Here is a 115,343-nt window from a genome sequence, read left to right as displayed (position 1 = left end):
TACGCTTGAGGCAGCACACGGCGTCGATCCGGCCATCACCGGGGAGCCTCCGGAAGAACGGGCCTCCCGGGGCCTCAGTAGAACCGGACGGGTGGGCCCGTCACAGCCCGCAAACGAGTGGCCGCCACCTCGCTGGCGGCAATCGGGGTGGTACCGCGGTGCGCCGACCCGGGCGCGTCGTCCCCGTCAGGACTGACGACGGGACCGCGAGGAGCAGCACCGATGGCCTACCCACTCGAATCCTTCACCGACGGCGAGGGCGTGCCGGCGCAGCCGTCGTTCCCCAAGCTGGAGAACGCCGTCCTGGACTACTGGGGCAAGGACGCCACCTTCCAGGCCAGTGTGGACAATCGGCCGGCCGGCGAGAGCGGCGCCAACGAGTTCGTCTTCTACGACGGCCCGCCCTTCGCCAACGGCCTGCCGCACTACGGCCACCTGCTCACCGGCTACGCCAAGGACGTCGTCCCGCGCTACCAGACGATGCGCGGCAAGCACGTGGAGCGCCGGTTCGGCTGGGACTGCCACGGCCTGCCGGCCGAGGTGCGCGCCGAGAAGGAGCTGGGCATCTCGTCCAAGGCCGAGATCGAGGCCCTGGGCGTGGACAAGTTCAACGACGCCTGCCGCACCTCGGTGTTGCGCTACACCGACGAGTGGCGCGACTACGTCACCCGCCAGGCCCGCTGGGTGGACTTCGACAACGACTACAAGACGCTCGACCTGGACTACATGGAAAGCGTCATGTGGGCGTTCAAGACCCTGTGGGACAAGGGTCTGGTCTACGAGGGCTTCCGCGTCCTCTGGTACTGCTGGCGCTGCGAGACGCCGCTGTCCAACTCCGAGACGAAGATGGACGACACCTACCGCGACCGGCAGGACCCGGCCGTCACGGTGGGTATGCGCCTCGAATCCGGCGAGCTGGCCCTGATCTGGACGACCACGCCGTGGACGCTGCCGTCCAACCTGGCCATCGCGGTGCACCCGGACGTCGACTACGTGACCGTCGAGGCCAACGGCGAGAAGTACGTGCTGGCCGAGGCCCGGCTGCGCGCCTACGCCCGCGAGCTCGGCGAGGAGCCGACGGTGCTGGCCCGCTTCAAGGGCACGGAGCTGCTGGGCCGCCGCTACACGCCGGTCTTCGACTTCTTCGCCGGCCGCGCCAACGCCCACCAGATCCTGTCCGCCGACTACGTCACCACCGAGGACGGCACCGGCCTGGTGCACATCGCGCCCGCCTTCGGCGAGGAGGACAAGGTCGTCACCGACGCCGCCGGCATCGAGCCGGTCGTGCCGGTGGACGCGCGCGGCCGGTTCACCGCCGAGGTGCCGCCGTACGCCGAGCTCCAGGTGTTCGAGGCCAACAAGCCGATCATCAAGGATCTGCGCGAGCGGGGCGTGCTGCTGCGGCACGAGACGTACGACCACTCGTACCCGCACTGCTGGCGCTGCGACACGCCCCTGATCCAGCGGGCGGTGTCGTCCTGGTTCGTCGCGGTCAGCCAGTTCCGGGACCGCATGGTCGAGCTCAACCAGGAGATCAACTGGGTGCCCGACCACGTGCGGGACGGCCAGATGGGCAAGTGGCTGGCCAACGCCCGCGACTGGAACATCTCCCGCAACCGGTTCTGGGGCTCGCCGATCCCGGTGTGGATGTCGGACGACCCGGCCTACCCGCGCACCGACGTCTACGGCTCGCTGGACGAGCTGGAGCGGGACTTCGGCGTGCGGCCGACCGACCTGCACCGGCCCACCATCGACGAGCTGACCCGGCCCAACCCGGACGACCCGACCGGCAAGTCGACCATGCGCCGCGTGCCGGAGGTGCTGGACTGCTGGTTCGAGTCCGGCTCGATGCCGTTCGCCCAGGTCCACTACCCCTTCGAGAACACCGACTGGTTCGAGCACCACTACCCCGGCGACTTCATCGTCGAGTACAGCGCGCAGACGCGGGGCTGGTTCTACAACATGCACGTGCTGGCCACGGCGCTGTTCGACCGGCCGGCGTTCCGCAACTGCATCGCGCACGGCATCGTGCTCGGCGACGACGGCCAGAAGATGTCCAAGTCGCTCAACAACTACCCGGACGTCAACGAGGTGTTCGAGCGGGACGGCTCGGACGCCATGCGCTGGTTCCTGATGTCCAGCCCGATCCTGCGCGGCGGCAACCTGGTCGTCACCGAGCGCGGCATCCGCGACTCGGTGCGCCAGGCGGTGCTGCCGCTGTGGAACTCCTGGTACTTCCTCGCGCTGTACGCCAACGCGGCCGGCGCGCAGGGGACCTGGCGGGTCGACAGCGAGCACGTGCTCGACCGGTACGTGCTGGCCAAGACCCACGACCTGGTGGTCGCCACGTCGTCCGCCCTGGACAACTACGACCTGGCCGGGGCGTGCTTCGCCGTCCGGGACTTCCTGGAGGTGCTGACCAACTGGTACGTGCGGCGCTCGCGCGACCGGTTCTGGGCCGGCGAGCAGGACGCCATCGACACCCTGCACACCGTGCTGGAGCTGGTCAGCCGGGTGGCGGCGCCGCTGCTGCCGCTGACCACGGAGTCGGTGTGGCGCGGCCTGACCGGCGGCCGGTCCGTGCACCTGGCCGACTTCCCGTCGGTCGACGAGGTGCCGGCCGACGCCGCGCTGGTGTCGGCGATGGACGAGGTGCGGCAGGTCTGCTCGGCGGCGCTGTCCCTGCGCAAGGCCAACAAGCTGCGGGTGCGGCTGCCGCTGGCCAAGCTCGTGGTGGCCACGCCGGACGCGGAGGCGCTGCGGCCGTTCGTCGGGCTCATCGGCGACGAGGTCAACGTCAAGGCGGTCGAGCTGACCACGGATGTGGCGGCGCACGGCGAGTTCCAGCTCACCGTGAACGCGCGGGCCTGTGGTCCGCGGCTCGGCGCGGCCGTGCAGAAGGTGATCAAGGCCGTGAAGGCGGGCGAGTGGACGACCGCCGAGGACGGCTCGGTGTCGGCCGCCGGCATCGACCTGCTGCCCGGCGAGTACGAGCAGCGGCTGGTGGCCAGCGACCCGGCCGCGACGGCGGCGCTGCCCGGCGGTGCGGGCCTGGTCGTGCTGGACACGTCCGTCACCGACGAGCTGGCGGCCGAGGGCGTGGCCCGGGACGTGGTGCGGGTGGTGCAGCAGGCCCGTCGCGACGCCGGCCTGGACGTGTCGGACCGGATCACGCTGACCGTCGCCGCGGCCGACGACGTGGTGGCCGCGGTGCGGACCCACGAGGCGTTCCTGGCGTCGGAGACGCTGGCGGACGCGGTGGCGTACGGGCCGGTCGAGGGTGGCCCAGAGGGAAATAGCACTGTCGGCGCGGTCGGCGACGGCGGCGAGGTGGCCGTGCGGGTCGCCAAGGCCTGAGAAAACGTGGCGACCCCGGTCACCCCCATGGCACCGGGGTCGCCACGGCCCTGTGGTCTTCGGTGGAACTGTGGTCATTTCCATACGCTGCCGTACGGATCAGTTCCATACGGTAGCGTACGGAACCGTGGTCGGGAAGCGCCGGACGAAGGACGACTGGGTCGCGGCCGCCCTCGAGATGATCGCGGAGCGGGGCGTCGGGGCCCTGGCCGTGGAGCCGCTCGCGCAGCGCCTCGGGGCGACCAAGGGCAGCGCGTACTGGCACTTTCCCAGCCGTGAGGCGCTGTTACAGGCGGCGCTGGACCGCTGGACCGGCGACATCGCCACCGGCCTGGCCGCGTTCGCGGCGGTCGAGCGGCCGCCGGACGAGCAGCTGTGGCTGATCTTCAGCCGGGTGGTGGTGGACCGCCCGCAGAACGACCTCGAGTTCGCCATGATCGCCGCGACCGACGACCCGCAGGTGGCGGCGGCGATGCGGCGGCTGAGCGAGGAGCGGCTGGCGTTCCTGGCGTCGCGGCTCGTGGCGCTGGGCTTCGACGCGGACGCCGCCCGCGAGCGGGCGCTTCAGATGCACACTTTCCTGCTCGGGCACGTGCAGGTCCTCCGCCGTGGCGCGCAGATCGACGATCCCGTCGAGTACGCGCGGGGCGTCTACCGGCTGCTGACGGCACCATAGGATCCGGACCCGTGAGGTTCGCTGTCCGCGTAAAGCCCGGCGCCCGGCGCGATGCCGTCGGCGGCGTGTGGGGCGACGGGGCGCTGGTGGTGGCCGTCGCCGCGCCGGCCGTGGAGGGCAAGGCCAACGAGGCCGTGCGCAAGGCGCTGGCCGGGGCATTCGGCATCCGCCGGCAGGACGTGGTGATCGTGTCCGGTGAGCGTTCCCGGGACAAACTCGTCGAGCTGCCGGACGCGTTCGACCGGTTGCGCGAACTTCTAGGATAACACCGGTTTCGCACTGTCTACTGTGGACATCCAAAGTGGGCGATTAGTACTTTTCCGTGATCGTCACGCACAATGTTCATGCGGACAGGTGACATCCGGGAGGTGGGATGCTCGATCTATCGACTGCGCTTGGTATCGGTGCGGCGGTGCTCCTGCTCTCCGTGTTCGCCGTCCGCGTGTCGGTCCGCCTCGGCCTCCCGTCGCTGCTGCTGTACCTCGGCATCGGCCTGCTCATCGGCGAGGCCGGGCTGGGCATCCGGTTCGACAACGCTGCGCTGACCCAGTCGCTGGGCATCGCCGCGCTGGTGCTGATCCTGGCCGAGGGCGGCCTCACCACGCGGTGGTCGGCCGTGAAAAGCTCGCTGGGGCAAGGAATCGCACTGTCCACAGTGGCAGTTGTCGTCAGTATCGCCGTCACCGGCGCGGCGTTACACCTGCTGCTCGGCCTGGACTGGCGGACCGCCCTGCTGTGGGGCGCCGTGCTGTCGTCCACCGACGCCGCGGCCGTGTTCAGCGTGCTGCGCGGCGTGGGCGTGAGCAAGCGGCTGGTCGGCGCCCTGGAGTTGGAGTCCGGCCTCAACGACGCGCCGGTGTTCATCGCCGTCGTCCTGCTGGCCTCGCCCGATCCGGTGAGCTGGACGACGCCGATGCTTGCCGGGTACGAGCTCCTGGACGGCGCGGTGGTCGGCCTGCTCGTCGGCTGGCTCGGGGCGATGGGCCTGCGCCGGGCCGCGCTGCCGGCGACCGGCCTGTACCCGGTCGCGACCGTCGCGATGTGCGTGCTGGCCTACGCGGTCGGCGACCTGATGCACGCCTCCGGGCTGTTGGCGACCTACGTGACCGGCCTGGTGCTGGGGAATTCCCGGCTGCCGCACCGGTCCGACACGCTGTCGTTCGCCGAGGGCCTCGGCTGGCTGGCCCAGATCGGGCTGTTCGTCTTACTCGGCCTCTACGCGTCGCCGGCGCGGCTGCTGAGCGCCCTGATTCCCGCGCTGGTCGCCGGGGCGGTGCTGTTGCTGCTGGCCCGGCCGCTGTCGGTGCTGCTGTCCATGACGCCGTTCCGGATGAAGTGGCGGGAGCAGGTTTTCCTTTCGTGGTCCGGACTTCGCGGCGCCGTGCCCATCGTGCTGGCGCTGATTCCACTGACGCGGGGGGTTCCCGGCGCGGAACGTCTCGTCGACGCCGTGTTCGTGCTGGTGGTCGTGCTGACCTTGGTGCAGGGCGGGACCCTGCCGCTGGTCGCGCGGTGGCTGGGGCTGGTGAAACCCGGCGACGCGCAGGAGATCGAGGTCGACTCCGCGCCGCTGGACACCCTCGGGGCGGAGCTGCTCCAGGTGCGGGTGCAGCCCGGTTCGAAGCTCCACGGCGTGTACCTGTCGGAACTCCGGCTGCCGCTCGGGGCGACGATCAGCCTGATCGTGCGCGACGAGGCCGGTTTCACGCCGTCCGCGACGACCCGGTTGCAGGAGGAGGACCAGCTGCTGGTCGTGGCGACAGAGAAGGTGCGGGACGCCGCCGAGCGCCGGCTCCGTGCCGTGGACCGCGCCGGCCGCTACGCCCGCTGGAAGGGCGAGTCCGGCAAGGAGTAGCGGCCAGCCTCGACTGCGCGACAATCGGGCATGGCCGTGGACGTCCTCACCGAGATCGTCATCGATGCGCCGCTGGCGCGGGTGGCCGACTACGCCGCCGACCCGACCAAAGCGCCCGAGTGGTACGTCAACATCAAGTCCGTGCGGTGGGAGACGCCGCCGCCGGTCGCGGTGGGATCGCGGGTCGCCTTCGTCGCACGATTTCTGGGACGGGAACTGGCCTACACGTACGAGATCGTGGAACACGAACCCGGTTCGCGTCTGGTCATGCAGACCGCGCAAGGGCCGTTCCCCATGCGCACCACCTACACCTGGGAGTCGGCCGGCCCGGGCCGGACCCGGATGGCCCTGCGCAACACCGGATCCCCCAGCGGCTTCGCCGCCGTCACCGCCGGCGCGATGGCGCTGGCCATGCGCCGCGCCAACCGCAAGGACCTGGCGAAGCTGAAGTCCCTGCTGGAGAGTCGACCCGACAACTGACCACCGCACGTAGTTGATCTACCTGAAACCTACATTCGGTGTGTCCGACAGCGCGACTCGCGGGGGTTGCCGTCAGCCGAGGGTGCCGGCGAAGAGGGCTCGGTGCACGGCGAGGTAGGCGGGGCACGGGAAGGCCGGGCGGGGCTGCCACCAGTGGTCGGGGCGGCAGGTGGCGCAGCGGCCGGCGGCGTCGGGGGAGTGCTCACCGAGCAGGGTCGCCACGGCGTCCACGACCCGCGGCAGCTGGGCCCGGGTGACGCCGCTGACCAGCCGGTCGTCGGGATCCCGGGCGAGGTCGGCCAGCATCGACAGATGCCGGTTGAGCTCGTCGTCGAGCTCGCGGAACATGACTACCTCCCAGCGGACGGCCACACGTGCTGCGCCGCCGAGTCTGCGCCGGCGCCGGCCCGTTGAGACCGGCCCGTCACCCCTCCGGGAACGAAATCACTCGTTAGTGAGCCCTCTCACGATGTGGAAGGACCCTCGACTCGGGCGACCACCGTCGGTTACGGTGGTCGCCGTTAGGTCATGAGTGCCAGCGTCAAGCCCCGGCTAGCTGGCCGGCAACCCTCCTCCGCGGTGGGGTGCCCCGGGTGAGGACCAGGCCCGTCGCAGCACGCGACCGGGCAAGCGCGGACCCTCTGCACAGGTGGGTCCCTGACCCGAGGAGCACCCCTGTGACCATCGCGATCCCGCCGGCCCGCGACACCGCTGGCAACGACACCCTGGGCGACATCCCCACCGTGCCGGCCGTGGTCGGCGCCCGCCTGTCGGTGCCGCTGGTGACCGGCGACCGCGTCACGTACGCCAACCTCGACCACGCCGCCAGCGCGCCCTGTCTGGAACAGGTCCGCGACGCCGTCGACGAGCTGCTGCCCTGGTACGCGAGTGTCCACCGTGGAGCGGGTTTCGCCTCCCAGGTGTCCACAAAGGTCTACGAGCAGGCCCGGGACACGTTGCGCCGCTTCGTGGGGGCGCGCTCCTCGGACACAGTTGTGTTCACCCGCAACACCACGGACTCCCTCAACCTGCTGGCGAAGTCGTTGCCGCGCCGCACTTCCGTAGTCCTGTTCGACACCGAGCACCACGCGGCGCTGCTGCCGTGGCGTGGCCCCAACGTCCGCCGTGTGCAGACGCCGGCATCCGCGGCCGCGGCCGTGCCGGCGCTGGAGGCGGCGCTGAAGCTGTGCCCGGAGGGCCCGCGCCTGGTGGTCGTCACCGGCGCATCGAACGTCACCGGCGAGCTGTGGCCGGTCGCCGAACTCGCCGCCGTCGCCCGCCGCTTCGGCGCGCGCATCGCTCTGGACGCCGCGCAGCTCGCGCCGCACCGCCCGGTCGACATCAAGGCCCTGGACGTCGACTACGTCGCCCTGTCCGGCCACAAGCTCTACGCCCCGTACGGCACGGGCGCCCTGATCGGCCGCGCCGACTGGTTGCAGGCGGCCGAGCCTTACCTGATCGGCGGCGGCGCCACCAAGAACGTCGTCGACTGGGGCGACCACCTGGGCGTCGCGTGGTCGGCGGTGCCGGAGCGGCACGAGGCGGGCTCGCCGAACGTCGTCGGCGTGCACGCGCTGGCCGCGGCCTGCGACACGATCACCCGCCACGGCTGGGACCGCATCGTCGCCCACGAGCAGGCGCTGCTGACCCGGCTGCGCGAGGGCCTGCGCACCATCCCGGGCCTGCACGAGCTCGCCATCTTCCAGGGCGACCAGGACCGGGTGGGCGTGGTCAGCTTCACCATTCACGGCCACGAGGCCGGCCTGATCGCCGCGGCTTTGTCAGCCGAGTACGGCATCGGCGTCCGCGACGGCGCATTCTGCGCACACGTGGCGACCCGGCGGCTGCTCGACCGCGTCGACGCCACCGAGCAGCGCGCCCTGCGGGCCAGCCTGGGCCTGGGCAGCACGGTCGAGCACGTGGACCGCCTGGTCGGGGCCCTGCGCGAACTCGTCACCAACGGGCCGAAGTGGACATACGTCCAGGAAGACGGCCGGTGGGTGCCCGCCGACGACAACCGGCCGCTGCCGCCCTTCGTCGCCGCCTGAGGGACAATGGGCGGTGTGAGCACCGAGCCCAACACCGAATCGGTCGCGGCGCAGCGGCAGCTGCCTCGCCGGATCGGCCTGCTGGTGACGGCCGGCGTCGTCGCGCTGGCGCTGGACATCGTCACCAAGTACCTGGTCGTGGCCAACCTGGAGGGCAAGCCGCCGCTCCAGCTGGCCGGCGGCCTGGTCTACCTGGACGTGATCCGCAATCCGTACGCCGCGTTCTCGCTCGGCGTCACCGGCATGACGTGGGTGTTCAGCGTGATCTGCGTCGGCGTGCTGGCCGCGATCATCTGGGTGGCGCCGCGGCTGCGCTCCCGCGGCTGGGCCGTCGGCCTGGGCTTCGTGTTCGGCGGCGCGCTCGGCAACCTGCTGGACCGGATCTTCCGCGCCCCCGGCGCGCTCCAGGGCCACGTGGTCGACTTCATCTCGGTGTTCGGGCCGAACGCCGAGTACTTCCCGGTGTTCAACTTCGCCGACTCGGCGATCTGCGTCGGCGGCGCGCTCATCGTGCTGATGGCGATCCTCGGCCGCGACTACGACGGCCGCTCCACGCGGGAGGCCAAGTCCGGTGAGTGACCTGCGTGAGCTGCCCGTGCCCGACGGCCTCGACGGCATGCGCGTCGACGCCGGCCTGTCCAAGCTGCTCGGCCTGTCCCGGACGGCCGTCGCCACGCTGGCCGACTCCGGCGACGTGGTGGTCGACGGCCGCGCCGTCGGCAAATCCGACCGGCTCGTCGCCGGTTCCTGGCTGGAGGTGACGCTGCCGCCGCCGGCGCAGCCCGTCACCGTGCAGGCCATCCCGGTCGAGGGCCTCGTCGTGCTGTACGAGGACGACGACGTGGTGGTGGTCGACAAGCCGGTCGGGGTCGCCGTGCACCCCAGCCCCGGCTGGACCGGGCCGACCGTGGTCGGCGGCCTGGCCGCCGCCGGCATCCGGATCTCCACCTCCGGCGCGGCCGAGCGGCAGGGCGTCGTGCACCGCCTGGACGCCGGCACCACCGGCGTGATGGTCGTGGCCAAGAGCGAGCACGCGTACACCGTGCTGAAGCGGGCGTTCAAGGAGCGCACCGTGGACAAGGTCTACCACGCGCTCGTGCAGGGGCATCCCGATCCGACGCGGGGCACCATCGACGCGCCGATCGACCGGCACCCCAAGCACGACTACAAGTGGGCGGTGGTGGCCAGCGGCCGCCCCAGCGTCACCCACTACGAGATGATCGAGGCGTTCCGGGCGGCGTCGCTGCTGGACGTGCACCTGGAGACGGGGCGCACGCACCAGATCCGCGTGCACTTCTCGGCGCTGCGGCACCCGTGCGTCGGCGACCTGACGTACGGGGCGGATCCGGTGCTGGCCAAGCGGCTGGGGCTCACCCGGCAGTGGCTCCAGGCGAAGACGCTGTCGTTCCACCACCCCGCCGACGGCGAGTGGGTGACGTTCGAGAGCCAGTACCCGGACGACCTGGCCACTGCCCTGGAGCAGCTCCGCACCGAGGGCTGACCCCCTCTTTTTCGCCACATGCGCTTCCTATTTGGCACCTGGTGACACATAGGAAGCGCATGTGGCGAAAATTGGAATGGCGGGGGGTTAGTTCTCGATCTCCCAGGTGAGGGAGTGGGCGGGGTCGTCGGGGCGGGGGCTCCAGCGCACGGAGGTGATCTCCGTGGCGTCCGGCAGCACGTAGACGGTGTGGCCGCCGGCGGTTTCGCCGGGCTGCACGCCGATGCGGTGCGGCGGCCGGGACGACAGCGACACCGGCGCCTTGGACACCGTCTGCCCGTCGGCGGCGACCAGCAGCAGGTACAGGTCGGGCAGCGAGGAGAACGGCACGCTGCCGCGGTTGGTGAGCTCGGTGTGCACGACGACCGCCCGCTCACCTTCCTGGAGCCGGTAGCCGGCGGCGGTGAACAGGAAGTCGGCCGGGTCGACGACCTCGACGAGCTGGATGGACAGCTGCTCGCCCTCCAGGCCGACCGTCTGCTGCGTGCTGCCGACGGTGAACTTCTGCGGCGGCACGGGCTCGGCCTTGACCGTCTGCTGGTCGCCCCGCGCCCACGCGGACGTCTGCGGCGGTCCCCAGGTGCCACCGGCCGGAGGCTGTGCCGCGGGCTGCTGTTGCGGCGGAGCGGCCGGCGGCTGCTGCGCGGGGAACGGCACGCTCTGCGGCGACTGCGCGTACTGGGGCTGCGGCGGCGCGTACTGCGGCTGGGGGTGCTGCTGCTGGTACTGCGGCGGCATCTGCTGCTGGGGAGCGCCGTACTGCGGCGGATATCCCTGCCACTGCTGCTGTTGCTGCTGCCGGCTCGCGGCGGCGATCGCCGCCCTGATCCCGTTCGGGTCGCACTCGACGCCGACCAGCAGCGGCATGCCGGACGCGGACAGCGCCACCAGCCGCGCGGCGGCCTCCCGCGGGTCCATGCCCAGACGCGCGGCCACGTCGTGCACCGCGGCCCGCCCCATCTCGGCGAGCAGCGTGAGCAGACGGAAGTCGACAGGATCCGGCACGGCCACGCCTGGCACGCTACCCGGTCGCCTTCCGCACCGTCCGTCCCGGTGCGCCGCGACGGGGAAGATCACCTGCCCAGGTGGGGTTACAGCGTTGGAACCTGGCCGTAAAAGACGCTTCCTACGGTCGGAAGCCATGACGGTCACCGACGTGAAGACGGGCCCCAAGCGCCGCTACGCGTGGCTGGCGGCCAACGAGGACAGCGAGGACTTCTCCCTGCGCTACGCGGCGAACTCGTTCCGCCGCTGGTCGCCGTTCGCGGTGGCCAGCACCGCGCTGGGCGGCATCGCCTACCTGGCCGACTTCGCCATCGGCGCGAGCATCGTGATGCTGCACGGCTTCCAGTCGGCGGCGCTGGCCATCGGCATCGCCGCGGTGGTCATCTTCCTGACCGGAATTCCGATCGCCACCGCCTGCGCCCGCTACGGCGTCGACATGGACCTGCTCACGCGGGGCGCCGGCTTCGGCTACTTCGGGTCCACGCTGACGTCGCTGATCTACGCCAGCTTCACGGTGATCTTCTTCTCGCTGGAGGGGTCGATCATGGCCCAGGCGTTCCAGCTGGCCTTCGGCTTACCGCTGGCGCTGGGCTACCTGCTGACCACGCTGATCGTGCTGCCGTTCGTGCTGTTCGGGATGCGCGCGCTGGCCCGGATGCAGGTGTGGACGCAGCCGATCTGGCTGCTCGGTCTGGTGCTGCCGTTCGTGGTCGTGCTGGTGGTGCACCCGGAGCGGTTCGGCCAGTTCACGTCGTTCGGCGGCGGCCTGTCGCTGACCGGGGTCGGGCTCGGCGCGGGCGTCGCGCTGTCGCTGATCGGGCAGATCGGCGAGCAGGCCGACTACCTGCGGTTCATGCCGGCGAAGACCGAGGCCAACCGGCGGGCCTGGTGGGCGGCCGTGATCGCCGCCGGGCCCGGCTGGGTGGTGCTGGGGGCGCTCAAGCAGTTGGGTGGAGCGTTCCTGGCGTTCTGTGCGTTGGGGGCGATCGGACAGTCCGCCGTCCTGGAGCCGATCGCCCCCTACGTGGAGGCCGTGCGGCCCGCGCTCGGCGCCGTCACGCTGCCGCTCGCGGCGCTGTTCGTGGTGGTCTCCCAGATCAAGATCAACACCACCAACGCCTACTCCGGGTCGCTGTCGTTCGCCAACTTCTTCTCCCGCGTCCTGCACCGGCACCCCGGCCGCGCCTGGTACGTGCTCGTCAACTGCGGCATCGCGTTGGCGCTCATGGAGTTCGGCGCGTTCGCGTTCCTGAACAACATCCTCGGCTTCTACTCCAACGTCGCCATCGCGTGGATCGGGGCCGTCGTCGCCGACCTGGTGATCTGCAAGCCGCTCGGCTGGAGCCCGCCGTACGTCGAGTTCAAGCGGGCCTACCTGTACGCGGTGAACCCCGTCGGATTCGGCTCCATGGTGCTGGCATCGGTCGTGTCGGTGGTGGCGTACTTCGGCGCGTTCGGCGAGGTCGCCGCCGCCTGGAGCCCGTTCATCGCGCTGCTCGTCGCCATGATCGCCGTGCCGGTGACCGCACGGCTGACCGGCGGCAAGTACTACCTCGCGCGGCCGAACCTGGTGTCAGGCCCCGATTCCGAGGCCACCGACCTCACCGCCGCGCTCGAGTGCCAGGTGTGCGACGACCCGTACGAGCTGCCCGACATCGTCGACTGCGTGCACCACGGCGGGGCCGTCTGTTCGCTGTGCTGCACGCTGGAAACCCAGTGCGGGCAGGCATGTCAGCGCACCGGGCCGGTGCTGGTGCAGCTCAAGTCACCGTAGGGCGGCCAGGTTCCGTACGGTGCGGGCCGTGTCCGGGTGGTCGGGGCCGAGGAGGCGGCGCTTGATCGCGAGCGCCTTCTCGTACAGGTCCCTCGCCCGGGCGGTCCGGCCCTGCGCCGCCAGGACGACGCCGAGGTCGTTGTACGTCACCGCGAAGTCGTAGTGGTCGGGCGGGTAGACCCGTTCGAAGACGTCCAGCGCCTGTTCGTACAACGTCGTCGCCTCGTCGAACCGTCGCTGGCCGGCGAGCAGCGACGCCAGCGCCGCCCGATCGGCCGCCACCGTCGGGTGATCCGGGCCGAGCGCCCGTTCACGGAGGGCCACCGAGCGACGCGCGTGCGGCTCGCCCTCCGCGTATCGACCGCGCGCGTGGTCGAGGCCGCCCAGGTTGTGCCAGACGCTCGCCGCCGCCGGCTCGTCCGGGCCGATCAGGTCGAGGGCCTGTCGGTAGGCGGTCTCGGCGTCGTCGTGGCGGCGAGCGTCCTTGTAGACGACGCCCAGCCCGCACAGCAGCGCCGCCTTCTCGTCGGTCGCCAGGCCCAGGGCCTCGCGATAGCGCTCCTCCGCGCGGTCGTAGTGGCCACGGACCCGCTCCACCACCGCCAGCGCCGCCAGCGCGTGGATCCGCGACCGGCCCGTCGCCAGGCGGACCGCCTCCCGGGCGTGGCGCTCCGCGTCGTCGTATCGGGAGAGGCGCTCGTGGATCTCGCTCAGCGCCACATGGATGATCGCCGCTCGGGGCGAGTCGCCGTCGACCGTGGCGAGCGCCGCCGACGCGGGCCGGAGGGCCTCCGCCGGCCGCCCCTCGTCGAAGAGGCGGCGGGCGGCGCGGAGCAGGTCGGCCGTGGTCAAAGGGACTCGCACTCACTGTGGTTGTTGGGCTCGGTCAGCGGCCAGATCAGGTCCTCGAGCTCGTTGTGGTTGGTCGATGGGTCCTGCATCGGCCAGAGCAGGTCCTCGATCGACACCTCGTTGTGGTTGTGGGGCTCGGTCATCGCCCAGAGGTCTTCTAGGTCGAGCTCGTTGTGGTTGCTCTTCTCTTCCAAGATCCAGATCAGGTCGTCCATGGGCGCAGCCTCGCCGGGGACGCTTCCCGGTCGGAAGGGAGTCCGCACCCAGATCGCCCGGGAAATCCGCCCGTTCGCCGACAGTCGCGAATGCCCCGCCCTGACCTGCGGCTTTCTGCTACCCGGAAGTAGCGGAAAGTAGTCCGCGTGGCTGGTGCCGGCTCCGCCGGGGAGAGGAGGCAAGATAGGGGCGCTAGTCGTTCAGCCCAGGGGAGGCCGCCTACAATGTCCGACTCGTTCGTGCACCTGCACGTGCACACCGAGTACTCGATGCTCGACGGGGCCGCCAAGCTCAAGGACATGTTCGCCGAGTGCAACCGGCTGGGCATGCCGGCGGCCGCGATCACCGACCACGGCAACATGTACGGGGCCTACGACTTCTTCAAGCAGGCCACCGCCGCCGGGGTGAAGCCGATCATCGGCATCGAGGCGTACATGGCGCCGGGCTCCCGTCACGACAAGCGGCGCATCACCTGGGGCGAGCCGCACCAGAAGAACGACGACGTGTCGGCCAGCGGCGCCTACACCCACCAGACGATCTGGGCGGCCAGCAACGAGGGCCTGCACAACCTGATGCGGGCCTCCAGCTACGCGAGCATCGACGGCCAGCTGGGCAAGTGGCCGCGGATGGACCGGGAGCTCCTGGCGGAGAACTCCAAGGGCCTGATCGCCACCACCGGCTGCCCGTCGGGCGAGGTGCAGACCCGGCTGCGGCTCGGCCAGGAGAAGGAGGCCCTGCAGGCGGCCTCGGACTGGAAGGACATCTACGGGGACGGCAACTTCTTCGTGGAGCTGATGGACCACGGCATCGAGATCGAGAGCCGGGTCCGCGACGGCCTGGTCAACGTGGCCAAGCAGCTCAACCTGCCGTTCGTGGTGACGAACGACTCGCACTACACCTACGAGTCGGACCGGGACGCGCACGGCGTGCTGCTGTGCGTGCAGACCGGCAAGACGCTCCAGGACCCGACCCGCTTCAAGTTCGACGGCACGGGCTACTACCTGAAGTCGCCGGACGAGATGCGCGCGATCGACTCCTCGGACCCCTGGCAGGAGGGGTGCCGCAACACGCTGTTGGTGGCCGAGAAGGTCGACACCACCGACATGTTCAAGTTCCACAACCTGATGCCGCGGTTCCCGATCCCCGAGGGCATGACCGAGGACGAGTACTTCAAGGAGCAGGTGTGGGCCGGCATGCACCGCCGGTTCCCCGACGGCATCGACGAGGAACACCGCAAGCAGGTGGAGTTCGAGATCGGCGTCATCCTGCAGATGGGCTTCCCGGCCTACTTCCTCGTGGTCGCCGACTTCATCAACTGGGCCAAGAACAACGGCATCCGGGTCGGCCCGGGCCGTGGCTCCGCCGCGGGGGCGCTGATCGCGTACGCGATGGGCATCACCGACCTGGACCCGTTGGCCCACGGCCTGATCTTCGAGCGGTTCCTCAACCCCGACCGCGTCAGCCCCCCCGACATCGACATCGACTTCGACGAGCGCCGGCGCGGCGACGTCATCCGCTACGTCACCGAGAAGTGGGGCGAGGACAAGGTCGCCCAGGTGATCACCTTCGGCACCATCAAGGCGAAGGCGGCGATCAAGGACTCCGCCCGCGTGCTCTACGGCCAGCCCGGCTACGCGGTCGCCGACCGGATCTCCAAGGCCTACCCGCCGGCCGTGATGGCCAAGGACATCCCGCTCAACGGCCTGTTCGACCCGCAGCACAAGCGCTACGCCGAGGCCACCGAGATCCGCGCCCTCTACGAGCAGGACCCGCAGGTCAAGGAGATCATCGACACCGGCCGCGGCCTGGAGGGCCTGATCCGCAACGCCGGCGTGCACGCCTGCGCGGTGATCATGTCCGCGGAGACGCTGACCGACCACATCCCGGTGTGGAAGCGGCCGCAGGACGGCTCGATCATCACGCAGTTCGACTACCCGACCTGCGAGACGCTCGGCCTGCTGAAGATGGACTTCCTGGGGCTGCGCAACCTCACGGTCATCGACGACACGATGAAGAACATCAAGCTCAACGGCAAGACCCCGCCGGACCTGGACAGCCTGGCGCTGGACGACAAGAAGACCTACGAGCTGCTGGGCCGGGGCGACACGCTGGGCGTGTTCCAGCTGGACGGCGGGCCCATGCGCGACCTGCTGCGGCTGATGCGCCCGGACAACTTCGAGGACATCTCCGCGGTCGGCGCGCTCTACCGGCCGGGCCCGATGGGCGCCAAGTCGCACACGAACTACGCGCTGCGCAAGAACAAGCAGCAGGAGATCACCCCGATCCACCCGGCGCTGGAGGAGCCGCTCAAGGACATCCTCGGCACCACCTACGGCCTGATCGTGTACCAGGAGCAGGTCATGGCCATCGCGCAGAAGCTGGCCGGCTACACGCTGGGACAGGCCGACCTGCTGCGCCGCGCGATGGGCAAGAAGAAGAAGGAGATCCTGGACAAGGAGTACGCCGGCTTCGAGAAGGGCATGCTGGACAACGGCTATCCGCAGGACGCCGTCAAGACCCTCTGGGAGATCCTGGTCCCCTTCGCCGACTACGCCTTCAACAAGGCGCACTCGGCCGCGTACGGCCTGGTCTCGTACTGGACCGCCTACCTGAAGGCGAACTACCCGGCCGAGTACATGGCCGGCCTGCTCACCTCGGTCGGCGACGACAAGGACAAGGCCGCGATCTACCTGGCCGAGTGCCGCAAGATGGGCATCACCGTGCTGCCGCCGGACGTCAACGACTCGATGCGCGAGTTCGCGCCGGTCGGCGACAGCATCCGGTTCGGCCTGGGCGCGATCCGCAACGTCGGCGCGAACGTGGTCGACTCGATCGTGGCGGCCCGCACCCAGAAGGGCGCGTTCGTCGACTTCTCCGACTACCTGCGCAAGGTCGACGCCAACGCCTGCAACAAGAAGGTCATCGAGTCGCTGATCAAGGCCGGCGCCTTCGACTCGCTGGGCCACCCGCGCAAGGGCCTGCACATGGTGCACATCGAGGCCGTCGACGCGATCATGGACACCAAGAAGGCCGAGGCGGTCGGCCAGTTCGACCTGTTCGGCGGCGGGGACGACGGCGAGGACAACGCCGGCGGCGTGTTCGACGTGAAGGTGCCCGACGAGCAGTGGGACTCCAAGCACCAGCTGACGCTGGAGCGGGAGATGCTCGGCCTGTACGTGTCCGGCCACCCGCTCAACGGCGTGGAGCGGGTGCTGGAGGCCCAGTCCGACACGGCGATCGCCACCATCCTCGAAGGCAACCTCCCCGACGGCGCGCAGGTGACGGTCGGCGGCATCCTGGCCTCGGTGACCCGGCGCATCAACAAGTCCGGCGAGTCGTGGGCGTCCGCGCAGCTGGAGGACCTGGCCGGCGGCATCGAGGTGCTGTTCTTCCCGAAGACCTACTCGGTGGTCGGGATGAGCGTCGCCGAGGACGCGATCGTGCTGGTCAAGGCCCGCATCGCCAAGCGCGACGACCGGATCTCGCTGATCGCCAACGACCTGGCGCTGCCGGACCTGGAGATGGCGGCCAGCGGCATGCCGGTGAAGCTGACCATGCACGCGGCCAAGTGCACCCGGCCGCTGGTGGGCCAGCTCAAGGAGGTCCTCAAGTCGCACCCGGGCTCCACCGAGGTGCACCTGAACCTGATGAACGGCCGGCGCGGCACCATGCTGCGACTGGACGACGGGCTGCGGGTGGACCCGTCACCGTCACTGATGGGCGACCTCAAGGCCCTGTTGGGACCGGGTTGCTTGGGCTGAGACGCCTGTGACCCCGGGCACATTCACCGATAATGGATGCGCCCGGGGGACCATGTGGGCACACTGGCGTAAACAGGGTTAACCAATCGTTGGTTGCCCCTATTACGTGGCGGAGGGGAGAGCCCGATGACTGGCACCGAGACGGCGCCCGACGAGTTGTTCACCTACGAGTTCTTCCAGGACCCGCAGTCCTTCCAGGCCGCGTTACGGGCCGAGGCGCCCGCCCGGCCGGTGGTCACACCCAACGGCTTCCGGGTGTGGCTGGTGACCCGGTACGAGGAGGCCAAGGCGGTGCTGGCGGACCCGACCGTGCAGAAGAACAGCGCGGGCATGAACGCGGTCTCGGCCAAGAACCGGACCGTCGAGGGCGAGGGCCGGCCCTTCGCCGACGAGCTCAACCAGCACATGCTGGCCATGGACCCGCCGGACCACACCCGGCTGCGCCGCCTGGTCACCAAGGCGTTCACCGCCCGCCGCATCGAGCAGATGCGCCCGCGGATCGAGGAGATCACCGCCGAGCTGCTGGCCAAGCTGACCGCCGGCGACCAGGTCGACCTGCTGGACGTGTTCGCCTTCCCGCTGCCGATCACCGTGATCAGCGAGCTGCTCGGCGTGGACGACGAGGACCGCGAGGCGTTCCGCCGCAACTCCAACACCATCATCTCCAGCGCCGGCCCGGAAGAGGTGGGCGCGGCCGGCAGGTGGATGGTCGGCTACTTCATGAAGCTGGTCGCCGACAAGCGCGCCAACCCCGGCGACGACCTGCTCTCGGCGCTGATCGAGACCAGCGAGGACAGCGACCGGTTCAGCGAGCAGGAACTGGTCTCGATGGCGTTCCTGCTGCTGATCGCCGGCCACGAGACCACGGTCAACCTGATCGGCAACGGCGTGCTGGCATTGCTGACCAATCCCGAGCAGTTGGCGCGCCTGAAGGCCGACCCGTCGCTGATGCCCGGCGCGGTCGAGGAGTTCCTGCGCTTCCGCAGCCCGGTCAACATGTCGACGTTCCGGTTCACCACCGAGCCGGTGGTGGTCGGCGACGTCACCATCCCGGCGGAGTCACTGGTGCTGGTCGGCCTGGGCTCGGCCAACCGCGACGAGGACCGCTTCGAGCACGCCGACCAGCTCGACATCACCCGACCGGTGGGCGGGCACCTGGCGTTCGGGCACGGCATCCACTACTGCCTCGGCGCGCCGCTGGCCCGGCTGGAGGGCGAGATCGCCTTCCGCGGCCTGCTCGCCGCGTTCCCGGACCTCAAGCTCGCCGTCGAGCCGTCGGAGCTCCAGTGGCGGATCAGCGTGCTGGTGCACGGACTTGAGAAGCTGCCCGTGATCCTGTAGCCATCGGGGCATGCCAGCACGAGTTGTCCTTGCAGGAAGCACTCGACCGGCTGCCCGGGGCGTCGTGCCGGCCGGCACGCTCGATCCGGCGACCGTGCTCACCGCGACGGTGGTGCTGCGGCGGCGGGCCGAGCTGCCGGCCGGTCTCGTGTCCGGGCCGGCGGTGGTCGGCCGGCAGGAGTTCGCCGACCGGTACGGGGCCGATCCCGCCGACGCGCAACGGGTCCGCACCGTCCTCGGTGGACTCGGCGTGGACGTGGTGGCTGAGGACCTCGCGTCGCGACGGCTGTCCGTACGGGGCGATCTGGCGGCGATGAACCGGGCGTTCGGCGTGTCGCTGGAGCTGGTGTCGGCCGGGGACGTCCGGCATCGGCACCGGGTGGGCGCGCTGGAGGTGCCGGCCGAACTGGACGGTGTCGTGCAGGCCGTGTTGGGGCTGGACGACCGTCCCCAGGCACGGAGGCAGGCGGTCGACGCCGCTGTCGGCGTCTCGTACACGCCGCCGCAGCTGGGCAAGATCTACGGCTTCCCGGCGGCCGTGCCCGGGGCCGCGTCGACGATCGCAGTCATCGAGCTGGCCGGCGGCTACACCGATGCCGAGCTGGCGACGTACTTCCAGCAGGTCGGGGTCGGCCCGGTGTCGGTGCGGGCGGTGAGCGTGGACGGCGGCGCGAACTCGCCGAACACCCCCGGCGACAACGAGGTCATGCTCGACATCGAGGTGATCGGCGGGCTCGCCCCCGAGGTGACGCAGGCCGTCTACTTCGCACCCAACACCGATCAGGGTTTCGTCGACGCCATCAGCACCGCCGTGCACGCCGCGCCGACGCCGGCGGCCGTCAGCATCAGCTGGGGCGGGGCCGAGGACCTGTGGACCGAGCAGACCCGAACCGCGTTGAACGACGCCTTCGCCGACGCCGCCGCGCTCGGCGTGACGGTTGTCGTCTCGAGCGGCGACTGGGGCGCCAGCGACCAGCAGACCGACGGCAAGAACCACACGGACTTCCCGGCGTCCAGCCCGTATGTGCTGGCCTGTGGGGGAACCAGTTTGATCGCCGACGTCTCCAGTGGCGTGATCAGCAGCGAGACGGTGTGGAACAACGGCGCCGGCACGAACGCCACCGGCGGCGGGGTCAGCGTGTTCTTCGCCCGTCCCGACTACCAATCCGCTTGCGGCGCACCGGAATCCGGTCGCGGCGTGCCGGACGTCGCGGGCGTCGCCGATCCCAAGACCGGGTATTCGGTGCTGGTGCACGGAAAGTCGTACCCGGCCGGCGGCACCAGCGCCGTCGCCCCGCTCTGGTCGGCGCTGGTGGCCCGGCTCGTGCAGCAGCTGGGCCGACCGTTGGGGCTGCTGCAACCGTTGCTGTACAAGGATGCTGAGCCCGGGAAGCTGGCCGCCGGCTTCCGTGACGTCACCGCCGGCGACAACCAGGGGTATCCGGCCTCGCCCGGCTGGGATCCGTGCACCGGTCTCGGCTCGCCGGACGGCAACGCCCTGCTTTCCGTGCTACGGCAGCGACTTACGGGTTGAAGTGCACCTCCGGGTTCTGCGGGGTCGGCCCGTTGAGGACGGCCTGCGGGATGTGCCGGAGGGTCTGGTCGAAGAACGCCGTCACGTAGCCGCGGGTGACGGCGACGGCTCGATCCGCCGGCAGTCCCGACTGCTGCAGGCCGAGCTGGGCCAGCAGGGTCGGCGAGTCGGTGAACGAGAGGTGCGAGGCGCCGCTGACGGTGAGCCAGCGCTTCCAGCCTCCGAGTTGCGGCCACACCTCGTCCCAGAGCGTCGGACACCGGCAATCCCTGTGCCTGCAACGAAGCCGTGGTCTCGGCGACGGTCGCGTACGGCGCGGTCGGGCCCGTGCCGGGGAAGGCCGGGTAGGACAGGCTGACCATCAGCTCCCGGGGATTGGCCTGCGACCAGGGATCCTGACGGCTGTGGTCGACGAGGTGCCGTGCTTAACGGCTTCTCAGTTAGGGTCCACGGCGTGACACCCGACGAGCTGCTCGCGCTGGACCGCGCCCACGTCTGGCATCCGTACGGGCCGATGCCGGGACGGATCGACCCGCTGGTCGTCACCGACGCCGAGGGCGTGCGGCTGCGGCTGGCCGACGGGCGGGAACTGGTCGACGGCATGGCCTCCTGGTGGTCGGCCATCCACGGCTACCGGCACCCGGTGCTGGACGCGGCCGTGCGGGACCAGCTCGGCCGGATGAGCCACGTGATGTTCGGCGGTCTCACCCACGAGCCGGCGGTGCGGCTGGCGGCGAGGCTGGTGGAGATCACCCCGGAGCCGTTGCGGCACGTGTTCCTGGCCGACTCGGGGTCGGTGTCGGTCGAGGTGGCGATCAAGATGTGCCTCCAGCACTGGCGGTCGCTGGGCCGGCCCGACAAGCGCCGGCTGCTGACCTGGCGGCGCGGGTACCACGGCGACACGTTCCACCCGATGAGCGTCTGCGACCCCGACGGCGGCATGCACTCGCTGTGGACGGGCGTGCTGCCGCAGCAGGTGTTCGCCGATCCGCCGCCGGCCGAGTTCGAGCACGACTACGTGCAGCACCTCGTCGATCTGGTCGAGCGGCACGCCGACGAGCTGGCGGCGGTGGTGGTCGAGCCGGTCGTGCAGAACGCCGGCGGCATGCGGTTCCACGACCCGCGCTACCTGCACGTGCTGCGGGAGGTGACGCTCGCCAACGACGTGCTGCTGGTGTTCGACGAGATCGCCACCGGGTTCGGGCGCACCGGCGAGCTTTTCGCCGCCGACCACGCCGGCATCAGCCCCGACGTGATGTGCGTCGGCAAGGCCCTGACCGGCGGTTACATGACGATGTCGGCGGCGCTGTGCACCTCGCGGGTCGCCGACGGCATCTCCCGCGGCGAGGTGCCGGTGCTGGCCCACGGGCCTACTTTCATGGGCAACCCGCTGTCCTCGGCGGTGGCCAACGCGTCCATCGACCTGCTGCTCGGGCAGGACTGGCGGGGCGAGATCAAACGCATCGAGACCGGCCTGCGGGCCCTGGAGGCGGCGCGGGCCGTGCCCGGCGTCAAGGACGTCCGGGTGCTCGGCGCGATCGGGGCCGTGCAGCTCGACCACCCCGTCGACATGGCCGCCGCCCAGCGCGCGGCCGTCGAGCACGGGGTGTGGCTGCGGCCGTTCAACGACCTGATCTACACGATGCCGCCGTACGTGATTTCCGACGACGACTTGTCTCAGGTCTGCAACGCCATCATTGCGGCCGCGGCGGTCCCCTGAGCCTGCGACGAGGCGAACCACTAACCTGATGGGTCGTGAACATCCTCGTGATCACCGGCACCGGGACCGGTGTCGGCAAGACCATGGTCACCGCGGCCTGTGCGGCCCTGGCGGTGGACGGCGGCCAGCGGGTCGCGGTGGTCAAGCCGGCGCAGACCGGGGTCGGCCCGCAGGAGCCCGGCGACCTGGACGAGGTGGCCCGGTTCGCCGGCAAGATCACGACCAGGGAGCTGCGCCGCTACCCGGAGCCGCTGGCCCCGGACACCGCCGCCACCCGCGCCGGCATGCCGCAGGTGCACCCCGGCGAGATCGCGTCCGCGGTGGCCGAGCTGGCCGCCGACCACGACCTGGTGCTGGTCGAGGGCGCGGGCGGGCTGCTGGTGCGGTTCGACGACGAGGGCGCGACCCTGGCCGACGTCGCCTGGGCGCTCAACGCGCTCGTGCTGATCGTCGCCGAGGCCGGCCTCGGCACCCTCAACCTCACCGCGCTGACCGCCGAGGTGCTGCTCAAGCGGGGCATCGAGTGCGCGGGCGTGGTCATCGGCAGCTGGCCGGCCGAGCCCGACCTGGCGTCGCGCTGCAACCTCGTCGACCTACCAGAGGCGGCCGGCGGTCCGCTGCTCGGCGCGCTGCCCGAGGGCTCGGGACTGTTGGACCCCTCAGACTTTCTTGAGGTCGCTCGGGCCGCCATGTCACCGTGGCTCGGCGGCACGTTCGACCCGGACGTGTTCGCGGAGCAGTTCACCGCGTGAGCGAGCCTGCGAGCGAACCATTCGACGCAGCTTGACTCACGCTGCCGACGAAGGAGGCGGCGTGAGTCTCGTAACACGATCCGACGAGGTCGCGTGGGGCAGACTGCATCCCAGCGTCACCCGGAGTGAGGAGAGCAGTCTGTGACCGAGCTTGCGAGGGAACCATCCAACACTGCGACCTTGGTCGCGGACCTTCGTGTTCCGAGCGTTAGCGAGGAAGGTCCGTGACCGCCGTGGACACCGACATCATCGCCGTCGCCCGTGACCAGGTGCTGGAGCGCGGCGAGGGACTGTCGCAGGAGCAGCTGGTGCAGGTGCTCCGTCTCGGCGACGACCGGCTGGAGGAGCTGCTGGAGCTGGCCCACCAGGTGCGGATGCGCTGGTGCGGCCCGGAGGTCGAGGTCGAGGGCATCGTCAGCGTCAAGACCGGCGGCTGCCCCGAGGACTGCCACTTCTGCTCCCAGTCCGGCCGCTTCCCGTCGCCGGTCCGCTCGGCCTGGCTGGACATCCCCGGCCTGGTGCGCAGCGCCCGGGAGACGCGCGCGACCGGCGCCACCGAGTTCTGCATCGTGGCGGCCGTGCGCGGGCCGGACGCCCGGCTGATGTCGCAGGTCCGCGAGGGCATCAAGGCCATCCGCGAGGACGGCAACGACATCCAGATCGCCTGCTCGCTGGGCATGCTCACGCAGGAGCAGGTCGACGAGCTGGTGGCGATGGGCGTGCACCGCTACAACCACAATCTCGAGACGGCTCGCTCGCACTTCCCGAACGTGGTCACCACGCACACGTGGGAGGAGCGCTGGGAGACCCTGCGCATGATCCGCGAGGCCGGCATGGAGGTGTGCTGCGGCGGCATCATCGGCATGGGCGAGAGCGTCGAGCAGCGCGCCGAGTTCGCCGCGCAGCTGGCCGAGCTCGGCCCGGACGAGTGCACGATGAACTTCCTCATCCCGCAGCCCGGCACCCCGTACGAGCAGTACGAGATCGTCGAGGGCCGCGACGCGCTGCGCACGGTGGCCGCGTTCCGGCTGGCCATGCCCCGCCCGCTGCTGCGCTTCTCCGGCGGCCGCGAGCTGACGTTCGGCGACCTCGGCACCAAGCAGGGCATGCTCGGCGGCATCAACGCCATCATCGTCGGCAACTACCTCACCAACCTGGGCCGCCCGGCCGCCCAGGACCTGGAGATGCTCGACGAGCTCAGCATGCCGGTCAAGGCGCTGAACCAGAGCCTGTGAACGCCGAATTCTGCGCCCGGTGCGGGCAGCCCGCCGCCACGGGCGACCACACGCTCTGCCGGACCCGGCTGGCCTCGATCGACCCGCCGCGGTTCTGCGCGGAGTGCGGGCGGCGCATGGTCGTGCAGGTGACACCCGCCGGATGGGTGGCGAATTGCAGCCGACACGGCGAGCGAACGTCGACGTCACCGTCGGTCGGCTAGGGTCGCTCGAATGTCGGAGCAAGCGGGCGAGCGGGCCGAGCCGATGCGCATCCCGCCGGTCACCGAGCGGGACCCGGAGCCGGGTTCGTCGGCGGTCTCGTCGGACGTGCGGACGGCCCCGGTGCCGTCGGTGTCGGACATCATGGCGATGCTGCCGCAGGCCAGACCGGCCCGCGTGGTGGTCAAGCGCGACCTGCTGCCGGCCGTGAGCGTGCTGTCCACGGTGGCGCTGTCCGGGCTGCTCCTCGGCTGGCTGTGGTCCATCCTGGCGCCGCCGCAGCGCGTGATCCTGGTCGACGGCCAGCAGCTGCCGCTGCTCGACGAGAGCTACCACCGGTTCGACGACCTGATCCTGTTCGTGCTGCTGGGTCTCGGCATGGGCCTGGTCGTCGGCGGCATCGTGTGGCTGCTGCGGGAGCGCCGCGGCCCGGTGATCATGATCGCCGCCGTGCTGGGCTCCGCGCTGGGCGCGTGGCTGGCGATGAAGGTCGGCGTCTCCTGGGCCGGCGCTCACTACGCGCTCCCCGGCACGCCCGCCAACCGCGCGGTGTTCGACCAGGCCCCGATCCTGGAGTCGAGCTGGGTCATCCTGGCGCAGCCGCTGGCCACCGCGCTGGCGTACGGCACGTTGACGGCGTGGAACGGCATGGACGACCTCGGCCGCCGCCTCGGCTAGTTCGTGCTGGGGCGGATGCTGAACTCCGACAGCGCGGCGGGGATGGCGCGTAGTTCGCGCAGGATGCCCGTTTCGCGGTTCAGCACCCGTCGCACCATTCGCAGGCGCCGCAACGGGTTGCGCTCCTCCAGCAGCCCCTGACGGTCCTCGATGGTCAGCAGGCAGTCGGCCGCGAGCAGGTGCGCCAGCGTCCCGGTGTCCGCGCCGACCTCAGGCTCGTTCCAGTCCTCACGATGCCAGGCGGCGTTGCAGTAGCGGCGATGCGCGGCCCGCGCGGACTCCGACAGCTGCGGCGCCGCCGACACGCTGGCGGCGGCGACCTCGGCGTCGGGCAGCCATTCCACGCTGCCGAGCAGGTACGGCGCGCTGCCGGAGTCTATGTCCAGCAGGCGAAACCGGCGCTCGCCGCGCGTCACGATGTCGAACCGGCCGTCGGGCAGCCGGTTGACCTGGCGCAGCGTCGCCGAGCAGCCGACGTCGTGCAGCTGCGAAAGCTCGTCCACGTCGGTGAACCAGCCCTGTCTGATCGCGACCACGCCGAAGCTGCGCCCCGTCACCGCGCCGGTCACCAGGTCGACGGTGAGCTGGCGGTAGCGCGGTTCGAAGATGTGCAACGGCAACGACGCCCCGGGCAACAGCACCGTGCCCAGCGGAAAGATGGGGAGCGTCTCGGCCACGGGTCTACCGTACGTCGCCGCCGGACCCCCTGCTGGGTGGTCGCAGCACCGCGAAGGGATCGGTCACGAGCATGCCGTGCCCGGTGAACCGGAACAGCGCAGCTGGGCGGCCGCCCGACGGCCCGGGCGGCGAGGTGTGACCGGTCGGCTCCAGCAGACCGCGCCGGGACAGCACCCGCTGGAGGTTGGTGGCCGCGACCCGGTAGCCCAGCGCCGCCGAGTAGAGGCCGCGCAGCGCCGAGATGGTGAACTCCGGCGGGGCGAGCGCGAACCCGAGGTTGGTGTACGAGAGCTTGGCGCGCAGCCGGCCCTGCGCCCGCCGCACGATCGCCTCGTGGTCGAACGCGGTGTCGGGCAGGTCGTCCACCGGGTACCAGGCGGTGTCCTCGGGCACCTCGGGGTCGACGTCGCAGGGGATCAGCCCGAGGAAGGCGCTGGCGACGATCCGGCCGCCCGGCACCCGGTCCGGGGCGCTGAAGACGGCGAGCTGCTCGACATGTGCCAGTTTCCTGACGTCCACCTTCTCCGCGAGCTGGCGGCGGATCGACGCCTCCACGTCCTCGTCGTCGCGCAGCCGCCCACCGGGCAGTGACCAGCGGTGAGCGTGCGGTTCCTGGGCGCGCCGCCAGAGCAGGACCTGGAGTGATTCCCGCCTCACCTGGAGGACTGCTGCCAGTACTTCATTGCCTGTTAACCCCGGTTGGCTGATAGGATCTGGCACGTTTTCGATTATAAGGCGAAAACCGGGGGACCCGCAACCGAGGAGGACACGATGGCCGCTACCGCGCAGTTGGAGCGGACCGAGGACGGCTGGACCGGGGTGCAGCCGGACGCCGCCTGGCGGGAGGAGGTGCGACGACTCGTCGAGACGCACGACGCCGTGCTGCTCGCGCACAACTACCAGTTGCCCGAGATCCAGGACATCGCCGACCACACCGGCGACTCGCTCGCGCTGAGCCGCATCGCGGCCAGCAGCAGCGCGTCCACGATCGTGTTCTGCGGCGTGCACTTCATGGCCGAGACGGCCAAGATCCTCAGCCCGGACAAGCGGGTGCTCATCCCGGACGCCCGTGCAGGCTGCTCGCTGGCCGACTCCATCACCGGGGAGCAGCTGCGGGCGTGGAAGGCCGAGCACCCGGGGGCCGTGGTCGTCTCTTACGTCAACACCACCGCCGAGGTGAAGGCGGAGACCGACATCTGCTGCACGTCCTCGAACGCAGTGGACGTGGTCGCCTCCATCCCGGCCGACCGCGAGGTGCTGTTCTGCCCGGACCAGTTCCTCGGCGCGCACGTGCGCCGTGTGACCGGCCGGGACAACCTGCACGTGTGGGCCGGCGAGTGCCACGTGCACGCCGGCATCAACGGCCCCGAGCTGGCCGACCGGGCGGCCGCCAACCCGGACGCGGACCTGTTCATCCACCCGGAGTGCGGCTGCGCCACCTCGGCGCTGTACCTGGCCGGCGAGGGCGCGGTGCCCGCGGAGAAGGTCAAGATCCTGTCCACCGGCGACATGCTGACCGCCGCCCGCTCGACCAACGCCCGCAGCGTGCTGGTGGCGACCGAGGTCGGCATGCTGCACCAGCTGCGCAAGGCCGCGCCGGAGATCGACTTCCAGGCGGTCAACGACCGGGCCTCCTGCCGGTACATGAAGATGATCACGCCCGCGGCGCTGCTGCGCTGCCTGCGCGACGAGGCCGACGAGGTGTTCGTGGACGCCGACACGGCGGCGCGGGCCCGTGGCGCGGTGCAGCGGATGATCGAGATCGGCCAGCCCGGCGGTGCGGAATGAGGGCCCGCTGGGAGGCCGAGGCCGACCTTGTCGTCGTCGGCACCGGCGTGGCCGGCTTGACCGCGGCGCTGGACGCGCACGCCCTGGGCCTGCGGGTTCTCGTCGTGACGAAGGCCGCGCTGGGCGACGGGAACACACGGTGGGCCCAGGGGGGCGTCGCCGTCGTGCTGCCGGGCGAGCACGAGCAGGGCGACACCGTCGACCGGCACGTCACCGACACCCTGACGGCCGGTGCGGGGCTATGTGACCAGATCGCCGTCGCGCAGATCATCGCCGACGGCCCGGCCGCGGTGACGCGCCTTCGCAAGTGGGGGGCGGTGTTCGACAGCGGCGAGGACGGCAGGCTGGCGCGTACCAGGGAAGGCGGCCACACGGCGTTCCGTGTCGTGCACGCCGGCGGGGACGCGACCGGCGCCGAGGTCGAGCGGGCGCTGCTGGCGCAGGCCCGTGACGGCCGGATCGCCATGCTGGACAACCACGTTGCCGTCGAGGCGCTGCGCACGCCGTCGGGCGCCGTGGCCGGGTTGCTCGTGCTGGACGGCGATGGCGTGCCGGGCGTGCTGCGCGCGCCGGCGGTGCTGCTGGCGACCGGCGGCGTCGGCCAGATGTACCAGGTGACGTCGAACCCCGAGGTCGCCACCGCCGACGGCATCGCGCTGGCGCTGCGGGCCGGCGCGGTTGTCGCGGACCTGGAGTTCGTGCAGTTCCACCCGACCGTGCTGTACATGGGTTCCGGCGCGCGGGGACGCTGCCCGCTCGTGACGGAGGCGGTTCGCGGCGAGGGCGCGGTTCTCGTCGACGGCAACGGTTCGCGGGTGATGGTCGGCGTGCATCCGTTGGCGGACTTGGCTCCTCGCGACGTCGTGTCGGCGGCGATCACCCGCCGGATGAACGAGATCGGCGACGATCACGTCTTCCTCGACGCCACCCACCTGGAGGGATCGGCCTTCCGCAAGCGGTTCCCGACCGTGTACGCGGCCTGTGCGGCGGTCGGTGTCGACCCGGCCGTGGACCCGATTCCGGTCGCGCCGGCGGCACACTTCTCGTGCGGCGGCGTTGTGGCCTCCGTGGACGGTCGGACGACGGTGCCGGGACTGTACGCCGCCGGCGAGGTCGCCCGCTCCGGTCTGCACGGTGCGAATCGCTTGGCGTCCAACAGCTTGCTGGAAGGCCTCGTCGTCGGCTCGCGGGCAGCGCGCGCCATCGCCGCCGATCGGGCGGTGGGCCTGCTCGGCGATCCGCGCAAGGCGGAGCTGCTCGGCTCGCTGGCGGCCGCCGTCGCGGAGCGGGATGTCTTGCAGCGCACGATGAGCCGGCACGCGGCGATCGGCCGCAATGGTGACGGGTTGGCGACTGCCGCTTCCGTACTGGAGAAGTCGACCGTCGTCCGTCCACTCGGGACGCGGGAGTCGGTCGAGGACGCAGCTTTGACCATGGCCGCCGAGATTCTGCTCACCGTGGCCGCTGAGCGCACCGAGTCGCGCGGCTGCCACGTGCGGACCGACTACCCGAACCGCAACGACGGCGCGTGGCAGCGGTCGGTTCCGGTCCGGCTGGACGCCGCCGGGCGTCCGTTCCTGTTCGAGCGGCCCGTGCTCGGGGGTGTGGCGTGAGTATTGACAGGGAAGATCTCCAGCGAGTCGTCAAGGCAGCGCTGGCCGAGGACCTCCGCTACGGCCCGGACGTCACCACCGCGGCCACCGTGCCGGCCGATGCCGTCGCCGTCGGCAGCTTCAGGCCGCGCAAGGCCGGCGTCATCGCCGGCGTGCCGGCCGCGCTGGCCGTGCTGGACGAGGTCACCGAGTACGAGGTCGTGTCACGGGTCGAGGACGGCACCCGCCTCGTCGCCGGCGAGGCGGCGCTGGTCGTGCGGGGGCCGGTCCGTGGCCTGGTCACCGCCGAGCGGACGGCCCTGAACCTGCTGACCCACCTGTCCGGCATCGCCACCGCCACCGCCGCCTGGGTCGAGGTCATCGCCGGAACCGGTTGCGCCGTCAGGGATTCCCGCAAGACGCTGCCGGGGCTGCGGCTGCTGGAGAAGTACGCCGTGCGCTGCGGCGGCGGCGTCAACCACCGGATGGGCCTCGGCGACGCCATCCTGATCAAGGACAACCACGTCCAGGCCGCCGGCTCCGTCACCGCGGCGTTGGCGGCCGCGCGGGCCTACGCGCCCGCGTTGACGTGCGAGGTCGAGGTCGACACCCTCGACCAGCTCGACGAGGCCCTCGCCGCCGACGCCGAGCTGGTGCTGCTGGACAACTTCACCGTGGCGGACTGCGCCGAGGCGTTCCGCCGCACCAAGGCCGCCGGCACCGGCACGCTGCTGGAGGCGTCCGGCGGGCTCACCCTCGACGTCGCGCGGGCCTACGCCGAGACCGGCGTCGACTACCTGTCCGTCGGCGGCCTCACCCACTCCTCACCCGCCCTGGACCTCGGTCTGGACATGTGAGGCCCCGCGCGGGGCCAGCGCTCCAGGGGGAGGCTGGCCCCGCGCGGGACGCGCGGCAAAGATACTGTCGGGGTTGTGCGTCGACTTCTGCTTACTGCCTCGCTGCTCGCCGCCGCCGTGGTTCTGGCCGGGTGCACGGGTGAGTCGGCGCCGAACAAGCCCGGCACGGTCAACGACAACACCACCATGACGCTGGCCGCCACGGCCGAGCCCGCCACGCTGAATCCCGTGCAGGGCTTCGCCCCCGAGGGTGGCTCGCGGATGTACGACGGCCTCGTCGAATACCAGGCCGACCGGACGCTGCGGGCCGTGCTGGCCACCGAGTTGCCGCAGCCCGCCGCGGACGGCCGGTCCTGGACGGTGAAGCTGCGGTCGGGCGTGAAGTTCTCCGACGGCAGCCCGCTCACCGCCGCCGACGTCGTCGCCGAGTACTCCGCCGTGCTGAATCCGGCCGTGAAGTCGCCGCTGCGACCGGACTTCGACATGCTGTCGGGCGTCACCGCGGTGGACGACCTGACCGTCCGCTTCGACCTCTCGTTCCCGTATCCGACCTTCCCGACGCGGCTGGTGCTGGGCGTCATCCCGCACACCGCCTCGGCGACCGACCCGCAGCCGCCCGGCACCGGGCCGTACGCGGTGACCGGGTGGGACAAGGGCAAGCAGCTGGTGCTGGTCCTGAACAAGAACTACGCCGGCACGCCGCCGAAGGTCGTGAAGCTGACCGTCGTCTTCGTGCCGGACGACGCCACCCGGATCAGCCGCATGCACAACGGCGACTTCGACGGCGTCGAGGTGCCGCCGCAGCAGGCGGTCGCGGTGGCGAAGTACGACGGCGTGAAGGTCATCACCGAGGACACCGCCGACTACCGGGCGGTGTCGCTGCCGACGTCGAATCCCGTGACCGGCGACCGGGCCGTGCGGCTGGCGATGAACTTCGCCGTGGACCGCAAGGACCTGATCGGGACGGCGCTGGGCGGCAAGGGCACGCCCGCGTACACGCCGATGCCGGACTCGCTGCCCGAGTTCGTCGACCCGGGGGCCACCTACCGGCTCGACCGGCAGGCCGCCGGCCGGATCCTGGACCAGGCCGGCTGGCTGGCCGGCGCGGACGGCATCCGCTCCCGCGGCGGCGTCCGCGCCGCCTTCACCGTCAGTTACCCCGCCGGCGACATGGAGCGCCGCGCCGTCGCGCAAGCGTTTGCCAAGCAGCTCCGGGGCGTCGGCATCGACGTCACCGCCACTCCCGACGCCGGGGCCGGCGCCGCCCAGATCGTCGACGGCGGCAACCCCTTCGACCCCGACCTGGCCGTCCGCCAGGTCCTGCGCACCGGCGGCGCGGCCAACACCACCGGCTACAGCAACCCCGGCGTCGACGCCGCTCTGGACAGCGCCCACAAGGCCACCGACCCCGCCGCCCGCGCCACGGCGTTCCGGGCCGCCCAGCGGGCGTACATCGGCGACCCGAGCATGGTGACGCTGGCCTTCGTCACCCACACGTACGCCGTCCACGACAACTGGTCGGGGTCGGTTGCGATCACCGAGCCGTCCGTGCATGGCCCCTTGACCTGGGGACCGTGGTGGAACCTGGCCACCTGGACGATTCGCTGAGGTCGGTTGCCGCCGGGCTTGACAGCGGGCCTCGGTACCCTGATGCCCATGCTCAGCCGCACCGACCTGCGTGGTCACGTCCCGTCCCCGGCCCACCTGCGCGCCACCATGCCGCGCGCCGAGGTCGACGTGGACGCGGTGCTGCATCAGGTGCGGCCGATCGTGGACGCGGTGCGTGACCGGGGCGTGCCGGCGGTGCTGGAGTTCGCCGAGAAGTTCGACCGGATCCGGCCGGGGTCGGTGCGGGTGCCGGCGGACCGCCTGGCCCAGGCGCTGGCCGACCTCGACCCGAGGGTGCGCGAGGCGCTGGAGGAGTCGATCGCCCGGGCCCGGAAGGTGCACGCGGACCAGCGGCGCACCGACAAGACCACCGAGGTGGTCCCGGGCGGCACCGTGACGGAGCGTTGGGTGCCGGTGGGCCGGGTCGGCCTGTACGCGCCGGGCGGCCTCGCGGTGTACCCGTCGAGCGTGGTCATGAACGTGGTGCCGGCGCAGACGGCGGGCGTGGGCTCGCTGGTGGTGTGCTCGCCGCCGCAGGCCGAGCACGGCGGCCTGCCGCACCCGACGATCCTGGCGGCGTGCGCGCTGCTGGACGTCGAGGAGGTGTGGGCGGTCGGCGGCGCGCAGGCGATCGCGCTGCTGGCGTACGGCGGCGTGGACACCGACGGCGCGGAGCTCGAGGCCGTGGACCTGGTCACCGGCCCGGGCAACATCTACATGACGGCGGCCAAGCGCCTGTTGCGCGGCCTGCTCGGCATCGACGCCGAGGCGGGCCCGACCGAGATCGCCATCCTCGCCGACGACACGGCCGACCCGGCGCACGTCGCGGCCGACCTGATCAGCCAGGCCGAGCACGACACGCTCGCGGCGAGCGTGCTCGTCACCGACTCGGAGCGGCTGGCCGACGCTGTCGACATCGAGCTGCGCAAGCAGGTCGGGGCGACCAAGCACAGCGCCCGCGTGGCGGAGGCGTTGGCGGGCCGGCAGTCCGGCTGCATCCTGGTGTCCACTGTGGACGACGGCCTGCGCGTCGTCGACGCGTACGCCGCGGAGCACCTGGAGATCCAGACAGCCGACGCCCGCGCGGTCGCCGCGCGGGTGCGCAACGCCGGCGCCGTCTTCGTCGGGGCCTACGCCCCGGTCTCGCTCGGCGACTACTGCGCCGGCTCCAACCACGTGCTGCCCACCGGCGGCTGCGCCCGCCATTCCTCGGGCCTGTCCGTGCAGACCTTCCTGCGCGGCATCCACGTCATCGACTACACCGAGGACGCGTTGCGCGACGTCGCCGACAAGGTGGTCGCGCTGGCCAACGCCGAGGACCTGCCCGCTCACGGCCAAGCCGTCACCGCACGTTTCAAGGACGCCTGAATGACCTCACCGATTGGCGCGCGTGTCCAGCTCGCGGATCTGCCGCTGCGCGACGACCTGCGCGGCCGCACGCCCTATGGGGCGCCGCAGCTGGACGTGCCGGTGCGCCTGAACACCAACGAGAACCCCTACCCGCCGCCGCCGGAACTGGTCGCGGACGTGGCCGCTGCGGCGGCCGAGGTGGCGGCGACGCTGCACCGCTACCCGGACCGCGACGCCATCGCGCTGCGCACCGAGCTGGCCGCCTACCTGGCGTCCTCCACAGGCGTGCCGGTGACGGTGGCCAACGTGTGGGCCGCCAACGGCTCCAACGAGATCCTCCAGCAGCTGCTCCAGGCGTTCGGCGGGCCCGGCCGCAGCGCGCTGGGCTTCGAGCCGTCGTACTCGATGCACCCGATCATCGCCGCCGGCACCCGCACCGACTGGGTGCCGACGCCGCGCCGTCCGGACTTCTCGCTGGACACCGACGAGGCCGCGCGGATCATCGTCGAGAAGGCGCCGGACCTGGTGTTCATCACCAGCCCCAACAACCCGACAGGCCAGGCCATCCCGCTGGACCAGCTGCGCGAGCTGATCGCCGTGACGCCGGGTGTGGTCGTCATCGACGAGGCATACGCGGAGTTCAACGAGCACGCGAGCACCCTGGGCCTGCTCGACGAGTTCGCCGACAAGCTGGTGGTCACCCGGACCATGAGCAAGGCGTTCGCCTTCGCCGGCGGCCGCCTGGGCTACCTGGCCGCCGCCCCCGCGCTGGTGGACGCGCTGCAGCTGGTTCGGCTGCCGTACCACCTCTCCGCCCTGACGCAGGCCGCCGCGCTGGCCGCGCTGCGGCACGGCGAGCAGACGCTGGAGTCCGTCGCCAAGCTCGTCGCCGAGCGCCACCGCGTGGTGGACTCGTTGGCCGGCATGGGTTTCCAGGTCGTGCCCAGCGACGCCAACTTCGTCCTGTTCGGACGGTTCGACGACGCCCGCGCGGCCTGGCAGTCCTATCTGGACCGGGGCGTGCTGATCAGGGACGTCGGCATCGCCAACCACCTCAGGGTCAGCATCGGGACGCCCGACGAGAACGACGCGTTCCTGGCGGCCAGCAAGGAGATCACTCGATGAGGGAGCTTGCGACCTCATCCATCGAACACAGGGGCTGTCGCAGTTGCGACGAGCCCTGCGAGGAGCTTCTGTGACCCGGATCGGGCGGATCGAGCGCGCCACCAAGGAATCCTCCGTCCTGGTCGAGATCGACCTGGACGGCTCCGGCAAGGTGGAGATCGACACCGGCGTGCCGTTCTACGACCACATGCTCACGGCGTTCGGCGTGCACGGCAGCTTCGACCTGGTGGTGCGGGCCACCGGCGACACCCACATCGACGCCCACCACACCGTCGAGGACGTCGCCATCGTGCTGGGCCAGGCGATCCGCCAGGCGCTGGGCGACAAGGCCGGCATCCGGCGCTTCGGCGACTGCTGGATCCCGATGGACGAGGCGCTGGCCCACGCCGCCGTGGACGCGAGCGGACGGCCGTACTGCGTGCACGTGGGCGAGCCGGAGTCGATGGAGTCCTTCACCGTCGGCAACAACTACGCCACCGTGCTCAACCGGCACGTGTTCGAGTCGCTGGCCTTCCACGCGCAGATCGCGCTGCACGTGCGGGTCATCCACGGGCGGGACCCGCACCACATCACCGAGGCGGAGTACAAGGCGATCGCCCGCGCGCTGCGCGCGGCCACCGAGCCGGACCCGCGGGTGGCGGGCGTGCCGTCCACCAAGGGGGTGCTGTGATGTCGCAGCACGAGCTGATCGCGGTGGGACTGCTGGCGCTGGCCGGCTTCCTGATCGGCGGTGTCTACACGATGTGGAAGACGGCCAAGATCGCCGCCGCCGTGCTGGGCGTGCTGGCCCTGCTGGCCGCCGGCGGCGCGATCGCCTGGTTCATGTCGAACTGAGGTACGCCGCGGGCACGTGTTCCGTGAACCAGACACCGTTGGCGCTCAACCGGAACACGTGTCCGTCGGCGTGCATGCGACCGGCGTCGACCGCCAGCACCACCGGCTTGCCCCGGCGCGAGCCGACCTTCACCGCCGTCGCCACGTCCGGCGACAGGTGCACGTCGTGCCGGCTCATCGGCCGCAGCCCGTCCGCCATGATGGCGTCCAGGAACTTGGCCACCGTTCCGTGGTAGAGCGTGGCCGGCGGGGTTTCGACCGGCAGGTCGAGCTCCACCGGCACCGTGTGCCCCTGGTTGGCGCGGATCCGGCTGCCCGTCTCGTCGAACGCGAACCGCCGCTTGTTGTTCGTCTCGACCACGTGGTCGAGTTGGTCGCGCGTGATGCGCAGCGCCGCCAGCAGCGGCGCGACGTCCGTCCAGCCGTCGGTGGTCAGCTGGATGCCGATCTCCTCCGGCGCGTGCCGCAGATGTCGCGACAGCCGTTTGGACAGGCGGACGGTGTCCTTCTCGTTCATGGGCCGCAAGTGTGGGTGGAGGACCGGACCCAAGTCCACCGGGATTTCCCCACCCTGCGCTTTCCCCCACTAGCCACGTTCCGCCGACCGCGTTTCCGCCGCCGGCCGCTTTGCACCCCGGCGCTCCTGTCACCGGCGCTCCGCCGCCGGCCGCTTCCGCCAGCCGCCTGTTTCCGCCGCTGGCCGCTTTGCACCCCGGCGCTCCTGTCACCGGCGCTCCGCCGTGTGCCGTTTCCGCCAGCCGCCTTTCCCGCCGCTTTGCACGCCGGCGCTCCACCGCCCGCCACGTTCCGCCGCCCGCGCTCTCTCCCCCCAGCGCTGCCGCCATCGGCGCTCCACAAGCCCGGCGTCTTCCCCACCCGCCGCTGTCAGCCCGCCAGGGCCAGTTCGCTGATCACGTGGTCGGCGAGCAGCACCTCGGCGCCGGCCAGGCCGGTCGCGCAGTACAGGGTGATCTGGCCCTCGCTGATCCGGCCGGGCAGGTCGCCGGCGATGATGCCGCCGAGGTGCGCCAGCTTGCGTCCGGTGAAGAACGGGTTGCCGTAGGCGGCGGCCTGCGCGGGCGAGTCGGTGGCGACGATCGCGGCCACGCTGGCCAGCTCCGGCGGGAGTTCGCTGGCGCCGCGCAGCTTCGGCCCGATCGTGTTCACGTGGCAGCCCGGGGCGAACGCGGTGGCCGGCAGCACGGGCTTGGCCGACTTGGTCGCCACGAGCACCACATCGGCGTCCCGCACGGCCGCCACGGAGTCGGCCAGGTCGACGGCGTTCAGGCCGAGCTCGTCACGGGCCCGCGCGGCGAACTTGGCGCGGTTCTCGGGAGTGGGGGAGCTGACCCGGACCTCGCTGAAGGTGCGCACGGCGCAGGCGGCCCACAGTTGCGCCCACGACTGCGTGCCGGAGCCGATGACCGCGCACACCGAGGCGTCGGGCTTGGCCAGCACGTCTACCGCCGCGCCGCCGAGTCCGCCGGTGCGCAGCGCGCCGAGTGCCGTGCCGATGACCACGCCGCGCAGGTTGCCCTTGTTGTCCCACACCGCAACCAGCTGGTCGGCGTGCCCGGGCCACAGGCCGTAGCACCGGAAACCCGCGGTGCCCGAGGCATTTCCGCCGGCGGTGAAAACGAGTTCCGTTGAGCCGACGTCGATCCCGGTGCGGGGCGGGGCCTTCAGCGTGCCGCGGTAGGCGTCCACGAGGGCGTCTCGGGAAACCCGGACGGCCGCCCCGGCCCGCAGGGTGGCTCGCACGTCACCGTCCGAGATGACCTTCACATACTCCAGTCTGCGACTGCCGGACAGCGCCTTCAAGGCGACGCGGACAGCTGCATCCTTATGGCGCAACGGTGATCACTGTGCGCCGACCGGCGCACTCAGTCGATACCTCCCTCGGCGGCGGCGCGCAGCCGGGGCGCTCCCGGACCGTAGTCGGCCATCCGGTCCTCGGTGTTGACCAGCGTGCACACCCGCAGCGACAGGCAGCCGCAGCCGACGCAGCCGGCCAGCTTGTCCCGAAGTCGTTGCAGGGAATCGATTCTGGCCTCCAACTCGGTCTTCCACTGCCGCGACAGCCGCGCCCAGTCCGCCTTGGTCGGCGTGCGTCGCTCGGGCAGCGTCGCCAGCGCCGCGCCGATGTCCTCCAGGCTCAGCCCGACCCGTTGCGCCGTGCGGATGAACGCCAGGCGCCGCAGCACCGAGCGCGGGTAGCGACGCTGGTTGCCGGCCGTGCGCTCGGCGGTGATCAGGCCGCGTTCCTCGTAGAACCGCAACGCGGTCTGCGCGACTCCGCTGCGTTCGGAGACCTGGCCGATGGACAGCCAGTCGGGGAGTTTCACCACCCGATGAGCCTAACCTGGAGTTAACTCGAACGCTCACACGCCTCGCTGCTGTGGCACCATGACGAGCCGATCGGGTCGTTCCACCACCGACACTTGCGCCCGCAACCGGCGGCCCAGCGTGGGCAACAGCTGCCAGCGCGTGGCGATCGTCGCGACCGCGACCGTCAGTTCCGTCCACACGAACGAGCCGCGGTCCTCGTAACCGAAGGGCACGAAGGCGCCACGGGGCAGGTGCGCGCAGCGGTCCGCGCGCCATCGGTCCGGATCGAACTGTGCCGGCGCCGGGTACAGCTCGGGGTCGCGGTGCAGCGAATGCGGGCGCAGCAGCAGCTCCGCGCCCGGCGACAGCGGGATTCCGCCCAGCCGAACGGGTTTCACCACCGTGCGCATCACCAGCAACACCGGATGCAGGCGTAACACCTCACTCACTACGCGTCGGGTGTAGCGGAGGTTCGGCACGTCCGACGCGGTGACGGGACGGCCCGCGAGCACCGTGTCCACCTCGGCGTGCAACCGGGCCTGGGCGTGCGGATGCGAGGCCAGCTCGTGCCAGGTCCAGGCCAGCGTCGCCCTCAGCAGCGCGGCCAGGCAGCCGCGTCCCGGGTCGGTCGCCGGGAAGAAGCGCTGCATCAGGAGGGTGATCGTGGACGGGATGGCGATCGGGCCGCGGTCCACCGGCTCGTAGCGGTCCATCGCCGCCGTCACGTCCACCTCGACACCCGGCCGCCAGTCCGCCGTCAGCCCTCGGGCTCGGACCGCCGCGTTCACCGTGTGGCCGACCAGCTCGCCGGCCGTCGGCGGCCGGACCTTCGCCTGCGCCTCGTAGCGCCTCGGGTCGGCCAGCAGGACCGCCCGCACCAGGTCCGGGGCCGTCACCGCGTGCACCAGGCGGGGGCCGATGTAGAGCGGGGTCACCCCGGGGCGGCCGTCGTCGGCGAGCGAACCGAGGAAACCCAGCGGATCGCCGGCGACAGCTGCCTCCATGTGCCCCATCCTGATGACGCCCATCGGACGCAGCAACCGCCGGCCGGACACGATGGGCGCATCGGGCACGTATCTTCCGACCAGTTCACCGGCTGGCCGGGCGGCCGGCACGTAGAGTCGGTGGCGGCTCCGGACCCGGTTCCGCGTTACGTGCAGCCCTGCAAACCGTTACGCAACGGTTTTCATTCAGCCCGCCGACCCGCACAATCGGGGCCATGAACCAAGCGATCACCGTGGGAGTCGTCGACTCCGAGGCGCTGGTGCGCGGCGGCGTCCGCCGCGTGCTCGAACAGGCGCCGGACGTGCGGGTCGTGGCCGAGGCCGCCAGCGGGCCGGGGGCCGTCGAACTCGTGCGCAAACACCATCCGCGGGTCCTGCTGATGGACATCCGGATGCCCGGGATGGACGGGCTCGCCGCCACCGAGCAGGTCCGGACCCTCTCGCCCGGCACCGCCGTCGTGCTGCTGACCTCCATGGCCGACGACGGTCACATCCGGCGGGCCCTGCGGGCCGGTGCCACCGGCTTCCTGCTCAAGGACGGCAGCCCCCGTGAGCTGGTCACCGCCGTGCGCGCCGTCGCCGCCGGCGAGGCCATGCTGTCGCCGGCCATCACCCGGCGGGTGCTCGACCGCATCATCGACATCGACCCCGAGCCCGTCGAGCGGGCCCGGACCCTCGTCGGACACCTCACCGGCCGCGAGCGCGAGGTGCTCGGCCTGCTCGCGCAGGGCATGGGCAACCTCCAGATCGCCCGCAAGCTCTACCTCAGCGAGGGCGCCGTCAAGGCCCACGTGAGTCGCCTGCTCACCAAGCTGAGCTGCGACAACCGCGTGCAGGCCGCCATCCTCGCGCACAACGCCCGCCTGGTCAGCGCCTGACGGTAAGCGCATTCCGGTGGCACCGCCGCCCACCGGGCGCCAGGCCGCAGAGCGGGCACTTCACCAGCCGCCAGCAGCAGGCCTTCGGCCATTCCGCCAGCCACGGCAACCAGCCGCAGGCCTTCGGCCGTTCCGGCGGCCACAGCAATCAGCCGCAGGCCTTCGGCCATTCCGGCGGCCACCGGCCACTGGTCATCGGCCGCTCCGGCCACCTGCCACTGGTCATCGGCCGCTCCGGCCACCTGCCACTCCTGCCGCGGGAATCAGGCACCGGTCAGCGGCCCGGCCATCCCACCTTTGAACGGGATCATTCCGCGACCGAGGGAAAGCGCTTTCCTGTGTGGGTCGTTCGTGGAGGCTGATCGGGTGGGAGTCCCGAGATGGCTGCTGGTGTGTGGCACTCCGATCGGTCCCAGGTCTGAGCGGCCCGTGGGTGACACCGCGATCGGTTCCAGGTTTGGGTGGTCCATGAGGCGCGACCGGCGCCGGATCCGACGGCTCCAGCCTTCAGCTTCCGACGGGGCTTTCCGCCGGCGGTGTGCGGGGCTTGTCCGGGTCTGCCCACGCGACGACGTCGGCCCGCGTTCGCAGGCCCAGCTTGGTGCGGATCCGGTGCAGCCGGTAGGCCACGGTCCGCACACTGACTCCCAGGCGCGCGGCGATCTCGGGGTTGGTGAGGCCGGCGGCCACCAGTGCGGCGACCTCGCGTTCGTCCTCGGCCAGCTCGGCGCCGGTGGAACCGGAGGGGGCGGTCCACACACCGTGCAGGGCGTAGGCCATCACCTGCTCACGGTTGAGCCGGCCGACGTCGTCGGCGATGCGTTCGATCTCGTCGTCGTCGGGCACACCCCAGTCGCCGAGGCTGCTCTCGACCTGCCGTCGCCAGGCCGGCTCGGCGTACAGCCGGTCGCCGCCGCGGATGTAGCGCGCGGCGCAGAAGAGGCGGATCGCCCGTTCACCGTCGCCGCGACGGCCGGCGGCCATGGCGAGACCCTCCAGGGCGAACGGCACCTCCAACCAGCTCGCGGGCGCGTTGCGCAGGCTGTCGGCGAAGAACTCCTCGGCGGTGGTCAACTCGCCGCGACGCAGGGCGATGGTGCCGCCGGTGTGCAGCGCGAGGCTCATGCCGTGGCAGACGGGCCCGGCCCGGAACCGGCGCAGTGCGGCGGTGATGAGCTCGTCGGCACGGTCCAACTCGCCCAGCCAGTGCGCGGTGAGCGCCAACCGTTCGAGCACCATCGCGACGGCGGTCTCGGCCCCGGTCCGCTCGGCCAGCTCGAGGGCCTCGGTGAAGCGTTCCTTGGCGTCGGCCAGTCGCTCGGCGGCCTGACACACCGCGCCCATGGTGTAGAGCGCGCTGATCAGCGGCACCGGGTCGCCGGTCGTCCGGGCCAGCGCGAGCGCCTCGGCGAGGTACGTGACGCCCTCCTGCGTGTCACCCTGCACGGTCGCCAGGTAACCGGCATAGGTGAGCAGCAGGCAGCGATGCTCGGGCCGGGTGTGCACCCGGTCCAGGGCGGCGCGCAGCAGCTTGCGGCCCTCGGTGAGGAAGCCCCGCGGCATCCAGCAGCGGACGGTGGCCATGGTGAGCACCGCGTTGCGCTCGTCGTCGGTCGACGCGGTCCAGCGCACCGCCACCATCAAGTTGTCGATCAATCCCTCCAATCGGCGTTGCGCCGCCAGCGGGAACCACACGGGCTCCCGGACCAGCGGCTGGGCCAGCTCGGTCAGCCACCTCGTCAGCCGGTCGTGCGTCGCGGCGCCGTCGTCGGAGGCGTCCAGGCGTTCGCGCGCGTACAACCGGATGGACTCCAGCATCCGCAGCCTCGACGAGCCGGCCGCCGTCACGAGCGAGCCGGCCTGGAGGCGGAAGACCAGCTCGAACACGTGCTCCGGGCGGAACTCGTCGTCGGCACAGACCGCGATGGCCGTGTCCAGATCGAACGTACCGCTGAGCACCGACAGGCGGCGGAACACGACCTGCTCGTCGGGTCCGAGGAGCTGGTGGCTCCAGTCGATGGCCTGCCGAAGGCTGCGTTGACGTGCTTTTCCACGCCGATGGGCCGTTGTCAACAGCTCGAACCGGCCGGCCAGCCGGGCGTGGATCGCGCCCACCGACAGCATGGGGATCCGGTGTGCGGCCAGCTCGATCGCCAGCGGACTGCCGTCCAGCTCGGCGCACACCGCGGCGATCAGCCCGACGGTGTCGTCGTCCAGAGTGAACTCCTGGTCGCGCTCGCGGGCCCGGTCCACGAACAGCCGCACGGCGTCGCTGCGCATCGGGTCGGAATCGCCGCTGGGCAGGGCCAGGCCGTCCAGGGAGAACACCAGCTCGCCGGGGATGGCCAGCGCCTCCCGGCTGGTCGCGAGCACCCGCAGGCCGCGGCAGCGGCGCAGGGCCAGGTCGACGAACCGCGCGCTTGCGTCCACGAGGTGCTCGCAGTTGTCCAGGACGAGCAGGGTGCGCGTGCCACGCAACACCGTGAACAGGGCCTCGGTGATGGTCCGGCCCGGCAGTTCGCGCACGCCGAACGCGCCGGCCACCACCTGCGTGATGCGATCGCCGTCGTCCAGGCTGTCCAGCTCCACCAGCACGGCCCGCTGCGGCTGCCGGCCGGCGACCTCCAGCGCCAGCCGGGTCTTGCCGACGCCGGCGGGGCCGACGAGGGTGACCAGCCGGCGCTGCCCGATGAGCTGGGTGAGCTTCTCGATCTCCGGCCGGCGGCCGACGAAGCTGTCCACGAGCGCCGGCAGCACGCCCGGGATGTCCGAATTCACCGCGGCGGGAATGGTCGCTCGGGCCGCCGACGAGGCCCGTCGGCGATAGGCCCGCTGGCGGCACGCGTTCGAGCAGTAGCGCAGGCGTTGCTGGTCGGCGAGCACCCTCCCGCAGACCGCGCAAACCCGCTCCGCCGACGACACCGCAGTGACGCTAGCAGCAAGTGGCCTGGTCAAAATGGTGGTCACCCGATCAGCCGGTCGGCGCGTCGGCCGTATCCAACGACCACCGTTTTACGCCTGATCGACGAGATCGATGGATGACAACCCGCGAGGCCCCGCCGCTGCCTGGAGCGGTAGCTGGATTTCGATCGCCCGCCGCCGAAGCACCCACCTGAACCCCGATGCGGGCGATCGAAATCCAGCAAGCGAAGGCAGCGGGCCCGAGGGAACGAGCCCCGCGCGGCACGCGCGGCAAAAGCAGAGCGGATCCGAGGGGCCGAGCCCCGCGCGGCACGCGCGGCGAAGATACTGTGCGCTGTGACAGCCAGGACGCTCATCTGGACCCCCGTGCCGACCGCCAAGCTGCAAATGCGGCTGCACGAGGAGGGCGAGGGGCCTGCGGTGCTGGTCCCGGTGGCGTCCGGCACCGTGGTGCTGCCCGCGCCGTCGGCGCGTTTCCCGCGTGCGGTGGCGATGGCCCGCACCTGCCTGCGTATCGGCGAGCGGGCGCTGGCCGTGCGGTGGGACGACCACGCCGTCACCGCGCACCCGATCTACGAGAAGGCGCTCTACGGCTGGGCCTGGGGTGCGCACCGCGACGTGCTCGGGCTGCTGGAGGCGACGAACCCGCGGGGCGGCCTGGCCCGGATCCTGCTGCGCGGCATGTTCCTGCTGCACAGCGACAAGCGCGACCAGCGCAGCCGGCACGACGTGGTGGCGCGCCGGTTCGGCGAGACGCTGGACGGCGCCGACCGGGCGATGGTCGAACGGGTGCAGGACTGGCCGACCGGCGGCCCGACCGCCCTGGCGGCGCTGTTCACCGCCGCCGGACGGGACGACGTGGCGCAGGTGACGTCGCTGGTCGACGCCGGCCACGCCGACTCGTGGCTGGCCAAGCTGCCGGCCGACGCCAACCGCAAGGCGGTGCGGGAGGCCCCGCTGAACACCGTGCTGCCGGTCGTGCCGGTGGCTCAGGGCATGGGCCCCGTCACGACGTGACGGCGACCCGCCGGCGGAACAGCGTCGAGCGGCCCATGATCAGGCGGTTGGCCGGCACCTCGACGTAGCGGTACGTCAGCCAGGTGACGCCGAGGGCCAGGGTGAAGATGCCGGCGGCGGTCAGCGAGCCCGGGATCGACTCGATGTGCTTGAGCTTGGGGAACAGCGCCCGCACGGCGTGCATCACCAGCAGGTGCACCATGTAGAACGAGAATGACAGCTCGCCGAGGCGGATCATCACCGGGCTGCGCCACACCGACGCCGCGCCGCGCAGGTCGGCTGTCGCGGCGGCCGGGATCAGCAGCGCGAAGCCGATCAGCGTGGGGACGATGTAGCCGTAGTCGTACGGCAGCGCGGGCGCGGTGAAGTAGCCGATCAGCGTGACGGCGAGCGAGACCTCCATGCCGGGACCGCGCCAGCGGCCGAGCACCACCAGCCGCGCCAGGGCGATGCCCAGCGTGAACTCGAAGACGCGGGCGATCGGCAGGATGTGGACCGGCCAGTGCACGTTCTCGGCGTGCGCGGCGATGGGGATGGCCATCGCGATCACGGCGCTGCCGCCGGCCATGACCGTCGCGGCGCGGGCGCTGAGCCGGTGCGCGAGCGGGCCGACGAACGGGAACACCAGGTAGAAGAACGCCTCGCAGGCGAGCGACCAGCTGACCTTGTCCATGCTCTGGTTGTGCGCGTAGTCCGGCCACCAGGCGTGGATCAGCAGCAGGTTGGTCAGCGCGGGGCCGGGCTTGGGCAGGTCCTCGGACTTCAGCGCCAGCGCGAGCAGGATCGCGGCCAGCGCGGTGATCACGTGCACCGGGTAGATGCGGGCCACGCGGCGGCGCCAGAAGCGCAGCGGCCGGTCGTCCGGCCGGAACGCCCACATCATCACGAAGCCGGACAGGATGAAGAAGAACGAGACGCCGCTGGCGCCGTTGCCGAACAGCACCATCGCCACGTGCTCGGCCCGGCTGTCGTTCGTGAACAGGCCGGACACGCTGATGTGCAGGCCGAAGACCACGAACGCGGCCGCCCAGCGCAGGCCCGTCAGGGACGGGAGTCTGCGGTCCCCCCGTGGCGCGCTCGGCGTGGCCGCGACGGCCGGCTCGGTGATCACGGGTCGGCTAGCGGTGGCCAGCTGGGTCACTGGGGATCCTTCGGCGGTCTCGACGACAGCAGCAGCCGGCTACGGTACGACACCGGGCTTACCTCTTTAGATGGACGAGATGCCCGATTGGTTCGTCTGCCGGCAACAACACGCTCCGTACCGTGATGTAGATCACGGTCGCGAGGCCCTCTAAGCTGTGCTCGTGCCCCGTGTAGTCGTGCTGGATTACGGATCAGGCAACCTCCGCTCGGCCGAGCGCGCGCTGCGCCGCGTCGGCGCCGACGTGGAGGTGACCGCCGATCATCGGGCGGCGCTGGCCGCCGACGCCCTCGTGGTGCCCGGGGTCGGCGCGTACGCGGCGTGCATGACGGGTCTGAACGCCGTGCGCGGCGCGCGGATCATCGGCGAGCGGCTCGCCGGCGGCCGCCCCGTGCTGGGCATCTGCGTCGGCATGCAGATCCTGTTCGAGCGCGGCGTCGAGCACGGCATCGAGTCCGCCGGCTGCGGCGAGTGGCCGGGCACCGTGGAGCGCCTGCACGCGGACGTGCTGCCGCACATGGGCTGGAACACGGTGCAGGCCGCCGAGGGCTCCGTGCTGTTCGACGGCCTCGACGCCGACGCCCGCTTCTACTTCGTGCACTCCTACGGCGTGCGCAAGTGGGAGCTGGTGCCGGACAGCACCCTCAAGGCGCCGCTGGTGACGTGGGCGAACCACGGCGAGGACTTCGTCGCCGCGGTGGAGAACGGCGCGCTGTGCGCCACCCAGTTCCACCCGGAGAAGTCCGGCGACGCCGGCGCGCACCTGCTGGAGAACTGGCTCGCCAGCACGCGATAGGGTCCCCTTCGTGACGTTCTACCTGCTCCCCGCCGTTGATGTCGCCGACGGCAAGGCGGTGCGCCTCGTCCAGGGCGAGGCCGGCACCGAGACCTCGTACGGCGACCCGCTGGAGGCCGCGCTCGCGTGGCAGCACGACGGCGCCGAGTGGATCCATCTCGTCGACCTCGACGCCGCGTTCGGCCGTGGTTCCAACCGCGAGCTGCTCGCCGGCGTCGTCGGCAAGCTGGACGTGAAGGTGGAGCTGTCCGGCGGCATCCGCGACGACGAGTCGCTGGCCGCCGCGCTGTCCACCGGCTGCACCCGGGTCAACCTGGGCACCGCCGCGCTGGAGAACCCACAGTGGTGCGCCAAGGCCATCGCCGAGCACGGCGACAAGGTGGCGGTGGGCCTGGACGTGCGGATCACCGAGCAGGGGCACCGGCTGGCCGCCCGCGGCTGGACCAGCGACGGCGGCGACCTGTGGGACGTGCTGGACCGGCTGGACCGGGACGGCTGCTCCCGCTACGTCGTCACCGACGTCAGCAAGGACGGCACGCTGCGCGGCCCCAACCTGGAGCTGCTGCGGGCGGTCTGCGACCGCACCGACGCCCCGGTGATCGCCTCCGGCGGAGTGTCCAGTGTGGACGATCTGGTCGCGCTGGCCGGGCTGGCCGCCGACGGCGTCGAGGGTGCCATCGTCGGCAAGGCCCTCTACGCCAACGCTTTCACTCTCCCTGACGCTCTCGCTGCAACTCGCTGAACTTCGCCAGGATCCAGCGTTCGGCCTCGGCGGCCTGCACGCCGAGACCGGTCAGCACCTTGGCGCCGATGCCGTCGCCCTCGGCCAGCAGGCCGAGCAGCACGTGCTCGGTGCCGATGAAGTTGTGCTCCAGGCGCAGCGCTTCGCGTACGGACAGCTCCAGCACCTTGCGCGCTCGCGGCGTGAAGGGGATGTGCCCGGTGACTGCCTCACCGCCGGCCGGCGCCGCGACCTTCACCGCGGCGCGGACCTGTTCCTCGGTGACGCCCTGCGCGGCCAGGGCCTGCGCGGCCAGGCCCTCCGGCTGCGACATCAGCGCCAGCGCGATGTGCTCGGTGCCGATGTAGCCGTGGCCGGCGGTCTGGGCCTCGGTCTGGGACTGCGCCACGACCCGGCGGGCGCGGTCGGTGAAGCGGCTGAACGGGCCCCAGTCCATCGGCTCGTCCTTGGGCACGAAGCGCTTCTGCGCGGCCTGCTTGGTGACGCCCATGCTGCGGCCGATGTCGGTCCAGGTGGCGCCGGCCCGCCGGGCCTGGTCGACGAAGTGTCCGACCAGGTGGTCGGACAGCTCGCCGAGGCGGTCCGCCTGCTGCACCGCCTCGGCCAGCCGGGCCAGCGGGTCGCCGTCCGGGTGGAGATGGGCGACCAGGTTGATCATGTCGTCGAGTCGGATCGGTGTGGTCATGCCGTCAACGTTAGGTTGACCCTGGTACGGCTGTCAACCTTCGGTTGACGTCACTGCCACGTGCCGGACGCGCCGTACGTGCGGGGGCGTCCCGCCCGGACCGCGGCGTCCGCGATCACCATTGTCGCCGTCAGCAGAATGACGTCCTTGAGCACGTACTGACCCTCGAGATTGGGCATGTGGTCCGGGCCGCTGAACAGTTCGCCCGGCATCAGAACCAGTGGCAGCAGAATGCCGACCGCCCATAGCGCCATCGGGTATATCACCAGTCTGAGGCCCACTCCGGTGATCACCGACAGTCCGATCACGCATTCAACGGTGGCGAATCCGACCATCACCAGCCGGTCCGGCATGAGGCCCAGGGTCAGCATCCGGCTGACCGTCTCCACCATGTGCTCGGCCGGGCTGACGCCCGGGAAGTACTTGAGGAAACCGAAGAGGAGAATGATCGATCCCATGCTGATCCGGAGCAGTCGCACGCTGTTTCGCCCCAGCCAGGAGTGTATTGTGCTCTCGACTCTTGTGATCGTGTGCATGACTTCGGACACGCGCGCCTCCGCGGGAACGGGGAGTTTTCGGGTAGGCGGGACCCGTGGCCGGTCTCACCGTGAGTAGCGTATTGGGCGCGTTACGGGTACGGCCATCCCGAAATAACCCTAGGTATGGCCGGAACTACCTAGTTCGAAAATGTGTGCGGCGGCGGGTTTATTTGGAGTGTTTCCAGTCTGCATTCGGGCCCGCCGGGTGTGGTGCAGGTCTCGGCGGACCGTGCTGCCGGGGGCCGGTAGAGCTGACCGGCCGCCGACGGCGGCCCACCTCGGCCGGTGTCACGTTCGGTGACGAGGGTGGCCCGGAAGTCGGTATTCAGTGTGTCCGGGCGAGGGAACCGCCGGCTCGGACGGGGGGTGGGCGATCATGGTGTGGCAGGCTTCGGACAGACGTGAGGAGTTGCTGTGACTGCGTCGCCTCTGGGCTGGCAATTGCCGCCGAATTCCGATCATCCCCTGACGACTGCCGAGTATGAGCGCCTGCCCGAAGACACCGAACACCGCTGGGAACTTCAGGAGGGCTGGCTCGTGATGAGCCTTTCGCCGAAGTCCCGGCACATGGTCACGACGTCGCAGCTGATCATCCAGCTGGCGCCTCAGCTGCCCACTGGCCTCGGCGCTATCCCGGACATCGACATCAACCTTGAGCTGGCAGCGCCGGATGAGCCGGGCAATGTGCGCAGGCCAGACCTGATCATCGTCGACTCGGCGGCCTACGAACGATCCGACGCCGAGGGCACGCTGTTGCGTGCCTCCGAGGTGTTGGTGATCGTCGAGATCGTGTCGCGGGGCTCCGTGCGGATGGACAACGTCATCAAGCGCGGGGAGTATGCCGACGCGGGGATCCCGCATTACTGGATCATCGACGTCGACGAGCCCGTCTCGCTGGTCGACTGCCATCTGGCCGGTGAGTTCGGCTATCAGGACAATGGCGGTGTCGCCGGTGTGTTCACCGCGTCGGTGCCGTTCCCGGTGCGGCTCGACCTGGATGCCCTGGTCAGGTTGACCCCATAGAGTGGGAGCCGTGGGTGGTTCGTTCATTCGGCGGGTGCGGCTGGACGAGCCGTCGACGGGTCGGTATCCCTTCACGCTGCCGGTGGTGCGGTGGCTGGCCGAGTCGGAGGGGCTCGACCTCCGGGCCGGCGTCACCTTCCTGATCGGCGAGAACGGGGCCGGCAAGTCGACGCTGGTGGAGGCGATCGCGGTCGCCGCCGGGTTCAACCCGGAGGGCGGGAGCCAGGACTTCCGGTTCGCGACGCGGGCGACGGAGTCGTCGCTGGGGGACTACCTGACGCTGAGCCGGGGGATCGGCAAGCCCCGCACGGGGTTCTTCCTGCGGGCGGAGTCGTACTACAACGTGGCGACGGAGATCGAGCGGCTGGGGCACGACTCGATCCAGCACTACGGCGGCCGGTCGCCGCATGAGCGCTCGCACGGCGAGTCCTTTTTGGATCTGGTGACGCACCGTTTCGGGCCTAATGGCCTGTACATCCTGGACGAGCCGGAGGCGGCGCTGTCAGTGCGCGGTTGCCTGGCGCTGGTGGCGCGAATGGCGGATCTCGCGCAGCAGGACTGCCAGCTGATCGTGGCCACGCACTCGCCGATCCTGCTGTCCCTGCCGGGCGCGGCGATCCTGGAGGTGGGCGAGGACGGCGCGATCGAGCGGGTGGACTTCGACTCGGCGCTGCCGGTGCGGCTGACCCGGGAGTTCCTCGCCGAACCGGACCGCTATCTGCGGCACCTGCTGGCATGACCCGTAAGCTGGCGGTATGCCCGTCGCAGTCCGTGTGATCCCGTGTCTCGACGTCGACCGGGGCCGTGTCGTCAAAGGCGTCAACTTCACCGACCTCCGGGACGCGGGCGACCCGGTCGAGCTGGCGGCCGCCTACGACGCGGCCGGCGCCGACGAGCTGACATTCCTGGACGTGACGGCGTCCTCCTCGGACCGCGAGACCACCTACGACGTGGTCCGCCGCACGGCGGAGCAGGTGTTCATCCCGCTCACGGTCGGCGGCGGCGTGCGCGCCCCCGAGGACGTGGACCGGCTGCTCCGCGCGGGCGCGGACAAGGTCAGCATCAACACCGCCGCGATCGCCCGGCCGGAGCTGCTGCGGGAGGCCTCGCAGCGGTTCGGCGCGCAGTGCATCGTGCTGTCGGTGGACGCGCGGCGCGTGCCAGAGGGCGGCGAGCCGACGCCGTCGGGCTTCGAGGTGACGACCCACGGCGGACGCCGCGGCACGGGCATCGACGCGGTGGAGTGGGCGGCGCGCGGCCAGGAGCTGGGCGTCGGCGAGATCCTGCTCAACTCGATGGACGCCGACGGCACGAAGGCGGGCTTCGACCTGGAGCTGATCCGGCTGGTACGGGCGCAGGTGACCGTGCCGCTGATCGCCAGCGGCGGCGCCGGCCAGGTCGACCACTTCCCGCCGGCCATCGCGGCCGGCGCGGACGCGGTGCTCGCGGCGAGCGTGTTCCACTTCGGCACGCTCAGCATCGGCGAGGTCAAGGACGAGCTGCGCGGCGCCGGGGCGGTGATCCGGTGAAGCAGGTGCTGCCGGGTTCCTCGGCCCCGCTGGAGATCAAGCTCGCATCTCTCGTATTGGCCGGCGGTGGGCTGCTGTTCCTGTTGACGTTCCTGGTGCTGGGCATCCAGGCCGGCGACCTCGGCTCGGTGATCCTGCCCGCGCCGGTCGCGGTGATCAGCCTCGGCCTCGGCGCCGGGCTGCTGGCCGGGGCCCGGCCGGTGCGCGTACCCGCTCTACTGTGGACGATCCTCGTCGCGGTGCTGTATGCCGCGTTCGCCTTGCTGGCCAGCGAGATCTGGCTGGCGGTGCTGACCGGGGTGCTGGCCGCCGTGCACGTCTACTCGCTGGTCCTGCAGATCACCCTGCCCGCCCGCCGACACATGGGAAGCGCCACGTGACCGACACGCTCGACCCCGAGATCGCCAAGCGGCTCAAGCGAAACGCCGACGGGCTGGTGTGCGCGGTCGCGCAGCAGCGCGGCACCGGCGAGGTGCTGATGGTGGCGTGGATGGACGACGCCGCCCTGCACCGCACGCTCACCACCCGCGAGGCGACGTACTACTCGCGCAGCCGGCAGGCGCAGTGGATCAAGGGCGAGACGTCCGGGCACACCCAGCGGGTGCACGAGGTGCGCCTGGACTGCGACGGCGACACCGTGCTGCTGGTGGTGGACCAGGAGGGCGGGGCCTGCCACACCGGCGACCGCACCTGCTTCGACGCCGGCAGCATTCTTGGCCCCGCCTCCGGCGGGGCGGGCTCGGCTGAGCTTGTGGCGCCGCCTCCGGCGTCGCGGCTCGGCTGAGCTTTTGCCGCCCGTTCCGGGCGGGGCTCGGCTGAGCCTTTGCCGCCCGTTCCGGGCGGGGCTCGGCCGCTCGTGACCGGCGCCTTCCCTAGCCGGATTGCGATCGCTCGCGTCGGCTGGGGTTGTGGGGCACGTCGGGTGGCGAGCGATCGAAATCCGGCGACGGTCCAGGCGCCGGCGCGGCCGAGCGGTCTTCGGGCTGACGGTAGTCAGGCGAGGTCGCCGGCGCGGCCGAGCGGTCTCCGGGGCTGACGGCGGTCAGGGCAGGTTGAGGTCGCCGGTGAGGTAGCGCTGGAGGGTGGGCCCGATGGTGGCGGCCAGGGTGTCGATGTCGGCGTCCACGATGGAGTCCAGCCGCAGCACGTAGCGGGCCAGCCCGAGGCCGGCCAACTGCGAGCCGAACAGGCCCAGGCGCAGCTCCGGCTGGTCGACGCCGAGTTCGCGGATGATGCCGCCGAACAGGACGGAGATGAACTGCTTGAGCATCTGGGCGGCCGACTCCTGGGTGGCGGCGCTGCGCACGAGGGTGGCGAAGGAGCCGCCGCCGGAGTTGTCCCAGGTGGTGATGAACGTCCGCACCACCCGGACCGCGATCTGGTCGACGGGACCGCTCAACACCGTCTCCCGGATCCACTCGGGCGTGACCGGGAGTTCGACCGCGGCGGCGAACAGGCCCTGCTTGCCGCCGAACCAGTGGTTGACCATCGCGGGGTCCACCTCGGCCCGCGCGGCGATGGCACGTACGGTGGCGCCGTCGAATCCCTGTTCGGTGAAGACCTCCCGGGCGGCGGCCAACAGGGCCGCCCTGGTGTCCTCGCCGGCGGGTCGGCGGCCCCGCCGCTTGGGGTCGGTCACGTGCTCTCCTTATTTCAACAACCATTGAAATCTAGGACCGCTTGGCCACGGCGTCAACCCGATGGGGAACAATGGCGACCATGGTCAGTGCCTTCGGGGAGGTCAGTCCCAGCCGCGACGAGTTCCGCGCGCTGGCGGCACAGCGCAGGGTCATCCCGGTCGTCCGCCGCCTGCTCGCGGACGCCGAGACACCGGTGGGGGTGTACCGCAAGCTCGCCGCCGACCGTCCGGGCACCTTCCTGCTGGAATCCGCCGAGAACGGCCGGTCGTGGTCGCGGTGGTCGTTCGTGGGCGTGCGCAGCCCGGCGGCGCTGACCGTGCGGGACGGCGAAGCGGTCTGGACCGGCATGCCGCCGGTCGGCCTGCCCAGCGGCGGCGACCCGATGCAGGCCCTGCGCGAGACCATCGAGGTGCTGCGCACCGACCCGCTGCCCGGCCTGCCCCCGTTGACCGGCGGCATGGTCGGCTTCGTCGGCTACGACTCGGTGCGCCGCCTGGAGCGCCTGCCGGAGCTGGCCGAGGACGACCTGAAGCTGCCGGAGATGGTGATGCTGCTGGCCACCGACCTGGCGGCGCTGGACCACCACTCGGGCTCCATCACGCTGATCGCCAACGCCGTCAACTGGGACGACTCGCCGGAGCGGGTGGACGCGGCCTACGACGACGCGGTGCGCCGCCTGGACGAGATGACCGAGGAGCTCTCCGCCGAGGCCCCACCGACGGTGTCGACGCTGCGGCCGGCCGAGGTGCGGCTGCGCCGCCGCCGCACGTCCGAGGAGTTCGGCGCGGCGGTGGAGACGGCCAAGGAGGCCATCCGCGCCGGCGAGGCCTTCCAGGTGGTGCTGTCCCAGCGGTTCGAGGTCGACACCACCGCGGACGCCCTGGACGTGTACCGGGTGCTGCGCACGACCAACCCCAGCCCGTACATGTACCTGCTGCGGCTGGACGGCTTCGACATCGTCGGCGCGAGCCCGGAGGCGCTGGTCACGGTGCGCGAGGGCAAGGCGACCGCGCACCCGATCGCCGGCACCCGCTGGCGCGGCGCCGACCCCGACGAGGACGCGCTGCTGGAGAAGGACCTGCTGTCCGACGCCAAGGAGCGCGCCGAGCACCTGATGCTGGTCGACCTGGGGCGCAACGACCTGGGGCGGGTCTGCCGGCCCGGCTCGGTGCACGTGGTCGACTTCTTCAAGGTGGAGCGGTACAGCCACGTGATGCACATCGTGTCCACGGTCACCGGCCAACTCGACGAGGGCCGCACCGCATTCGACGCGGTGGCGGCGTGTTTCCCGGCCGGCACGCTGTCCGGCGCGCCCAAGCCCCGCGCGATGGAGCTGATCGAGGAGCTGGAGCCGACCCGCCGCGGCCTGTACGGCGGCATCGTCGGCTACCTGGACTTCGCCGGCGACGCCGACACCGCGATCGCCATCCGCACCGCCCTGGTCCGCGACGGCGTGGCCTACGTGCAGGCCGGCGCGGGCATCGTGGCGGACTCCAACCCGCAGGCGGAGGACACCGAGTGCCTGAACAAGGCGCGCGCGGTGCTGGCCGCCATCGCCACCGCGGAGACGCTGCGGCCGGCCCGCGACTCGGTGACCGCCGATGTCTGACCGTCGTCCACTCTGGACGGTGGTGGGCCTGCTGGCGCTGGCCTCGCTGCTGCTGTGGCTGTCGTCGCTGATGACGTGGTCGTGGACGCAGCGCACCGACCCGCTGGCCGGGGTGGTGACCACCAAGCTGACCGGCTCGCAGGAGGCGACCGCGCTGGTGCCGCTGGCCCTGCTGGCGCTGGCGCTGATCGCGGCGGTGGTGGCGACCGGCGGGCTGCTGCGGCGGATCGCCGGCGGGGTGGTGTTCCTGGTCGGCGTGGGCACGGTCTGGGTCGGCTTCGACAACGCCCCGGAAATCTTCGCCACCCACCCGGCGGGCTACCCGACCGTGACCATCGTGGCCGGGCACGGGATCGCGGTGCTGGCCGGGCTGGCCGTGACGCTCGCGGGTGTCCTGTTGGTCCGGTCCGGGCACCGGATGCCCCGGCTCGGCGCCCGCTACCAGGCTCCGGCGCAGGCCAAGAAGGCGGCCGACCCGGACCGCGACCTCTGGCAGGCGCTGGACTCGGGCTCGGACCCCACCGCCAATCAGTGACGGAAGCGGCACGCGGCGTGATTGTTACCGGTTAGGGCCTTGACTACCAGGGGTCCTTCGATGACCCGCCGTACGTGCCCGATGCATCGCGGGGTTAGCATCAAACGCGGCGGGAAGGGGAGTTGGCGTGACCGTGCTCGACTCGATCATCGACGGCGTCCGCGCCGACCTGGCCGCGCGCCAGGCCGAAATCCCATTCGAGGTCATCAAGGAACGCTCGCTGGCGGCGGCGTCGCCGCGCGACGTGATGACCGCCCTGAACGCGCCCGGCATCGGCGTCATCGCCGAGGTCAAGCGGCGCAGCCCGGCGCGCGGCGAACTCGTCCCGGTGCTCGATCCCGCCGAACTGGCAAGGGAATACCAGGCCGCGGGGGCCCGGGTGATCAGCGTGCTGACCGAGCGGCGGCACTTCGGCGGGTCGCTGGCCGACCTGGCCGCGGTCCGGGCCGCGGTGAGCGTTCCCGTGCTGTGCAAGGACTTCGTCGTCAGCCCGTACCAGGTGCACGAGGCCCGCGCGCACGGCGCCGACATGGTGCTGCTGATGGTGGCCGCGCTGGAGCAGAACGCCCTGGAGGCGCTGCTGGACCGCATCGAGTCGCTGGGCATGGTCGCGCTGGTCGAGGTGCACAACGCCGAGGAGTGCGACCGGGCCCTGGAGGCCGGGGCCAAGGTGCTCGACGTGAACGCGCGCAACCCGCACACGCTCGAGGTGGACCGGGACATGTTCAGCCGGCTGGCGCCCGGCCTGCCGTTCGACACCTACAAGGTGGCCGAGTCCGGCGTGCGCAGCCCCGGCGACCTGATGACCTACGCCGGCGCGGGCGCGGACTCCGTGCTGGTCGGGGAAAGCCTGATCACCAGCGGGGATCCGAAGGCGGCCGTGACGCAGCTGGTCACCGCCGGCTCGCACCCGGCCTGCCCGCGGCCCAGTCGTTGACGACAGCTCTCTGGGGAGACATGACCGACAAGCACGACCCGGATCAGCGGGGCTACTTCGGCGAGTACGGCGGCAGGTTCCTGCCGGAGGCGCTGATCGCGGCCATGGACGAGCTGACCGCGGTGTACGAGAAGGCCCGCCTCGACCCCGAGTTCACCGGCGAGTTCGACCGCCTGCTGCGGGACTACGCGGGCCGGCCGTCGCTGCTGACCGAGGCCAAGCGGTTCGCCGAGCACGCCGGCGGCGCGCGGATCCTGCTCAAGCGCGAGGACCTCAACCACACCGGCTCGCACAAGATCAATAACGTGCTCGGGCAGGCGCTGCTGACCAAGCGCATGGGCAAGAAGCGGGTCATCGCCGAGACCGGCGCCGGCCAGCACGGCGTGGCCACCGCCACCGCGTGCGCGCTGATGGGCCTGGACTGCGTGATCTACATGGGCGAGGTCGACACCGAGCGCCAGGCGCTGAACGTGGCCCGCATGCGGCTGCTCGGCGCCGAGGTCATCGCGGTGAAGACCGGCTCGCGCACCCTCAAGGACGCCATCAACGAGGCGCTGCGGGACTGGGTCGCCAACGTCGACACCACGCACTACCTGCTCGGCACCGCGGCCGGCGGCCACCCGTTCCCGGTGATGGTCCGCAACTTCCACCGGATCATCGGCATCGAGGCCCGGCAGCAGTGCCTGGACCTGATCGGCCGGCTGCCGGACGTGGTCGCGGCCTGCGTGGGCGGCGGCTCCAACGCGATCGGCATCTTCCACGGCTTCCTCGACGACCCCGAGGTGCGGCTGGTCGGCCTGGAGCCCGGCGGGCACGGCATCGAGTCCGGCGAGCACGGCGCGACGCTGACCGAGGGCACACCCGGCATGCTGCACGGCGCCCGCTCGTACCTGTTGCAGGACGAGGACGGCCAGACCGTCGAGGCCTACTCGATCTCGGCCGGCCTGGACTACCCGGGCGTCGGCCCGGAGCACTCGTACCTCAAGGACATCGGCCGCGCCGAGTACCGGCCCGTGACCGACGCCGAGGCCATGGACGCGATGATGCTGCTGTCCCGGACCGAGGGCATCATCCCGGCCATCGAGTCCTCGCACGCGCTGGCCGGCGCCCAGGTGCTGGGCCGCGAGCTCGGTCCCGACGGCGTGATCCTGGTGAACCTGTCCGGTCGCGGCGACAAGGACATGGGCACCGCCAACAAGTTCTTCAACCTCGTGCCGGAGAGTGACTCCTGATGCCGCTGCTCGACGAGGGACGGTCCTCGCTGATCGGCTACCTGCCGGCCGGCTTCCCCACCGTCGAAGGCTCGAAATCGCTGCTCAAGGCCATGGTCGACGGCGGCTGCGACCTGGTCGAGGTGGGCGTGCCCTACTCGGACCCGGTGATGGACGGGCCGACCATCCAGGCCGCCGCCGACCAGGCGCTGGCGAACGGCTTTCGGCTGCGCCACGTGTTCGAGGTCGTCGAGGCCGTGTCCGCGGCCGGCGGCAAGGCCGTGGTGATGAGCTACTGGAACCCGATCTACCACTACGGCGTGGACAAGTTCTCGCGCGACCTGGCCGCGGCCGGCGGCCTGGGCATCATCACGCCGGACCTGGTGCCGGACGAGGCCGCCGAGTGGATGGCCGCGTCGCAGGCGCACGGCCTGAACCGCATCTTCCTGGTCGCGCCGTCCTCGACCGAGGAGCGCATCGCCATGACCGCCGCGGCGAGCAGCGGCTTCCTGTACGCGACGTCCGTGATGGGCGTGACCGGCGCGCGGGACGTGGTCAGCAACGCCGCGCCGGAGCTGGTGGCGCGCGTGCGTGCCCACACCGACCTGCCGATCGGCGTCGGCCTCGGCGTGAAGTCGGGGGCGCAGGCGGCGGAGCTGGCCGCCTTCGCGGACGCGGTCATCGTCGGCTCGGCCTTCGTGACCAGGTCGGCCGACGGCGAGTCCGGCGTCGCTGAGCTGGCCAAGGAGCTCGCCGAGGGCGTGCGCAACCCGGTGGCCACCGCGTCGTGACCTGATACGAACCCGGGTCGGACACAGGCGTCACACAGCCTCAAGTACCGTGGGCGCGTGCCGAACCATGTGATCCTGGCCAGCTTCCCCAGCCCGCCACAGGGCGTGTGGCACCTCGGGCCGATCCCGATCCGCGCCTACGCGCTGTGCATCATCGCCGGCATCATCGTGGCGATCGTGTGGGGCGAGCGCCGGTTCCAGGCGCGCGGCGGCCAGAAGGGCTTCATCACCGACATGGCCGTCTGGGCCGTGCCGTTCGGCCTGGTCGGCGGCCGCCTGTACCACCTGGCCACCGACTGGCGGACCTACTTCGGCCCGGGCGGCAACCCCATCGGGGCGCTCGAGGTGTGGAACGGCGGCCTCGGCATCTGGGGCGCCATCGCGCTGGGCGGCGTCGGCGCGTGGATCGGCGCCCGCCGCCGGGGCGTGCCGCTGCCGGCGGTCGCCGACGCGATCGCCCCCGGCATCGTGCTCGCGCAGGCCATCGGCCGCATCGGCAACTACTTCAACCAGGAGCTCTACGGTCGTCCCACCGACGTGCCGTGGGCGCTGGAGATCTACAACCGGGTCGACCCGAGCACCGGCATCGCCGACCCGATCAACGGCATCGCGCAGGGCCCGCCCACCGAGCTGGTGCACCCGACGTTCCTCTACGAGCTGCTGTGGAACATCGGCGTCGCGATCCTGGTGGTGTGGGCCGACCGGCGGTTCAAGCTGGGCCACGGCCGGGCGTTCGCGCTGTACGTCGCCGGCTACACCGCGGGCCGGTTCTGGATCGAGCTCATGCGCAACGACGAGGCGACGCACGTCTTCGGCGTGCGGATCAACGTCTTCACCGCCGCGATCGTGTTCATCGGCGCGGTGATCTATCTGATCGTGGCGCGCAAGCGCGGCCCCCGCGAGGACCTGGTGGCCATTCGCGAGGCGTACGAGGCGGGGCTGCCGGACGCCTCCGGCGAGGCCGTCGACATGGAGGTCGCGGACGCCGAGAAGGCCGAGGGCGCCGCGGAGGAAGCCGAATCGGATACCACTGAGTCGGAGAAGGCCGAGGAGGAGGCCCCGGCGGACGAGAAGTCCGAGGAGCCGAAGTCCGCGGAGGAGACTCGCGTCGAGGAAGCTGCCGAGCGCAAGAGCTGAGTCGGCCTACCATCGCTGTCCATGCGGATCCTCGTCGTCGAGGACGATGACCGGGTGGCGCGGGGCCTGGTGACGGCGCTGCGCCACGCCGGCTACGAAGTGCACCGGGTGGGCACGGTGGCGGACGCGGTGAGCGCCCCGCCGGTCGACGTGGTGCTGCTCGACATGGGGCTGCCCGATGGCGACGGCATCGAGGTGTTGCGCCGGCTGCGGCGCGACTCCGGGACCGCGGTGATCGCCGTGACGGCCCGCGGTGAGGAACGGGACCGGGTGCTCGGGCTGCGGTCCGGCGCGGACGACTACGTGGTGAAGCCGTTCGGCACGGCGGAGCTGCTGGCCCGGATCGAGGCGGTGCTGCGGCGCACCCGGTGGGCGCGGGCGGAGGCCGTGGACGCCGAGATCGTGGCGGTCGGGCCGCTGCGGCTGGACACCGCCACGCGCGCCGTTTCGGTGGATGACCGCGAGCTGGCGTTGACCCGTAAGGAGTTCGACCTGCTAGCGCTGCTAGCGGCGCGCCCGGGGCAGGTCGTGAGCCGGGATCTGATCATGGACCAGGTGTGGCAGGCGTCGTGGGAGGCGCCGTCACGGACGTTGGACACCCACGTCGCGGCGCTGCGCGGCAAGCTCGGCGGCCAGGTGCGCATCGAGACCGTCCGCGGCGTCGGCTACCGCCTGGTGGGCTGATGCTCCGACGCCTCCTCCTCGTCCTGCTCCCGCTGCTGTTGCTGCTGGCGGCGGCGCTGGGCGGCCCGCTGGCCAACGCCGTAGCCGAGCGGGAGACGCAGGCGACGTACCTGGACCGGCTCACCGACGTCGGCCGGTTCGCGTCGCTGGCGGAGAGCGCGCTCAACTCCACCCACACCGAGGCGTTGCAGGACGAGGTGGCCCGCTACGGCCAGCTGTACGGCATCCCGGTCGCCGTGGTCGCGGTCGACGGCGACATCGTGGCGGCGTCGCAGCAACGGCCCGACCTGACCGATCCGGCGGTGGTCGCCGCCATGGACTCGGCGTTCGCCGGCACGCGGCCGAGCCCGCCGGCGGCGGTGATGCCGTGGGAGACCGCGCCGCTGGTCGTCGTCGAGCCGGTGGGGCGGGACAGCGAGGTCGTGGCGGCGGTGGTCGAGGTGTCGCCGACCGACCGCCTGCGCGCCGACATCCTGTCCCAGTGGGGCTGGCTGGCGGCGCTAGGAATCCTGCCGCTGCTAGCGGTGATAGCGGCGGCCTGGCCGATCTCGCGCTGGATCCTGCGGCCCGTCCGGCGGCTGGACGAGGCGACCGCGGCGATCGCCGGCGGCATTGTCGACACGCACGTGGACGACGTCAGCGGGCCGCCCGAGCTGCGCCGGCTCAGCACGTCCTTCAACACCATGGTCGACGTGGTCAACACCGCGATGCGCCGGCAGCGGGACTTCGTCGCCGACGCCTCGCACCAGCTGCGCAACCCGCTGGCCAGCCTGCGGTTGGCCGTCGACAACCTGAAGCCGCACCTGCCCGACTCCGAGCCCGTGCGCGAGGCGCACCACATCGCCGTCGACGAGGCCCAGGAGATGGGCAACGTGCTGGACGCGCTGCTCGCCGCCACCCGGCTCGACGCCGCCGCCGAGACCGTGGAGCTGGCCCTGCTGGTGTCCGCCCATCTGCCCAAGTGGCAGGTGCTCGGCGTGACCGTCGAGACGGATGTGCCGGCGGGGCAACGGGTTCCGGTGTCCTATGGCAGTGTCCTGGACGAACTGGTGGCCAACGCCGCCCGGCTGTCCGGCGGCACACGCGTCCGAGTGTTCTTCGTGGACGGTTCCCTGCACGTCGCCGACAACGGAACCGGGTTGTCCGAAGAGGACCGGGCGCAGGCCCTCAACCGGTTCTGGCGTTCCCCCAGGCACCAGAACGTCAGCGGCACCGGCCTGGGTCTGTCCATCTGCGCCGACCTGATCTCCGCCGCCGGCGGCACGCTCCGCCTGGCCGAGGCGAACCCCGGCCTGGACGTCGTCATCACCCCCGCGAGTCGCGACTGAGCGCAGTGTCCGGTCGGGACGCGGGGGAATTCGGCCAGCCGCCGCCGATGTCCGCAGTGCGCCACCACCGGCCGCCCCGTCGACCGTAGTCAGGACGGCGCGGAGATCCGGCCGCGCATCAGGGCTTCGGCAGGAAATCACGACGTGAAAGGTGGCGGGCACCATGCGTGAACCGAGATCGAGGACGGCGCTGCTCGCGGTGCTGGTCGTTGCCGTCGCGTTCAGCCTTCCGGCGGCGGCGTCCCGGGCCGACGCCCGGGGCGTGAACGGTCCCGCGCTCTCCACTCTCCCCAGCCACACGGCATTCGCTCAGCGGCCCCATCCCTACACCTTCATCATCGTGGCGCGGCACAGCGTCAAGTGCCTGGAGGTTGCGGACGCCAGCGTCGACAACGGCGCGAACGTGGTCCAGCGGACGTGCGATGAGAGCCTCAACCAGCAGTGGTCCTTCTTGTATCTGGAGAACAACAGGTACCTGATGGTGGCGCGGCACAGTCACAAGTGCCTGGAGGTTGCGGACGCCAGCCTCGAGGACGGCGCTAACGTGGTCCAGTCGACGTGCAATGGCGGCGCCAACCAGCAGTGGTCCTTCTATCACGTGGGTGGCAACAGCTACCTGGCGGTGGCGCGGCACAGTCACAAGTGCCTGGAGGTTGCGGACGCCAGCCTCGAGGACGGCGCGAACGTGGATCAGTGGACGTGCGACGGCGGCACCAACCAACAGTGGAGCCTCGGTTACTGATCGCTTTTCCTCACAGTGGTGCCAGGGCATGGCGGAGGGCGGCGTAGGTTTCGGGGATTCCGGCGGCGTGGACGATCCTGGCGTCGGGGCGGGCGGCCAGCAACTCCAGCAACCGGTCGTACATTGTGGACAGCGTCGCGGCGTCGGTGTGCTTCACGGGATCGTTCCGCTCGAAGAACCGGCGCCGCACGTTTTCCTTGATGTCCAACAGAACCACTTCCACGAACTCCGTGCCGACCTCGGCGGCCAGCGCCGAGAGCTCGAGGACGAACTCCGGTCGGCCCAGGAACTGCGGCACCACAACGTCGTGCCCGGCGAGCAGGTGCGTGCGGGCCGCCGCCACCGCCAGGGCCCGGGCCAGCAGCCCGGCCCGGGCGGGATCCGCTTGCCAGCCGCCGATCTGGCCGCGCAGCACGTCGATGTCCAGGTTCAGCGCCGGTGGATGATCGTCCACGTACAGACCGGCCATCGTCGACTTGCCGACTCCGGGCGGCCCGTTGAGCAGCACCAGCATTCAGCGCTTCACGTCCCGGAACCAGCCGGCCGCCCCCGGGTGCAGCGGCACGATGCCGGTCGCGATGCCGGTGCGGACGTTGATGTGGCTGGCCTCGGGATGCCCCTTGGTGATCACCGAGACCTCGGTGAACACCGTCTCGGTCACGATCCGCGCCACGTCGTCGCCCAGGTCGTCCCGGCTCAGCAGCAGGTTCGGCACCGCCACGGTCGGGCACGCCTTGACCCCGTGGTACGTGGTCGACGGGATCGTCGCCGGCACGTACGGCCCCGGATACTTGCCGGCCAGCAGCTTCGCCTCGGCGTCCAGCGACACCAGCCGGACCGACTTACGTCTGGCCAGGTCGGTGATCGCCGGCGTGGGGATGCCGGTGAGCGTGAGCATGGCGTCGATGGTGCCGTCGGCCACGGCGTTCGCCCCGTCCGTCTGGGACATCTGCACGCCGACGGGTTTCACGCCGGTCATGCCCAGCAGCCGGTCGGAGGTGAAGCCGGTGCTGGATCCCTGCGCCCCCAGCGACACCTTCCTGCCGGTCAGGTCCGAGAAGGACTGGATCGGCGAGTCCGCCGGCACGACGAGGTGCAGGAAGCTGTCGTAGAGCCGGCCGATGGCGCTCAGCCCGGCCGGCGACTTGCCGGTGCTCTCGATGGCGTCCAGCGACGCCAGGCCCAGCTGCCCGGCTCCGGCGGCCAGCAGCCGCAGGTTGTCCACCGAGGACCCGGTGGGCATGGCCGTGATGAACGTGTTCGGCAGGTGTGGCTTCAGAGCCGCCACGAGCGAGGCCCCGACCTCCCGGAAAACCGCCCCGGACGGACCGGTCAACAGGACGAGCCTGGCCAGTTCCGGAGCCGGTGGCCCGCTGCAACTCGCCGCCACGGCGCCCACGCCCATGGCGGCCAGTCCTCGCAGCAGCGATCGCCGGTCCAGCGACATGGCAGGAAGGGTAGCTGTCAACGTCAGGTGAACCCAAAGTTTCGCCGGGCGCGCTTGTCCTGCGGTAGTCGTGTGCCAAGGATCACTGCAATTCCCACACATGGGTCATAAGGAGTGAGGGCATGTCGACGGCGACCGCCACCCGTAAGCCGTGGGTCCAACAGCTGTACTTCTGGGTCATCGCGGCAATCGTGCTGGGCATCGTGTTCGGGCTCGTGTTCCCGCACGCGGCCGCCAACTCGAAGTGGCTGGCCGACCTCTTCGTGAACCTGATCAGGATGGTGACCGCTCCCGTCATCTTCCTGACGGTCGTGGTCGGCATCGCGAGCCTGGGCAACCTGGCCAAGGCCGGCGGCCTGGCGCTGCGGGCCATCGGCTACTTCATCGTGATGACGCTCGTCGCGCTGGTCATCGGCCTGGTCGTGGTCAACGTGCTGCAGCCGGGCACGGGCCTGAACCTGCACGTCGACCCGAAGGCGGCCGACTCCACGATCAAGGCGGCGGGCCAGGCCACCGAGGGCGTCACCGACTTCATCCTCAGCCTCGTGCCGAGCTCCTTCGTCGGCGCGTTCACCGGCACCCAGCTGATCCAGGTGCTGGTGGTCGCCGTGTTCGTCGCGATCGGGCTGTCCACGCTGGGCGAGCGCGGCAAGCCGATCCTGCGGGCGTTCGAGTCGCTTCAGGCGCTCATGTTCGCCGTGATCAAGGCGGTCATGTGGATCGCCCCGATCGGCGCGTTCGGCGGCATCGCGTACACCGTCGGCGCGTTCGGCAGTAAGATCCTGGGCAGCCTGGCCTTCCTGATGCTCGCGTTCTACCTGACCTGCATCCTGTTCATCGTGGTGGTGCTGGGGCTGATCGCCAGGTTCGTGGGCTTCAACCTGTTCAAGTTCCTGCGCTACATCAAGGACGAGCTGCTCATCGTGTTGGGCACCTCCTCCAGCGAGACGGTGCTGCCGCGGCTGATGACCAAGCTGGAGGCGGCCGGCGCGAGCCGCTCGGTGGTCGGCCTGACCGTGCCCACCGGCTACTCGTTCAACCTGGACGGCACCTGCATCTACCTGACGATGGGCGCGCTGTTCATCGCGCAGGCCACCGGCCACGAGATCGGCATCGGCACCCAGATCGGGCTGCTGCTGTTCATGCTGCTGTCCAGCAAGGGCGCCGCCGGCGTCACCGGCGCCGGCCTGGTCACGCTGGCCGCCTCGCTGTCGGCGTTCGGCACCGTCATCCCGGTCGTGGGCATCGCGCTGATCGTCGGCATCGACCGGTTCATGTCCGAGGCCCGCGCCATCACCAACGTGATCGGCAACGGCGTCGGCAGCCTGGTCGTCGCCCGCTGGCAGGGCGAGCTGGACCGGGACCGCCTCCGGGAAGTTCTGGACAACCCCTCCGCGGTGGATGCGGAGAAGGATGCCGCTCAGGTTGTGACGGCCTCCTGAGCGGCGGCGTGGGTCGCGACTCCCCGAGGCCGCGGCCCACGCCCACAGTCGAGTCGGCGCGCCGGTGCCCCTCCTTCTCCCGGCGCGCCGGCTTTTCTCGTTCTCCGCACGGGACCCCTGTCCCCGCGTGGGGCTCAGTCCCGGCGAGGCGCGACGACCAGGCTGCCGTCGGGGGCCGTCAGCACGGTCACCGACGCTCCGTAGTGCCGCGAGAGGCGGTCCGCGGTCAGCACCTGCGCGGGGGTGCCGGCCGCCGCCACGTCGCCGCCGTCGAGCAGCAATACCCGGTCGGGGTATTGGGCGGCCAGCGTGAGGTCGTGCAGCGTGCTGACGACCGTGGTGCCGTCGGCCCTGCGCAGCTGATCGACGAGTTCCAGCAGGGCCTGGGCGTGGCCGATGTCCAACCCGGTCGTCGGCTCGTCCAGCAGCAGGACCCCGGCCTGCTGGGCCAGCACCCGGGCCAGCACCGCCCGCTGCCGCTCGCCGCCGGACAGCGTCCGCAGTGGACGGTGGGCGAGGTCGGCGAGATCCAGCCGTGCCAACGCGCCCGCGACCAGGTCGAGGTCCGACCGGCTCTCCCGGCCCAGCGGCCCGAGGTGCGGGGTCCGGCCCAGCAGGACGTAATCCGTGACGGTGAGGCCCTCGGGCAGCGACGGCGTCTGCGGCGCGTAGCCCAGCACCCGGGCCCGCTCGCGATTCCCCAGCGCCGCAACGGATTTCGAGCCGACGAGCACGTCACCGGTGGCCGGCACCAGACCGGCGACCGCCTTCAGCAGCGTCGACTTGCCGGCCCCGTTCGGCCCGATGATCGCCAGCCAGCTGCCGGCCGGCACGTCCACGGTGACGTCCCGGACCACCGTCCGGCCGCGATAGCCGGCGGTCACGCCGGTCAGCCGCAGCGCGGTCACGACTGCCGCCGGCGGAGCACGAGAACGAAGAACGGCGCGCCGGTAAACGCGGTCACCACGCCGATCGGCAATTCCGCGGGGGCCAGCGCCGTCCGCGCGACGATGTCGGCGAGGACGAGGAAAATGGCCCCGCCGGCCAGCGACAAAGGCACCACAACGCGGTAGCTGGCCCCGAACAGCAACCGAATCACGTGCGGCACAACGATTCCCACGAATCCGATCAAGCCGCTCGCCGATACCGCGGCGGCCGTCGCCAGCGACGCCGCGCCGAGCACCACCAGCCGCACCACGCCCGGCCGCACGCCCAGCGACGCCGCCTCCTCGTCACCGAGCGTCAGCACGTCCAGCAGGCCGGCGCAGGAGCACAGCACCACCAGGGCAACCGCCAGATAGGGCAGCACCGACAGCACCTGGCTCCATCCACTGGTGGACAGTCCACCCAGGATCCAGCCGTACACCTGTTGCAACGTAAGGGTGTTCAGCTGCTGAACGAAGGTCTGCACCGCCGTCAGGAACGACGCCACGGCAACGCCGGCCAGCAGCAGCGTGGCCGTGCCGGCGCCGGCGGACCGGCCAAGACCCCAGGTCAGGGCCACGCCGCCGAGCGCGCCGGCGAACGCCGCCGCCGGCAGGTACGCCATGCCCGCGCCCGGCGCCAGCACCACCATGATCGTCACCACCATGCCCGCGCCGGCCGCGGCGCCGAGCAGGTAGGGGTCGGCCAGGGGGTTGCGGAACACCCCCTGGAACGTCGCCCCGGAGCAGGCCAGACCCGCGCCGACCAGGCCGGCGAGCACCACCCGAGGCATCCGCAGCTGCCACAGGATCGCCGACTCCTGCACGCTCAGCGGCGACACGCCACCGGTCAGCTGCGCCCACACTTCGCCGAGCACCCGCTGCCAGCCCAGGTCGATCGCGCCCAGGAGCACCGCCCCGACCACGACGACCACCAGCACGAGACCGGTGACGAGCAGATGCCACCAGGTCAGCCGGGTCGGCCTGGCCATCCGCCGTCAGCCGGCCTTCTGCACGGCGGCCGCGACGGCCCGCGCGAAGTCGACCACGCGCGGCCCCCAGCGGGAGGCGATGCTGTCGTCCAGCGCGACCACGTTGCCGGCCTGCACGGCGTGCAGCGAACCCCAGCCCGGACGGGCGGCGACGGCGGACGCGTTCTGCTGGCAGCACACGGTGTCGGCCAGGAAGATCAGGTTCGGGTTGGCGGCGATCACCTTCTCCGCCGACAGCTGCGGGTAGTCGCCGGCTCCGCCGGCGGCGTCGGCGATGTTGTGCAGCCCGAACAGGCCGTACACCTGGCCCACGAACGTCTTCGACGTCACCGTGTACCCGTCCGCCGACAGCTCGTGGAAGTAGCTCAGCGACTTCCTCGGGGTCTTGGCCACCACGTCGGTGATCTGGGCCTTCATGTCGCCGACCAGGCGATCGGCCTCGCTCTGATGCCCGGTCGCCTTGCCCAGCAGCGAGATCTGCCCGTACGCGTCGTCCAGCGAGGAGGCGGCCTTGAGCAGCAGCACCGGGATCTTGAGCTGGGTCAGGCCCGCCACCACGTTGTTGGTGTCGTCGTAGACGATCACCAGGTCGGGCTTTTTCGCCGCGATGGCCTCGACGTTCGGCTTGAATGCGTCGATGTCGCTGCGCGGCGCGGAGGACGGGTAGTCCGACAGCTTGTCCACGGCCGTGACCTGCGGGCCGGCGCCGATCGCGAACAGGTCCTCGGTGCTGGCCGGGCTCAGCGACACGATGTGCTGCGGCTGGGCGGCGATGCTCACCGGCTTGCCACCCGATGGGGTGACGGTGACCGGGAACGACGGGCCGCTCGCGGTGGCGGGCGGCTCGCTGTGCGTGGCGCAGCCGGCGAGGGCCAGGGCGGCGGCCAGCACGAGGGCGGGCATTGTGCGGTTCACGACCGGACGCTATCAAGCGGCGACGGCCTGTGATCGGAATCACCGACCGTGAGCGGGCTTCGTCGGGCGCGCATGTCGTCCGCGTGTCGGCTATGCTTAGCAAGCCGAAGTTTCTGGTTGATGTCCGCGGCAATGTCGTCCGGGTAACCCAGATCGTTACGGACCGTGGATGTAGATCACCCGTTTGATGGTGCCTCCACGTTTCGTGACTGTTAAGGTTTCGTCAACCACGGGCCACCGTCGTCCCGAGATGCGAAAGCAAACCGGGAGTTCCCCAAGCCAATTGGGGCCTCGTTAGGACGATGAGGGAGGTCTCGTGCCGATCTTCTCCGCCCTTCCCGGCCCGCAGGGGCTGTACGACCCGAGCGCGGAACGGGACGCCTGCGGTGTGGCCATGGTGGCCGACATCAAGGGGCGGCGGTCGCACGGCATCGTCGTGGATGCCCTGACCGCGCTGGCCAACCTGGAGCACCGCGGGGCCGCCGGCGCCGAGCCGACCAGCGGCGACGGCGCGGGCATCCTGCTCCAGGTGCCGGACGCGCTGCTGCGCGACGAGTGCGGGTTCACGCTGCCGCGGGCCGGCCAGTACGCCGCCGGCATCGCGTTCCTGCCGGCCGACGCCGCGGAACGGGCCAAGGCCGTGGCGCTGATCGAGCGGATCGCCGTCGAGGAGAGCCTGGAGGTGCTGGGCTGGCGGGAGGTTGCCGTCGACCCCGACGCCGCCGACGTGGGCCCGACCGCCCGCTCGGTGATGCCGCACTTCGCCATGCTGGTGGTCGCCGGCGTCGCCGACGGCGAGGGCAACCGACCGTCCGATGTGGACCTCGACCGGTTCACCTTCTGCCTGCGCAAGCGGGCCGAGCGGGAGACCGTCGCCGCGGGCGTCGGCTCGTACTTCCCGTCGCTGTCCGCGCGAACCCTGGTGTACAAGGGAATGCTCACCACGGGCCAGCTGCCGGCGTTCTTCCCCGACCTGGTCGACGGCCGGCTCACCAGCGCCATCGCCCTGGTGCACAGCCGGTTCTCCACCAACACGTTCCCGTCCTGGCCGCTGGCCCACCCGTTCCGCTACGTGGCCCACAACGGCGAGATCAACACCATTCGCGGCAACCGGAACCGGATGCGCGCCCGGGAGTCGCTGCTGGCCAGCGACCTCATCCCCGGCGACCTGGCCCGGCTGTTCCCGATCGTCGACGGCGAGGGCTCCGACTCCGCCTCCCTCGACGAGGTGCTGGAGCTGCTGCACCTGGGCGGCCGCTCGCTGCCGCACGCGGTGCTGATGATGATCCCGGAGGCGTGGGAGAACCACGCCACCATGGACCCCAAGCGCCGCGCCTTCTACCAGTTCCACGCCAGCCTGATGGAGCCGTGGGACGGGCCCGCCTGCGTCACCTTCACCGACGGCACGCTCGTCGGCGCGGTGTTGGACCGCAACGGCCTGCGGCCGGCGCGCTGGTGGCGCACCGACGACGACCGGGTGGTGCTGGCCAGCGAGGCCGGCGTGCTCGACCTGCCGCCGCACCGCGTGGTGGCCAAGGGGAGGCTCCAGCCCGGCCGTATGTTCCTGGTGGACACCGAGGCCGGCCGGATCGTCGACGACGACGAGGTCAAGGCCAAGCTGTCCGCGCAGCTGCCGTACGACGAGTGGCTGCACGCCGGCCTGCTGGAGCTCGCCGACCTGCCCGACCGCGAGCACGTGGTGCAGAGCCACGAGTCCGTGGTGCGCCGGCAGCTCACCTTCGGCTACACCGAGGAGGAGCTGCGGATCCTGCTCGCGCCGATGGCCTTCACCGGCGCGGAGCCGATCGGCTCGATGGGCTCGGACACCCCGATCGCCGTGCTGTCGCAGCGGTCCCGGCTGCTCTACGACTACTTCGTGCAGAACTTCGCGCAGGTGACCAACCCGCCGCTGGACGCCATCCGCGAGGAGATCGTCACGTCGGTGTCCCGCGTGATGGGCCCCGAGCAGAACCTGCTCGACCCCGGCCCGGCCTCCTGCCGGCACATCGGGCTGCCCTATCCCGTTATCGACAACGACGAGCTGGCCAAGCTCATCCACGTCAACGACGACGGCGACCTGCCCGGCTTCGCCTGCACCGTGCTTTCCGGACTGTATGAAGTGGACGGTGGTGGCGAGGCGCTGGCCGCCGCGATCGAGCGGGTGCGCCGCCAGGCGTCCGAGGCGATCGCCGCCGGCGCGCGGACGCTCGTGCTGTCCGACCGCGATTCCGACCACCGTCGGGCGCCGATTCCCTCGCTGCTGCTGGTTTCCGCGGTGCACCACCACCTCGTGCGCACCAAGGAGCGGCTGCGGGTCGCGCTCGTGGTCGAGACCGGCGACTGCCGCGAGGTGCACCACGTGGCGCTGCTTCTGGGTTACGGCGCCGCCGCGGTCAACCCGTACCTGGCCTTCGAGACGATCGAGGACCTGATCAGCCAGAACGCGATCACCGGCGTGGAGCCGCGGGTCGCCATCCGGCGCTACGTGTCGGCGCTGGTCAAGGGCGTGCTGAAGATCATGTCCAAGATGGGCATCAGCACCGTCGGCGCGTACACCGCGGCGCAGGTGTTCGAGGCCGTCGGCATCGCCCAGCCGATCCTGGCCGAGTACTTCACCGGCACGCACTCCAAGCTCGGCGGCGTCGGCCTGGACGAGCTGGCCGCCGAGGTCGCCGTCCGGCACCACCGCGCGTACCCCGACAACCCCGCCGACCGGTCGCACCGGCGGCTGGAGGTCGGCGGCGAGTACGCGTACCGCCGCGAGGGCGAGCTGCACCTTTTCACGCCGGAGACCGTGTTCCTGTTGCAGCACGCGACGAAGACGCGCCGGCGCGAGGTGTACAAGCGCTACACCGACGAGGTCGAGCGGCTCGTTCGCGAGGGCGGCGGCCTGCGCGGCCTGTTCCGGTTCGCCTCCGGCCGCACCCCGGTGCCGCTGGAGGAGGTCGAGCCGGTCGAGTCGATCCTCAAGCGGTTCAACACCGGCGCCATGTCGTACGGGTCGATCTCGTCCGAGGCGCACGAAACCCTGGCCATCGCGATGAACCGCATCGGCGGCCGGTCCAACACCGGCGAGGGCGGCGAGGACCCCGAGCGCCTCTACGACCCCGAGCGCCGGTCGGCGATCAAGCAGGTCGCCAGCGGCCGGTTCGGCGTGACGAGCGAGTACCTCGTGCACTCCGACGACATCCAGATCAAGATGGCGCAGGGCGCCAAGCCCGGCGAGGGCGGCCAGCTGCCCGCGCACAAGGTGTACCCGTGGATCGCGCGCACCCGGCACTCCACGCCGGGCGTCGGCCTGATCTCCCCGCCGCCGCACCACGACATCTACTCCATCGAGGATCTGGCCCAGCTGATCCACGACCTGAAGAACGCCAACGAGCAGGCCCGCATCCACGTGAAGCTGGTGTCGGAGCTGGGCGTCGGCACCGTCGCCGCCGGTGTGGCCAAGGCGCACGCCGACGTGGTGCTGATCTCCGGGCACGACGGCGGCACCGGCGCCTCCCCGCTGAACTCGTTGAAGCACGCGGGAACGCCGTGGGAGGTCGGCCTCGCCGAGACCCAGCAGACGTTGATGCTCAACGGTTTGCGGGACCGGATCACCGTGCAGGTCGACGGCGCCATGAAGACCGGCCGCGACGTCGTGATCGCCGCGCTGCTCGGGGCCGAGGAGTACGGCTTCGCCACCGCTCCGCTGGTGGTCGCCGGCTGCGTGATGATGCGCGTCTGCCACCTCGACACCTGCCCGGTCGGCGTCGCCACGCAGAACCCGGTGCTGCGCCAGCGTTACACCGGAAAGCCGGAGTTCGTCGAGCAGTTCTTCCACTTCGTCGCCGAAGAGGTCCGGGAAATCCTCGCCGAGCTGGGTTTCCACACCCTCGACGAGGCCATCGGGCACGCCGAGCTGTTGAACACCGACGAGGCCGTGGCGCACTGGAAGGCCAAGGGCCTGGACCTGTCGCCGGTCTTCGAGGTGCCGACGGCGACCCGCTACGGCTCGGCCCGGCGGCGGTTGCGCGGCCAGGATCACGGCCTGGAGCACGCCCTCGACCGGACGCTGATCCAGCTTGCCGAGGCGGCGCTGGAGGATGCGCACCCGGTGCGGCTGGAACTGCCCGTACGCAACGTGAATCGGACCGTGGGCACCCTGCTCGGGTCCGAGGTGACCCGTCGCTACGGCGGCGACGGGCTGCCCGAGGACACCATCCACGTCACCCTGTCCGGCTCCGCCGGCCAGTCGCTGGGCGCTTTCCTGCCCCGTGGTGTGACGCTGGAGCTGGTCGGCGACACCAACGACTACGTCGGCAAGGGCCTGTCCGGCGGGCGGATCGTGGTGCGGCCGCACGAGGACGCGCCGTTCGCCGCCGAGCGGCAGGTGATCGCCGGCAACGTGATCGGCTACGGCGCGACCGCCGGCGAGATCTTCCTGCGTGGGCGGGTCGGTGAGCGGTTCTGCGTCCGCAACTCCGGCATGGTCGCGGTGTCCGAGGGCGTCGGCGACCACGCGTTCGAGTACATGACCGGCGGTCGCGCCGTCGTGCTCGGGCCCACCGGCCGCAACCTCGCGGCCGGCATGTCCGGCGGCATCGCGTACGTGCTGGAGCTGGACCCGATGCTGGTCAACACCGACATGGTCGAGCTGCAACGGCCCAGCGCCGACGACCTGCGGTGGCTGCGCGAGATCGTGGAGCGGCACCACAAGCTCACCGGTTCCGCGGTGGCCGCGTCGCTGCTGGGCGACTGGCCGCGGCGGTCGGCCGGCTTCACCAAGGTGATGCCGAGCGACTACCAGCGTGTGTTGGAGGCGATGCGACTGGCCCGCGCCCAGGGCCGCGACGTCGACGAGGCGATCATGGAGGCGTCCCGTGGCTGACCCGAACGGCTTCCTCAAGTTTGCTCGGGGCGACGCCCCCAAGCGGCCGGCGGCCGAGCGCGTGCACGACTGGGACGAGGTCTACGTGCGCCAGCCCGCCGCCGCGCGGGAGGAGCAGGTGCGCACCCAGGCCAGCCGGTGCATGGACTGCGGCATCCCGTTCTGCCACTCCGGCACCGCCGGCTGCCCGCTCGGCAACCTGATCCCCGAGTGGAACGACCTGGTGCGGCGCGGGGACTGGCCGCAAGCGTCGGATCGCCTGCACGCCACCAACAACTTCCCCGAGTTCACCGGCCGGCTCTGCCCCGCCCCGTGCGAGGCTGCCTGCGTGCTGTCCGCGACCCCCGAGGCCGGCGGTGCCGTGGCGATCAAGCGGGTCGAGCAGACCATCGCCGATGTGTCGTGGGAGAGCGGGTTCGTGCCGCCGTGGCAGGCCGCCGTCGCCTCCGGCAAGCGCGTCGCCGTCGTCGGCTCCGGTCCGGCCGGCCTGGCCGCCGCCCAGCAGCTGACCCGGGCCGGGCACGACGTCACCGTGTACGAGCGGGACGACCGGCTCGGCGGGCTGCTGCGGTACGGGATTCCCGAGTTCAAGATGGAGAAGAAGGTGCTGGACCGGCGGCTCGCGCAGCTGCGGGCCGAGGGCACCCGGTTCGTCACCAGCTGCGAGGTCGGGGTGGACCTGACCGTCGAGCAGCTCCAGTCGTCCTACGACGCCGTGATTCTGGCCGTGGGGGCGTTGCGTGGCCGGGACGCGGTTGAGATCCCCGGCCGCGAGCTGGCCGGCGTGCACCTGGCCATGGAGCACCTCGTGCCCGCCAACCGGGCGTGTGAGGGCGACGGTCCGTCCTCCGTGGACGCTTCCGGCAAGAACGTCGTGATCATCGGTGGTGGCGACACCGCCGCCGACTGCCTCGGCACCGCCCACCGTCAAGGTGCTTTGAGCGTCGTCCAGCTGGACCAGTACCCCGAGCCGCCGTCCACTCAGGACTTCTCGGTGTCGCCGTGGCCCACCTGGCCGCTGGTCATCCGCAACTACCCGGCGCACGACGAGGGTGGCACGCGGAAGTTCGCCGTTGCCGTGCAGCGCTTTGTCGGCGACGCCGACGGGCACGTCCGGTCCATCGAGCTCCGTCAGGTGCGGGTCACCCGGGACGCTTCCGGCCGCCGGGTCGTCGAGCCCGTGTCCGACGAGGTCGAGGTCATCCCCGCCGACATGGTCCTGCTGGCCATCGGTTTCGAGGGCGTCGAGCACATGCCCCTGCTGGACGGCCTCGGGATTTCGCTGTCCGGTCGTGGCACCCTGTCCGTCGGCTCCGACTGGCAGACCGCCACCCCCGGCGTCTTCGCCTGCGGTGACGCCCACCGTGGCGCGTCGCTCGTCGTCTGGGCCATCGCCGAGGGCCGCTCCGTCGCCAACGCCGTCGACAGCTACCTCACCGGCTCCTCCGAGCTCCCGTCCCCGGTCCAACCCAACCTGTTGCCACTGGCCGTGGTGTAGCGCACCGGCTGCCGGGCGGTCTCCCGCCCGGCAGCCCGTTGCTTTGTGTTGCGTGGTGCGCCCGCGCCGCGCGGTTGCCTTGGTGAGGTTGCTGTCGGCCGTAGCCTGACCTCGACATCGGCCGAGCCGGGGGACGGGCGCGCATGGACGACTTCGCGGAGGACGCCGGTGCCGTGCTGGACGGGCTGACTTCCCTGCCGCGGAGTTCCTTCGACGCGATGCGAAGTGGCAGACGTTCCGCCACAATCCGCTCGAGGACGAGCGTGATGCCGTCGTGGCGGCGGCGCAGTACGGACTTTCCATCGACACCGAATCGTGGTGGCAGGGTGACGGCTTCCGCGTTCATCTGTGGCGGACATTCGCGAAGGTGTTCGCAAACGACGGCAGTAGGTGGGCCGTCTGGGCCGAGGACGAGGTCGCGGCGGAAAGGGGCCCGGGCTTTCCTGAGTGCTTGACTCGTCAATAACGTGAATGGGTGGGACCGGGCTCCGGTCCCACCCATTCTGTTGTTCACGGACAATTCGCCGGAATTCGGGTGGACTACCGGGGCCTGGCCCGTGCGGCGGCGTGCGTGGCGGCCCCGCCGCCGACCAGAAGGATCACCGCGGTCAGGGCCCAACGGCGCTGTCTGGTCCGCTCCTCGTTGTCGACGGGCTTGACCGCCGGGGTCGCCAGCGGCTGGGCGTGCTTGGTCGTCGGCGGCGGAGGATTGACTACGGGCCGTTGCGGTGCCGGGGGTGGAGGCACGACAACGGGGGCCGGCGTGGGTGGCAGTGGCGGAGGGGTGGTCACCACCGGCGGCGGCACGGTGGTTGTGGTCGTCGGGGGAGGCGGTGGCGGCGGAGGCGGGGGCGGAGGCGGCTTGGGCGTGCTGAGGCAGCCGGCCGCATCCGACGACGCGACCGGCGCCGCCGACGAGAGGAGCTGGGCCGCGCCGCCGCGCGGGATGGCGTACAGCCGGCTCTGGTGACCGTCGTTGTTGTTGAGGACGTACAGCGTGCGGGCCGAGTCGATCACCGCCGACCCGAAGCTGGAGCCGTGCGGCAGACCGGCCGGGACGGCCACGATGCGCACCGCGCCGCTGGACGGGTCGACGCTGACCACGACCGGCGCCCCGTGCGCGGAGTCCACCCCGTAGAGCAGGCCGTCGACCGGGTCGACGGCGAAGTCGTCCAGACCGTCGGCCTCCGGCCGCATCCGCACGACCCGGGTCACGCTGAGGTACGTCCGGCTCGACGGGGTGACGTCGATCGTGAACAGCCGGTCGTCGAGCCGGACCACCAGCGCCCCGTTCACCACCGCGCCGGCGGTGGCCAGCTCGAGGTCGTCCCGGGGCACCCCGGCCGGGTAGCCGAGGTCGGCGACTCCACCCGATCGGTCGATGCGCAGGACGTGACCGTGGGCGCCGATGCCGTACACCAGATCCTGTGACGGCACGTAACCCAGCGCGTTCATCTCGTACGGAACGGCGCGCAGCACCGTCTCCCCGCCACTCGGCAGGTCGACCCTCGAAAGGGTGGTGCCCAGACCGTGCTCACCCGTTCGCACCAGGATTGCCTCACACACCGTGGGCGTTACCGCGTCCGATCGGGGAGAAAAGAGCGCCGTTATCGCTAGAACGGGTAATAGAACACCCGTCATGCGCAGAATCCTGGTCACGCGGCACCGATTTCCTGTTTCAACGAGTTGGCGGATACGGTCCCCACCGTAGACGGTGCTTGAATCGGCTGTCAGCACATAGGAGAGTGAATGGACATCTACCTACAGGGGCTCGTGTGGGTGCTCGGCGTGGCGATTGTCGCCGGCGCGCTGACCGTCCTGATCCACCGCCTCACCTCCGGTGACGGGAGGTCCAGCAACAACGAGTCGGCCGGCAACGTGTTCGTGATTGTCGGCGGCCTCCAGGCGGTGCTCGTCGCCTTCGTGCTGATCTCGCTGTTCGACGCGGTCTCCTCCGCCCAGGACAACGCCCAGCAGGAGGCCAACAGCCTGGTCGCCGTCACCTGGGCCGCCGACTCGCTGCCCGAGGCCACCCGAACCGAGGTGCACGACCTGGCCCGCAAGTACGCCACCGCCGTGCGGGACCAGGAGTGGCCGCAGATGCAGGCCGGCGACGCCGTCACCGGGCCGGGGGCGCAGTACCTGTCGCAGATCCACGACGCGATCGACAAGGCCAACGACAACGGCGACGACTGGCTCAAGGACCGCAAGACCGAGGCCTCCAACCAGCTCTGGCAGGTCTACCAGTCCCGGCAGCAGCGGCTGGACGCCGCCGACGGCAGCGGGGTCAACGCGGTGACCTGGTTCGCGCTCATCGTCGGCAGCGTGCTCGCCATGACCTTCACGTACATGTTCGGCGGCCCGAAGCTGATCGCCCACGTGGTGATCGTCGGCGTGCTGGCGGCCACCATGACCCTGCTGCTGTTCGCCATCTACCAGCTTCAGGACCCGTTCAACGGCGGCGCCAACATCGGGCCGGACGCCTTCGACTCCGCGCTGGCCCGGCTCACCTGAGACGGGCCCACCAGCTCCTCCGCGATCTCCTTTGTGGACCGTCGCGCGCTACGACGTCGTTGCCGGGCCCTACCGGGATAAGGCGAGGCGATCAGTCTGCGCCTACCCTGGCGGGCATGCCCGATCCCCTCCCACGGCTGCGGCGGCTGTGCCTGGGTCTGCCCGAGACCACCGAGCGGCTCAGCCATGGCGAGCCGTCGTGGTTCGTGCGGGACAAGAAGAACTTCGTCGCCTACCGCGACCACCACCACGACGACCGCGTCGGCTTCTGGTGCGCCGCCGCCCCCGGCGCCCAGGCCGAGCTCGTCGCCGCCGACCCCGTCCGATTCTTCGTGCCGCCCTATGTGGGCCACCGCGGCTGGCTCGGTGTGTACCTCGACGTGCCCCAGGACTGGGCCGAGATCGCCGAGATCGTCACCGACGCCTACCGCGCTGTGGCCCCGAGGACGCTGGTGGCACAGTTGGACGCGTGAAGTTCCACGGATTCGGCGAGCACGCCATCGACTTCTACGACGGCCTGGAGGCCGACAACTCCAAGGTCTACTGGGACGCCAACAAGCACCTGTACCAGGGCGACGTGCGGGCGCCGATGGAGACGCTGCTGGCCGAGTTGGAGCCCGAGTTCGGCGGGCTGGGGGAGCCCAAGGTGTTCCGCCCGTACCGGGATGTGCGGTTCTCCAAGGAGAAGACCCCGTACAAGACGCACTGCGGCGGTGTCATCGAGCAGGGCCGGGGCGGCGGGGCGTACTACGTCCAGGTGGGACCCGCCGGCCTCACCGTCGGCGGCGGCTGCTTCCACCTTGAGGCCGACCAGCTGGCCCGCTTCCGCGTCGCCATCGACGACGACCGCCGCGGCGGCGAGCTGGAGAAGATCATCGCCAAGCTCGCCAAGGCCGGTTTCGAGATCAAGGGCGAGCAGCTGAAGACCAAGCCCCGTGGCTACGACGTCGACCACCCCCGTATCGAGCTCCTGCGGCACAAGTCGCTGTACGCGTCGATGACCTGGGAGCCCGACGACGTGCTGCACGAGCGCGGCAGCTTCGACCGGGTCCGCAAGGCCTGGCGGCAGCTCCGCCCCTTCAACGAGTGGGCCGCCGACCATGTCGGCGTCAGCGAGAAGCCCGCCCGGTGAACGACTGGAGATTCTGCCCCCGCTGCGGGGCCGGCCTGGCTCTCGTCGGCGACGGCCCCGAGCGCCACGCGTCCTGCGGCGGTTGCGGGTTCGTCAAGTACGACAATCCCTTACCCACCACCATCGGCCTCATCTGCCGCGGCCGTTCCATCCTGCTCCTGCGCCGCGCCCACGAGCCGGCGGTCGGCAGTTGGGACACCGTCGGCGGCTTCCTGTCCGGCGGCGAAACAGCCGAGGAGAACCTGGTTCGTGAGGCGTGGGAGGAGATCGGCTGTCAGGTCGTCGACCTCCGCCCGGCCGGCACGTATTCCTCGGTGTACGGCGACACCGGCCTGACAACCATCGGCATCGCCTTCACGTGCCGAATCGCCGACGAAGCGGTGATCACCTTGTCGGGGGAGAACTCCGAGCACGGATGGTTCGGCTTCGGCGAGATCCCGGACCTCGCCTTCACCGACGTGACGGCCGCGGTCCGGGATCTCGCGGCCGGAACCGGATGAGCTGTCGTCCCGCGCGGACGGAGAATAGCGGCGCGTTCCCGCACATTCGCCGGGAACGCGCCGCTGGTGGTCAGGCCTTGAAGAACTCGGTCAACACGGCGGCGAGCACCTCGACCGGGAGGTCGTGGAAACCGCCGTCGCGCTGGACGTGGCGGGCGTCGGGCAGGGCGGCGGCAGCGCCGGCCGCGCCGGCTTGGAGCCAGGGGCTGGAGCCGGTGGAGCTGATGATGAGGGCGGGTACGGCGATGTTGGCGAGCAGAGCGGGCGGCTCGCCGTCGCCCATGATGGCGTTGTCGTACGCGAGGGTGGGGGCGACGGCGACGAGGCCGTCCCACATGGGGCTGGCCTTCATCTGGTCGACGACCTCGGCGGGCTGGCCGACGGCCTTGGTCACGAAGTGGGCGACGGCGTCGCCCCGGCGGCCCTCGGCGAGGAGGGACTCGAGGACCGGCCCGTAGGTCGGGTCGACGGGAGGGGCTCCCTCCACCCGGTAGGGCGGCTCCATGCCGGCCACGCGCCGCACGGGCACGCCGGAGCCGGCGGCGAGGAGCGCGAGCGCGGCGCCGGAGGACATGCCGTACACGAAGGAGCCGCCGACGGCTTCGAGCACGGCGGTGAGGTCCTCCAGTTCCCGCTCGACGGAATAGGGCAGGGTGTCGGTGCTGTCGACGCGCCCGCGCCGGTCGTAGCTGACGGCCTCGAACTCGCCGGCCAGGGCCTCGGCCAGTGGCCCGAACGACTGTCGTGTCATGAACGCGCCGCCGACCAGGACGAGCGCCGGTCCCTGCCCGGTCCGCTCGTACGCGATCGAGGTGCCGTCCTTCGAAGTGACTGTCTCCATGCCCATACGTCGAACCTAGGCCGCCGGGCACGACATCGAGGGGTCGACACGCGCTAGGATCGAACACCCGTTCTAAACCAGCGTGTCGCGGGACGGGGTCGGCGGCCCGTCTGTGGCAGACTCCGGCCCTAGTCCGCGTCCGCCACGACGAGAGGAAATACCGGCCATGGGCCAGAAGGTTGTGCTGTTCTCGGACCTGAGCGGCAAGATCGTCGAGGACGGCGAGCTGGTCAAGATCGTCGTCACCCAGCACCCCGCCCTGCTCGACGGCCCGGTCGAGATCGAGGCGGCGCCCGCCGAGCTGGCGGCCATCGACGACCAGTCGATCGACGTGGTCAGCTTCGAGGTGTTCGCGCCGGGCGAGGAGCCGCGGTCGGTGGTGATGCCGCTGGCCGAGTTCGACAAGCTGGCCACCGACGACCCGATGGATGTGGTGCTCAAGGCGGCCAAGAAGTCCTACGCCAAGCCGGCCCGGGCCAAGTCCACCGGCGAGCCCAAGATCAACTACGGCAGCCTGGAGCACGCCGGCAAGCCGCACCGCGGCAAGGTCAACGACGCCGAGAAGCAGATCATCCGGGACCACTTCGACTCGGTGAACGAGCGGCTGGCCGGCGAGGGCCTGCGGGTGATCGACCTGGCCGACCCGGAGATGGTCGCCCGCTACGGCCTGGAAGAGCTGGTCGAGGAGCGCGCGGCCGTCGCGAAGCCCGCCGAGGCGATCTCCGAAGCGACTGACGAGGCCTAAGCAGCCCCCACCCTCACCGGGGGGACGACCCCGACCCAGTCTACGGCCCGCAGGATGCCTGCGGGCCTGGGCGTGATCCACGTGTGGACAACTCGGAGGCTGTGGACAACCTCGGGGCGAGCGGTCGAATCGGTGAACGAGGAGTGAGTGAACGGTGACCGTGCGTTGAAAATCGGGGGTTGCGGGACCGTTTCTAGGGTGTTGCCACACGTTACTGCCGGGTAGTTCGGGATCGGTCCAGTGCGGCGGTCTAAGCTGCTGGAACGTGAGCCGACGAGCGAAGATCGTCTGTACCCTCGGGCCAGCGACGTCCACCCCGGAGAAGATGCGCGACCTGGTCGCGGCGGGCATGGACGTGGCCCGGATGAACTTCAGCCACGGCAGCCACGCCGACCACAAGCAGGTGTACGACCTGGTGCGGACCACCGCCGCCGAGTCGGGCCGCGCGGTCGGCATCCTGGCTGACCTGCAGGGCCCCAAGATCCGCCTCGGCACGTTCGCGGGCGGCCCTGTGGAGTGGCGGACGGGCGACGTCGTGCGGGTCACCGTCGACGACGTCGCCGGCACCCACGACCGGGTGTCCACCACGTACAAGAACCTGGCCAAGGACGCCAGGGTCGGCGACCGGCTGCTGGTCGACGACGGCAAGGTCGGCCTGGTGGTCACCGCCGTCGAGGGCCAGGACGTGGTCTGCGAGGTGACCGAGGGCGGCCCGGTCAGCAACAACAAGGGCCTCTCGCTGCCCGGCATGGACGTCTCCGTGCCGGCGCTGTCGGAGAAGGACATCGAGGACCTGGAGTTCGCCCTCAGCCTGGGCGTGGACTTCATCGCCCTGTCCTTCGTCCGCTCCCCGGCCGACATCGACCTGGTGCACCAGGTGATGGACCGGGCGGGCAAGGGCCGGCTGCCGGTGGTCGCCAAGATCGAGAAGCCGGAGGCCGTCGACAACCTGGAAGCCATCGTGCTCGCCTTCGACGGCGTCATGGTGGCCCGCGGCGACCTGGGCGTGGAGCTGCCGCTGGAGCAGGTGCCGCTGGTCCAGAAGCGCGCCATCCAGATCTCCCGCGAGAACGCCAAGCCGGTCATCGTGGCGACCCAGATGCTGGACTCGATGATCACCAACTCCCGGCCCACCCGGGCCGAGGCCTCGGACGTGGCCAACGCCGTCCTGGACGGCGCGGACGCGCTGATGCTGTCCGGCGAGACCAGCGTCGGCCGGTACGCGATCGAGTCCGTGGAGACGATGGCGAAGATCATCACGGCGGTGGAGAGCGAGTCCACCGTGGTGCCGCCGCTGACCCACGTGCCGCGCACCAAGCGGGGCGTCATCTCCTACGCGGCCCGCGACATCGGCGAGCGCCTCAACGCCAAGGCCCTGGTCGCGTTCACCCAGTCCGGTGACACGGTCCGCCGCCTGGCCCGCCTGCACACCCACCTGCCGCTGCTGGCCTTCACGCCGGAGCCCGACGTGCTGAGTCAGCTTGCTCTCACCTGGGGCACGGAGACCTTCCTGGTGCCTAAGGTGGACTCCACCGACCAGATGGTCCGCCAGGTGGACATCTCCATGCTGTCCATCGGCCGCTACCAGCCCGGTGACCTCGTGGTCATCGTGGCCGGCTCGCCGCCCGGCACCGTCGGGTCGACCAACCTCATCCGGGTGCACCGGTTGGGCGAGGACGATCACGCCTAGGAGTGGCCTTGACTGAAGCGGCTCGCGCCGCGGCCGCCGACCCCGGAGCCTCCCAGGCTCCGGGGTCGGTGCCGTTGACGCTCGACGGCGTCCCGCACGGCCAGCCGGTCCTCGACCGCCTGGTCGCGCTGCTGGACCTGGAGAAGATCGAGGAGAACATCTTCCGCGGGGTCAGCCCGGCCGACTCCTCGGTCCGGGTGTTCGGCGGCCAGGTCGCCGGCCAGGCGCTCGTCGCCGCGGGCCGCACCGTGCCGGAGGAGCGCAAGGTGCACTCGCTGCACGCGTACTTCATACGGCCCGGCGACCCGCGCGTCCCGATCGTGTACGAGGTGGACCGCATCCGTGACGGCCGCTCGTTCACGACCCGCCGGGTGATCGCCGTCCAGCACGGCAAGGCGATCTTCTCCCTGTCGGCGTCGTTCCAGCTGATCGAGCCGGGCATGGAGCACGCGGAGCCGATGCCGCAGGTGCCGGACCCGGAGTCGCTGCCCACCTTCGGCGAGCGGCTGGAGCAGCTCGGCGCCGACCGCGAGAAGCTGGGCCGGGACCGGCAGCGGCCGATCGACGTCCGCTACGTCACCGACCCGCCGTGGATCACCCGCGAGAGCGGCCCGCACGAGGCCCGCAACCAGGTGTGGATGCGCGCCGACGGCAAGCTGCCCGACGACGACCTGCTGCACGTGTGCGTGCTGGCCTACGCCTCGGACATGACGCTGCTGGACTCGGTGCTCTCCCGGCACGGCGTCTACTGGGGCACCGACAAGGTGCTCGGCGCCAGCCTGGACCACGCGATGTGGTTCCACCGCCCGTTCCGCGCGGACGAGTGGTTCCTCTACGACTGCGTTTCGCCCAGCGCCTCCAACGCGAGGGGCCTGGCCCAGGGCCGCTTCTTCACCCGCGACGGCAAGCTGGTCGCCACGGTGGTGCAGGAGGGCCTGCTGAGGGTTCTGCCGTAAGGAAAAGGGGCGCGGCCAACACGGCCGCGCCCCTTCTTCCCCACAGCCGTCAGTTGATGCCGGCGAGCACGAAGTACGCCAGGGAGCCGATGCCGGCGACCATGCAGTAGATGGCGAACGGGTTGAGCGTGCGGGTTTCGAAGTAGGAGGCCAGGAACCGCGCCGACACGTAGGCGGCGACGCCGGCGACGACGCTGCCGACCAGGGCCGGGCCCAGCGAGCCGTGCACCTCCGGCTTGAACAGCTCCGGCATCTTGAACACGCCCGCGCCGAGGATGACCGGCGTCGCCAGGAGGAACGCGAACCGGGCGGCGTCGACGTGGCGGAGGCCGCGGGTGAGGCCGGCGACGATGGTGATGCCGGAGCGGCTGATGCCGGGCAGCAGGGCCAGCGCCTGGGCGCCGCCGATCAGGGCGGCTTCCTTCCACTGCAACTTGGACAGCCGCCGCTCGGACGCCTCGTCCTCCGACAGCGGCTCGGCGGTGATCGCGTTCAGCGGCGCGGTGTCGCCGGAGGAGAAGGCCGCGTTGGGGATGACCATCGTCTGGTCCGGGGACACGTACTCCTCGGTCTCCCGGCGGCGGTGCTGCAACCGCTCCACCGCGAACAGCACCAACCCGTTGAGCGCCAGGAAGATCGCGGTCGGCACCGGCTTGCCGAGGAAGTTGCGGACCAGGCTGTCCAGCGCGATGCCGGCGATGCCGACGGGAATGGTGCCCACGACCAGCAGCCAGCCCAGCCGCTGCTCGGAGTTCTCGATCTTCCGGGTGAGGATGGACGTCCACAGGCCGCGGATGATGCGCACCCAGTCCCGCCAGTAGAACACCACCAGCGCCAGCGCGGTCGCCACGTGCATCGCGACCAGCACGGCCAGGTACGGCGTCTCCTTGCCGCTCAGGCTGAGGTCCTTGGCCCACTGGCCGCCGGCCAGCGCCGGTAGCAGCACGCTGTGTCCCAGGCTGGAGACCGGGAACAGCTCGCTCACCCCCTGGAGCAGTCCGACGGCGATGGCCTCGACGTAGCTCAGGTCCGACATCAAACGCCTTCCGGGGGTGACTGCGGGGTTCCTGCGGCACCGTAGGGGGTGCCGTGACGAGTTCGGTGAACCCTAGATGAACGGTGGGTGATTCGGTCCTACCGGGTTGCTCACTCCCGCTTCACCCCGACCCCGCCGTAGCCGGGCGGCAGCTTGGCCGGCATCTCCTGATCGGTGTCCGGCCGCCACTGGTGCACCAGCACGACGCCCGGCTCCAGCAGGTCGAAGCCGGCGAACAGGGACTCGATCTGCGCCCGGGTGCGCAGCACGACCGGGTTGGTGGTGTTCTGGTACACGGCCTTGAAGTCGGCCAGCATGCCCGTGCTGTTGTCGGGCGCCTCGTTGGATCCGATGTGGGACAGGGCCAGGTGGCTGCCGGCGGGCACGGCGTCCCGGTAGGCGGCGACGATCTCGGCCGGGCGCGAGGAGTCCGGCACGAAGTGCAGCACGGACGCCATGATCAGGCCGACCGGCTCGTCGAAATCGATCAGCCCTCGCACCTCGGGGTTGCCCAGCACGGCGTCCACGTCCCGCATGTCGGCCTGCACGACGGCGGCCAGCGGGTTGTGCCGCAGGATGGCGGTGCTGTGCGCGACGGCGACGGGGTCGATGTCCACGTACACCACGCGCGTGGTGGGATCGCGGCGCTGCGCGACCTCGTGCACGTTGCCCACGGTGGGGATGCCCGAGCCGAGGTCGAGCAGTTGCCGGATGCCGGAGTCGACCAGCAGCCGGACCGCGCGCCGCAGGTAGTCGCGGTTCCCCCGGGCGCCCTGGATCGTGTACGGCATCGCGGCGATGGCCCGCTCGGCGGCGTCCCGGTCGACCTCGAAGTTGTGGGTTCCGCCCAGGTAGTAGTCGTACATCCGGGCGGGGCTCGGCCTGCTGACGTCCATCGTCGCCGGCACCCAGTCAGGCAGCTCCATGCCGGCGAACCCTATGTCAGGCGGCCTGACCCGTCGAGGTCCAGGCCACCACCAGCTCGTCCTTGGCGCCGAACCGCACCAGGTGGCGGGCGACGACGTCGGCGAGGCGGTCCAGCGCCTCGGCGTCGCCGGCGGTGACGGTCATGCGCAGGCCGTCGGGCTGCGCGTACAGCCGGGCCGTGCCGAAGTCGAAGTGCAGCTCGCCCTCGTGCTCGGTCCACACGGTCTGGATCTTGTGGCCGAAGTGCTTGCACAGCTGGACCAGGTAGCGAGAGGGCCGATCGGTCGCGACCAGCGCCTGCGTCGTGAATGATGAGCCTGTCATATAGTGAGGCTAGGTCAGTATTCAGATGCCGGCAACGGGAGGTTCACGTGACCGACGCCACGACCGCGCGGCTCGCAGACGCCTTCATGCACGTCGCCAAGCGCATGCGCGGCTGCTGGATGCAGCAGCTGGCGCCGCTGGGCCTCACCCCCGGCCAGGGCCGCGCGCTGGGCGTGGTGGCGCGCGCCGGCGACGGCATCCGGATGGCCGAGCTGGCCAGCCGGCTGGACATCGTGCCCCGCTCGGCCACCTCCGTGGTGGACGGGCTGGAGGAGGCCGGCCTGGTGCTGCGCCGGCCGGATCCAGGCGACCGCCGGTCGATGCTGGTGGGCCTCACCGAGGCCGGCCGGCTGCTGCTGACCCGGATCGACGACGCCAAGCGCGGCGCCGCCGAGGAGATGTTCGGCGCGCTGGAGCCGGCCGAGCGCGAGCAGCTGCTGGCCGTGCTGCTGCGGCTGGATCCGTGCGGCAAGCCCGCCGGATCGATTTAGCCTCCCGGCTGGAAGTTGAGCGCCAGGCCAGGCAGGCTTGGTGTATGGCAACTGAAGAGAAGGCTCGGATCGGCGTCACGGGCCTGGCCGTGATGGGCAGCAACCTGGCTCGCAACCTCGCTCGTCACGGTTTCCGGGTCGCCGTGCACAACAGGTCCGCCGCCCGCACCAAGGCCCTGGTCGAGCAGTACGGCTCCGAGGGCGACTTCGTGGCGTCGGAGACCACCGCGGAGTTCGTGCAGTCCCTGGCCAAGCCGCGCCAGGTGATCATCATGGTCAAGGCGGGCGGGCCGACCGATGCCGTGATCGACGAGCTGGCCGAGCTGATGGAGCCCGGCGACATGATCGTCGACGGCGGCAACGCGCACTTCGCCGACACCCGCCGGCGCGAGAAGGCGCTCAAGGAGCGCGGCCTGCACTTCGTCGGCACCGGCATCTCCGGCGGCGAGGAGGGCGCGCTCAACGGCCCCAGCATCATGCCGGGCGGCTCGGCGGAGTCGTACCAGCACCTCGGCCCGGTGCTGGAGGCGATCGCGGCGCAGGTCGACGGCGTGCCGTGCTGCACGCACGTCGGCGAGGACGGCGCCGGCCACTTCGTGAAGATGGTGCACAACGGCATCGAGTACGCCGACATGCAGCTCATCGCCGAGGCGTTCGACCTGCTGACCAACGTCGCGGGCATGGCGCCGACGGAGATCGCCGACGTGTTCCGCGGCTGGAACACCGGCGACCTGGAGTCGTACCTGGTGGAGATCACCGCCGAGGTGCTCGGGCACGTCGACGCGGCCACCGGCCGGCCGTTCGTGGAGATCATCGCCGACCAGGCCGAGCAGAAGGGCACCGGCCGCTGGACCGTGCAGGAGGCGCTGGAGCTGGGCGTGCCGGTGACCGGCATCGCCGAGGCGGTGTTCGCGCGGTCCCTGTCCGGCCACGTCGGCCAGCGCGCCGCCGCGCAGAAGGCGCTGCCCGGGCCGTCGAGCAAGCCCGCGGTCGCCGACCGGGACGCGTTCGTCGAGGACGTCCGGCAGGCGCTGTACGCGTCCAAGGTCGTCGCCTACGCGCAGGGCTTCGACGAGATCCGCACCGCCGCCGACACCTACGGCTGGCAGATCGACCTCGGCTCGATGGCCACCATCTGGCGCGGCGGCTGCATCATCCGCGCCCAGTTCCTGAACCGGATCAAGGAGGCCTACGACAAGGACGGCAGCCTGCCGTCGCTGCTGGTCGACGAGTACTTCGCGGACGCCGTGATCAAGGCGCAGGAGGCGTGGCGGCGGGTCGTCGTCGCGGCCGCCGGCGCCGGCGTGCCGGCCCCGGGCTTCTCGTCGGCGTTGGCCTACTACGACGCGCTGCGGGCCGAGCGGCTGCCGGCGGCGCTGATCCAGGGCCTGCGGGACTTCTTCGGCGCGCACACCTACCGGCGCGTGGACCGCGGCGACGCCAGCTTCCACACGCTGTGGAGCGGCGACCGCACCGAGCAGGACGCCTGAGTTGACATCGGGGAGGGGTCGCCAACTCTGTTAATGAGGCGGCGGCCCTTCCGGGCAACTTCTGGCGAGCGTGACTCGTCAAGTGTGCGTGAGAACCTCTTCGCGCAACATCGCGATCGGCTGCGTCGCGGCCGCCCTGCTCGCGCTGCCGGCGGCGGCCAGCGCGGGCTCGGCCAACGCGTCAGCCCTCGGCCAGGACCTCGACTCCCTGCTGGGCAGCGCCGAACTGGGCGGCGCCACCGCGGGCCTGGTCGTCCGCAACGCCGACACCGGCGACACCCTGTACTCGCGCCTCGGCGACAGCCTGCTGACGCCGGGGTCCAACGAGAAGCTGGTGACCTCGACCGCGGCGCTCGACCTGCTCGGCACGGACTACTCCTTCGACACGATCGTCCGCTACACCGGCTCCCTCACCAACGGCACCGTCAACGGCGACCTCTACCTCAAGGGCTTCGGCGACCCGACCACCACGCTGGCCGACTACCAGGCGATGGCCGCCCAGGTGCGCCAGGCCGGCATCACCAGCGTCACCGGCCGCCTCGTCGCCGACGACACCTGGTACGACAGCACTCGGCTGGGCCCGGACTGGGCGTGGGACGACGAGCCCTACTACTACGACGCCCAGGTCTCGGCGCTGACCGTCGCCCCGGACGCCAACGCCAACGCCGGCTCGGTGAACGTCGTGATCACGCCCGCCGCGGCGGGACAGCCGGCGACCGTGACGATGAACCCGCCGAACAGCTACATCACCATCCAGAACACCGCGACGACCGGCAGCGCGACGGCCCTGTCGGTGAACCGCGTGCACGGCACGAACACGATCACCGTCGCCGGCACGATCGCCGCCGGCGCGCAGCCCGACACCGAGCGGATGTCGGTGGACAACCCGACGGCGTTCGTGGCGTCGCTGTTCCGCAAGGCGCTGTCGGACGCCGGCGTGTCCGTCACGGGCGCGAACGCGTTCCAGAAGATGCCGACGGGCCTGCCGACCGTGGCCAGCCACACCTCGGCCACCCTCGGCCAGCTGCTGCCGACGTTCCTCAAGCAGAGCAACAACATGATCGCCGAGACACTGACCAAGTCGGCCGGCCAGGAGCGGCTCGCCTCGGGCACCTTCGCCGGCGGCGTGAACGCGCTCACCACCAAGCTCGGCGACCTGGGCATCGATCCCAACCAGTACAACCAGTTCGACGGCTCCGGTCTGTCCAGGATGGACATCGTCAGCCCGGCCCAGATCGCCCAGCTGCTGATCAACGCCAAGTCGCGGCCGTGGTTCCAGAGCTGGTACGACGCGCTGCCGGTGGCCGGCAACAGCGACCCGGCGATCGGCGGCACGCTGGCGCACCGGATGGCCGGCACGCCGGCCGCGAACAACCTGCACGGCAAGACCGGCTCGTTGACCGGCGTCAGCGCCCTGTCCGGTTACGTCACCGCCGCCGACGGCGAGCACCTGGTGTTCTCCATGGTGTCGAACAACTTCCTGCCCGCCACGGTGAAGGACGTGGAGGACGCGGTCGCGGTCCGGCTGGCCCAGTACGACGGGTCGGCCGACACCGCGCGCCAGCCGGCGCAGCGGCTCGCCCCGCACGCCCGCACCGGCAAGGCGACCGACCGCCGGGCCGGCCTGGAGTGCTCCTGGACGCACACCTGCTGATTGCCCGATGGTGACGCCGCCCCCGCCGCCCGGCGGGGGCGGCGTCGTCGCGTCCGAGTCCGAACGCGACGGTGCCGTTACCCTGCCGTGACCCAAAAAATGGGTGCGCGTCCCGGGATGTCGGGAACCTGCACCCATGCGGCCGGGAAGCCCGAAGGGGCATCTTGGTCACACGGCGCGCCGTATGTGGGCGCGCCTGATGGGGAGGCAGGGGAATCTCGTGCTCAACACCATGACACGCACCGCGGTGCTCGTGTGCGCGACCGATCCGATCCTGCGTGGCGGCATCGTGCTCGCACTGCGCGGGCGACCGGAGATCCAGCTCGTCGACGACGCCAACGCCGAGCCCGCGCGCACCGTCGCGCTGGCCGTGGGGGACCGCTTCGACGAGCGCGTCATGGCGCTGCTGCGCCGGATGCGGGCCCGCGGCTATCGGCGAATAGTGCTGCTGGCCGGCGCCATCGACGACAACGAGGTGCTGGCCGCCGTGCAGTCGGGGGTCTGCTCGGTGGCCCGGCGCAGCCAGATCGACGCCGACGCGCTGGTCCGCCTGATCAACTCGGCCCAGGCCGGCGAGGGCTCCATGCCGCCGGACCTGCTGGGCCGCCTGCTGGACCGGGTCGGCCGGCTCCAGACGAAGGTGCTCGAGCCGCGGGGGCTGAAGATGTCGGGCATCTCCGCGCGGGAGACGGACGTGCTGCGGCTGATCGCCCAGGGGCTGAGCACCCGGGAGATCGCCAAGAAGCTCTGCTACTCGGAGCGGACGGTCAAGAGCCTGCTGCACGACGTGACGGTCCGCTTCGAGCTGCGCAACCGCTCGCACGCGGTGGCCTTCGCCGTGCGGGAGGGCCTGATCTGACGGAGGGTGGCGCGGGCGCGCGGCTGTCGCCCGCGCCACCGTTTCCGTGGCGTCAGACCGTGATGTCGCGCAGGGCCCGGCGGTCGGGGTCGACCAGGAAGGCCTTGGCGGCGGCGATGTCGAAGTACATGCCGACCAGCTTCACCTTGCCGGCCGCCACCGCGGCGGCGACGTTGGGGTAGCTGAGCAGGTTGGTCAGCTGTTGGGCGATGTTGGCCAGGCACAGGCGCTCGTTGGCCGGCATCTTGGCGTCCTCGCCGGTGGTGGCGGCCAGCCGCAGCAGGCTCGGTTCGGCGTGCCGGAGCCAGTCGTGCAGCGCGGAGCCCTCGGCCACCGACTGCGCCAGCACGGCCTTCATCGCGCCGCAGTCGGAGTGCCCGCAGACCACGATCTCCTGCACGGACAGCACGTCCACCGCGTACTCGACGGCCGAGCCGACCGACGCGTCCTCGCCGAAGCCCGGCACCAGGTTGCCGACGTTGCGCAGGCTGAACTGGTCGCCGGGGCCGCTGCTGGTGAACAGATTGGGCAGCACCCGCGAGTCCGAGCAGGTGATGAACAGCTGCTTGGGCCGCTGGCCGTGCTCGGCGAGCTCGCTCAGGAACGGCCGCACGAGCTCGGCGGCGTGCTTGTCGAACGCCCGGACGCCGGCGATCAGGTGGTCGGAATCGTCGGCCTGCGCGGCCAGATCGACGTCGGCCAGCTCGACGTCCGCCGGCTCCGCGCGCTGCCAGTGCGACCACGGCGCGAACCAGCGGGGCGGCACGTTGCCGCGCACCGACTTGCGTCGCTCCGGCCGACCGCCGATGGCCCGGTGGTACCAGCTGTCCAGGACCTCGTCGACGCGCACGCGGCCGCCGGTGCGCTCGTAGCCGACGCGCCAGTCGTTGATCGCCTCGAACACGCCGTGGTCCATGAAGTCGACGTGCAGCTCCAGCACCACCTGCTCGCGCAACGGGATCGCCCGCAGCTCCCGCACCAGCCGGCCGGCGCCGAGGAACACCAGCGAGCCGCGCACGGTCACCCACCAGCGGCCGTCGGCCTGTTGAACCTCCACAGTGGAGTGGGTTAGCCGGTAGAAGGCGCTCAGCAGCGCCACGGCCAGACCCACCAGCACGCCCTCGACCAGGCCGAACCCGATCACGCCGAGCAGCGTCGCCGCGTACACGACCATCTCGCGGTGCCGCCACAGCTGCTTCATGTGAGCGACGCTGACGAGCCGGATGCCGATCACCACCAGCACCGCGGCCAGCGCGGCCATCGGGATCATCCGCAGCACACTGGCCAGCAGCAGCACGGCCAGCAGCATCCAGATGCCGTGCAGGATCGTGGACCAGCGGGTCTTCGCGCCGGCGGCGACGTTGGTGGAGCTGCGCACGATCACGCCGGTCACCGGCAGGCCGCCGAGCGCGCCGGACACCATGTTGGCCGCGCCCTGCGCCAGCAGTTCCTTGTCCAGGTTGGCCCGCGGGCCGTCGTGCAGCTTGTCCACGGCCACCGCCGACAGCAGCGACTCCACGCTGGCCACCAGCGCGACGGTGAGGATGCCGCCGATGATCGCCAGCACCGGGCCGCTGGGCAGCTGCGGCAGCACGACCTCGTTGATGATGTCGGACGGAAGGGAGACGCGGACCAGGTCGAGCCGGAAGCCGGCGGCGACGGCGGTGCCCAGGGCCACCGCGACCAGCGGGGCGGGCACGACGTTGACCTTGGGGATCTTGGGCCAGAGCAGCATCACCGCGATGGTGAGCGCGCCGACGAGGAGTGCGCCGGGGTTCAGGCCGGCGATCTGGCCCGGCAGCTCGGTGACGTTGTCGAGCACCGAGCCCTGGTTGGTGCCGCCCAGCATCACGTGCAGCTGGCCGATGGCGATGGTGACGCCGATGCCGGCGAGCATGCCGTGCACGACGGCGGGGGACAGCGAGAGCGCGAGGCGGCCGACGCGGCTCAACCCCAGCAGCAGCTGGACCAGGCCGGCGCCGACGGTGATGGCGGCGGTGGCGGCCCAGCCGAACTGGGCGACGAGGCCGGCGACGATGACGGTCAGGCCGGCGGCCGGGCCCGCGACCTGGAGCGGGGCCCCGCTCAGCAGGCCGCCGACCACACCGCCGACGACGGCGGCGATCAGGCCGGCGATCAGCGGCGCGCCGGAGGCGGCCGCGATGCCCAGCGACAGCGGGACTGCCACCAGGAAGACGACGAAGGACGCGGGTAGGTCGAAGCGGAGCACGGTGCGCAGCCCGGTGGGCGGGCCGGCGGTGGTGTGTTCACCGGCATGCGACTTCTTCGTGCGCTGATCTGCGACGGACAAGCGAGACTCCCCAGACTCGGTCGTTGACGTTTCCGTGATCTCCATGATGCCGAGAGTCACGTCGAGGGTCAGTCAACGGTGTGTAAATATTACTTTACCCTCAGCTGGAGCCGGAGAAGTGGCCGCGATCACCCACTTTCGGGTGACGTCAGCGGAGTCGCGCGTCGAAACCGTCGATGACCGAGGTCAAGCCCTGCTCGAACGTCCGCTCGTCGCGGTCGGGAACATGAGAAGTGGTCGCCTTCATCCGGTATCGAGGGAGCCTCGGGTCAAAGGCCGCTGTCCCTCGCATCGACACGGCCTCGACGTCCTCGGCGTCGGTGATCGCTACCGTGGAAAGGCGGCGAACGCTGTACTCAATGAGGGGGGCGACATGAGGGACGTGGCGATCGCCGGCGGCGGGCCGGTCGGCCTGACACTGGCCGTGGAGCTGGGCCTGGCCGGCCTGGACGTGCTGGTGCTGGAGCGGTTGACGCGGGATGGGCAGCGCGAGGTCGACGGCCCGATGGGCTACCGGGCGATGAACGTGCCGACGGTCGAGCACCTGGACCGCCGCGGCCTGTTGCCGGCGGTGCGCAAGGCGCAGGCGGGCGCGCCCACGCTGTTCGGGCGGACGAGGGCGGCAAGGCGGTGAACCTCGGCCACTTCTCGCTGATCTTCGCCAAGGCGACGCTGGTCGACCCGGACGACCCGGACCTGCGCGGGCATCGCGCGGTCAACGGCGGCGGGTTCGTGCACCGCGCCGAGTTGGTGGACGTGCTGGCGGCGAAGGCCCGCGAGCTGGGTGTCGAGATCCGGTACGACGCCGGGGTCACCGGCTTCGACGCCGATGCCGACGGCGTGGCGGTGCACGTCGGCGACGAGCGGATCCGCGCGGGCTGGCTGGTCGGCTGCGACGGCGCGCGCAGTGTCGTGCGGCGGCTCGTCGGCGCCGACTTTCCCGGCGTGGACCCGGAACAGCTGTCGTATCAGGCCATTGTGGACATCGACGGTGAGCTGCCCGACGGCGACATGACCGAGACCGGCTTCTACATGCACGGCGAGATGCCGCAGGGCGGGCTCCTCGTCGGATGCACCGAGTTCGTGTCGGAACTGCCGTACCGGGACGAGCCCGTGACGGCCGAGGAACTCGAGGCGAGCCTTCGTCGGGTCAGCGGGCGGGAGGTGACGGTCACCGCGCTGCACCACGGTTCCCGCTACTCGGACACGACCCGGCAGGCCGCCGAGTACCGGCACGGGCGGGTGCTGCTCGCCGGCGACGCCGCCCACGTGCACCCGCCGTTCGGCGGCCAGGGCATGAATCTCGGTATCGGCGACGCGGTCAACCTCGGCTGGAAGCTCGCGGCGACGATCCGCGGCACGGCGCCGGACGGCCTGCTCGACACGTATCAGGAGGAGCGGCACCCGGCGGGCAAGTGGGTCCAGGACTGGACGATGGCGCAGGTCGCCCTGCTGCGGCCGGATCCGCGCAGCCGGGCGCTGCGGGCGGTGATGCGAGAGATGCTCGACACCGTGGACGCCACCACCTACGTGGTCAAACACATCGCGGGCGTCTGGCGATCTTCACTGGTGCGGGATGTGGATCTCGGTGACGGCTCGCGGCTGGCCGAGCGCTGTCGCGACGGTCGCGGCCTGCTGGTCGGAGATCCGGAACTCGTTGGCCTCGCAACAAAGTACGGGCTGATCTTCGTCGAAGGCGACGAGCCGCTGCTGGTGCGCCCGGACGGCGTGGTGGCCTGGGCCGGCGACGGCGACCCGGCCGCCGCGGTGAGCCGATGGTTCTCTCACTCGATCGAGTGAACTTCTGTGAACACACACGATCCCCGCCCGGCGATGGTTTGGGAGTGGGCGGGGATCGCGTGTGTGTCCCGGGCGGCGCGGGGAGGGGGCGTACGGGGGTGATGCGCCACCCGGCTCGAGCACGGACTCGGGGCCCGTGTCGTCCTGGGGTTGTCCGGCTGGACCCTCAGCCGGCGCTGCGCAGATGCCTGCGGGCGGACCCATCGCCGGAGGCTGCGCGCTGTTCGTCGCGAGTGATCGTCAGGCAGAGGTGCGCGGCCAGGTAGGCGCGGCACGGGGAGGGGAGTCGCCGGCTGAAGCGGCGGGTGCGGCAGGTCGGGCAGCGGCCGTTCTCGTCGGGTTGGTGCTCGTCCAGCAGTGCCTTGAGCGCGCTCACCATGCGGGGTAGCTCGGCCCGGGCCAGGCCGATCGCGGTACGGTCGTCAGCCTTGGCGGCCAGACGCATCAGGTCGGACAGATGTTCGTGCAGGGACTTGTCGAGTTGACTGAACACGCTGGTGGGCATGTCGGTGGGTCACCCCGCCCGATTCACGAGCAGGGCCGTTGCTTCCTCGATGGCGCGTTCCAGGCTCTTGCGCAGCTGCGTCGCCTCGGCGATCGTCAGGCTGGAGGTCTCGGCGGGCGGTGAGATCATGACGATCCGGCCGGGGCAGGACCACACGTGCACCTGTCGCTTCCGGTCCAGCGCGTCCAGGCAGGCGATGTCCCAACGACGTCCGGTGAGCTCGGTCATCCCTGGTCCTTCCACGGTTGGTGGGTGGCACCCGCTTGAGGTCCCCGGTGCGGCGTGTCGGCTAGCAGCCTGCGACCGTCCGCCGGGTTTCTGCAAGTTGCACTACACGATTGGATGACAGGTCTTTGCCGGCTCTCAAGTCCCGTTCCACACTGAGTTTCGTGCGAAAGGCGGTTGACAGGTGACCATGCAACCGAGCCCCACGGTTCGCAAGCGTCGTCTCGCCAGTGAGCTGCGCCGGCTGCGAGAGGCGGCCGGGCTGACCATCGAGGACGTCGGCGAGAAATTGGAGTGCTCGCCGTCCAAGATCAGTCGCATCGAGACGCTGCGGGTCGGGGTCACGCCCCGGGACGTGCGCGACATGCTGCTGCTCTACGGGGTGCCGGAGGAACAGCGCGAGTACCTCGTGCAGATCGCCCGCGAGGCCCGGATCAAGGGCTGGTGGGAGTCCTTCGGCGACGTCGGTCGCGGAGCCTTCCTCGGCTTCGAGGCCGAGGCCGCGATCCTGCGTACCTACAACGCGATGCTGGTGCCCGGACTCGCGCAGAGCGAGGCCTACATCCGGGCGCTGATCGCCGAGGGTGCGCCGGACATGTCGCCGGACGAGGCGGAACGCCGGATCACGATGCGCCTGACGCGCAAGCGGATCCTGGAGCGGGAGGACCCGCCGCGGGTCTCCTTCGTGCTCGACGAGGCCGTGCTGCGCCGTCCGGTCGGCGGCCCCGAGGTGATGCGGACCCAGCTGGACCACCTGGTGGATCTGTCCACCCGGCCGAACGTCACCTTCCAGGTGATCCCTTTCGCGCACCGCTCGTACCCCGGTATGGGCGCGTCATTCGTGATCATGGAATTCCCCGATCCCGCCGACCGCGACGTGGTCTACGTCGAAGGAACGGTCGACGGGACGTTCCAGGAGAACGCCGATGAGGTCGACTACTACTCGATGCTGTGGGGGCATCTGGTCGCCGCGGGGCTGAGCCCCAAGGACTCGATCGCCTTCATCGCGGACGCGGCCTCTCAATTCGACTAGGCCCCGGCCGGGCCGTGCGGCAGGCGGCGGGCGACGGGGCTGCAACCAAGGAGTGTGCTGTCGTGATCGAAACCCAGGCCGACCTGACCTGGCGCAAGAGCAGCTACAGCGGTCCCCGCGACGTCTGCTGCGTTGAGATCGCCTTCGCCGGCGCGGACACCGCCGTCCGCGACTCGAAGAACCCGGCCGGCGGCTCGCTGCTCGTCGGCGAGTCGAGCTGGCGGCGGTTCCTGACCGCCGCCCGCGGTGAGGGGTTCCGGCGGGACTGAGCCCGCCACGAGCCGTCGGCGCCGTGGGGACACAATCCCCGCGGCGCGCCGACAACCCCGGACGCGTGGCGTCCGGGGTCGGGGCAATGGGGGACGCGAACCGATCGATGTTCCGCCGCCGCGGGCTGTTGCCCTCTGCACATCGATCGGCCCGCGTCGTCTGTGGGGAGCTTGCGGGCTCCGTGTTCTGGTTCCATCGGGTGGAACTGGTAACAATGATTACTGAACCGTCCACAGTTCCTCTGGAGTACGTCTGGAGGCCCGATTAGGCTTCGATCGCCGCGTGGGCGGCATGGAGGGCTGATCGCTTGTCGGACGGTGGATTGCCCTGGTGGTTCGAGGTGCTGGGCGCGCTGCGCGCCAGCCGGGACGGCCAGGACGTGGCGCTGGGGGCGCCCAAGCAGCGGGTCGTGTTCGCGGCCCTGGTGCTGGGGCGCAACACGGTCGTGGGCCGGGACCAGATCATCGACGCGCTGTGGGGCGAGAGCGCCCCGAGCAGCGCGGTCAATGTCGTGCACACGTACGTGGCCGGCCTGCGCCGCGCGCTGGAGCCCAGCCGGGCCAGCCGGTCGCAGGGCGACCTGCTGCGCTCCTCCGGCGACGGCTACCAGCTCCGCCTCGACCCCGCGTGGGTCGACCTGGACGTCTTCGACCTCCGCACCGCCGCCGCCGGCCGCCTGCGGGCCGCCGGCGACCTGACCACCGCCGCCGACGAGTTGGACGCCGCCCTGGCCCTCTGGCAGGGCGACCCGCTCGGCGGGCTGCCGGGCCTGTTCGCCGAGGTCGAGCGCAGCCGGCTGGTCGAGCGCCGGCTGACCGTCCTGGAGGAGCGGGCCGAGATCCGGCTCGCGCTGGGCCGCGGCGCGGACGTGGTGGCCGAGCTGTCCCGGCTGGTCGACGAGTATCCGCTGCGCGAGCGCCTCTACGGCATGACCATGCGCGCCCTGTGCCAGACCGGCCGGCAGGCCGAGGCGCTGGCCACCTACCGCACCGCCCGGCAGATGCTGATCGACGAGCTGGGCGTGGAGCCCGGGCCCGAGCTCCAGCGGCTGCACCAGGCCGTGCTGGCCGGCGAGGACCTGACCGGCCCCGGCGAGCAGCGGCCGCCGGTGGTCGTCGCGGCCGCGGTGCCGGGGCAGCTGCCGCCCGATCCGGCCACCTTCGTCGGCCGGCAGGACCTGCTGGACCGCCTCGACGAGCTGCGGGCCGAGACGCCCAACGGCCTGGTCGTGGCGATCACCGGCCCGGCCGGCGTCGGCAAGACGGCGCTGGCCACGCACTGGGCGCACCGCGTGCGGGCCGACTTCCCCGACGGCCAGCTGCACGTCGACCTGCACGGCTACGACCCGCAGCGGGACCCGCTGGACGCCAACGAGGTGCTGCGGCGGTTCCTGCGCGCGCTGGGCGTGGTGGCGGGCGAGGTGCCGGCGACCGTGGACGAGCGCGCGGCGCTGTTCCGGACGATGGTCTCCGACCGTCGAATGATCATCATGTTGGACAACGCCCGCGGCTCCGAGGAGCTGATGCCGCTGCTGGCCGGCTCCGGCTGCTGTGTGCTGGTGACCAGCCGGCGTCGGCTGGACGGGCTGGTCGCGCACGCCGACGCCAAGCTGGTCGACGTCGACATGCTCAGCGACGACGACGCCGTGGACCTGCTCGGCCGGATCGCCGGCAGCGCCCGCCTGCGGGAGGAGCCGGCGCAGGTGGCGCGGCTGGCGTCGCTGTGCGACCGGCTGCCGCTGGCGCTGCGCATCGCCGCCGCGCGGCTGGCCGTCGCGCCCAGGCAGCCCGTGGCGGCGCTGGTGTCGGAGCTGGACGACGAGCAGGGGCGGCTCGCCGCCCTGGGCCTGGAGGGTGGCGCCAGCGCCGTGCGGTCCGCGTTCGACGCCTCGCGCCGCGCGTTGCCGCCGCTGCCCGCGCGGCTGCTGGCGTTGCTGGGCCTGCACCCCGGTCACGACATCACCCCGCACCTCGTCGCGGCGCTGGCGGAGGTGCGGCTGTGTGACGCCATGCGGGCGCTGGACGCCATGGAGGCGGCGCACCTGCTCACCGTGACCGAACCCGGCCGGTTCCTGCCGCACGACCTGATGCGGGCCTACTGCGTGACGCTGGCCGGCGAGGAGCTCAGCGAGGACGAGCAGCGGGCGGTCGCCGGCCGGATGCTCGACTACTACCTGTACTGCGCCGACCTGGCGGACGGGCTGCTGCCGATCACGCGGGGGACCGTCGAGATCTCGCCGGAGCACCCGCCGGCCGAGATCCCCGTGATCGACTCGGCCGCCACGGCCATGGCGTGGCTGGAGTCCGAGCGCGTCAATCTGCTCGCCGCCGCCGGCTACGCGGTCACGCACGACTGGCCGGTGCACGCGTGGCAGCTGCCGTACACGCTGAGCCGGTTGTTCTGGCTGCTGGCCGACCGGGACTCGTGGCTGACGACGCACGAGGCCGCCACGCCGGTCGTGCGGCGGCTGAAGGATCCGTTGGCGCAGTTCGTGACCCTGCACAACCTCGGTGTGGTCCTCACGTTGCACGAGCGATTCGACGAGGCTCTGGAGGCGGAACGGGAAGCGCTTTCCGTGAGCCGGCGGCAAGGCCACGGCGAGTGGCAGGCGCGGGCGTACACGTCGATCGCCAACATCCTCCAGTCCACCGGCCGCGCGCACGAGGCCGAGGTGCAGTACCTCCGGGCCGCCGAGATCAGCAAGCGCACCGGCGCGCAGTTCGCCGAGGCCAACAACCTGCACAACCTGGCCGTGCTGTACGCCGGGGAGCAGCGGCACACCGAGGCCGTCACGCAGCTGAGCGCGGCGCTGGAGATCTACCGGCAGCTCGGCGACTCCGTCGGAGAGACGGCCGGGCTGAGCACGCTGGCCGAGTCGCTCATCGCGCTGGGCGAGGGGGCCGAGGCGTTGACCGCGGCCAAGCGGTCGCTGGAGGTCGCCGTCGAGGCCAGCAGCGTCTACCACCAGGGCATTGCCCACGACCGCATCGCCCAGGCCCTCGACTTCCTCGGCGACCAGTCGGCGCTGCCCCACTGGCAGCGCTCCCTGACCGTGCTCACCAACCTCAACGCCCCCGAGGCCGACGCCGTCCGCACCCGCCTGGCCCGCGCCCGAGTCACCGTCAGAACCCCCGCGTGAACCCCCGTGAGTCGCGCGCTCAGACACACCGAATGCAGGTCTCGGGCACACCTGACTGGATGTGCCCGAGACCTGCATTCGGTGTGCTCGACGGCGCGACTCACGGGGGCTGAGGGGCCTTACCTGGGCCTCAGGCGTGGGTAAGGGGGCGGGTAAGGGATGGCGTAGGTGTTCGTCCGATGTCCGGGGGCAGGCCTCAGGACGAATCTCCTTCTCGTCGAACAACGAGGAGGAAACCATGTTGGAGTACAGCGCCCCCGAGTCCATCCGCGCCGAGGTCGAGTACCGCCAGGCCCGGGCCCGGGAGCTCACCCGCCACTCCTGGGAGCAGCCGTCCTGGGTGTCGCGGCTGTTCCACCACCGGCGTCGGGAGAGTGACCAGTCCGACGCGAAAGTGACCCGCCTGGCCGCCTGAGGTGTGCGACCATGCCCACCGTGCCGCGCCTGGGATCGGGAATTCCGCTGGTGGCACGCAGCGCGGAGATCGGCCGCCTGCGTGCCGCCTTCGCGCGCGCCGAGCAGGGACAGGCCAACGCCGTGCTGGTGTCGGGGGACGCCGGCGTCGGCAAGACCCGCCTGGTCACGGATCTGGCCGCGACGGCCGAGCGGGCCGGCGCGCTGGTCCTCACGGGACGGTGCGTGGGCTCGGCCGCGGGCCTGCCCTACCTGCCGATCGCCGACGTGCTGGCGCAGCTGCGCGCCGACCACCACGACGCCCTGCACAGCCGTCCGGCGCTGGCCCGGCTGCTGCCCGACCTGGCGGTGCGCCCGCCGAGCCGTGAGGACGACGCCGAGCTGGGGCAGCTCCAGCTGTTCGACGCCGTGCACAGCCTGCTCACCGAGCTGTCGACCGAGCGGACCGTGCTGCTGACCATCGAGGACGTGCACTGGGCCGACTCGTCCTCGCGGAACCTGCTGACCTTCCTGCTGTCCCGGCTGAGCACCCAGCGGCTGCTCGTCGTGATCACCTACCGTGCCGACGAACTGCACCGGCGCCACCCGCTGCGGCCGGTGCTGGCGGAGCTCGTGCGGCTGTCCGCGGTGGAACGGCTCGATCTGACGCCGTTCAACAAGGAGGACGCGGTGCTGTTCGTCCGGTCACTCGCGGACGACGACGTCGCCGAGACGATGGTGCAGCGCATCGCGGAACGCTCCGAGGGCAACGCCTTCTTCGCCGAGGAGCTGCTCGCCAGCTGTGCCGACTGCGGCGAGCCTGGCATGCCGACCGCGCTCGTGGACGTGTTGCTCGCCAGGATCGAACGCCTCAGCCCGCAGACGCAGCAGGTGCTGCGCGCGGCGTCGGCCGGCGGTCGACGGGTCCGCTACGCGCGGCTGCACGAGGTCGCCGACATGGCGCCCGCCGAGCTGGAGGAGGCGCTGAGGGAAGCCGTGCAGCACAACGTGTTGCAGACGATCGACGTCGACGAGCACTACGCGTTCCGGCACGCCCTGCTGCGCGAGGCGATCTACACCGACCTGCTGCCCGGCGAACGGGTCCGGCTGCACGCGGCGTACGCGAAGCAGGTCATGGGGGAGCTGGGAATTCGCGGCGCGGCCGCCAAGCTTGCCTACCACAGCATGGAAAGCCACGCGTTGCCGCAGGCGCTGGCCGCGTACGTGCAGGCCGCCCGCGAGGCCGACGAGGCCGGCGCGCCGAGCGAGGCACTGGGTTTCACCGAGCAGGCGATGAAGATCTGGGGCGCGGTGCCCGACCCCGAGTCGCACGCCGGCATCAGCGAGGTCAAGCTGACCAAGCTCGCGAGCATGTTCGCGATCAGTGCCGGCGAACTGGAGCGCGGCGTCGCCTTCGCCCGTCAGACCGTTCGCGTCGCCGAGGGCGAGGCGAAGATCGAAGCGCTGCGGCGCCTGGCGATGGCACTGGCCAATTTGGACGGCAAGGAGCGCGAGGCCGCCGACGTCATCGCGCAGGCCTGGGAACTCGTGCGGGACGAGCCGCCGTCGGTGAACAAGGCATGGGTGATGGCCGTCCGGGCCCGGATGCTGCGCGTCGTCTGTCTGCCCGACGCCCGGGCGGCTGCCGACGCCGCCGTCCGCGTCGCCGTGGAGACCGGCTCCCGCAGCGCCGAGGCCGACACCCTGATCACGATCGCCGTGCTGGACGAGAAGGAGGGCCGCGTCGACGACGCGTGCTCGCGGCTGATCATCGCCCGGGATCGCGCGATCGAGGCCGGCGCGCTGAACGTGGAGCTGCGGGCCTGGTTCAACCTCGGCATCAACCGGTACGAGCAGGGCCTGATCGGCGAGGCCGTGAAGGTCTTCGGCGAGGGGCTGCGCCGGTCCGAGCAGAACGGACTGTCCTGGGGCCCTTCGGGTTTCCAACTCCGGGCGCTGCTGGCGATCGCCCGCTACGTGGCCGGCGACTGGGTCGGCAGCGCCGAGGCGGCGCGGCTGCCCGGCGATCCCGTCGCCAACATCGGCAACGCCATCGTCGCCTCCTCCGGCCTGCTGACCGCCGTCGGCGCCGGCCGCTTCGACCACGCCGAGCAGCTGCTGCAACGACTCCGTCCCGAATGGCGGCGCGACTACCAGCTGCCGCTGTTCTGCACCGCCGCCGCGATCGAGCTGCACCACTGGCGCGGCCGTCCCGATCTCGCCATGGCCGCCGCCCAGGACGGCCTGGACACGATGGAGTCCTTCGAGCCCGGCCTGACCGCCGAGATCCGCGTCGCCGCGCTCGGCATCTCCGCCGCCGCCGACGTCGCCCGGCGGGCCCGGCGCCGCCGGGACACCGACGCGGAGTCCGCCGCCCTGGCGACCGCCCAGCGGTTCGCCGACCTCGGCGCGATCGCCGGGAAGTCCAAGCCCCGCAGCGGAAAGCTCGGGCCCGAGGGGCTCGCGTGGCAGACCCGGCTCGCCGCCGAGATCACCCGGCTCGACGACGGCACCGGCGATCCGCAGGCGTGGCGGCGGGTTGTCGACGCCTTCGGCTACGGGCACGCGTACGAGCGGGCCCTGGCCCGCTGGCGGCTGGCCGGCGCGCTGCTCGCCGACGACGACAAGGACGAGGCCGCCCAACAGCTACGGCTCGCCGCCGAGACCGCCGACCGGCTCGGGGCCGTGCCGCTGAGCACCGCCGTCACCGAGCTCGCCAAGCGTGGCCGCATCCAACTCGGCGAGACCGAGCCCCGCGACACCGTCGACGTGCTCACGCCCCGTGAACGGTCGGTGCTGGCCCTGGTCGCCATGGGCCGTACCAACCGCGAGGTCGGCGAGGAGCTGTTCATCAGCGAGAAGACCGTCAGTGTGCATTTGTCGCGCGTCATGGCCAAACTCGGCGCCAGCCGCCGTGCCGAGGCCGTTGCCACCGCGTATGACCGGGGTTTGCTGGACTCCTGACCGTCGGGTGCAACGGCCGCCGGCGCTGGCGCGTATCAGGGCTATGAAGAGGTCTTCGCGCCTTGGCGTGCTGGCGCTCGCCGCCGTCCTGGGCGCCGGCGGCGCGTGCGCCCACGTCTTCGCGCACCGCGCGCCCGCGCCGGAACACCACGTGGTTGCCAAGCCCGTTCTCTCGCACGTGCTGCCGTTCAACGCGAAGCTGACGTCTCACGACATTCCGCAGCTCGACGGCAGCGTCCGCAGCGGCGCGTGCAGCGGCTCCCTCATCGCGCCGCAGTGGGTCGTCACCGCCGGGCACTGCTTCCACAGCATCGTCGGCACTCCCGACAGCGGGCCGCCTCGGTACCACATGACCGTCACGCTCGGGAAGCTCAAGGACAGCGACCCCGGCGGCGACACCGCCCAGGTCGTCGACGTCCGCCAGTCCCCGGTCAACGACCTCGCCGTGGTGCGCCTCGACCACACCATCACCGACATCGTCCCCCTCGCGCTGCCCACCGGCCCACCCACCGTCGGCGAGCCCCTGCAGTTCGCCGGCTGGGGTTCCACCTCGCCGACCGTCGTCGCCCCGTCCGACCACCTCAAACGCGGCACCTTCACCGTGGCCGCGCTCCACTCGTACACCCTCGACGCCGCCCCCACCGTCGCCCGCACCGTGGAGAACAGCCCCTGCCCCGACGACTCCGGCGGCCCCTTCTTCGTCTCCTCCGACGACCGCACCGGCACCCTTGTCGCCATCGTCAACAACGGCCCCTCCTGCCCCCAGGCCGGCCTGGAGGTCGTCGCCCGCCTCGACGTCGTAGCCAACTGGATCCGTCAGCAAATGGCGTGACGGTGGGGTCTCGATGCAGGGAAGGACGCCTTACCTGCGTTCAACGAGGGTAAGGCGTCCTTCCCTGCATTGCCGGGACCGGCAAGCACGTGGCGGCCGTCGGCGCGCTCCGGCTGGTCGATCAAGGTGTGCTGGGCCTTGACGAGGACATCGACACGTACCTGAAGTCGTGGCCGGTAGCCCGTGAAATGTGCCGTGATCGTGGCGGGTTGTGGCCGGTGACGTGCGGCGCGAGCTGGGGTTGTACGCCTTCGGGATGACGTCGGTCAGCCTCGGGTACGACGCCGGTTCCCGCCCCCGAGTGGATGTTGACGCGGGCCGCCGCGCCATAGGTTCTGCCTCATCGACTTCCAGGTGAGGAGCAAGCATGTCTGCTGTGGCGTCCGACGTCGGACTCCGTACCGCGGTCCAGGCCCGTGAGCTGGTGAAGGTCTACGGCCGGGGCGACACGGCGGTCCGCGCGCTCGACGGGGTGAGTGTGGCCTTCGCGGCCGGCCGGTTCACGGCGATCATGGGGCCGTCCGGCTCGGGCAAGTCGACCCTGATGCACTGCTTGGCCGGCCTGGACTCGGTGGACAACGGCCAGGTCTACATCGGACAGACCGACATCACGAAGCTGTCGGACCGGGACCTGACCCGCCTGCGCCGGGACCGGGTGGGCTTCGTGTTCCAGTCGTTCAACCTGCTGCCCACCCTGACGGCCGAGCAGAACATCCTGCTGGGCCTGGAACTGGCCGGCAAGAAGCCGGACCGCGCCTGGTACGACACGATCGTCGACACGATCGGCCTGCGCCAGCGGCTGAGCCACAAGCCGAGCGAGCTGTCGGGCGGCCAGCAGCAGCGGGTGGCCTGCGCCCGCGCCCTGGTGGCCCGGCCGGAGGTGGTCTTCGCGGACGAGCCGACGGGCAACCTGGACTCCCGCTCCGGCGCGGAGGTGCTGGACTTCCTGCGCATGTCGGTGCGCAAGCTCGGCCAGACGGTGATCATGGTGACGCACGACCCGGTCGCCGCCTCCTACGCGGACCGCGTGGTGCTGCTCGCGGACGGCCGGCTCGCCGGCGAGATCAACCAGCCCACCGCCGACTCCGTGCTGTCGGCCCTCAAGCACCTGGGAGCGTGATGTTCCGGGCCACGCTCGCGGGTCTGCGCGCCCGCACGGCGCGGATGGTGCTGTCCTCGATAGCGATCATCCTCGGCGTCGCCTTCGTCAGCGGCACGCTGATCCTGGGCAACGCCCTCAACCAGCAGGTGCACGACGAGTTCGCCCGCCAGGCCAAGGGCGTCGACGTCTCGGTCGGCATCAGCCACGCCACCAACGCCGGCGACAACACGAAGATCACCCAGGACACCATCGACTCCGTCCGCAAGATCCCGGGCGTCGCCGGCGCGGACGCCCGCGGCGGCGGCGACATCGCGGTGATCAAGCCGAACGGCAAGGCGGCCTCGGCCTTCGTCGCCACCATCGAGAGCACGCCGCAGCTCCAGGAGTTCGACCTGGTCTCGGGCGCCTTCCCCAAGGCGGACAACGAGATCGGCCTCGACGAGCGGACGGCCAAGAGCCTCGGGCTGGGCGTCGGCCAGAAGATCTCGGTGCTCGGCCCGGACGACAAGCCCGTGCCGCTGACCGTGTCCGGCACCTACAGCCAGGGCAGCAACTCCCTGTCGCTGTCGGACATGCAGGTGCTGCTGACCCCGTCGGCGCTGTCCAAGCTGGACAAGCAGTCCGGCCTCTACCAGATCGTGGCGGCCGCGGCCCCGGGCGTGAGCCAGCAGGAGCTGGCCGACCGCATCTCGGCCCAGCTGGGCAAGGCCTTCTCGGTGCAGACCGGTGACGCGTTCACCCAGGACACGCTCCAGCACGCCGGCCAGGGCAGCGGCGGCCTGACCCAGTTCATGCTGATCTTCGCGCTGATCTCGCTGGTGGTCGCGTCGATGGTCATCTACAACACCTTCACCATCCTGGTGGCCCAGCGCACCCGGGAGCTGGCGCTGCTGCGCTGCATCGGCGCGGAACGCCGCCAGGTGTTCGGCAGCGTGCTGCTGGAGGCCTTCGTGATGGGCCTGGTCGCCTCGGTGATCGGCCTGGCCGCCGGCATCGGCCTGGCCGCCCTGCTGGAGAAGGCGATCGGCTGGATCGACGGCTCGGCGACGTCGGTGAGCGTGCCGATGACGGCGAGCGTGGTGATCGCGGCCTTCGCGATCGGCGTGCTGGTGACGGTCGTGTCGGCGGTCCTGCCGGCGCTGCGCGCCACCAAGGTCGCCCCGCTCGCGGCCCTGCGCAGCCAGCTCGACACCCACGACGACGTCCGCCGCACCGGCGTGCTGCGCATCATCAGCGCCGCGGTGCTGCTGCTCGGCGGCGCGGGCATCATCGGTCTGGGCATGGGCCTGAAGGACCAGCCGAACGCGACGCTGTTCACGGTCGGCGGCGGCACCATGGTGATGCTGCTCGGCGTGATCGTGCTGGGGCCGCTCATCGTCGGCCCGGTCAACAAGCTGCTGGGCGCGCTGCCCAGCCTGCTGTTCGGGGTGCCGGCGAAGCTGGCCACGGCCAACGCCGGCCGCAATCCGCGGCGCACCGCCGCCACGACCGCAGCGCTGGTCATCGGCGTGACGATCGTGACGATGGTGACGGTGGTGGCCAACAGCGGCAAGCAGGCGGCGGCCGCGCAGGTGGACAAGCGGTTCCCGGCCGACTTCGTGGTGAAGTCCTCGGTGTACGACCACGCGCTGCCCGCCGACCTGGCCACCAATCTCCGCTCGAACGGCAAGATCGCCCAGGTCGCCCCCAGCCAGATGGCGGCGGTCAACGTCGGCCAGATCGGCGACGAGGAGGCCACCGGCATCGACCCGTCGGCGATCGGCACCATGGTCAACCCGAAGATGGTCAGCGGCGACCTGCACCAGCTCGGACCGGGCACGGTGGCACTGAACAAGCAGGCCGCGGGCACGGTCAAGCTGGGCGACCAGCTGGTGGTCAGCACCCCGGACGGCAACAAGACGCTCAAGCTCGTCGCGGTCTACGACGCGCAGCAGCTCACGGACGTCCTGGTCACGCTGGACACGCTCACCTCGGTCGCGCCGAAGGCCACCGGCTACTACCAGATCCTGGTCAAGGTGAAGCCGGGCGTCAGCACGGCCGACGGCCAGGCCGTGATGGACCAGGCGACCGCGAACATCGCGGTGGCCGACGTGACCAGCGCGGCCGCGACCAAGGACCAGCTCAACAGCCAGATCGACAGCCTGCTCGGGCTGATGTGGGCGCTGATCGGGCTGGCGGTGGTGATCGCGCTGTTCGGCATCGCCAACACCCTGGGCCTGTCGGTGCTGGAGCGGACCCGTGAGTCGGCGCTGCTGCGGGCGCTGGGCCTGACCAAGGGCCAGCTGCGGCTGATGCTGGTGATCGAGTCGGTGCTGATGGGCGTGATGGGCGCCCTGATCGGCGTGGTCCTGGGCGGCGCGTTCGCCTGGGTGCTGATCGAGGCCCTGTCGAACCCGGAGCTCCAGCTCGGGCTGGCGATCCCGGGCGGCCAGCTGGGCGTGCTGCTGCTCGCGGCGGTGATCGCCGCGGTGTTGGCGGCGCTGATGCCGGCCCGGCGCGCGGCGCGGATGTCGATCGTCGCCGGCATGGCCGAAGCCTGATCCACGAAGCTAATTTCCAGGCCGGGTGGCGCTCGTCCGTCGGGGGACGAGCGCCATTCGTGTTCGTGTAACCGCGTGGTGTATCCACGGTAGGGCGGCGCTCTCCTGAAACCCAGGTGGCGAACGTCCTGGGGGACACATGGAGCTCCGGCTGCTCGGACCGGTGCAGGCGAGGATCGGCGACGCGACCGTCGACCTCGGGCCGCGGCAGCGCCGGCTCGTGCTGGCGGTGCTCGCGATGGAGGTGAACCGGCTGGTCCCGGTGGACCGGCTGGTGGAGCTGGTGTGGCCGGTGCGCGCGCCGCGCACGGCCGCGCACGCGGTGCGGGTGTCGGTGTCGAGCATCCGGGCGCTGCTCTCGGAGGCCCAGGTCGACCCGGACGAACTGACGGTCGTCACGCGCGGCTCCGGCTACCAGCTGCGGGCCGACCCGATGCTGATCGACGTGCACCGGTTCCAGGCGCTGGTCGCCCGGTCGAGGGACGGCGCCGACGACCCGTCCCGGCTGGCCCTGCTGGACGAGGCGCTGGCGCTGTGGCGGGGCCCGGCGCTGGTCGACACGGCCGACCCGGAGATCGTCGACGAACTGGTCGGCGGCGTCACCGAGACGCGGCTGACGGCCCAGGAGGACCGGTTCGACATCCTGCTGCGGCTCGGCCGGCACCAGGAGGCGCTGAGCGAGCTGCCCACGCTCGTCGACCTGCACCCGACCCGGGAACGCCTGGTCGGGCAGCTGATGCTGGCCCTGCACCGGGGCGGCCAGACCAGCCGGGCGCTGGCGGTGTCGCGGCGGACCCGGGCGCTGCTCGCCGAGGAGCTGGGCATCGACCCGAGCGAAGACCTCAGCCGGCTGGAGCTGGCGATCCTGCGCAACGACCCGACCCTGACGGCCAGCCGCGCCCAGCCGCGGGTGGAGCTGACCGCGCCGGCGCTGCTGCCGCCGGCGATCGGCGACTTCACCGGCCGGGAGGACCAGTTCGCGGCCCTGGACGAGGCCGGCGCGGTGAAGCTGGTCGTCGGCACGGCCGGCGTCGGCAAGACGGCCCTGGCGGTGCAGTGGGCGCACCGGGTGCGGGCGAAGTTCCCGGACGGCCAGCTCTACGTCAACCTCAACGGCTACTCGGTCGGCCCGCCGGTGCAGCCGTTGCAGGCGCTGTCGCAGTTCCTGCGCGCGGTCGGCGTGCAGCCCGACCGGGTGCCGGTCGACCTCGCCGAGGCCACCGGCATGTACCGGTCGCTGCTGGCCGACCGGAAAATGGTGGTGCTGCTGGACAATGCCGTCAGCGGCGAGCAGGTGCGGCCGCTGCTGCCGGCCGGCCCCGGCTGCCAGGTCGTGATCACCAGCCGGTCCCGCCTGGACGGGCTGGTCGCGATGGACGGCGCACAGCGCCTCGCGCTGGACGTGCTGTCACCCGACGAGGCGATCTCCTTGCTGCGCAACATGATCGGCGGCGAACGCGTCGACGCCGACCCCGCCGCCGCGGCGTCGCTGGCCGCCACCTGCGCGCATCTGCCGCTGGCGCTGCGGATCACCGGGGCGCAGCTGGCGAGCCACCCGTGGCGGCAGATCGCCGATCACGTCGCCGCCCTGGACCAGGGTGACGTGCTGGCGTCGCTGCGTATCGACGACGACGAGCACAGCGCCGTCCGCGCCGCCTTCGACCTGTCGTACTCCGGTTTGAAGCCGGACGCCCAGGAACTGTTCCGCCGCTTGGGTTTGGTGCCGGGTCCGGACGTGAGCGCCGAGTCCGCGGCGGTGCTGATCGAGGCGACTCCCCACGACGCCGCGGCGCTGCTGGACCGGTTGGCCGCCGCGCACCTCGTCGACCAGCCGGAGCCCGGCCGCTACACGTGCCACGACCTGTTGCGGCACTACGCCCGCGAACGGTCCGGCGAGCAGGACAGCGCCGAGGAGCGGGAAAGCGTGCTGTGCCGGCTGCTGGAGCACTACCTCCGGCACGCCCGCGCGGCCGTCGGCGTGCTGTATCCCCATGTGCTGCAACTGGTTTCGCCCACCGAGAAGCTGTTCGACGACTTCGCGTCCGCGCTGGCGTGGCTGGACGCGGAACGAGCCGGCATGGTCGCCGCCGTCCACCACGCGGCGCGCGCGGGGCTCCGTGAGCAGGCGTGGCTGCTCGCCGACGCCATTCGCGGTTACCTGTACGCGCGCGGCGAGATCGCCGACTGGTTCGCCACCGCCCGCCTCGCGCTCACGTTGTCGGCCGAGAACCCTCGGGCCAAGGCGGCGGCGCTGTTCAGCCTCGGCACCGCGCACTACGCCGTGAACCAGTACGCGGAGGCGATCGAGCTCTGCACGTCCGCGCTGGAGCTGTGCAAGGAGACGGGCTGGCTCTACGGGCAGGCGTGCGTGCGGAACAACCTCGGCCTGATCAGCGAGTCCACCGGCGAGCTGGCGCAGGCCGCCGCGCACTACGAGCAGGCGCTGCGGATCGGCCTGCGGCTGGGAAACCGGTTCACCGAGGAGATGGCGCTGGTCAACCTCGGCATGGTGTGCCAGGCCCGCGGGGAGTCGGAGCGGTCGGTGGACTTCTACCGGCGCGCTCTGACCGTGCAGAGGGAGATCAACCCGCGCGGCGAGGGCACGGTGCTGGTCTACCTCGGGGCGGCGCTGTGCCTGCACGGGGACCTGGACGAGGCGTTGGCCAGCTGCGTCGCCGGGCTGGCCGGCAGCCGGGAGATCGGCGCCCGCAACGACGAAGCCCACTCGCAGGTGACCATCGCCAAGATCCAGCACGCCGCCGGACGCCGTGACGAGGCGCTGGCCGCCGCCCGCGCCGCCATCGAGATCGGCGCCGACATCGCCGACCTGCGCACGGAGGCGTGCGCGTGGACCGTGCTCGGCGCGATCCTCGGCGGCACCGTGGAATGCGAGCGGGCCGTCGCCCTCGCCCGGTCCATCGGCGCGCGGTACGACGAGTGCGAGGCCTTGATCACCATGGCCGTCAACCTGGTGCCGGTCGGCGGGCTGGAGCAGGCGACCCTGTACGCGCAACACGCCGTGAGCATCGCTCGCGACGTCGGCTACGGGGCGCTGGAGGGGCGGGCGCTGTCCGTGCTGGCCGACATCGCCTTGCGGGGAACGCATTCCTGGCGGGCCGTCGACCTGGCGACGGAGGCGTTGTCCGTGCAGCGGCGGTGTGGAGACCGGCTCGGCGTCGCGGCGACACTGTGCGTGCTGGGCATCGCTTTACGGGCCAGCGTCGGCCCGGGCGCCGCCCCGCCGCACTGGCGCGAGGCCCGGGACCTGTACGCCCGCTGCCACGCACCCGAACCCCCGCGGCTGAAGGCGTTGCTTGGGGCATAAGGAAAGGGCACCCCTTCGGGATGCCCTTTCCTCGCGTCAATGATGTTTTGTCGGCGTCGTGTGGGTGACGACGCCGGGGCCGCTGGAATGGCCGTGCAGCCAGAGGTACAGGGCGACGATGAGCACGACGATGCACGCCAGCACGAACAGGAAGATCTTCATCTTGCTGTACGGGCGCTCGCCGTGCACCTGCCCGGTGCGGCCGTTGACCAGGATCTGCCAGGACTTGCCGCCGTAGAGGTAGCAGGCGATCCAGATCGGCAGCAGCATCAGCTTGAACGTCAGCGCCGTGTAGTTGGTGTTGACGCCGTCGACCCGCTGCTCGTCGCCGCCGATGTCGCGCCGGCAGTCGTCCCGGATCACCGAGTCCATCCGCCGCTTGGCCTCGTCGAGGCCGGTCTCCGGCTCGATGTCGTAGCGCAGCGCGTGCAGGCCGGCCAGGTACTGCGGCTGGTACGGCGCGGCGTCCGGCAGCGGCCACGGCGCGATGGCGTCGACCTTCGCCGGCGGCACGACCATGCTGGCCGGCACCAGGACGTCGTCGAAGAACCGGCTGACCTGCCCGGAAACCGGGTACCAGCGGGTCTTCTGCACCTGTCTGGTCTCGGTCCGGCCCTCGCTGTTGGTGAACGTCTCGGTGACGTAGTAGTGCTCGCCGCGCGCGCCGGAGTAGCTGGAGTACGTCTGCGAGTCGTACGTCCAGTGCGGCACGTAGGTGCCCCGGGTGGACTCGGCCTCGCTGACCTTCTTCAGCGCGTTGGGCGCGAACCACCGCGACTTGATCCAGCCGCGCAGCGCCTCGCGCACGCCGTTGCGGTCCAACACGAACGGCAGCACGGCCTCGGGCGCGATCTGCCCGCTGGCGTTGGGATCCATCACCAGCGGCGAGCCGCAGAACTGGCACAGGGTCGCGGACTCGTTGCTCTGGGTCTGCGCCGCGCAGCGCTGGCACACGTACACGTACGCGCCGAGCTGCGCGACCGGCTTGCGCGGCAGGGTGGCGAGCTCGGCTAAGGCGTGCTCGCGGATCTGCCGGTCGCCGACGGCGATCTGCTGCTCGTACCCGCAGTACGGGCAGCGCATCGCCGTGGTGCCGGGCGCGAACTCGACACGGGCGCCGCAACCGCCACAGGGGAACGCCCCGGGGGTGACGGTGCCACCGGGGGTGATCGGTCCGGTCATCGGGTCACGCCTGCGGGGGCAGCGGCGGCGGGGTGGCGCCGAACAGCGACGCCAGCTCCGGCACCTGCGCGGCCGGCGTCCACTGGCCCATGCCCTGGTGCCACACCAGGGACTGCGGCGTCAGCACGCCGGAGCTCACCTGCTGGGCGAGCGCGGCCGGCTCGAACGGGCCGAGCTGCTGGCCGTTCGCGCCGACGTACCACTGGATCTGCGGCGGCAGCGGCGGCGGGCCGGCCGGCGGCGGGGCCTGCTGGTAGCCCTGCTGGGGGTAGCCCTGCTGCGGCTGCTGGTAACCGGGCTGCTGGTAGCCAGGCTGCTGGTAGCCGGGCTGCTGGAACTGCTGCCCGACCCGCTGGCCCAGCGCCATGCCCAGGCCGACGCCGAGGCCCTCGCCGGCGCCGCCGGGGTTGTTGGCGGCGTCCTGGATCGCGTTCGCGGCCTGGAACTGGGTGTACTGGTTGAGGTCGCCGACGATGCCCATCTGGGTGCGCTTGTCCAGCGCGGCCTCGACCTCGGGCGGCAGCGAGATGTTCTCGATGACGAACTTGGTGATCGCGATGCCGACCGACGCCAGCTCCTGGCTCAGCGCCGGGGCCAGCCGGTCGCCGATGGTGCCCTGCTGGGTGGCCAGGTCGAGCATCGGCACGCCGGCGGTGGCCAGCGCGGTGCCCAGCCGGCTGACGATGATCTGCTTGAGGTAGTCGCCGACCTCCTCGGTGCGGAACTGCGGGTCGGTGCCGGCCAGCTCGCGCAGCAGGGCCGGCGGGTCGATCACCCGGATCGCGAACGCGCCGAAGGCGCGCAGCCGGACCATGCCGAACTCCGGGTCGCGCAGGATGACCGGGTTCTGCGTGCCCCACTTGAAGTCGGTGAACTGCCGGGTGTTGACGAAGTACACCTCGGCCTTGAACGGCGAGTTGAAGCCGTACTTCCAGCCCTTGAGCGTGGACAGGATCGGCATGTTCTGCGTCTGGAGGGTGTACATGCCGGGCGGGAACGCGTCGGCGATCTGGCCCTCGTTGACGAACACCGCCGCCTGCGACTCACGCACCGTCAACTTGGCGTTCATCTTGATCTCGTTGTCGTAGCGGGGGAACCGCCAGACGATGGTGTCCCGACTGTCGTCGGTCCACTCGATGATGTCGATGAACTCGCCCTTGATCTTGTCGATCAGGCCCACGTGTACCCCCTGCTCCTCGCCGTCGCGGCACCCTACCAATCCACGTCAGTCGTCGTCCCGAGAAGCACCGTTACGGGTGGCGCGCGCCGTCCAGCGCACGCTCGTCACCTGTGGCTCCATGCTCAGCCGCGACACCGCCGACTCCATCTGCTTGTCGTCGCGACTGTCCGTGAGCAGGTCGGCACGCACCTCGACGTAGCCCTCGGCCGTGCTGTTGCGGCTGGACACCGACTGCAACTGGAACGAGGTGCCGGTCATGGACTGCACCAGCAGCGCGCGGATGTGCGCCTCGGCCTCGTCCTTGGTGACGGCCATGAAGGTGTACGAAGTCGTGGTCTCCTCGCCGGAGGCCGGCGTGCGGTCCACCGCCCGGCCGACCCACCGCAGCACCACGTTGGCCACCAGCACCACCACCGTGCCGGCCACCGCCGGCTGGTACAGGCCGGCGCCGGCCAGCGCGCCGACGGCGGCGGAGCACCAGAGCGTGGCGGCGGTGTTCAGGCCCCGCACGTTCAGGCCGTCGCGCATGATCACGCCGGCGCCGAGGAAGCCGATGCCGGACACGATCTGCGCCGCGACCCGGGTCGGGTCCGCGCTGGCGTGCCCGGGCACGGCGTCGAAGCCGTACCCGGACAGCAGCACGAACAGCGTGGCGCCCGCGGCGACCAGCGCGTTGGTCCGCAGCCCGGCCATCCGGGCCCGGTACTGCCGCTCGAAGCCGATCGCGGCGCCGAGGCCGACGCCCGCCAGCAGGCGCAGCGACATCTCCAGGGTGTTCACGAGAATTCCTCACAGCCAGGTGGCGAACTTGCGTACGTAGAAGGTCTTCACGGCCTGCACCAGCGCGCAGTAGCCCACGAGTGTGGCGGCCAGCCAGGGGAAGTAGGTGGCGGGCAGCTGTACCAGACCGAAAAGCCCCGTGAACGGCAGCGCCAGCCCGATCGCGGCGGCCGCGGCCGTCGCGACGATCACCGGCAGGGCGGCCCGGGAGCGCCGTTGCGTGCGGATGACGTGCACGATCAGCAGCTGCGACAGCAGTCCCTCGACGAACCAGCCGGTCTGGAAGGTCGCGGGGTCGTAGTGGCTCATCGCCGCGAACAGGACGAGGTCGAACAGGGAACTGAGCGGGCCGACCAGGAGCATGAACCGGGCGAGGTCGCCGCCGGCCCACTTGCGAGGAGAGCTCACCTGCTCACGATCCACGCCATCCCACGGGATCGCCAGTTGAGCTACGTCATACGCCAGGTTCTGGACCAGCAGCTGCACCGGCAGCATCGGCAGGAACGGCAGGAACACGGCCGCCGCGAGCACGCTCAGCACGTTGCCGAAGTTGGAGCTGGCGGTCAGCTTCACGTACTTCATGGTGTTGGCGAAGGTGCGCCGGCCGGCAAGGACGCCCTGGGCCAGCACGGTGAGGTCCTTGTGCAGCAGGATCACCTCGGCGATGTCCCGCGCGACCGGCACCGCGCCGCCGACGGAGATCGCCAGGTCGGCCTCGCGCAGCGCGAGGGCGTCGTTCACGCCGTCGCCGAGGAAGCCGACGGTGTGGCCGGCTTCCTTCAACTCGCGGACGATCTCCGCCTTGCGGGGCGGCGTCGCCCGCGCGTGCACGGTGGCGTCCGGGATGCCGATGTCGCGGCAGACCTTGCGGGCGACGCGCTCGTTGTCGCCGGTGACGACGACGATGCGGACGCCCAGCTCGGTCAGCTGCTGGATCGCCGTCGCGGCGGACTCCTTCGGCGGGTCCCGGAAGAACAGGTGGCCGACCAGCTCGGCGCCGTCCTCGTCGGCGAGCTGGTAGATCTCGCGGGGCTCGATCTCCTTGCACCACAGGCCCAGCACCCTCGTGCCGTGCTCGGCTTGTGCGTGGTCGACGGCGCCCTTGGTGACGAGCAGGTGCCGACCCTCGGTGTCTCGGACGATCACCGACATCCGGCGGCGCTCGTGGTCGAAGGGCAGCTCGTCGACCAGCCGCCAGCCCGCCTCGAGGATGAGCCGGTGGTCCGGCTCCACGGCGTCGATCACCGCCCGGTCGAAGGGGTTGCGCAGGCCCGTCTGCAACGCGGAGTTGAGGTAGGCGAGCTCCAGCGTCCGGTCGTCGGTGTGCTCGAGTGTGATCCGGTCGTCGGTGAGCGTGCCGGTCTTGTCCACGCACAGCACGTCCAGCTGGCCGAATTCGTGCACGGCCCGCAGCCGCTTCACGATCACCTGCCGCTCGGACAGCTCGACGGCGCCCTTGGCGAGGTTGGTCGTGACGATCACCGGCAGCATCTCCGGCGTCAGGCCGACGGCGACCGAGACCGCGAACAGCGCCGCCTCGGCCCAGTCGCCGTGGGTGAGGCCGCTGACCGCCAGCACGATCGGCGCCAACACCAGTGTGAACCGGATCAGGGTCCAGCTCACCGACCGCATGCCGGCGTCGGCGTCGCGGTCCGGCTGGGTCAGCCGCTCGGCGATGGCGCCCAGGTAGGTCTCGGCGCCGGTGCCGACCACCACCGCCGTCGCCGAGCCGCCGACCACCGTGGAGCCGAGGAAGCAGAACACCGGCGAGTCGAGCACGTTGCCGGCGATGTGGTCCGTCGTCACCGTCTTGCGCACCGGCAGCGACTCGCCGGACAGCGTCGCCTGCTCGACGACCAGGTTGTTGGCGGTGAGCAGCCGGCAGTCGGCCGGCACCAGGTCGCCCGCCTTGAGGTGCACGACGTCGCCGGGCACCAGCAGCTCCACCGGCAGTTCGGTGGTGACCGTCCCGGGCGGGCCGGCGAACCGTCGCGGCGAGCGGCTGCCGCGCCGGGCCACGGTGGCGGTGGTCGCGACGAGGGCCCGCAAACGTTTGGCGGCCTGGTCGGAGCGGTGTTCCTGCCAGCACCGGAGCAGCACGCCGACCAGCACCATCACGCCGACGGTGACCGCGCCGGCGATGTTGGCGGTCAGCGCCAGCACCAGGTCCAGGCCCAGCAGCAGGCCGACGAAGGGGCTGCGCACGCAGCGCAGCAGGCGGCCGGTCCAGCGCGGGCCGTCCGCCCCGGCGATGCGGTTGCGGCCGTGGCGGGACAGCCGGGCGTCGCGTTCGAGGCTGGTCAGGCCGGCCGGGCTCGCGCCGAGGTGGCGGATCAGCGTGCCGGCGTCCATCGACGCGAGTTCGGTGAGCGTCGCGGCGACGGCGTGCGTCGTCCTGGTCATGACAAGACTCCCAGTGGGCGTGGGCGATGGCCACGCGGCACTGGTCAGGCAGACAGGTACCGGGCGGCCGCGGAGCTGCGACTACTTCCGTCGGTACTCACCGCGACCACCTCCTCTCGTCACCCTCGGTCAGGGTAGCGGCACGGCTGCGACTGGCCGCGATTCTTGTCAACGCCTTGACAGTGAGCGCTGTCACGGTCAAGGTGAGAGCGCTCTCACCCACGCGCGCGTCGAGGAGGACGGACGATGGGCAGAAGCCGGACGGTCGCCGCCACCGCCGACGGCTGCTGGGACACCTTCGCCGGCTTCGGCCGGCCGGCCTACCGGTTCCCGGTGGCCTGGGCGGGTGTGCAGCCAGAGGGACGCGGCGCAGCGCCGCGGGCGTGCCTGGCCTTCTACGACCGGCTCGTGGACCGCCTGCTGGACAAGGGCGTCACCCCGATCGCCACCCTCTACCAGTGGGACCTGCCGCAGTCGCTGGACGAGGCCGGCGGCTGGACGAACCGTGAGACGGCCCTCCGGTTCGCCGAATACACCACGGCCGTGCACGGCGCGCTGGGCGACCGTGTGCGGCTGTGGACCACTCTCGACGAGCCGTCGCGCGCGGCGTTCCTCGGCTACGCGCACGACCCCGTCGCCGCGCTGCGGTCGGCGCACCACCTGCTGCTCGGGCACGGCCTCGCCGTGTCCGCGATCCGCGAGCAGTCGCCCGAGCACGAGGTCTCCATCGTCCTCAACCTGACGACCGTGGTCGTCGACCGCGACGACCAGCCGCACGCCACCGTCTTCCGCAAGGTCGACGGCCTGCGCAACCGCTTCTTCCTCGACCCCCTCTTCGGCCGCGGCTATCCCGCCGACGTCGTCGCCGACACCGCGTGGCTCGGCCGCTGGCAGGACGTCGTCCTGCCGGGCGACCTCTCCCTGATCGCCGAACCCGTCAACTGGTACGGCGTCACCTACTACGGCCCCACCCGCGTCGCCCCCGCCGACGACCCCGCTTCGGTCACCGGCGGCGCCCACCCCGGCCTTCGCGGCGTCCGCCTCCTGGCCCCCTCCTACGGCGAGCCGCTCGGCGAGTCCTTCGCCGACCTCATGCTCCGGCTGTCCATCGACTACCCCGAGCTCCCGCTCATGGTCACCGAGCAGACCGCCCGCCACCCCGCCGCAGTCGCCGTCTAACCCCCGCGAGTCGCGCTCACAGGCACACCGAATGCAGGTCTGAGGCACACGCCCGAGTCAGGCCGACTGGCGGTGCACCAGTTCCACGGGGAGCATCTGGTGACGGTGGCGGGGCTCCTCGCCGCGGATGAGGGAGTCCAGGCGGTCGACCATGGCCTGCACCTGACGGCCGATGTCCTGACGGACGGAGGTCAGCGGCGGGTCGGTGTGCGGGGCCACGGACTCGTCGTCGTCGAAACCGACCACGGCGACGTCCTGTGGAACACGCTTTCCGGCGGCCCGCAGCGCGGCCATCGCGCCGGCGGCCATGAGGTCGTTGGCGGCGAAGACGCCGTCGAGGTCGGGAACCCGCGAGAGCAGGGCGGTCATGGCCCGCTCCCCGCCCTCGCGGTTGAAGAACCCGCACTCGGTGATCTCGGCGAGCCGGCGGTCGTCGGCGCCGGTGGCGGCGCGGAAGCCGGCGAGGCGATCGGTGGCGGCGAGCTCGTCGACGGGACCGGTGACGCTGACGATCTGCCGGCAGCCGCGCTCGGCCAGGTACCGGGTGGCCATGGCGGCGCCGTTCTCGTTGTCGTTGTCGACGGTGTGCAGACCCCGCAGGGACCCCCACGGCCGGCCGCCGAACACGACGGGCAGGGAGAGCTTGCGGACGGAGGTGGGCAGGGGGTCGTCCTGGTGCGGCGTGAACAGCAGGGCGCCGTCGACGTGCCCGCCGGCGAGGAACCGCTGGGCCCGCAGCTGGTCCTCGGGGGTGTGCACGAGGACGAGGACCATCTGGGAGTCCCGCGCGCCGAGCGTCATCGCGGCGTACTTGACCAGGCCGGCGAAGTGCGGGTCGTTGAAGATCTTGGGCTGGGGCTCGGAGATGAGCACGGCCACCGCGCCGGTCCGCCGC

General features: G+C 71.2%; 103 protein-coding genes and 1 riboswitch (1 of these 104 only partly in view). Of the genes, 69 read left to right on the top strand and 34 right to left on the bottom strand.

The window, feature by feature from the left end:
• Positions 1–222: 222 nt before the first annotated feature.
• The 5 genes from ileS to BCF44_RS11040 all read left to right on the top strand — a co-directional run bounded on the left by ileS (position 223) and on the right by BCF44_RS11040 (position 6,368).
• Positions 223–3,357 (top strand): isoleucine--tRNA ligase, encoded by a 3,135-nt coding sequence (gene ileS, locus BCF44_RS11060; RefSeq protein ID WP_116174077.1) that lies wholly within the window; start codon positions 223–225, stop codon positions 3,355–3,357.
• Between the two features lie 127 nt (positions 3,358–3,484).
• Positions 3,485–4,033: a TetR/AcrR family transcriptional regulator gene (locus BCF44_RS11055; RefSeq protein ID WP_116174076.1), complete on the top strand. Its 549-nt coding sequence runs from the start codon at positions 3,485–3,487 to the stop codon at positions 4,031–4,033.
• Between the two features lie 11 nt (positions 4,034–4,044).
• Positions 4,045–4,299 (top strand): DUF167 domain-containing protein, encoded by a 255-nt coding sequence (locus BCF44_RS11050; RefSeq protein WP_116174075.1) that lies wholly within the window; start codon positions 4,045–4,047, stop codon positions 4,297–4,299.
• 107 nt (positions 4,300–4,406) lie between these two features.
• A complete protein-coding gene (locus BCF44_RS11045; protein ID WP_116174074.1) occupies positions 4,407–5,888 on the top strand; it encodes a potassium/proton antiporter in 1,482 nt (493 codons plus the stop codon).
• Between the two features lie 30 nt (positions 5,889–5,918).
• Positions 5,919–6,368, top strand: coding sequence for an SRPBCC family protein (locus tag BCF44_RS11040; RefSeq protein ID WP_116174073.1), 450 nt, complete (start codon positions 5,919–5,921; stop codon positions 6,366–6,368).
• A 72-nt stretch (positions 6,369–6,440) separates the two neighbouring features.
• Here the strand turns inward: BCF44_RS11040 and BCF44_RS11035 are convergent, their stop codons facing one another.
• The gene (locus tag BCF44_RS11035) at positions 6,441–6,716 is read right to left on the bottom strand and encodes a hypothetical protein (protein ID WP_116174072.1); all 276 of its coding nucleotides are present in this window, start codon (positions 6,714–6,716) and stop codon (positions 6,441–6,443) included.
• 176 nt (positions 6,717–6,892) lie between these two features.
• Positions 6,893–7,007, top strand: a riboswitch (SAM riboswitch).
• 44 nt (positions 7,008–7,051) lie between these two features.
• Between BCF44_RS11035 and BCF44_RS11030 the strand changes: the two genes are divergently transcribed.
• From BCF44_RS11030 to BCF44_RS11020, 3 genes are read left to right on the top strand one after another with little or no spacing between them, the layout of a single operon-like run.
• Positions 7,052–8,416: an aminotransferase class V-fold PLP-dependent enzyme gene (locus BCF44_RS11030; protein ID WP_379798208.1), complete on the top strand. Its 1,365-nt coding sequence runs from the start codon at positions 7,052–7,054 to the stop codon at positions 8,414–8,416.
• Between the two features lie 6 nt (positions 8,417–8,422).
• Positions 8,423–8,995, top strand: coding sequence for a signal peptidase II (gene lspA / locus BCF44_RS11025; protein WP_116174070.1), 573 nt, complete (start codon positions 8,423–8,425; stop codon positions 8,993–8,995).
• Between the two features lie 37 nt (positions 8,996–9,032).
• Positions 9,033–9,917: an RluA family pseudouridine synthase gene (locus tag BCF44_RS11020; protein WP_116174307.1), complete on the top strand. Its 885-nt coding sequence runs from the start codon at positions 9,033–9,035 to the stop codon at positions 9,915–9,917.
• 87 nt (positions 9,918–10,004) lie between these two features.
• On the opposite strand, the gene BCF44_RS11015 is transcribed toward BCF44_RS11020, so the two are convergent.
• A complete protein-coding gene (locus tag BCF44_RS11015) occupies positions 10,005–10,928 on the bottom strand; it encodes an AsnC family protein (RefSeq protein ID WP_116174069.1) in 924 nt (307 codons plus the stop codon).
• 130 nt (positions 10,929–11,058) lie between these two features.
• Here BCF44_RS11015 and BCF44_RS11010 point away from each other — a divergent pair, with 130 nt between their 5' ends.
• Positions 11,059–12,696 carry a purine-cytosine permease family protein gene (locus tag BCF44_RS11010; protein WP_116174068.1) on the top strand — a complete coding sequence of 546 codons (1,638 nt, stop codon included), beginning with the start codon at positions 11,059–11,061 and terminating at the stop codon, positions 12,694–12,696.
• Here BCF44_RS11010 and BCF44_RS11005 read toward each other — a convergent pair.
• On the bottom strand, positions 12,688–13,560 hold the full coding sequence (locus BCF44_RS11005) for a tetratricopeptide repeat protein (RefSeq protein ID WP_116174067.1): 873 nt from the start codon (positions 13,558–13,560) through the stop codon (positions 12,688–12,690). The two genes, BCF44_RS11010 and BCF44_RS11005, sit on opposite strands and share 9 nt — an antisense overlap.
• Positions 13,545–13,763: a hypothetical protein gene (locus BCF44_RS11000; protein ID WP_116174066.1), complete on the bottom strand. Its 219-nt coding sequence runs from the start codon at positions 13,761–13,763 to the stop codon at positions 13,545–13,547. Before BCF44_RS11000 ends, BCF44_RS11005 begins: the two co-directional genes overlap by 16 nt.
• A 225-nt stretch (positions 13,764–13,988) precedes the next feature.
• Between BCF44_RS11000 and dnaE the strand changes: the two genes are divergently transcribed.
• From dnaE to BCF44_RS10985, 3 genes are all read left to right on the top strand, one after another.
• Positions 13,989–17,525 (top strand): DNA polymerase III subunit alpha, encoded by a 3,537-nt coding sequence (gene dnaE, locus BCF44_RS10995; protein WP_116174065.1) that lies wholly within the window; start codon positions 13,989–13,991, stop codon positions 17,523–17,525.
• Positions 17,526–17,651: 126 nt separating this feature from the next.
• Positions 17,652–18,866: a cytochrome P450 family protein gene (locus tag BCF44_RS10990; protein ID WP_116174064.1), complete on the top strand. Its 1,215-nt coding sequence runs from the start codon at positions 17,652–17,654 to the stop codon at positions 18,864–18,866.
• Positions 18,867–18,876: 10 nt separating this feature from the next.
• A complete protein-coding gene (locus BCF44_RS10985; RefSeq protein ID WP_246014942.1) occupies positions 18,877–20,400 on the top strand; it encodes a S53 family peptidase in 1,524 nt (507 codons plus the stop codon).
• On the opposite strand, the gene BCF44_RS10980 is transcribed toward BCF44_RS10985, so the two are convergent.
• Positions 20,390–20,638 carry a hypothetical protein gene (locus tag BCF44_RS10980; protein WP_116174062.1) on the bottom strand — a complete coding sequence of 83 codons (249 nt, stop codon included), beginning with the start codon at positions 20,636–20,638 and terminating at the stop codon, positions 20,390–20,392. The genes BCF44_RS10985 and BCF44_RS10980 overlap by 11 nt on opposite strands.
• Before the next feature lie 216 nt (positions 20,639–20,854).
• Between BCF44_RS10980 and BCF44_RS10970 the strand changes: the two genes are divergently transcribed.
• The 5 genes from BCF44_RS10970 (at position 20,855) to BCF44_RS10950 (ending at position 24,986) form a co-directional block, all read left to right on the top strand.
• Positions 20,855–22,120 carry an adenosylmethionine--8-amino-7-oxononanoate transaminase gene (locus BCF44_RS10970; protein WP_116174061.1) on the top strand — a complete coding sequence of 422 codons (1,266 nt, stop codon included), beginning with the start codon at positions 20,855–20,857 and terminating at the stop codon, positions 22,118–22,120.
• Between the two features lie 35 nt (positions 22,121–22,155).
• Complete coding sequence (bioD, locus tag BCF44_RS10965; protein WP_116174060.1) at positions 22,156–22,872, top strand: dethiobiotin synthase; 717 nt, start codon at positions 22,156–22,158, stop codon at positions 22,870–22,872.
• Positions 22,873–23,096: 224 nt separating this feature from the next.
• Positions 23,097–24,107: a biotin synthase BioB gene (bioB, locus tag BCF44_RS10960; protein WP_116174059.1), complete on the top strand. Its 1,011-nt coding sequence runs from the start codon at positions 23,097–23,099 to the stop codon at positions 24,105–24,107.
• On the top strand, positions 24,104–24,310 hold the full coding sequence (bsaP, locus tag BCF44_RS59515) for a biotin synthase auxiliary protein BsaP (RefSeq protein ID WP_116174058.1): 207 nt from the start codon (positions 24,104–24,106) through the stop codon (positions 24,308–24,310). Before bioB ends, bsaP begins: the two co-directional genes overlap by 4 nt.
• A 10-nt stretch (positions 24,311–24,320) precedes the next feature.
• Entirely contained in the window at positions 24,321–24,986 is a 666-nt protein-coding gene (locus BCF44_RS10950; RefSeq protein ID WP_116174057.1) for a DUF2567 domain-containing protein, read from the top strand.
• On the opposite strand, the gene BCF44_RS10945 is transcribed toward BCF44_RS10950, so the two are convergent.
• Together BCF44_RS10945 and BCF44_RS10940 are read right to left on the bottom strand one after the other, a co-directional pair.
• Positions 24,983–25,663 carry an LON peptidase substrate-binding domain-containing protein gene (locus BCF44_RS10945; RefSeq protein WP_116174056.1) on the bottom strand — a complete coding sequence of 227 codons (681 nt, stop codon included), beginning with the start codon at positions 25,661–25,663 and terminating at the stop codon, positions 24,983–24,985. The two genes, BCF44_RS10950 and BCF44_RS10945, sit on opposite strands and share 4 nt — an antisense overlap.
• 4 nt (positions 25,664–25,667) lie before the next feature.
• Positions 25,668–26,339, bottom strand: coding sequence for an NUDIX hydrolase (locus tag BCF44_RS10940; protein ID WP_281283101.1), 672 nt, complete (start codon positions 26,337–26,339; stop codon positions 25,668–25,670).
• A 96-nt stretch (positions 26,340–26,435) separates the two neighbouring features.
• Here BCF44_RS10940 and nadA point away from each other — a divergent pair, with 96 nt between their 5' ends.
• The 8 genes from nadA (at position 26,436) to BCF44_RS55400 (ending at position 34,818) form a co-directional block, all read left to right on the top strand.
• Positions 26,436–27,452 (top strand): quinolinate synthase NadA, encoded by a 1,017-nt coding sequence (gene nadA, locus BCF44_RS10935; RefSeq protein WP_116174054.1) that lies wholly within the window; start codon positions 26,436–26,438, stop codon positions 27,450–27,452.
• Complete coding sequence (locus tag BCF44_RS10930) at positions 27,449–29,065, top strand: L-aspartate oxidase (RefSeq protein WP_116174053.1); 1,617 nt, start codon at positions 27,449–27,451, stop codon at positions 29,063–29,065. The genes nadA and BCF44_RS10930 overlap by 4 nt, the downstream gene beginning before the upstream one ends.
• Positions 29,062–29,901 carry a carboxylating nicotinate-nucleotide diphosphorylase gene (gene nadC / locus BCF44_RS10925; protein WP_116174052.1) on the top strand — a complete coding sequence of 280 codons (840 nt, stop codon included), beginning with the start codon at positions 29,062–29,064 and terminating at the stop codon, positions 29,899–29,901. Before BCF44_RS10930 ends, nadC begins: the two co-directional genes overlap by 4 nt.
• Before the next feature lie 75 nt (positions 29,902–29,976).
• On the top strand, positions 29,977–31,509 hold the full coding sequence (locus BCF44_RS10920) for an ABC transporter substrate-binding protein (protein ID WP_246014941.1): 1,533 nt from the start codon (positions 29,977–29,979) through the stop codon (positions 31,507–31,509).
• 48 nt (positions 31,510–31,557) lie between these two features.
• A complete protein-coding gene (gene hisD / locus BCF44_RS10915; protein WP_116174050.1) occupies positions 31,558–32,877 on the top strand; it encodes a histidinol dehydrogenase in 1,320 nt (439 codons plus the stop codon).
• The gene (locus tag BCF44_RS10910) at positions 32,878–33,984 is read left to right on the top strand and encodes a histidinol-phosphate transaminase (RefSeq protein ID WP_116174049.1); all 1,107 of its coding nucleotides are present in this window, start codon (positions 32,878–32,880) and stop codon (positions 33,982–33,984) included. It begins immediately after the preceding gene.
• A 70-nt stretch (positions 33,985–34,054) separates the two neighbouring features.
• On the top strand, positions 34,055–34,654 hold the full coding sequence (gene hisB / locus BCF44_RS10905) for an imidazoleglycerol-phosphate dehydratase HisB (RefSeq protein WP_116174048.1): 600 nt from the start codon (positions 34,055–34,057) through the stop codon (positions 34,652–34,654).
• The gene (locus BCF44_RS55400; protein WP_170217469.1) at positions 34,654–34,818 is read left to right on the top strand and encodes a hypothetical protein; all 165 of its coding nucleotides are present in this window, start codon (positions 34,654–34,656) and stop codon (positions 34,816–34,818) included. The genes hisB and BCF44_RS55400 overlap by 1 nt, the downstream gene beginning before the upstream one ends.
• Here BCF44_RS55400 and BCF44_RS10900 read toward each other — a convergent pair.
• The 4 genes from BCF44_RS10900 to BCF44_RS10885 all read right to left on the bottom strand — a co-directional run bounded on the left by BCF44_RS10900 (position 34,805) and on the right by BCF44_RS10885 (position 38,150).
• Complete coding sequence (locus tag BCF44_RS10900; RefSeq protein WP_116174047.1) at positions 34,805–35,335, bottom strand: RNA 2'-phosphotransferase; 531 nt, start codon at positions 35,333–35,335, stop codon at positions 34,805–34,807. The two genes, BCF44_RS55400 and BCF44_RS10900, sit on opposite strands and share 14 nt — an antisense overlap.
• A gap of 368 nt (positions 35,336–35,703) precedes the next feature.
• Positions 35,704–36,603, bottom strand: a complete 900-nt coding sequence (locus tag BCF44_RS10895; RefSeq protein WP_170217467.1) for an ornithine cyclodeaminase family protein — start codon at positions 36,601–36,603, stop codon at positions 35,704–35,706.
• 98 nt (positions 36,604–36,701) lie between these two features.
• On the bottom strand, positions 36,702–37,166 hold the full coding sequence (gene soxR, locus BCF44_RS10890) for a redox-sensitive transcriptional activator SoxR (protein ID WP_116174045.1): 465 nt from the start codon (positions 37,164–37,166) through the stop codon (positions 36,702–36,704).
• 33 nt (positions 37,167–37,199) lie between these two features.
• On the bottom strand, positions 37,200–38,150 hold the full coding sequence (locus BCF44_RS10885) for a cytochrome P450 (RefSeq protein ID WP_170217464.1): 951 nt from the start codon (positions 38,148–38,150) through the stop codon (positions 37,200–37,202).
• A gap of 215 nt (positions 38,151–38,365) precedes the next feature.
• Between BCF44_RS10885 and BCF44_RS10880 the strand changes: the two genes are divergently transcribed.
• Positions 38,366–39,028 carry a response regulator gene (locus BCF44_RS10880; RefSeq protein ID WP_116174043.1) on the top strand — a complete coding sequence of 221 codons (663 nt, stop codon included), beginning with the start codon at positions 38,366–38,368 and terminating at the stop codon, positions 39,026–39,028.
• 507 nt (positions 39,029–39,535) lie between these two features.
• Here BCF44_RS10880 and BCF44_RS10875 read toward each other — a convergent pair.
• Positions 39,536–41,950, bottom strand: a complete 2,415-nt coding sequence (locus tag BCF44_RS10875) for an ATP-binding protein (protein WP_147328458.1) — start codon at positions 41,948–41,950, stop codon at positions 39,536–39,538.
• A gap of 336 nt (positions 41,951–42,286) precedes the next feature.
• Between BCF44_RS10875 and BCF44_RS10870 the strand changes: the two genes are divergently transcribed.
• Complete coding sequence (locus BCF44_RS10870) at positions 42,287–42,967, top strand: hypothetical protein (RefSeq protein WP_147328457.1); 681 nt, start codon at positions 42,287–42,289, stop codon at positions 42,965–42,967.
• Here BCF44_RS10870 and BCF44_RS10865 read toward each other — a convergent pair.
• Complete coding sequence (locus tag BCF44_RS10865) at positions 42,957–44,108, bottom strand: acyltransferase family protein (RefSeq protein ID WP_116174040.1); 1,152 nt, start codon at positions 44,106–44,108, stop codon at positions 42,957–42,959. The genes BCF44_RS10870 and BCF44_RS10865 overlap by 11 nt on opposite strands.
• A 163-nt stretch (positions 44,109–44,271) precedes the next feature.
• On the opposite strand from BCF44_RS10865, the gene hisH reads away from it, so the two are divergent.
• Together hisH and priA are read left to right on the top strand one after the other, a co-directional pair.
• Positions 44,272–44,904 (top strand): imidazole glycerol phosphate synthase subunit HisH, encoded by a 633-nt coding sequence (gene hisH / locus BCF44_RS10860; protein ID WP_211352975.1) that lies wholly within the window; start codon positions 44,272–44,274, stop codon positions 44,902–44,904.
• Between the two features lie 10 nt (positions 44,905–44,914).
• Positions 44,915–45,646, top strand: a complete 732-nt coding sequence (gene priA, locus BCF44_RS10855) for a bifunctional 1-(5-phosphoribosyl)-5-((5-phosphoribosylamino)methylideneamino)imidazole-4-carboxamide isomerase/phosphoribosylanthranilate isomerase PriA (protein WP_116174038.1) — start codon at positions 44,915–44,917, stop codon at positions 45,644–45,646.
• Here the strand turns inward: priA and BCF44_RS10850 are convergent.
• A complete protein-coding gene (locus BCF44_RS10850) occupies positions 45,612–46,331 on the bottom strand; it encodes a Clp protease N-terminal domain-containing protein (RefSeq protein ID WP_116174037.1) in 720 nt (239 codons plus the stop codon). The two genes, priA and BCF44_RS10850, sit on opposite strands and share 35 nt — an antisense overlap.
• Before the next feature lie 50 nt (positions 46,332–46,381).
• Complete coding sequence (locus tag BCF44_RS10845) at positions 46,382–46,810, bottom strand: DoxX family protein (RefSeq protein ID WP_116174036.1); 429 nt, start codon at positions 46,808–46,810, stop codon at positions 46,382–46,384.
• A gap of 474 nt (positions 46,811–47,284) precedes the next feature.
• Between BCF44_RS10845 and BCF44_RS10840 the strand changes: the two genes are divergently transcribed.
• The 5 genes from BCF44_RS10840 to hisI are packed head-to-tail and all read left to right on the top strand — an operon-like array spanning position 47,285 to position 50,206.
• Positions 47,285–47,893: a Uma2 family endonuclease gene (locus BCF44_RS10840; protein ID WP_116174035.1), complete on the top strand. Its 609-nt coding sequence runs from the start codon at positions 47,285–47,287 to the stop codon at positions 47,891–47,893.
• A 10-nt stretch (positions 47,894–47,903) separates the two neighbouring features.
• A complete protein-coding gene (locus tag BCF44_RS10835) occupies positions 47,904–48,632 on the top strand; it encodes an AAA family ATPase (RefSeq protein ID WP_246014940.1) in 729 nt (242 codons plus the stop codon).
• Between the two features lie 16 nt (positions 48,633–48,648).
• Positions 48,649–49,422: an imidazole glycerol phosphate synthase subunit HisF gene (hisF, locus tag BCF44_RS10830; protein WP_116174033.1), complete on the top strand. Its 774-nt coding sequence runs from the start codon at positions 48,649–48,651 to the stop codon at positions 49,420–49,422.
• Complete coding sequence (locus BCF44_RS10825) at positions 49,419–49,802, top strand: hypothetical protein (RefSeq protein WP_116174032.1); 384 nt, start codon at positions 49,419–49,421, stop codon at positions 49,800–49,802. Before hisF ends, BCF44_RS10825 begins: the two co-directional genes overlap by 4 nt.
• Positions 49,799–50,206, top strand: a complete 408-nt coding sequence (gene hisI, locus BCF44_RS10820) for a phosphoribosyl-AMP cyclohydrolase (protein WP_116174031.1) — start codon at positions 49,799–49,801, stop codon at positions 50,204–50,206. Before BCF44_RS10825 ends, hisI begins: the two co-directional genes overlap by 4 nt.
• A gap of 258 nt (positions 50,207–50,464) precedes the next feature.
• Here hisI and BCF44_RS10815 read toward each other — a convergent pair whose 3' ends face one another.
• Positions 50,465–51,061, bottom strand: coding sequence for a TetR/AcrR family transcriptional regulator (locus BCF44_RS10815; protein ID WP_116174030.1), 597 nt, complete (start codon positions 51,059–51,061; stop codon positions 50,465–50,467).
• 80 nt (positions 51,062–51,141) lie between these two features.
• Between BCF44_RS10815 and BCF44_RS10810 the strand changes: the two genes are divergently transcribed.
• The 9 genes from BCF44_RS10810 to BCF44_RS10770 all read left to right on the top strand — a co-directional run bounded on the left by BCF44_RS10810 (position 51,142) and on the right by BCF44_RS10770 (position 60,036).
• Positions 51,142–52,671, top strand: coding sequence for an anthranilate synthase component I (locus tag BCF44_RS10810; protein WP_116174306.1), 1,530 nt, complete (start codon positions 51,142–51,144; stop codon positions 52,669–52,671).
• On the top strand, positions 52,664–53,206 hold the full coding sequence (locus tag BCF44_RS10805; protein ID WP_116174029.1) for a Trp biosynthesis-associated membrane protein: 543 nt from the start codon (positions 52,664–52,666) through the stop codon (positions 53,204–53,206). The genes BCF44_RS10810 and BCF44_RS10805 overlap by 8 nt, the downstream gene beginning before the upstream one ends.
• 127 nt (positions 53,207–53,333) lie before the next feature.
• A complete protein-coding gene (trpC, locus tag BCF44_RS10800; RefSeq protein ID WP_116174028.1) occupies positions 53,334–54,143 on the top strand; it encodes an indole-3-glycerol phosphate synthase TrpC in 810 nt (269 codons plus the stop codon).
• 20 nt (positions 54,144–54,163) lie between these two features.
• A complete protein-coding gene (gene trpB / locus BCF44_RS10795; RefSeq protein ID WP_116174027.1) occupies positions 54,164–55,375 on the top strand; it encodes a tryptophan synthase subunit beta in 1,212 nt (403 codons plus the stop codon).
• Positions 55,375–56,145, top strand: coding sequence for a tryptophan synthase subunit alpha (trpA, locus tag BCF44_RS10790; protein WP_116174026.1), 771 nt, complete (start codon positions 55,375–55,377; stop codon positions 56,143–56,145). The genes trpB and trpA overlap by 1 nt, the downstream gene beginning before the upstream one ends.
• A gap of 57 nt (positions 56,146–56,202) precedes the next feature.
• Complete coding sequence (lgt, locus tag BCF44_RS10785) at positions 56,203–57,282, top strand: prolipoprotein diacylglyceryl transferase (RefSeq protein WP_116174025.1); 1,080 nt, start codon at positions 56,203–56,205, stop codon at positions 57,280–57,282.
• A 21-nt stretch (positions 57,283–57,303) separates the two neighbouring features.
• Positions 57,304–57,966: a response regulator transcription factor gene (locus BCF44_RS10780; protein ID WP_116174024.1), complete on the top strand. Its 663-nt coding sequence runs from the start codon at positions 57,304–57,306 to the stop codon at positions 57,964–57,966.
• Positions 57,966–59,294 (top strand): HAMP domain-containing sensor histidine kinase, encoded by a 1,329-nt coding sequence (locus BCF44_RS10775; RefSeq protein WP_116174023.1) that lies wholly within the window; start codon positions 57,966–57,968, stop codon positions 59,292–59,294. Before BCF44_RS10780 ends, BCF44_RS10775 begins: the two co-directional genes overlap by 1 nt.
• Positions 59,295–59,457: 163 nt before the next feature.
• The gene (locus tag BCF44_RS10770; RefSeq protein WP_116174305.1) at positions 59,458–60,036 is read left to right on the top strand and encodes an RICIN domain-containing protein; all 579 of its coding nucleotides are present in this window, start codon (positions 59,458–59,460) and stop codon (positions 60,034–60,036) included.
• Between the two features lie 10 nt (positions 60,037–60,046).
• On the opposite strand, the gene BCF44_RS10765 is transcribed toward BCF44_RS10770, so the two are convergent.
• Positions 60,047–60,550, bottom strand: coding sequence for an AAA family ATPase (locus tag BCF44_RS10765; RefSeq protein ID WP_116174022.1), 504 nt, complete (start codon positions 60,548–60,550; stop codon positions 60,047–60,049).
• Positions 60,551–61,483: a TAXI family TRAP transporter solute-binding subunit gene (locus BCF44_RS10760; protein ID WP_246014939.1), complete on the bottom strand. Its 933-nt coding sequence runs from the start codon at positions 61,481–61,483 to the stop codon at positions 60,551–60,553. It abuts the gene before it with no gap.
• A 122-nt stretch (positions 61,484–61,605) separates the two neighbouring features.
• On the opposite strand from BCF44_RS10760, the gene dctA reads away from it, so the two are divergent.
• The gene (dctA, locus tag BCF44_RS10755) at positions 61,606–62,925 is read left to right on the top strand and encodes a C4-dicarboxylate transporter DctA (RefSeq protein ID WP_116174021.1); all 1,320 of its coding nucleotides are present in this window, start codon (positions 61,606–61,608) and stop codon (positions 62,923–62,925) included.
• Positions 62,926–63,059: 134 nt separating this feature from the next.
• Here the strand turns inward: dctA and BCF44_RS10750 are convergent, their stop codons facing one another.
• Genes BCF44_RS10750 through BCF44_RS10740 form a run of 3 tightly spaced genes read right to left on the bottom strand, consistent with a single transcriptional unit; the run spans position 63,060 to position 65,755 of the window.
• Positions 63,060–63,833, bottom strand: a complete 774-nt coding sequence (locus BCF44_RS10750; protein WP_116174020.1) for an ABC transporter ATP-binding protein — start codon at positions 63,831–63,833, stop codon at positions 63,060–63,062.
• Positions 63,830–64,840 (bottom strand): FecCD family ABC transporter permease, encoded by a 1,011-nt coding sequence (locus tag BCF44_RS10745; RefSeq protein ID WP_116174019.1) that lies wholly within the window; start codon positions 64,838–64,840, stop codon positions 63,830–63,832. Before BCF44_RS10745 ends, BCF44_RS10750 begins: the two co-directional genes overlap by 4 nt.
• A 6-nt stretch (positions 64,841–64,846) precedes the next feature.
• Positions 64,847–65,755, bottom strand: coding sequence for an ABC transporter substrate-binding protein (locus tag BCF44_RS10740; protein ID WP_246014938.1), 909 nt, complete (start codon positions 65,753–65,755; stop codon positions 64,847–64,849).
• Between the two features lie 316 nt (positions 65,756–66,071).
• Here BCF44_RS10740 and gltB point away from each other — a divergent pair, with 316 nt between their 5' ends.
• Both gltB and BCF44_RS10730 read left to right on the top strand, forming a co-directional pair.
• Positions 66,072–70,628, top strand: a complete 4,557-nt coding sequence (gltB, locus tag BCF44_RS10735; RefSeq protein ID WP_281283093.1) for a glutamate synthase large subunit — start codon at positions 66,072–66,074, stop codon at positions 70,626–70,628.
• Positions 70,621–72,126 carry a glutamate synthase subunit beta gene (locus BCF44_RS10730; RefSeq protein ID WP_116174017.1) on the top strand — a complete coding sequence of 502 codons (1,506 nt, stop codon included), beginning with the start codon at positions 70,621–70,623 and terminating at the stop codon, positions 72,124–72,126. The genes gltB and BCF44_RS10730 overlap by 8 nt, the downstream gene beginning before the upstream one ends.
• A gap of 540 nt (positions 72,127–72,666) precedes the next feature.
• On the opposite strand, the gene BCF44_RS56570 is transcribed toward BCF44_RS10730, so the two are convergent.
• The gene (locus BCF44_RS56570; RefSeq protein WP_211352974.1) at positions 72,667–73,674 is read right to left on the bottom strand and encodes a DUF6923 family protein; all 1,008 of its coding nucleotides are present in this window, start codon (positions 73,672–73,674) and stop codon (positions 72,667–72,669) included.
• Positions 73,675–73,875: 201 nt separating this feature from the next.
• On the opposite strand from BCF44_RS56570, the gene BCF44_RS10715 reads away from it, so the two are divergent.
• The 4 genes from BCF44_RS10715 (at position 73,876) to BCF44_RS10700 (ending at position 76,272) form a co-directional block, all read left to right on the top strand.
• Positions 73,876–74,640 (top strand): bestrophin-like domain, encoded by a 765-nt coding sequence (locus BCF44_RS10715; protein ID WP_116174014.1) that lies wholly within the window; start codon positions 73,876–73,878, stop codon positions 74,638–74,640.
• 116 nt (positions 74,641–74,756) lie between these two features.
• The gene (locus tag BCF44_RS10710; protein WP_116174013.1) at positions 74,757–75,113 is read left to right on the top strand and encodes an MmcQ/YjbR family DNA-binding protein; all 357 of its coding nucleotides are present in this window, start codon (positions 74,757–74,759) and stop codon (positions 75,111–75,113) included.
• Positions 75,110–75,772 (top strand): DUF2461 domain-containing protein, encoded by a 663-nt coding sequence (locus BCF44_RS10705; protein ID WP_116174012.1) that lies wholly within the window; start codon positions 75,110–75,112, stop codon positions 75,770–75,772. The genes BCF44_RS10710 and BCF44_RS10705 overlap by 4 nt, the downstream gene beginning before the upstream one ends.
• Positions 75,769–76,272 carry an NUDIX hydrolase gene (locus BCF44_RS10700; RefSeq protein ID WP_116174011.1) on the top strand — a complete coding sequence of 168 codons (504 nt, stop codon included), beginning with the start codon at positions 75,769–75,771 and terminating at the stop codon, positions 76,270–76,272. Before BCF44_RS10705 ends, BCF44_RS10700 begins: the two co-directional genes overlap by 4 nt.
• A 70-nt stretch (positions 76,273–76,342) precedes the next feature.
• On the opposite strand, the gene BCF44_RS10695 is transcribed toward BCF44_RS10700, so the two are convergent.
• Complete coding sequence (locus tag BCF44_RS10695; RefSeq protein ID WP_116174302.1) at positions 76,343–77,113, bottom strand: alpha/beta fold hydrolase; 771 nt, start codon at positions 77,111–77,113, stop codon at positions 76,343–76,345.
• A 166-nt stretch (positions 77,114–77,279) separates the two neighbouring features.
• On the opposite strand from BCF44_RS10695, the gene BCF44_RS10690 reads away from it, so the two are divergent.
• From BCF44_RS10690 to tesB, 3 genes are all read left to right on the top strand, one after another.
• Positions 77,280–77,858, top strand: a complete 579-nt coding sequence (locus BCF44_RS10690; protein WP_116174010.1) for a hypothetical protein — start codon at positions 77,280–77,282, stop codon at positions 77,856–77,858.
• Between the two features lie 265 nt (positions 77,859–78,123).
• A complete protein-coding gene (pyk, locus tag BCF44_RS10685; protein WP_116174009.1) occupies positions 78,124–79,548 on the top strand; it encodes a pyruvate kinase in 1,425 nt (474 codons plus the stop codon).
• Between the two features lie 8 nt (positions 79,549–79,556).
• Positions 79,557–80,504, top strand: coding sequence for an acyl-CoA thioesterase II (tesB, locus tag BCF44_RS10680; protein WP_116174301.1), 948 nt, complete (start codon positions 79,557–79,559; stop codon positions 80,502–80,504).
• Between the two features lie 49 nt (positions 80,505–80,553).
• Here the strand turns inward: tesB and BCF44_RS10675 are convergent, their stop codons facing one another.
• From BCF44_RS10675 to BCF44_RS10665, 3 genes are all read right to left on the bottom strand, one after another.
• Positions 80,554–81,540 carry an undecaprenyl-diphosphate phosphatase gene (locus BCF44_RS10675; RefSeq protein ID WP_116174008.1) on the bottom strand — a complete coding sequence of 329 codons (987 nt, stop codon included), beginning with the start codon at positions 81,538–81,540 and terminating at the stop codon, positions 80,554–80,556.
• Positions 81,541–81,650: 110 nt separating this feature from the next.
• Positions 81,651–82,466 carry an SAM-dependent methyltransferase gene (locus BCF44_RS10670; protein WP_116174007.1) on the bottom strand — a complete coding sequence of 272 codons (816 nt, stop codon included), beginning with the start codon at positions 82,464–82,466 and terminating at the stop codon, positions 81,651–81,653.
• A 16-nt stretch (positions 82,467–82,482) separates the two neighbouring features.
• Positions 82,483–82,791: a DUF2218 domain-containing protein gene (locus BCF44_RS10665; protein WP_116174006.1), complete on the bottom strand. Its 309-nt coding sequence runs from the start codon at positions 82,789–82,791 to the stop codon at positions 82,483–82,485.
• A gap of 47 nt (positions 82,792–82,838) precedes the next feature.
• On the opposite strand from BCF44_RS10665, the gene BCF44_RS10660 reads away from it, so the two are divergent.
• From BCF44_RS10660 to BCF44_RS10645, 4 genes are all read left to right on the top strand, one after another.
• The gene (locus tag BCF44_RS10660) at positions 82,839–83,282 is read left to right on the top strand and encodes a MarR family winged helix-turn-helix transcriptional regulator (RefSeq protein ID WP_281283092.1); all 444 of its coding nucleotides are present in this window, start codon (positions 82,839–82,841) and stop codon (positions 83,280–83,282) included.
• 44 nt (positions 83,283–83,326) lie between these two features.
• On the top strand, positions 83,327–84,772 hold the full coding sequence (gene gndA / locus BCF44_RS10655; RefSeq protein ID WP_116174005.1) for an NADP-dependent phosphogluconate dehydrogenase: 1,446 nt from the start codon (positions 83,327–83,329) through the stop codon (positions 84,770–84,772).
• Between the two features lie 88 nt (positions 84,773–84,860).
• The gene (gene dacB / locus BCF44_RS10650; RefSeq protein ID WP_170217462.1) at positions 84,861–86,426 is read left to right on the top strand and encodes a D-alanyl-D-alanine carboxypeptidase/D-alanyl-D-alanine endopeptidase; all 1,566 of its coding nucleotides are present in this window, start codon (positions 84,861–84,863) and stop codon (positions 86,424–86,426) included.
• Between the two features lie 232 nt (positions 86,427–86,658).
• Positions 86,659–87,285: a helix-turn-helix transcriptional regulator gene (locus BCF44_RS10645; protein ID WP_116174299.1), complete on the top strand. Its 627-nt coding sequence runs from the start codon at positions 86,659–86,661 to the stop codon at positions 87,283–87,285.
• Positions 87,286–87,337: 52 nt separating this feature from the next.
• Here the strand turns inward: BCF44_RS10645 and BCF44_RS10640 are convergent, their stop codons facing one another.
• A complete protein-coding gene (locus tag BCF44_RS10640) occupies positions 87,338–89,596 on the bottom strand; it encodes a SulP family inorganic anion transporter (RefSeq protein ID WP_246014937.1) in 2,259 nt (752 codons plus the stop codon).
• A gap of 373 nt (positions 89,597–89,969) precedes the next feature.
• Here BCF44_RS10640 and BCF44_RS57475 point away from each other — a divergent pair, with 373 nt between their 5' ends.
• Together BCF44_RS57475 and BCF44_RS10635 are read left to right on the top strand one after the other, a co-directional pair.
• The gene (locus BCF44_RS57475) at positions 89,970–90,230 is read left to right on the top strand and encodes an FAD-dependent monooxygenase (RefSeq protein WP_246014936.1); all 261 of its coding nucleotides are present in this window, start codon (positions 89,970–89,972) and stop codon (positions 90,228–90,230) included.
• Positions 90,227–91,396 carry an FAD-dependent oxidoreductase gene (locus tag BCF44_RS10635; RefSeq protein ID WP_246014935.1) on the top strand — a complete coding sequence of 390 codons (1,170 nt, stop codon included), beginning with the start codon at positions 90,227–90,229 and terminating at the stop codon, positions 91,394–91,396. Before BCF44_RS57475 ends, BCF44_RS10635 begins: the two co-directional genes overlap by 4 nt.
• A 166-nt stretch (positions 91,397–91,562) precedes the next feature.
• Here the strand turns inward: BCF44_RS10635 and BCF44_RS10630 are convergent, their stop codons facing one another.
• Together BCF44_RS10630 and BCF44_RS10625 are read right to left on the bottom strand one after the other, a co-directional pair.
• Positions 91,563–91,901, bottom strand: a complete 339-nt coding sequence (locus tag BCF44_RS10630) for a hypothetical protein (protein ID WP_211352973.1) — start codon at positions 91,899–91,901, stop codon at positions 91,563–91,565.
• 9 nt (positions 91,902–91,910) lie between these two features.
• Positions 91,911–92,129 carry a hypothetical protein gene (locus BCF44_RS10625; protein WP_116174003.1) on the bottom strand — a complete coding sequence of 73 codons (219 nt, stop codon included), beginning with the start codon at positions 92,127–92,129 and terminating at the stop codon, positions 91,911–91,913.
• Between the two features lie 181 nt (positions 92,130–92,310).
• On the opposite strand from BCF44_RS10625, the gene BCF44_RS10620 reads away from it, so the two are divergent.
• The 9 genes from BCF44_RS10620 to BCF44_RS10585 all read left to right on the top strand — a co-directional run bounded on the left by BCF44_RS10620 (position 92,311) and on the right by BCF44_RS10585 (position 107,724).
• Positions 92,311–93,159: a helix-turn-helix domain-containing protein gene (locus tag BCF44_RS10620; protein ID WP_379797911.1), complete on the top strand. Its 849-nt coding sequence runs from the start codon at positions 92,311–92,313 to the stop codon at positions 93,157–93,159.
• A 62-nt stretch (positions 93,160–93,221) separates the two neighbouring features.
• Positions 93,222–93,428 carry a DUF397 domain-containing protein gene (locus BCF44_RS10615; protein WP_211352972.1) on the top strand — a complete coding sequence of 69 codons (207 nt, stop codon included), beginning with the start codon at positions 93,222–93,224 and terminating at the stop codon, positions 93,426–93,428.
• A gap of 308 nt (positions 93,429–93,736) precedes the next feature.
• The gene (locus tag BCF44_RS10610; RefSeq protein WP_246014934.1) at positions 93,737–96,568 is read left to right on the top strand and encodes an AfsR/SARP family transcriptional regulator; all 2,832 of its coding nucleotides are present in this window, start codon (positions 93,737–93,739) and stop codon (positions 96,566–96,568) included.
• A gap of 238 nt (positions 96,569–96,806) precedes the next feature.
• Positions 96,807–96,983, top strand: a complete 177-nt coding sequence (locus tag BCF44_RS55395; RefSeq protein WP_170217460.1) for a hypothetical protein — start codon at positions 96,807–96,809, stop codon at positions 96,981–96,983.
• An 11-nt stretch (positions 96,984–96,994) separates the two neighbouring features.
• Positions 96,995–99,925, top strand: coding sequence for a helix-turn-helix transcriptional regulator (locus tag BCF44_RS10605; RefSeq protein ID WP_116174000.1), 2,931 nt, complete (start codon positions 96,995–96,997; stop codon positions 99,923–99,925).
• A gap of 43 nt (positions 99,926–99,968) precedes the next feature.
• Complete coding sequence (locus tag BCF44_RS10600; protein WP_246014933.1) at positions 99,969–100,757, top strand: S1 family peptidase; 789 nt, start codon at positions 99,969–99,971, stop codon at positions 100,755–100,757.
• 367 nt (positions 100,758–101,124) lie between these two features.
• A complete protein-coding gene (locus BCF44_RS10595; protein WP_116173999.1) occupies positions 101,125–101,877 on the top strand; it encodes an ABC transporter ATP-binding protein in 753 nt (250 codons plus the stop codon).
• Positions 101,877–104,399 carry an ABC transporter permease gene (locus tag BCF44_RS10590; RefSeq protein ID WP_116174295.1) on the top strand — a complete coding sequence of 841 codons (2,523 nt, stop codon included), beginning with the start codon at positions 101,877–101,879 and terminating at the stop codon, positions 104,397–104,399. Before BCF44_RS10595 ends, BCF44_RS10590 begins: the two co-directional genes overlap by 1 nt.
• A 139-nt stretch (positions 104,400–104,538) precedes the next feature.
• Positions 104,539–107,724, top strand: coding sequence for an AfsR/SARP family transcriptional regulator (locus tag BCF44_RS10585; RefSeq protein WP_116173998.1), 3,186 nt, complete (start codon positions 104,539–104,541; stop codon positions 107,722–107,724).
• A gap of 36 nt (positions 107,725–107,760) precedes the next feature.
• On the opposite strand, the gene BCF44_RS10580 is transcribed toward BCF44_RS10585, so the two are convergent.
• Genes BCF44_RS10580 through BCF44_RS10565 form a run of 4 tightly spaced genes read right to left on the bottom strand, consistent with a single transcriptional unit; the run spans position 107,761 to position 113,269 of the window.
• Positions 107,761–108,906 carry a TFIIB-type zinc ribbon-containing protein gene (locus BCF44_RS10580; protein ID WP_116173997.1) on the bottom strand — a complete coding sequence of 382 codons (1,146 nt, stop codon included), beginning with the start codon at positions 108,904–108,906 and terminating at the stop codon, positions 107,761–107,763.
• Positions 108,907–108,910: 4 nt separating this feature from the next.
• Positions 108,911–110,086, bottom strand: a complete 1,176-nt coding sequence (locus tag BCF44_RS10575; protein ID WP_116173996.1) for an SPFH domain-containing protein — start codon at positions 110,084–110,086, stop codon at positions 108,911–108,913.
• 45 nt (positions 110,087–110,131) lie between these two features.
• Entirely contained in the window at positions 110,132–110,866 is a 735-nt protein-coding gene (locus BCF44_RS10570) for an MgtC/SapB family protein (RefSeq protein ID WP_116173995.1), read from the bottom strand.
• 9 nt (positions 110,867–110,875) lie between these two features.
• A complete protein-coding gene (locus BCF44_RS10565) occupies positions 110,876–113,269 on the bottom strand; it encodes an HAD-IC family P-type ATPase (RefSeq protein WP_116173994.1) in 2,394 nt (797 codons plus the stop codon).
• Between the two features lie 246 nt (positions 113,270–113,515).
• Here BCF44_RS10565 and BCF44_RS10560 point away from each other — a divergent pair, with 246 nt between their 5' ends.
• Positions 113,516–114,448, top strand: coding sequence for a family 1 glycosylhydrolase (locus BCF44_RS10560; protein WP_116173993.1), 933 nt, complete (start codon positions 113,516–113,518; stop codon positions 114,446–114,448).
• A gap of 57 nt (positions 114,449–114,505) precedes the next feature.
• On the opposite strand, the gene BCF44_RS10555 is transcribed toward BCF44_RS10560, so the two are convergent.
• Positions 114,506–115,343, bottom strand: the 3' portion of a protein-coding gene (locus BCF44_RS10555; RefSeq protein ID WP_342775584.1) for a LacI family DNA-binding transcriptional regulator. Its footprint extends 191 nt past the window's final position; 838 of the gene's 1,029 nt are visible here — the last part of the coding sequence; its start codon lies beyond the right edge, outside the window; the stop codon is at positions 114,506–114,508.

The organism is Kutzneria buriramensis (genome assembly GCF_003387475.1).
Lineage (GTDB): Bacteria > Actinomycetota > Actinomycetes > Mycobacteriales > Pseudonocardiaceae > Kutzneria > Kutzneria buriramensis.
The sequence above is the reverse complement of the archived record's forward strand: the minus strand, read 5'-3'. Positions and strand labels throughout refer to the sequence as shown.

Coding starts and splice junctions, on each gene's coding strand:
- ileS (WP_116174077.1), top strand. CDS start 223: ATGGCCTACCCACTCGAATCCTTCACCGACGGCGAGGGCGTGCCGGCG.
- BCF44_RS11045 (WP_116174074.1), top strand. CDS start 4,407: ATGCTCGATCTATCGACTGCGCTTGGTATCGGTGCGGCGGTGCTCCTG.
- BCF44_RS11040 (WP_116174073.1), top strand. CDS start 5,919: ATGGCCGTGGACGTCCTCACCGAGATCGTCATCGATGCGCCGCTGGCG.
- BCF44_RS11035 (WP_116174072.1), bottom strand. CDS start 6,716: ATGTTCCGCGAGCTCGACGACGAGCTCAACCGGCATCTGTCGATGCTG.
- lspA (WP_116174070.1), top strand. CDS start 8,423: ATGGGCGGTGTGAGCACCGAGCCCAACACCGAATCGGTCGCGGCGCAG.
- BCF44_RS11020 (WP_116174307.1), top strand. CDS start 9,033: ATGCGCGTCGACGCCGGCCTGTCCAAGCTGCTCGGCCTGTCCCGGACG.
- BCF44_RS11010 (WP_116174068.1), top strand. CDS start 11,059: ATGACGGTCACCGACGTGAAGACGGGCCCCAAGCGCCGCTACGCGTGG.
- BCF44_RS11000 (WP_116174066.1), bottom strand. CDS start 13,763: ATGGACGACCTGATCTGGATCTTGGAAGAGAAGAGCAACCACAACGAG.
- dnaE (WP_116174065.1), top strand. CDS start 13,989: ATGTCCGACTCGTTCGTGCACCTGCACGTGCACACCGAGTACTCGATG.
- BCF44_RS10990 (WP_116174064.1), top strand. CDS start 17,652: ATGACTGGCACCGAGACGGCGCCCGACGAGTTGTTCACCTACGAGTTC.
- BCF44_RS10985 (WP_246014942.1), top strand. CDS start 18,877: ATGCCAGCACGAGTTGTCCTTGCAGGAAGCACTCGACCGGCTGCCCGG.
- BCF44_RS10950 (WP_116174057.1), top strand. CDS start 24,321: ATGTCGGAGCAAGCGGGCGAGCGGGCCGAGCCGATGCGCATCCCGCCG.
- nadA (WP_116174054.1), top strand. CDS start 26,436: ATGGCCGCTACCGCGCAGTTGGAGCGGACCGAGGACGGCTGGACCGGG.
- BCF44_RS10930 (WP_116174053.1), top strand. CDS start 27,449: ATGAGGGCCCGCTGGGAGGCCGAGGCCGACCTTGTCGTCGTCGGCACC.
- hisD (WP_116174050.1), top strand. CDS start 31,558: ATGCTCAGCCGCACCGACCTGCGTGGTCACGTCCCGTCCCCGGCCCAC.
- BCF44_RS10910 (WP_116174049.1), top strand. CDS start 32,878: ATGACCTCACCGATTGGCGCGCGTGTCCAGCTCGCGGATCTGCCGCTG.
- BCF44_RS55400 (WP_170217469.1), top strand. CDS start 34,654: ATGTCGCAGCACGAGCTGATCGCGGTGGGACTGCTGGCGCTGGCCGGC.
- BCF44_RS10900 (WP_116174047.1), bottom strand. CDS start 35,335: ATGAACGAGAAGGACACCGTCCGCCTGTCCAAACGGCTGTCGCGACAT.
- BCF44_RS10885 (WP_170217464.1), bottom strand. CDS start 38,150: ATGGAGGCAGCTGTCGCCGGCGATCCGCTGGGTTTCCTCGGTTCGCTC.
- BCF44_RS10880 (WP_116174043.1), top strand. CDS start 38,366: ATGAACCAAGCGATCACCGTGGGAGTCGTCGACTCCGAGGCGCTGGTG.
- BCF44_RS10850 (WP_116174037.1), bottom strand. CDS start 46,331: ATGACCACACCGATCCGACTCGACGACATGATCAACCTGGTCGCCCAT.
- hisF (WP_116174033.1), top strand. CDS start 48,649: ATGCCCGTCGCAGTCCGTGTGATCCCGTGTCTCGACGTCGACCGGGGC.
- BCF44_RS10810 (WP_116174306.1), top strand. CDS start 51,142: ATGGTCAGTGCCTTCGGGGAGGTCAGTCCCAGCCGCGACGAGTTCCGC.
- BCF44_RS10805 (WP_116174029.1), top strand. CDS start 52,664: ATGTCTGACCGTCGTCCACTCTGGACGGTGGTGGGCCTGCTGGCGCTG.
- trpB (WP_116174027.1), top strand. CDS start 54,164: ATGACCGACAAGCACGACCCGGATCAGCGGGGCTACTTCGGCGAGTAC.
- trpA (WP_116174026.1), top strand. CDS start 55,375: ATGCCGCTGCTCGACGAGGGACGGTCCTCGCTGATCGGCTACCTGCCG.
- BCF44_RS10780 (WP_116174024.1), top strand. CDS start 57,304: ATGCGGATCCTCGTCGTCGAGGACGATGACCGGGTGGCGCGGGGCCTG.
- BCF44_RS10775 (WP_116174023.1), top strand. CDS start 57,966: ATGCTCCGACGCCTCCTCCTCGTCCTGCTCCCGCTGCTGTTGCTGCTG.
- BCF44_RS10770 (WP_116174305.1), top strand. CDS start 59,458: ATGCGTGAACCGAGATCGAGGACGGCGCTGCTCGCGGTGCTGGTCGTT.
- BCF44_RS10765 (WP_116174022.1), bottom strand. CDS start 60,550: ATGCTGGTGCTGCTCAACGGGCCGCCCGGAGTCGGCAAGTCGACGATG.
- BCF44_RS10760 (WP_246014939.1), bottom strand. CDS start 61,483: ATGTCGCTGGACCGGCGATCGCTGCTGCGAGGACTGGCCGCCATGGGC.
- dctA (WP_116174021.1), top strand. CDS start 61,606: ATGTCGACGGCGACCGCCACCCGTAAGCCGTGGGTCCAACAGCTGTAC.
- BCF44_RS10745 (WP_116174019.1), bottom strand. CDS start 64,840: ATGGCCAGGCCGACCCGGCTGACCTGGTGGCATCTGCTCGTCACCGGT.
- BCF44_RS10715 (WP_116174014.1), top strand. CDS start 73,876: ATGGACATCTACCTACAGGGGCTCGTGTGGGTGCTCGGCGTGGCGATT.
- BCF44_RS10710 (WP_116174013.1), top strand. CDS start 74,757: ATGCCCGATCCCCTCCCACGGCTGCGGCGGCTGTGCCTGGGTCTGCCC.
- BCF44_RS10695 (WP_116174302.1), bottom strand. CDS start 77,113: ATGGAGACAGTCACTTCGAAGGACGGCACCTCGATCGCGTACGAGCGG.
- BCF44_RS10690 (WP_116174010.1), top strand. CDS start 77,280: ATGGGCCAGAAGGTTGTGCTGTTCTCGGACCTGAGCGGCAAGATCGTC.
- BCF44_RS10675 (WP_116174008.1), bottom strand. CDS start 81,540: ATGTCGGACCTGAGCTACGTCGAGGCCATCGCCGTCGGACTGCTCCAG.
- BCF44_RS10670 (WP_116174007.1), bottom strand. CDS start 82,466: ATGGAGCTGCCTGACTGGGTGCCGGCGACGATGGACGTCAGCAGGCCG.
- BCF44_RS10665 (WP_116174006.1), bottom strand. CDS start 82,791: ATGACAGGCTCATCATTCACGACGCAGGCGCTGGTCGCGACCGATCGG.
- gndA (WP_116174005.1), top strand. CDS start 83,327: ATGGCAACTGAAGAGAAGGCTCGGATCGGCGTCACGGGCCTGGCCGTG.
- BCF44_RS10645 (WP_116174299.1), top strand. CDS start 86,659: ATGACACGCACCGCGGTGCTCGTGTGCGCGACCGATCCGATCCTGCGT.
- BCF44_RS57475 (WP_246014936.1), top strand. CDS start 89,970: ATGAGGGACGTGGCGATCGCCGGCGGCGGGCCGGTCGGCCTGACACTG.
- BCF44_RS10630 (WP_211352973.1), bottom strand. CDS start 91,901: ATGCCCACCAGCGTGTTCAGTCAACTCGACAAGTCCCTGCACGAACAT.
- BCF44_RS10625 (WP_116174003.1), bottom strand. CDS start 92,129: ATGACCGAGCTCACCGGACGTCGTTGGGACATCGCCTGCCTGGACGCG.
- BCF44_RS55395 (WP_170217460.1), top strand. CDS start 96,807: ATGTTGGAGTACAGCGCCCCCGAGTCCATCCGCGCCGAGGTCGAGTAC.
- BCF44_RS10605 (WP_116174000.1), top strand. CDS start 96,995: ATGCCCACCGTGCCGCGCCTGGGATCGGGAATTCCGCTGGTGGCACGC.
- BCF44_RS10600 (WP_246014933.1), top strand. CDS start 99,969: ATGAAGAGGTCTTCGCGCCTTGGCGTGCTGGCGCTCGCCGCCGTCCTG.
- BCF44_RS10595 (WP_116173999.1), top strand. CDS start 101,125: ATGTCTGCTGTGGCGTCCGACGTCGGACTCCGTACCGCGGTCCAGGCC.
- BCF44_RS10590 (WP_116174295.1), top strand. CDS start 101,877: ATGTTCCGGGCCACGCTCGCGGGTCTGCGCGCCCGCACGGCGCGGATG.
- BCF44_RS10585 (WP_116173998.1), top strand. CDS start 104,539: ATGGAGCTCCGGCTGCTCGGACCGGTGCAGGCGAGGATCGGCGACGCG.
- BCF44_RS10580 (WP_116173997.1), bottom strand. CDS start 108,906: ATGACCGGACCGATCACCCCCGGTGGCACCGTCACCCCCGGGGCGTTC.
- BCF44_RS10565 (WP_116173994.1), bottom strand. CDS start 113,269: ATGACCAGGACGACGCACGCCGTCGCCGCGACGCTCACCGAACTCGCG.
- BCF44_RS10560 (WP_116173993.1), top strand. CDS start 113,516: ATGGGCAGAAGCCGGACGGTCGCCGCCACCGCCGACGGCTGCTGGGAC.